The 112,399-nt window shown below is 66.8% G+C and carries 106 protein-coding genes and 8 tRNA genes (1 of these 114 cut by a window edge); 81 read left to right on the top strand and 33 right to left on the bottom strand.

What is annotated here, in order from left to right:
• The 12 genes from KRX52_RS17800 to KRX52_RS17745 all read left to right on the top strand — a co-directional run.
• Nucleotides 1–501: the 3' end of an NAD(P)-dependent alcohol dehydrogenase gene (locus KRX52_RS17800; RefSeq protein ID WP_217683069.1), read on the top strand. 576 nt of this gene lie to the left of the window's left edge; only the last 501 of its 1,077 coding nucleotides appear in the window; its start codon lies beyond the left edge, outside the window; its stop codon occupies nt 499–501.
• Between the two features lie 138 nt (nt 502–639).
• On the top strand, nt 640–2,121 hold the full coding sequence (gene gltX, locus KRX52_RS17795; RefSeq protein WP_217683068.1) for a glutamate--tRNA ligase: 1,482 nt from the start codon (nt 640–642) through the stop codon (nt 2,119–2,121).
• Nucleotides 2,122–2,299: 178 nt separating this feature from the next.
• Nucleotides 2,300–2,375, top strand: a tRNA-Ala gene (locus tag KRX52_RS17790).
• A 48-nt stretch (nt 2,376–2,423) separates the two neighbouring features.
• Nucleotides 2,424–2,499 (top strand) — tRNA-Glu (locus KRX52_RS17785).
• A 44-nt stretch (nt 2,500–2,543) separates the two neighbouring features.
• Nucleotides 2,544–2,619: transfer RNA gene (locus KRX52_RS17780), tRNA-Ala, on the top strand.
• 39 nt (nt 2,620–2,658) lie between these two features.
• Nucleotides 2,659–2,734 (top strand) — tRNA-Glu (locus KRX52_RS17775).
• Between the two features lie 241 nt (nt 2,735–2,975).
• Nucleotides 2,976–3,383, top strand: a complete 408-nt coding sequence (locus tag KRX52_RS17770) for a bacteriohemerythrin (protein ID WP_217683067.1) — start codon at nt 2,976–2,978, stop codon at nt 3,381–3,383.
• A 70-nt stretch (nt 3,384–3,453) separates the two neighbouring features.
• Nucleotides 3,454–4,137 (top strand): 6-phosphogluconolactonase, encoded by a 684-nt coding sequence (locus KRX52_RS17765; RefSeq protein ID WP_217683066.1) that lies wholly within the window; start codon nt 3,454–3,456, stop codon nt 4,135–4,137.
• A 126-nt stretch (nt 4,138–4,263) separates the two neighbouring features.
• Nucleotides 4,264–6,075 carry a phosphogluconate dehydratase gene (edd, locus tag KRX52_RS17760; protein ID WP_217683188.1) on the top strand — a complete coding sequence of 604 codons (1,812 nt, stop codon included), beginning with the start codon at nt 4,264–4,266 and terminating at the stop codon, nt 6,073–6,075.
• 2 nt (nt 6,076–6,077) lie between these two features.
• Complete coding sequence (gene eda, locus KRX52_RS17755) at nt 6,078–6,728, top strand: bifunctional 4-hydroxy-2-oxoglutarate aldolase/2-dehydro-3-deoxy-phosphogluconate aldolase (protein WP_217683065.1); 651 nt, start codon at nt 6,078–6,080, stop codon at nt 6,726–6,728.
• Nucleotides 6,725–7,162 (top strand): acyl-CoA thioesterase, encoded by a 438-nt coding sequence (locus KRX52_RS17750; protein ID WP_217683064.1) that lies wholly within the window; start codon nt 6,725–6,727, stop codon nt 7,160–7,162. Before eda ends, KRX52_RS17750 begins: the two co-directional genes overlap by 4 nt.
• Nucleotides 7,163–7,280: 118 nt before the next feature.
• Nucleotides 7,281–8,261, top strand: coding sequence for a tRNA dihydrouridine synthase (locus KRX52_RS17745; RefSeq protein WP_217683063.1), 981 nt, complete (start codon nt 7,281–7,283; stop codon nt 8,259–8,261).
• 52 nt (nt 8,262–8,313) lie between these two features.
• On the opposite strand, the gene KRX52_RS17740 is transcribed toward KRX52_RS17745, so the two are convergent.
• Entirely contained in the window at nt 8,314–9,189 is an 876-nt protein-coding gene (locus KRX52_RS17740) for a LysR family transcriptional regulator (protein ID WP_217683062.1), read from the bottom strand.
• Nucleotides 9,190–9,313: 124 nt separating this feature from the next.
• Between KRX52_RS17740 and leuC the strand changes: the two genes are divergently transcribed.
• From leuC to KRX52_RS17650, 18 genes are all read left to right on the top strand, one after another.
• Nucleotides 9,314–10,738, top strand: coding sequence for a 3-isopropylmalate dehydratase large subunit (gene leuC / locus KRX52_RS17735; protein WP_217683187.1), 1,425 nt, complete (start codon nt 9,314–9,316; stop codon nt 10,736–10,738).
• An 11-nt stretch (nt 10,739–10,749) separates the two neighbouring features.
• The gene (leuD, locus tag KRX52_RS17730) at nt 10,750–11,397 is read left to right on the top strand and encodes a 3-isopropylmalate dehydratase small subunit (protein WP_217683061.1); all 648 of its coding nucleotides are present in this window, start codon (nt 10,750–10,752) and stop codon (nt 11,395–11,397) included.
• Nucleotides 11,398–11,461: 64 nt separating this feature from the next.
• Entirely contained in the window at nt 11,462–12,544 is a 1,083-nt protein-coding gene (gene leuB / locus KRX52_RS17725) for a 3-isopropylmalate dehydrogenase (RefSeq protein WP_217683060.1), read from the top strand.
• Nucleotides 12,545–12,604: 60 nt separating this feature from the next.
• Complete coding sequence (gene asd / locus KRX52_RS17720) at nt 12,605–13,717, top strand: aspartate-semialdehyde dehydrogenase (protein ID WP_217683059.1); 1,113 nt, start codon at nt 12,605–12,607, stop codon at nt 13,715–13,717.
• Nucleotides 13,718–13,909: 192 nt separating this feature from the next.
• A complete protein-coding gene (locus KRX52_RS17715) occupies nt 13,910–14,902 on the top strand; it encodes an aspartate-semialdehyde dehydrogenase (protein ID WP_217683058.1) in 993 nt (330 codons plus the stop codon).
• Nucleotides 14,903–15,040: 138 nt separating this feature from the next.
• A complete protein-coding gene (locus tag KRX52_RS17710) occupies nt 15,041–18,103 on the top strand; it encodes a motility hub landmark protein FimV (protein WP_217683057.1) in 3,063 nt (1,020 codons plus the stop codon).
• Between the two features lie 2 nt (nt 18,104–18,105).
• Nucleotides 18,106–18,957, top strand: coding sequence for a tRNA pseudouridine(38-40) synthase TruA (gene truA / locus KRX52_RS17705; protein WP_217683056.1), 852 nt, complete (start codon nt 18,106–18,108; stop codon nt 18,955–18,957).
• Between the two features lie 102 nt (nt 18,958–19,059).
• Nucleotides 19,060–19,680: a phosphoribosylanthranilate isomerase gene (locus KRX52_RS17700; protein WP_217683055.1), complete on the top strand. Its 621-nt coding sequence runs from the start codon at nt 19,060–19,062 to the stop codon at nt 19,678–19,680.
• Between the two features lie 266 nt (nt 19,681–19,946).
• Nucleotides 19,947–20,843, top strand: coding sequence for an acetyl-CoA carboxylase, carboxyltransferase subunit beta (gene accD / locus KRX52_RS17695; RefSeq protein WP_217683054.1), 897 nt, complete (start codon nt 19,947–19,949; stop codon nt 20,841–20,843).
• Nucleotides 20,840–22,147 carry a bifunctional tetrahydrofolate synthase/dihydrofolate synthase gene (gene folC / locus KRX52_RS17690; RefSeq protein WP_217683053.1) on the top strand — a complete coding sequence of 436 codons (1,308 nt, stop codon included), beginning with the start codon at nt 20,840–20,842 and terminating at the stop codon, nt 22,145–22,147. The genes accD and folC overlap by 4 nt, the downstream gene beginning before the upstream one ends.
• 15 nt (nt 22,148–22,162) lie before the next feature.
• Entirely contained in the window at nt 22,163–22,792 is a 630-nt protein-coding gene (locus KRX52_RS17685) for an SPOR domain-containing protein (protein WP_217683052.1), read from the top strand.
• A gap of 81 nt (nt 22,793–22,873) precedes the next feature.
• Nucleotides 22,874–23,401, top strand: a complete 528-nt coding sequence (locus KRX52_RS17680; RefSeq protein WP_217683051.1) for a CvpA family protein — start codon at nt 22,874–22,876, stop codon at nt 23,399–23,401.
• A 25-nt stretch (nt 23,402–23,426) separates the two neighbouring features.
• Nucleotides 23,427–24,932: an amidophosphoribosyltransferase gene (gene purF / locus KRX52_RS17675; protein WP_217683050.1), complete on the top strand. Its 1,506-nt coding sequence runs from the start codon at nt 23,427–23,429 to the stop codon at nt 24,930–24,932.
• Between the two features lie 111 nt (nt 24,933–25,043).
• The gene (locus KRX52_RS17670; RefSeq protein WP_217683049.1) at nt 25,044–26,255 is read left to right on the top strand and encodes an O-succinylhomoserine sulfhydrylase; all 1,212 of its coding nucleotides are present in this window, start codon (nt 25,044–25,046) and stop codon (nt 26,253–26,255) included.
• Between the two features lie 29 nt (nt 26,256–26,284).
• Complete coding sequence (locus KRX52_RS21165; protein ID WP_437439713.1) at nt 26,285–26,506, top strand: hypothetical protein; 222 nt, start codon at nt 26,285–26,287, stop codon at nt 26,504–26,506.
• A 30-nt stretch (nt 26,507–26,536) separates the two neighbouring features.
• Nucleotides 26,537–26,612: transfer RNA gene (locus KRX52_RS17660), tRNA-Val, on the top strand.
• A 44-nt stretch (nt 26,613–26,656) separates the two neighbouring features.
• Nucleotides 26,657–26,733 (top strand) — tRNA-Asp (locus KRX52_RS17655).
• A 100-nt stretch (nt 26,734–26,833) separates the two neighbouring features.
• A tRNA-Asp gene (locus KRX52_RS17650) sits at nt 26,834–26,910 on the top strand.
• 425 nt (nt 26,911–27,335) lie between these two features.
• Here the strand turns inward: KRX52_RS17650 and KRX52_RS20855 are convergent.
• Together KRX52_RS20855 and KRX52_RS17645 are read right to left on the bottom strand one after the other, a co-directional pair.
• Entirely contained in the window at nt 27,336–27,611 is a 276-nt protein-coding gene (locus KRX52_RS20855) for a hypothetical protein (RefSeq protein WP_254797658.1), read from the bottom strand.
• A gap of 16 nt (nt 27,612–27,627) precedes the next feature.
• Nucleotides 27,628–28,296 (bottom strand): carbon-nitrogen hydrolase family protein, encoded by a 669-nt coding sequence (locus KRX52_RS17645; protein WP_254797657.1) that lies wholly within the window; start codon nt 28,294–28,296, stop codon nt 27,628–27,630.
• A gap of 274 nt (nt 28,297–28,570) precedes the next feature.
• Here KRX52_RS17645 and KRX52_RS20850 point away from each other — a divergent pair, with 274 nt between their 5' ends.
• Both KRX52_RS20850 and KRX52_RS17640 read left to right on the top strand, forming a co-directional pair.
• Nucleotides 28,571–29,959: a chromosome partitioning protein ParA gene (locus tag KRX52_RS20850; protein ID WP_254797656.1), complete on the top strand. Its 1,389-nt coding sequence runs from the start codon at nt 28,571–28,573 to the stop codon at nt 29,957–29,959.
• A 19-nt stretch (nt 29,960–29,978) separates the two neighbouring features.
• A complete protein-coding gene (locus KRX52_RS17640) occupies nt 29,979–30,890 on the top strand; it encodes a 1-aminocyclopropane-1-carboxylate deaminase/D-cysteine desulfhydrase (protein ID WP_254797667.1) in 912 nt (303 codons plus the stop codon).
• A 4-nt stretch (nt 30,891–30,894) separates the two neighbouring features.
• Here KRX52_RS17640 and KRX52_RS17635 read toward each other — a convergent pair whose 3' ends face one another.
• Nucleotides 30,895–31,842 (bottom strand): DUF1853 family protein, encoded by a 948-nt coding sequence (locus KRX52_RS17635; protein WP_217683186.1) that lies wholly within the window; start codon nt 31,840–31,842, stop codon nt 30,895–30,897.
• A 105-nt stretch (nt 31,843–31,947) separates the two neighbouring features.
• Here KRX52_RS17635 and KRX52_RS17630 point away from each other — a divergent pair, with 105 nt between their 5' ends.
• Genes KRX52_RS17630 through pepN form a run of 6 tightly spaced genes read left to right on the top strand, consistent with a single transcriptional unit; the run spans nt 31,948 to nt 38,464 of the window.
• On the top strand, nt 31,948–32,835 hold the full coding sequence (locus KRX52_RS17630) for an NAD(+) kinase (RefSeq protein WP_217683047.1): 888 nt from the start codon (nt 31,948–31,950) through the stop codon (nt 32,833–32,835).
• 2 nt (nt 32,836–32,837) lie between these two features.
• Nucleotides 32,838–33,809: a metallophosphoesterase gene (locus KRX52_RS17625; RefSeq protein ID WP_217683185.1), complete on the top strand. Its 972-nt coding sequence runs from the start codon at nt 32,838–32,840 to the stop codon at nt 33,807–33,809.
• A complete protein-coding gene (locus KRX52_RS17620; protein WP_217683046.1) occupies nt 33,806–34,672 on the top strand; it encodes a rhomboid family intramembrane serine protease in 867 nt (288 codons plus the stop codon). Before KRX52_RS17625 ends, KRX52_RS17620 begins: the two co-directional genes overlap by 4 nt.
• Nucleotides 34,673–34,701: 29 nt before the next feature.
• On the top strand, nt 34,702–34,965 hold the full coding sequence (locus KRX52_RS17615) for a YeaC family protein (RefSeq protein ID WP_092432584.1): 264 nt from the start codon (nt 34,702–34,704) through the stop codon (nt 34,963–34,965).
• On the top strand, nt 34,965–35,795 hold the full coding sequence (locus KRX52_RS17610) for a DUF2797 domain-containing protein (RefSeq protein ID WP_217683045.1): 831 nt from the start codon (nt 34,965–34,967) through the stop codon (nt 35,793–35,795). Before KRX52_RS17615 ends, KRX52_RS17610 begins: the two co-directional genes overlap by 1 nt.
• 11 nt (nt 35,796–35,806) lie before the next feature.
• Entirely contained in the window at nt 35,807–38,464 is a 2,658-nt protein-coding gene (gene pepN, locus KRX52_RS17605; protein ID WP_217683044.1) for an aminopeptidase N, read from the top strand.
• 71 nt (nt 38,465–38,535) lie between these two features.
• Here pepN and KRX52_RS17600 read toward each other — a convergent pair whose 3' ends face one another.
• Nucleotides 38,536–39,426: a LysR family transcriptional regulator gene (locus KRX52_RS17600; protein ID WP_217683043.1), complete on the bottom strand. Its 891-nt coding sequence runs from the start codon at nt 39,424–39,426 to the stop codon at nt 38,536–38,538.
• A gap of 134 nt (nt 39,427–39,560) precedes the next feature.
• Between KRX52_RS17600 and KRX52_RS17595 the strand changes: the two genes are divergently transcribed.
• The 6 genes from KRX52_RS17595 (at nt 39,561) to KRX52_RS17570 (ending at nt 46,045) form a co-directional block, all read left to right on the top strand.
• On the top strand, nt 39,561–40,784 hold the full coding sequence (locus tag KRX52_RS17595; protein WP_217683042.1) for a benzoate/H(+) symporter BenE family transporter: 1,224 nt from the start codon (nt 39,561–39,563) through the stop codon (nt 40,782–40,784).
• Nucleotides 40,785–40,997: 213 nt separating this feature from the next.
• Nucleotides 40,998–42,122, top strand: coding sequence for a branched-chain amino acid ABC transporter substrate-binding protein (locus KRX52_RS17590; protein ID WP_217683184.1), 1,125 nt, complete (start codon nt 40,998–41,000; stop codon nt 42,120–42,122).
• 143 nt (nt 42,123–42,265) lie between these two features.
• Complete coding sequence (locus KRX52_RS17585) at nt 42,266–43,180, top strand: ABC transporter permease subunit (protein WP_217683041.1); 915 nt, start codon at nt 42,266–42,268, stop codon at nt 43,178–43,180.
• Between the two features lie 2 nt (nt 43,181–43,182).
• Nucleotides 43,183–44,460 (top strand): high-affinity branched-chain amino acid ABC transporter permease LivM, encoded by a 1,278-nt coding sequence (livM, locus tag KRX52_RS17580; RefSeq protein WP_217683040.1) that lies wholly within the window; start codon nt 43,183–43,185, stop codon nt 44,458–44,460.
• Entirely contained in the window at nt 44,457–45,329 is an 873-nt protein-coding gene (locus tag KRX52_RS17575; RefSeq protein ID WP_217683039.1) for an ABC transporter ATP-binding protein, read from the top strand. The genes livM and KRX52_RS17575 overlap by 4 nt, the downstream gene beginning before the upstream one ends.
• On the top strand, nt 45,326–46,045 hold the full coding sequence (locus KRX52_RS17570; protein WP_217683038.1) for an ABC transporter ATP-binding protein: 720 nt from the start codon (nt 45,326–45,328) through the stop codon (nt 46,043–46,045). The genes KRX52_RS17575 and KRX52_RS17570 overlap by 4 nt, the downstream gene beginning before the upstream one ends.
• Before the next feature lie 300 nt (nt 46,046–46,345).
• Here KRX52_RS17570 and KRX52_RS17565 read toward each other — a convergent pair whose 3' ends face one another.
• From KRX52_RS17565 to KRX52_RS17530, 8 genes are all read right to left on the bottom strand, one after another.
• On the bottom strand, nt 46,346–48,328 hold the full coding sequence (locus KRX52_RS17565; RefSeq protein ID WP_217683037.1) for a S8 family peptidase: 1,983 nt from the start codon (nt 48,326–48,328) through the stop codon (nt 46,346–46,348).
• A gap of 718 nt (nt 48,329–49,046) precedes the next feature.
• On the bottom strand, nt 49,047–49,493 hold the full coding sequence (locus KRX52_RS17560) for an SRPBCC family protein (RefSeq protein WP_217683036.1): 447 nt from the start codon (nt 49,491–49,493) through the stop codon (nt 49,047–49,049).
• Between the two features lie 399 nt (nt 49,494–49,892).
• On the bottom strand, nt 49,893–51,554 hold the full coding sequence (locus KRX52_RS17555) for a BatD family protein (RefSeq protein WP_254797655.1): 1,662 nt from the start codon (nt 51,552–51,554) through the stop codon (nt 49,893–49,895).
• Nucleotides 51,551–53,290, bottom strand: a complete 1,740-nt coding sequence (locus tag KRX52_RS17550; RefSeq protein WP_217683034.1) for a VWA domain-containing protein — start codon at nt 53,288–53,290, stop codon at nt 51,551–51,553. The genes KRX52_RS17555 and KRX52_RS17550 overlap by 4 nt, the downstream gene beginning before the upstream one ends.
• Nucleotides 53,287–54,297 (bottom strand): vWA domain-containing protein, encoded by a 1,011-nt coding sequence (locus KRX52_RS17545; RefSeq protein ID WP_217683033.1) that lies wholly within the window; start codon nt 54,295–54,297, stop codon nt 53,287–53,289. The genes KRX52_RS17550 and KRX52_RS17545 overlap by 4 nt, the downstream gene beginning before the upstream one ends.
• Complete coding sequence (locus tag KRX52_RS17540) at nt 54,290–54,796, bottom strand: DUF4381 domain-containing protein (protein WP_217683032.1); 507 nt, start codon at nt 54,794–54,796, stop codon at nt 54,290–54,292. Before KRX52_RS17540 ends, KRX52_RS17545 begins: the two co-directional genes overlap by 8 nt.
• Nucleotides 54,793–55,764: a DUF58 domain-containing protein gene (locus KRX52_RS17535; RefSeq protein WP_217683031.1), complete on the bottom strand. Its 972-nt coding sequence runs from the start codon at nt 55,762–55,764 to the stop codon at nt 54,793–54,795. The genes KRX52_RS17540 and KRX52_RS17535 overlap by 4 nt, the downstream gene beginning before the upstream one ends.
• Before the next feature lie 9 nt (nt 55,765–55,773).
• Nucleotides 55,774–56,739 (bottom strand): AAA family ATPase, encoded by a 966-nt coding sequence (locus tag KRX52_RS17530; RefSeq protein WP_217683030.1) that lies wholly within the window; start codon nt 56,737–56,739, stop codon nt 55,774–55,776.
• A 150-nt stretch (nt 56,740–56,889) separates the two neighbouring features.
• On the opposite strand from KRX52_RS17530, the gene KRX52_RS17525 reads away from it, so the two are divergent.
• The 13 genes from KRX52_RS17525 to ccmI all read left to right on the top strand — a co-directional run bounded on the left by KRX52_RS17525 (nt 56,890) and on the right by ccmI (nt 72,846).
• Complete coding sequence (locus KRX52_RS17525; protein WP_217683029.1) at nt 56,890–61,737, top strand: NAD-glutamate dehydrogenase; 4,848 nt, start codon at nt 56,890–56,892, stop codon at nt 61,735–61,737.
• Nucleotides 61,738–61,783: 46 nt separating this feature from the next.
• Nucleotides 61,784–63,124 carry a glutamine synthetase family protein gene (locus KRX52_RS17520; RefSeq protein ID WP_217683028.1) on the top strand — a complete coding sequence of 447 codons (1,341 nt, stop codon included), beginning with the start codon at nt 61,784–61,786 and terminating at the stop codon, nt 63,122–63,124.
• 228 nt (nt 63,125–63,352) lie between these two features.
• The gene (locus KRX52_RS17515; RefSeq protein WP_217683027.1) at nt 63,353–64,822 is read left to right on the top strand and encodes a sigma-54-dependent transcriptional regulator; all 1,470 of its coding nucleotides are present in this window, start codon (nt 63,353–63,355) and stop codon (nt 64,820–64,822) included.
• A 62-nt stretch (nt 64,823–64,884) separates the two neighbouring features.
• Entirely contained in the window at nt 64,885–65,691 is an 807-nt protein-coding gene (locus KRX52_RS17510) for a MinD/ParA family protein (protein WP_367890557.1), read from the top strand.
• 145 nt (nt 65,692–65,836) lie between these two features.
• Entirely contained in the window at nt 65,837–66,520 is a 684-nt protein-coding gene (gene ccmA, locus KRX52_RS17505; RefSeq protein ID WP_217683025.1) for a cytochrome c biogenesis heme-transporting ATPase CcmA, read from the top strand.
• A complete protein-coding gene (gene ccmB, locus KRX52_RS17500; protein WP_217683024.1) occupies nt 66,513–67,184 on the top strand; it encodes a heme exporter protein CcmB in 672 nt (223 codons plus the stop codon). Before ccmA ends, ccmB begins: the two co-directional genes overlap by 8 nt.
• A 31-nt stretch (nt 67,185–67,215) precedes the next feature.
• Nucleotides 67,216–67,959 carry a heme ABC transporter permease gene (locus tag KRX52_RS17495; protein WP_217683023.1) on the top strand — a complete coding sequence of 248 codons (744 nt, stop codon included), beginning with the start codon at nt 67,216–67,218 and terminating at the stop codon, nt 67,957–67,959.
• Entirely contained in the window at nt 67,956–68,132 is a 177-nt protein-coding gene (gene ccmD / locus KRX52_RS17490) for a heme exporter protein CcmD (protein ID WP_217683022.1), read from the top strand. The genes KRX52_RS17495 and ccmD overlap by 4 nt, the downstream gene beginning before the upstream one ends.
• Complete coding sequence (ccmE, locus tag KRX52_RS17485; RefSeq protein WP_217683021.1) at nt 68,129–68,611, top strand: cytochrome c maturation protein CcmE; 483 nt, start codon at nt 68,129–68,131, stop codon at nt 68,609–68,611. Before ccmD ends, ccmE begins: the two co-directional genes overlap by 4 nt.
• Nucleotides 68,608–70,581, top strand: coding sequence for a heme lyase CcmF/NrfE family subunit (locus KRX52_RS17480; protein ID WP_217683020.1), 1,974 nt, complete (start codon nt 68,608–68,610; stop codon nt 70,579–70,581). Before ccmE ends, KRX52_RS17480 begins: the two co-directional genes overlap by 4 nt.
• A complete protein-coding gene (locus KRX52_RS17475) occupies nt 70,578–71,111 on the top strand; it encodes a DsbE family thiol:disulfide interchange protein (protein ID WP_217683019.1) in 534 nt (177 codons plus the stop codon). The genes KRX52_RS17480 and KRX52_RS17475 overlap by 4 nt, the downstream gene beginning before the upstream one ends.
• On the top strand, nt 71,111–71,647 hold the full coding sequence (locus KRX52_RS17470) for a cytochrome c-type biogenesis protein (RefSeq protein ID WP_217683018.1): 537 nt from the start codon (nt 71,111–71,113) through the stop codon (nt 71,645–71,647). The genes KRX52_RS17475 and KRX52_RS17470 overlap by 1 nt, the downstream gene beginning before the upstream one ends.
• Nucleotides 71,644–72,846, top strand: coding sequence for a c-type cytochrome biogenesis protein CcmI (gene ccmI / locus KRX52_RS17465; protein WP_217683017.1), 1,203 nt, complete (start codon nt 71,644–71,646; stop codon nt 72,844–72,846). The genes KRX52_RS17470 and ccmI overlap by 4 nt, the downstream gene beginning before the upstream one ends.
• Before the next feature lie 131 nt (nt 72,847–72,977).
• On the opposite strand, the gene KRX52_RS17460 is transcribed toward ccmI, so the two are convergent.
• The 3 genes from KRX52_RS17460 to guaD all read right to left on the bottom strand — a co-directional run bounded on the left by KRX52_RS17460 (nt 72,978) and on the right by guaD (nt 74,802).
• A complete protein-coding gene (locus KRX52_RS17460) occupies nt 72,978–73,190 on the bottom strand; it encodes a hypothetical protein (RefSeq protein WP_217683016.1) in 213 nt (70 codons plus the stop codon).
• Nucleotides 73,187–73,399 carry a DUF4177 domain-containing protein gene (locus tag KRX52_RS17455; protein WP_217683015.1) on the bottom strand — a complete coding sequence of 71 codons (213 nt, stop codon included), beginning with the start codon at nt 73,397–73,399 and terminating at the stop codon, nt 73,187–73,189. Before KRX52_RS17455 ends, KRX52_RS17460 begins: the two co-directional genes overlap by 4 nt.
• 89 nt (nt 73,400–73,488) lie before the next feature.
• Nucleotides 73,489–74,802 (bottom strand): guanine deaminase, encoded by a 1,314-nt coding sequence (guaD, locus tag KRX52_RS17450; protein ID WP_217683014.1) that lies wholly within the window; start codon nt 74,800–74,802, stop codon nt 73,489–73,491.
• Nucleotides 74,803–75,046: 244 nt separating this feature from the next.
• Between guaD and KRX52_RS17445 the strand changes: the two genes are divergently transcribed.
• A complete protein-coding gene (locus tag KRX52_RS17445; protein ID WP_217683013.1) occupies nt 75,047–75,979 on the top strand; it encodes a hypothetical protein in 933 nt (310 codons plus the stop codon).
• A 76-nt stretch (nt 75,980–76,055) separates the two neighbouring features.
• Here KRX52_RS17445 and KRX52_RS17440 read toward each other — a convergent pair whose 3' ends face one another.
• Complete coding sequence (locus KRX52_RS17440; protein WP_217683012.1) at nt 76,056–77,051, bottom strand: sulfate ABC transporter substrate-binding protein; 996 nt, start codon at nt 77,049–77,051, stop codon at nt 76,056–76,058.
• A gap of 83 nt (nt 77,052–77,134) precedes the next feature.
• The gene (locus tag KRX52_RS17435; RefSeq protein WP_217683011.1) at nt 77,135–77,971 is read right to left on the bottom strand and encodes an ion transporter; all 837 of its coding nucleotides are present in this window, start codon (nt 77,969–77,971) and stop codon (nt 77,135–77,137) included.
• A 302-nt stretch (nt 77,972–78,273) separates the two neighbouring features.
• On the opposite strand from KRX52_RS17435, the gene smc reads away from it, so the two are divergent.
• The 10 genes from smc (at nt 78,274) to KRX52_RS17385 (ending at nt 92,096) form a co-directional block, all read left to right on the top strand.
• On the top strand, nt 78,274–81,762 hold the full coding sequence (smc, locus tag KRX52_RS17430) for a chromosome segregation protein SMC (protein ID WP_217683010.1): 3,489 nt from the start codon (nt 78,274–78,276) through the stop codon (nt 81,760–81,762).
• A 146-nt stretch (nt 81,763–81,908) separates the two neighbouring features.
• Nucleotides 81,909–82,793: a cell division protein ZipA gene (gene zipA, locus KRX52_RS17425; protein ID WP_217683009.1), complete on the top strand. Its 885-nt coding sequence runs from the start codon at nt 81,909–81,911 to the stop codon at nt 82,791–82,793.
• 110 nt (nt 82,794–82,903) lie between these two features.
• The gene (ligA, locus tag KRX52_RS17420; protein ID WP_217683008.1) at nt 82,904–85,270 is read left to right on the top strand and encodes an NAD-dependent DNA ligase LigA; all 2,367 of its coding nucleotides are present in this window, start codon (nt 82,904–82,906) and stop codon (nt 85,268–85,270) included.
• A 174-nt stretch (nt 85,271–85,444) separates the two neighbouring features.
• Nucleotides 85,445–86,540, top strand: a protein-coding gene (gene prfB / locus KRX52_RS17415) for a peptide chain release factor 2 (protein WP_217683007.1) whose coding sequence is annotated in 2 segments (ribosomal slippage) — nt 85,445–85,516 and nt 85,518–86,540 — 1,095 coding nt in all. Because the reading frame shifts where the segments join, the coding sequence is not laid out codon by codon here.
• A gap of 95 nt (nt 86,541–86,635) precedes the next feature.
• The gene (gene lysS / locus KRX52_RS17410) at nt 86,636–88,141 is read left to right on the top strand and encodes a lysine--tRNA ligase (RefSeq protein WP_217683006.1); all 1,506 of its coding nucleotides are present in this window, start codon (nt 86,636–86,638) and stop codon (nt 88,139–88,141) included.
• A 136-nt stretch (nt 88,142–88,277) separates the two neighbouring features.
• Nucleotides 88,278–88,829: a hypothetical protein gene (locus KRX52_RS17405; RefSeq protein ID WP_217683005.1), complete on the top strand. Its 552-nt coding sequence runs from the start codon at nt 88,278–88,280 to the stop codon at nt 88,827–88,829.
• Nucleotides 88,830–88,841: 12 nt separating this feature from the next.
• Nucleotides 88,842–90,134 (top strand): flavohemoglobin expression-modulating QEGLA motif protein, encoded by a 1,293-nt coding sequence (locus KRX52_RS17400; RefSeq protein WP_217683004.1) that lies wholly within the window; start codon nt 88,842–88,844, stop codon nt 90,132–90,134.
• Nucleotides 90,135–90,189: 55 nt separating this feature from the next.
• Complete coding sequence (locus tag KRX52_RS17395) at nt 90,190–90,510, top strand: PA3694 family proteiin (protein ID WP_217683003.1); 321 nt, start codon at nt 90,190–90,192, stop codon at nt 90,508–90,510.
• 51 nt (nt 90,511–90,561) lie between these two features.
• Nucleotides 90,562–90,951, top strand: coding sequence for a DUF488 domain-containing protein (locus KRX52_RS17390; RefSeq protein WP_217683002.1), 390 nt, complete (start codon nt 90,562–90,564; stop codon nt 90,949–90,951).
• Nucleotides 90,948–92,096, top strand: coding sequence for a PQQ-dependent sugar dehydrogenase (locus KRX52_RS17385; protein WP_217683001.1), 1,149 nt, complete (start codon nt 90,948–90,950; stop codon nt 92,094–92,096). The genes KRX52_RS17390 and KRX52_RS17385 overlap by 4 nt, the downstream gene beginning before the upstream one ends.
• 84 nt (nt 92,097–92,180) lie before the next feature.
• Here KRX52_RS17385 and KRX52_RS17380 read toward each other — a convergent pair whose 3' ends face one another.
• From KRX52_RS17380 to KRX52_RS17370, 3 genes are all read right to left on the bottom strand, one after another.
• Nucleotides 92,181–92,891 carry an rRNA pseudouridine synthase gene (locus tag KRX52_RS17380; protein WP_217683000.1) on the bottom strand — a complete coding sequence of 237 codons (711 nt, stop codon included), beginning with the start codon at nt 92,889–92,891 and terminating at the stop codon, nt 92,181–92,183.
• A 4-nt stretch (nt 92,892–92,895) separates the two neighbouring features.
• On the bottom strand, nt 92,896–93,081 hold the full coding sequence (locus tag KRX52_RS17375) for a PFL_1563 family small protein (protein WP_217682999.1): 186 nt from the start codon (nt 93,079–93,081) through the stop codon (nt 92,896–92,898).
• A 437-nt stretch (nt 93,082–93,518) separates the two neighbouring features.
• A complete protein-coding gene (locus KRX52_RS17370) occupies nt 93,519–93,728 on the bottom strand; it encodes a cold-shock protein (protein WP_217682998.1) in 210 nt (69 codons plus the stop codon).
• Between the two features lie 410 nt (nt 93,729–94,138).
• Here KRX52_RS17370 and KRX52_RS17365 point away from each other — a divergent pair, with 410 nt between their 5' ends.
• Entirely contained in the window at nt 94,139–94,975 is an 837-nt protein-coding gene (locus tag KRX52_RS17365) for a CvfB family protein (RefSeq protein ID WP_217682997.1), read from the top strand.
• A gap of 66 nt (nt 94,976–95,041) precedes the next feature.
• Here the strand turns inward: KRX52_RS17365 and msrA are convergent, their stop codons facing one another.
• The 5 genes from msrA to KRX52_RS17340 form a co-directional block, all read right to left on the bottom strand.
• Nucleotides 95,042–95,704 (bottom strand): peptide-methionine (S)-S-oxide reductase MsrA, encoded by a 663-nt coding sequence (gene msrA / locus KRX52_RS17360; protein WP_254797653.1) that lies wholly within the window; start codon nt 95,702–95,704, stop codon nt 95,042–95,044.
• 2 nt (nt 95,705–95,706) lie between these two features.
• Nucleotides 95,707–96,228 (bottom strand): peptide-methionine (R)-S-oxide reductase MsrB, encoded by a 522-nt coding sequence (gene msrB, locus KRX52_RS17355; RefSeq protein ID WP_217682995.1) that lies wholly within the window; start codon nt 96,226–96,228, stop codon nt 95,707–95,709.
• Nucleotides 96,229–96,426: 198 nt separating this feature from the next.
• Complete coding sequence (locus KRX52_RS17350; RefSeq protein WP_217682994.1) at nt 96,427–96,768, bottom strand: hypothetical protein; 342 nt, start codon at nt 96,766–96,768, stop codon at nt 96,427–96,429.
• Nucleotides 96,769–97,038: 270 nt separating this feature from the next.
• A complete protein-coding gene (locus KRX52_RS17345) occupies nt 97,039–97,431 on the bottom strand; it encodes a group II truncated hemoglobin (protein WP_217682993.1) in 393 nt (130 codons plus the stop codon).
• Nucleotides 97,432–97,539: 108 nt separating this feature from the next.
• Nucleotides 97,540–97,776 (bottom strand): hypothetical protein, encoded by a 237-nt coding sequence (locus KRX52_RS17340; RefSeq protein ID WP_217682992.1) that lies wholly within the window; start codon nt 97,774–97,776, stop codon nt 97,540–97,542.
• 345 nt (nt 97,777–98,121) lie between these two features.
• Here KRX52_RS17340 and KRX52_RS17335 point away from each other — a divergent pair, with 345 nt between their 5' ends.
• The 4 genes from KRX52_RS17335 to KRX52_RS17320 are packed head-to-tail and all read left to right on the top strand — an operon-like array spanning nt 98,122 to nt 100,323.
• Nucleotides 98,122–98,979, top strand: a complete 858-nt coding sequence (locus tag KRX52_RS17335; RefSeq protein ID WP_217682991.1) for a hypothetical protein — start codon at nt 98,122–98,124, stop codon at nt 98,977–98,979.
• Nucleotides 98,979–99,509, top strand: coding sequence for a GTP-binding protein (locus tag KRX52_RS17330; RefSeq protein ID WP_217682990.1), 531 nt, complete (start codon nt 98,979–98,981; stop codon nt 99,507–99,509). Before KRX52_RS17335 ends, KRX52_RS17330 begins: the two co-directional genes overlap by 1 nt.
• A gap of 2 nt (nt 99,510–99,511) precedes the next feature.
• Nucleotides 99,512–99,955: a roadblock/LC7 domain-containing protein gene (locus KRX52_RS17325; RefSeq protein ID WP_217682989.1), complete on the top strand. Its 444-nt coding sequence runs from the start codon at nt 99,512–99,514 to the stop codon at nt 99,953–99,955.
• 41 nt (nt 99,956–99,996) lie between these two features.
• A complete protein-coding gene (locus KRX52_RS17320; RefSeq protein ID WP_254797652.1) occupies nt 99,997–100,323 on the top strand; it encodes a hypothetical protein in 327 nt (108 codons plus the stop codon).
• Between the two features lie 111 nt (nt 100,324–100,434).
• On the opposite strand, the gene KRX52_RS17315 is transcribed toward KRX52_RS17320, so the two are convergent.
• Both KRX52_RS17315 and KRX52_RS17310 read right to left on the bottom strand, forming a co-directional pair.
• A complete protein-coding gene (locus KRX52_RS17315; protein WP_217682987.1) occupies nt 100,435–100,869 on the bottom strand; it encodes a GNAT family N-acetyltransferase in 435 nt (144 codons plus the stop codon).
• Between the two features lie 150 nt (nt 100,870–101,019).
• Nucleotides 101,020–101,364: a zinc ribbon domain-containing protein YjdM gene (locus KRX52_RS17310; protein ID WP_217682986.1), complete on the bottom strand. Its 345-nt coding sequence runs from the start codon at nt 101,362–101,364 to the stop codon at nt 101,020–101,022.
• 319 nt (nt 101,365–101,683) lie between these two features.
• Between KRX52_RS17310 and KRX52_RS17305 the strand changes: the two genes are divergently transcribed.
• The gene (locus KRX52_RS17305) at nt 101,684–102,400 is read left to right on the top strand and encodes a DUF2076 domain-containing protein (RefSeq protein ID WP_217682985.1); all 717 of its coding nucleotides are present in this window, start codon (nt 101,684–101,686) and stop codon (nt 102,398–102,400) included.
• 179 nt (nt 102,401–102,579) lie between these two features.
• On the top strand, nt 102,580–103,131 hold the full coding sequence (locus tag KRX52_RS17300) for a hypothetical protein (RefSeq protein ID WP_217682984.1): 552 nt from the start codon (nt 102,580–102,582) through the stop codon (nt 103,129–103,131).
• Between the two features lie 64 nt (nt 103,132–103,195).
• Here the strand turns inward: KRX52_RS17300 and KRX52_RS17295 are convergent, their stop codons facing one another.
• The gene (locus tag KRX52_RS17295; protein WP_217682983.1) at nt 103,196–103,894 is read right to left on the bottom strand and encodes a YebC/PmpR family DNA-binding transcriptional regulator; all 699 of its coding nucleotides are present in this window, start codon (nt 103,892–103,894) and stop codon (nt 103,196–103,198) included.
• A 442-nt stretch (nt 103,895–104,336) separates the two neighbouring features.
• Between KRX52_RS17295 and KRX52_RS17290 the strand changes: the two genes are divergently transcribed.
• Both KRX52_RS17290 and KRX52_RS17285 read left to right on the top strand, forming a co-directional pair.
• Nucleotides 104,337–104,564: a hypothetical protein gene (locus KRX52_RS17290; protein ID WP_217682982.1), complete on the top strand. Its 228-nt coding sequence runs from the start codon at nt 104,337–104,339 to the stop codon at nt 104,562–104,564.
• Nucleotides 104,561–104,842, top strand: a complete 282-nt coding sequence (locus tag KRX52_RS17285) for a cell division protein ZapA (RefSeq protein ID WP_217682981.1) — start codon at nt 104,561–104,563, stop codon at nt 104,840–104,842. Before KRX52_RS17290 ends, KRX52_RS17285 begins: the two co-directional genes overlap by 4 nt.
• A gap of 74 nt (nt 104,843–104,916) precedes the next feature.
• Here KRX52_RS17285 and KRX52_RS17280 read toward each other — a convergent pair whose 3' ends face one another.
• Nucleotides 104,917–105,201, bottom strand: coding sequence for a peptidylprolyl isomerase (locus KRX52_RS17280; protein ID WP_217682980.1), 285 nt, complete (start codon nt 105,199–105,201; stop codon nt 104,917–104,919).
• 611 nt (nt 105,202–105,812) lie between these two features.
• Between KRX52_RS17280 and KRX52_RS17275 the strand changes: the two genes are divergently transcribed.
• Nucleotides 105,813–106,025, top strand: coding sequence for a cold-shock protein (locus KRX52_RS17275; RefSeq protein WP_217682979.1), 213 nt, complete (start codon nt 105,813–105,815; stop codon nt 106,023–106,025).
• Between the two features lie 291 nt (nt 106,026–106,316).
• Nucleotides 106,317–106,393: transfer RNA gene (locus tag KRX52_RS17270), tRNA-Met, on the top strand.
• 111 nt (nt 106,394–106,504) lie between these two features.
• Here the strand turns inward: KRX52_RS17270 and KRX52_RS17265 are convergent.
• Entirely contained in the window at nt 106,505–108,499 is a 1,995-nt protein-coding gene (locus KRX52_RS17265; RefSeq protein WP_217682978.1) for a peptidase U32 family protein, read from the bottom strand.
• Nucleotides 108,500–108,649: 150 nt separating this feature from the next.
• Nucleotides 108,650–109,051 (bottom strand): hypothetical protein, encoded by a 402-nt coding sequence (locus KRX52_RS17260; protein WP_217682977.1) that lies wholly within the window; start codon nt 109,049–109,051, stop codon nt 108,650–108,652.
• 169 nt (nt 109,052–109,220) lie between these two features.
• Here KRX52_RS17260 and KRX52_RS17255 point away from each other — a divergent pair, with 169 nt between their 5' ends.
• Both KRX52_RS17255 and KRX52_RS17250 read left to right on the top strand, forming a co-directional pair.
• Nucleotides 109,221–110,054 carry a CAP domain-containing protein gene (locus tag KRX52_RS17255; RefSeq protein ID WP_437439716.1) on the top strand — a complete coding sequence of 278 codons (834 nt, stop codon included), beginning with the start codon at nt 109,221–109,223 and terminating at the stop codon, nt 110,052–110,054.
• A gap of 108 nt (nt 110,055–110,162) precedes the next feature.
• Nucleotides 110,163–110,753, top strand: coding sequence for a hypothetical protein (locus tag KRX52_RS17250; RefSeq protein WP_217682975.1), 591 nt, complete (start codon nt 110,163–110,165; stop codon nt 110,751–110,753).
• Between the two features lie 717 nt (nt 110,754–111,470).
• On the opposite strand, the gene KRX52_RS17245 is transcribed toward KRX52_RS17250, so the two are convergent.
• Nucleotides 111,471–112,289, bottom strand: coding sequence for an extracellular solute-binding protein (locus KRX52_RS17245; RefSeq protein ID WP_217682974.1), 819 nt, complete (start codon nt 112,287–112,289; stop codon nt 111,471–111,473).
• Between the last annotated feature and the right edge of the window lie 110 nt (nt 112,290–112,399).

Below are 112,399 nucleotides of genomic sequence, written 5' to 3'. Positions count from 1 at the left end.
GCGGGCGCCAAGCTGCGCGGCGCCAGCACCATCATTGCCGTGGACGGGGTCAACGAGCGTCTGCAAATCGCCCGCCAGCTGGGCGCCGACGTGACCCTCAACTTCCGCGAAGTGGACGTGGTCGACGAGATCCTCAAGCTGACCGGCGGCCGTGGGGTGGATGCGGCGATCGAGGCGCTCGGCACGCAGACGACCTTCGAGAGCGCACTGCGCGTGCTCAAACCGGGCGGTACCCTGTCCAGTCTGGGCGTCTACTCCAGCGACCTGACCATCCCGCTGGGCGCCTTCCACGCCGGCCTCGGCGACAACAAGATCGTCACCTCGCTGTGCCCGGGCGGCAAGGAGCGCATGCGCAGGCTGCTCAACGTGGTGGCTTCCGGGCGGGTCGACCTGGGGGCACTGGTCACCCACGAGTACAAGCTGGAGCAGATCGTGGAGGCCTACGACCTGTTCGGCCATCAGCGCGACGGCGTGCTCAAGGTGGCGATCAAGCCGTTCTGAGTGCGGCCCTGAGTCCGACGAAGCCCGGCCGTGTCCGGGCTTCGTCGTTTTTGGCTGGTGTGGGGCTGTGGCTGGAGCCACAGGCGGCGTGGCTGCTAACATCGCGCCTTTGCATCAACGCTCAATTCGAGAGTCGCCATGACCACCGTCCGTACCCGCATCGCGCCGTCGCCCACCGGCGATCCGCACGTTGGCACCGCCTACATCGCCCTGTTCAACCTGTGCTTCGCCCGCCAGCACGGCGGTCAGTTCATCCTGCGCATCGAGGATACCGACCAGCTGCGCTCGACCCGCGAGTCCGAACAGCAGATCTACGACGCCCTGCGCTGGCTGGGCATCGAGTGGGACGAGGGTCCGGACGTCGGCGGTCCGCACGGTCCGTACCGGCAGAGCGAGCGCGGCCACATCTACAAGCAGTATTCGGACGAGCTGGTCGCCAAGGGCCATGCCTTCCCCTGCTTCTGCAGCGCCGAGCGCCTGGATGCGGTGCGCGCCGAGCAGATGGCCAACAAGGAAACCCCGCGCTACGACGGCCACTGCATGCACATCGGCCCGCAGCAGGCGCAGCAGCGCGTCGCCGCCGGCGAGGCCCATGTGGTGCGCATGAAGGTGCCGACCGAGGGCGTCTGCGTGGTGCCGGACATGTTGCGCGGCGAGGTGGAGATCCCGTGGGATCGCATGGACATGCAGGTGCTGATGAAGACCGACGGCCTGCCCACCTACTTCCTCGCCAACGTGGTCGACGACCACCTGATGGGCATCACCCACGTGCTGCGTGGCGAGGAGTGGCTGCCGTCGGCACCCAAGCTGATCAAGCTGTACGAGTACTTCGGCTGGGAACAGCCGGTGCTCTGCTACATGCCGCTGCTGCGCAACCCGGACAAGAGCAAGCTGTCCAAGCGCAAGAACCCCACTTCGGTGACCTTCTACCAGCGCATGGGCTACCTGCCGGAAGCCATGCTCAACTACCTGGGACGCATGGGCTGGTCGATGCCGGACGAGCGCGAGAAGTTCTCGCTGGCCGAGATGATCGAGCACTTCGACGTCAGCCGCGTGTCGCTGGGCGGGCCGATCTTCGACGTCGACAAGCTGTCCTGGCTGAACGGCCAGTGGCTGCGCGAACTGCCGCTCGAGCGTTTCGCCGCCGAGGTGCAGAAGTGGGCGCTCAACCCGCAGTACCTGATGCAGATCGCCCCGCATGTGCAGAACCGCGTGGAAACCTTCAGCCAGCTGGCACCGCTGGCCGGTTTCTTCTTCATGGGCGGGGTGAGCCCGGACGCCAAGCTGTTCGAGCACAAGAAGTTGTCGCCCGAGCAGGTGCGCCAGGTGCTGCAGCTGATCCTCTGGAAGCTGGAGGCGCTGCGCCAGTGGAACAAGGACAACATCACCGCGATCATCCAGAAGGTTGCCGAGCACCTCGGCCTCAAGCTGCGTGACCTGATGCCGCTGATCTTCCCGGCCATCAGTGGTCAGGCCAGCTCGGTGTCGGTGCTGGATGCCATGGAGATCCTCGGTCCGGACCTGTCGCGCTTCCGCCTGCGCCAGGCCGTCGAGCTGCTCGGCGGCGTGTCGAAGAAGGAAACCAAGGAGTGGGAGAAGCTGCTGGCCGCCATCGACTGAGCCGGCAGGGATGGCGGGCCAGTCCCGCCATCCCTTTGCTTGAGGTAAGTGTTTGTTCTGCCTGCGAAATTTTTTCAGGGAAAAACGAAAAAAGTGTTGACGGGTTTTCAGGTCGCCATTAACATGCGCCCCGTCTTCACGACGAACCTGGTTCGCAAGTGAAGAAGCTCACGAAAGTGGGGCTATAGCTCAGCTGGGAGAGCGCTTGCATGGCATGCAAGAGGTCGACGGTTCGATCCCGTCTAGCTCCACCAAATTATCCAGCAACACGCTAATGTCTGGCGGGTTGTACGAAGGTTTAAGTCCCCTTCGTCTAGTGGCCTAGGACACCGCCCTTTCACGGCGGTAACAGGGGTTCGAGTCCCCTAGGGGACGCCAATTTCCAGCGCAGCGCCAACAAGGGCTGCAGCCGAAGCAGTATCGGGGCTATAGCTCAGCTGGGAGAGCGCTTGCATGGCATGCAAGAGGTCGACGGTTCGATCCCGTCTAGCTCCACCAATTTCCAGCGATTCGCACGCGGATCGTACGAAGGTTTACGTCCCCTTCGTCTAGTGGCCTAGGACACCGCCCTTTCACGGCGGTAACAGGGGTTCGAGTCCCCTAGGGGACGCCAATTTTCCCGCTCTGGGATCAAGAGGGTCATTCCGATTTTGGAATGACCCTTTTTGTTTTTGCCGCAAAAAAATCCCCTGCCTCCTGTTTGTCTCGCCTGTCACGCTGCCGGTTGTGCGGTGGGGCGCGGCATTCTCCTGTCAATCGTTGTCCGTATTTTTTGTGTGGGATAAGCTGGCGATGCCGCGATTGTCTGGCAGCCATTCACATAACAAGACAACCAGCAGGGGAAGGACAAGGACATGACTTTCATGCCGTGGAGCAGCGAGCTCGAAGTCGGAATTGCGCAGATCGACGAGCAGCATCGCTGGCTGGTGGACAAGACCAACCAGCTGTACAACAGCCTGGCCAGCGCCGAAGCGGATGGCGCGGCGATCGGTGAGGTGCTGGAGGGGTTGGTGGACTACACCATGAATCACTTCATCGTCGAGGAAGAGATCTTCCACCGCCTCGGCTACCCGGAAACCGCGGCGCACAAGGCGCAGCACGACAAGTTCACCGCGCAGATCATGGATCTGCTGCAGCGTCACGATGCCGGCGAACGCTCCGGCAACGAGACGCTCGACTTGCTGGCCGACTGGCTGGTCCACCATATCCTCAAGGTCGACAAGGCCTACGTCGCCTTCTTTCGCGATAACGGCGTGCGCTGAGCTGTCCGGCTGTTGCGCGCCAGGCTGAATGCCGCATCATGCTCGGCATTCCTTGCTGCGGAAGTCCCGGATGAATTTTCCCGTCCTTTGTCTGTATCCCGACCGCGACACCTGCGCTGCCGAGCTGGCGCAGGTACTGGGCGCGCGTCTGCGCGCCGACCAGTTGGCCGGCGGGCGGGCGCGCCTGCTGCTGGCCGGCGGACAGAGCCCGCTGCCGCTGCTGGGCCGTCTGGCTGGCGAGGCGCTGGACTGGTCGCGGGTCGATCTCAGTCCCACCGACGAGCGCTGGGTGGCTGCGGACGCTGCGTCCAGCAACCTGCAGCTGCTGCGCACGGCCCTGCCGCAGGCCCGGCTCCTCGATCCGCGCCAGGGGCCGACGCCGGAGCAGGCCGCGCAGGCCTGGGGCGAGCAGCTGGCTGGCTGGTTGCCATTGACCGCGGTGCTGCTGGGTATGGGTGAAGATGGCCATATCGCCTCGCTGTTTCCAGGGATGCCCGGACTGACGGCTGCACTGGCCGATGGCGCATCGCCGTCGGCGTTGGTCGGCGCGGCACCGGTCGCGCCGCAGGTACGCCTGAGCAGCAATCTTGCCCTGCTGCTGCGCAGCGACTGGCTGGGCCTGCTGGTATTCGGCGGTGCCAAGCGCGAAGTGCTCGAGGCGGTGCTTGCCGATCAGCCGGAGACCCGCCAGCTGCCGGTGCACGCGCTGGTGCAGCAGGCCGGTGGTCGCCTGCAGATCCACTGGGCGCCCTGAGCGGCCAGTGCACGACGACTGCACTCGGGTATTCGCGGTGCTGGTAAACTGAACGCCTCACGGGACGGGTTTCGCTGCGCGGCGGCATGCTCGCGTCCCCACGCCTTCTGTCGAGGAGTCGCCATGCTGCATCCCGTTGTCGAGGCGGTGACCGCCCGTATTGCCGCCCGCTCGGCCGAGCGCCGTGCGCGCTACCTGGCGCACCTGGACGAGGCCGTGGAGCGCGAGCCGCGCCGGCAGATCGGTTGCTCCAACCTGGCCCATGCGCTGGCGGCACAGCCACACGATGCACAGCTGATCATGCGCCAGGGCGGCTCGCCGCATATCGCCATCGTCTCCAGCTACAACGATCTGCTCTCCGCGCACCAGCCGCTGCACGACTACCCCGAGCAGCTCAAGGCCGCGCTGGCCCGTGTCGGCGCCAGCGCGCAGTTCGCCGCCGGGGTGCCGGCCATGTGCGACGGCATCACCCAGGGCATGGCCGGCATGCAGCTGTCGCTGTTCTCCCGCGACTTGATCGCCCAGGCCGCTGCCATCGGCCTGACCCATGCGATCTTCGACGGCGGCCTGTATCTGGGCGTGTGCGACAAGATCGTCCCCGGCCTGCTGATCGGCGCGCTGCGTTTCGGCCATCTGCCGGCGGTGTTCGTGCCGGCCGGGCCGATGCCCTCGGGGCTCTCCAACAGCGAGAAGGCGGCGGTGCGCCAGCGCTATGCGCGCGGCGAGGCCAGTCGCGAGGAGCTGCTCGAGGCCGAGCTGGGTGCCTACCATGCACCGGGCACCTGCACCTTCTATGGCACCGCCAATACCAACCAGCTGCTGATGGAGGCCATGGGCCTGCACGTGCCGGGCAGCGCCTTCGCGCCGCCGGAATCGGCGTTGCGCCCGCTGCTGACTGCCGAGGCGGCACGTTTGGTGGCGCGCAACAGTCGGCAGGGCGAGCGCTGGCTGCCGTTGGGTCGCCAGGTGGATGCGCGGGTGCTGGTCAACGGCGTGGCGGCGCTGCTGGCCAGCGGCGGCTCGACCAACCATGGTCTGCACCTGCCGGCCATCGCCCGCGCCGCTGGCTACGAGCTGCTGTGGGAGGATTTCGCCGCGCTGTCCAAGGTGGTGCCGCTGCTGGCGCGCGTCTATCCCAACGGCAAGGCCGACGTGAACCAGTTCCAGGCCGCCGGTGGCCCGGCGTGGATCATCCGCGAACTGCTCGGCGGCGGTCTGATGCACGGCGAGGTGCCGACCGTCGCCGGCGAGAGCCTGGCCGACTATTCCCGCGAGCCCTGGCTGGATAACGACCGGCTGGCCTGGCGCGAGCTGCCGGCGCAGAGCCCGGCGCCTGACATCGTGCGGCCGCTGGCCGAGCCCTTCGCGCCCGAAGGCGGGCTGGTGCTGCTCGAGGGCAATCTGGGCCGCGCCCAGCTGAAGACCTCGGCGGTGGATCCGGCGCACTGGCAGGTGCGCGCGCCGGCGCGCGTCTTCGACTGTCAGGAAGCGGTACAGGTGGCCTACCAGGCCGGCGAGCTGAGCGGCGATCTGGTGCTGGTGGTGCGCTTCCAGGGGCCGCGCGCCAACGGCATGCCCGAGCTGCACAAGCTGATGCCGTTGCTGGCCAACCTGCAAGCGGCTGGCCAGCGGGTCGCGCTGGTTACCGATGGCCGGCTGTCCGGAGCGTCCGGGCAGGTACCGGCAGCGTTGCACGTCACCCCTGAGGCGGCGGCTGGCGGCGCGCTGGCCCTGTTGCGCGACGGCGATCTGCTCGAGGTGGATGCGCGGCGCGGGGTGCTGGCGGTCGTCGTCGACGCCGCCGAATGGGCGGCGCGTACCCCGCGCAAACCGAACCAGCCGCAGGCGGTCGGTTACGGCCTGGAATTGTTCAATCTGCAACGGCGGCTGGCGGGACCGGCCGACCGGGGCGGTTCGATTGTGGACTGGGAGGAATGAAGATGAGTCTGACAATGGATGACGTGCTGAAGCGGGCGCGCCCGGTCCTGCCGGTGCTGGTGATCGAGGATGCCGGTCTGGCGGTCGATCTGGCGCGCGCCCTGTATGCCGGCGGCATCGAGGTGCTGGAAGTGACCCTGCGCACGCCGCGGGCGCTGGAGGCGCTGGCGGCGATCCGTCAGGAACTGCCGCAGCTGCTGGTCGGCGCCGGCACGGTAATCCATGCTGCGCAGTTCGCCGAGGCCCGCGCTGCCGGCGCGCAGTTCATCGTCAGTCCCGGCTGCACCGAGCGCCTGGCCGAGGCCGCGGAGACGTGCGGGCTGCCCTACCTGCCGGGGGCGATGACGCCCTCCGAGGTGCTGTTCGCCATCGAGAAGGGCTACCGCTCGCTCAAGCTGTTCCCGGCCAACGGCGACGCCAGCGTGAAGATGCTGAAAAGCTTCAAGGAGCCGTTCAACGGTATTCGTTTCTGCCCGACCGGCGGCATCACGGTGGACAACCTGTCGACCTTCCTGCGCCTGCCCAACGTCGCCTGCGTCGGCGGTACCTGGGTGGCGCCGAGCAGCCTGGTGCGCGCACGGGCCTGGGACCAGATCACCCAGCTGGCGCAGGAGGCCTGCGCGCTGTCCGCCAGTCTGGAGCGCGGTGCATGAGCTGGGAGCTGCCGGCGCCGTTCGTGCTGGAGATCGAGGTCGGCGCCGAACATATCGACGCCCTCGGTCATGCCAACAACACGGTCTACGTCGGCTGGATGGAGCAGTGTGCCTGGGCGCACTCGCGCAGCCTGGGCCTTTCCATCGATGACTACCGGCGGCTCGACCGGGCCATGGCGGTGGTGCGCCACGAGATCGACTACCTGGCCGCTGCCCGTCAGGGTGAGCGCCTGCAGCTGGGCACCTGGGTCGTCGCCTCGGACGGCCGACTGAGCATGCAGCGCCAGTTCCAGCTGTGGCGTCCGGCCGATGGCGCGACCCTGCTGCGCGCGCGCACCCGCTTCGCCTGCATCGAGCTGTCCAGCGGCAAGCCGCGGCGTATGCCGGCGGAGTTCATCGAGCGCTATGGTCGTGCGCTGGTGCCTGCCCTGTAGGGTGCGCCACGCGCACCGCCGGATTTCCCCGCATCCGCAATGGTGCGTATGGCGCACCCTACGCGCTGGCCTGGCTTGCTAGAATCCGCGCCCTTCGTTTTTTCCCGAGAATTCCCCCGTGCAGATTGCCCTGGCGCCCATGGAGGGGCTGGTCGATGAAATCCTCCGCGAGCTGCTGACCGAGGTCGGCGGCGTCGACTGGTGCGTCAGCGAGTTCGTCCGCGTCTGCGACCGTCTGCTGCCGCTGGCGAACTTCCGCAAGCTGGCGCCCGAGCTGGACAGCGGCTGGCGCACCGCCAGCGGCACGCCGCTGCGCCTGCAGCTGCTCGGCTCCGATCCCGCCTGCCTGGCCGACAACGCCGCTTTCGCCGCCAGCCTCGGTGCGTCGGTGGTCGATCTCAACTTCGGCTGCCCGGCCAAGACGGTGAACAAGTCGCGGGGCGGTGCGGTGCTGCTCAAGGAGCCCGAGCTGCTGCATGCCATCGCCCACGAAGTCAGGGCCACGCTGCCGGCCGGGGTGCCGCTGACGGCGAAGATGCGCCTGGGCTACGACAGCCCCGACGGCGCGCTGGACTGCGCGCGGGCGCTGGTCGACGGTGGCGCGTCCATGCTGGTGGTGCACGCCCGCACCAAGCTCGACGGCTACAAGCCGCCGGCGCACTGGGAGTGGGTGGCGCGGGTGCAGGAGGCGGTCAAGGTGCCGGTCTATGCCAATGGCGAGATCTGGACGGTGGACGACTGGCGGCGCTGTCGCGAAATCAGCGGGGCGGACAACATCATGCTCGGCCGCGGGCTGGTGTCGCGTCCGGACCTGGCCCGGCAGATCGCCGCCGCCAGCGCCGGCCGCGAGCCCGAGCCGTTGAGCTGGGGCGAGCTGCAACCGCTGCTGCAACTGTTCTGGCGCAAGGCCCGGCAGAAGCTCGCCCCGCGCTATGCGCCGGGGCGACTCAAGCAGTGGCTGGCGATGCTGACGCGCAGCTATCCCGAGGCGCAGGCGCTGTTCGACAGCATCCGCCGCGACAACGACTGCGCGCGGCTGGATGCGCTGTTCGGGCTGCGCCACGCGGAGCTGTCTCACCCCGCGGCCATTCCCGCGTAGGGTGCGCCGCGCGCACCGGTCAATGTGCCGGGGCTTGGTGCGCAGGCGCACCCTACGGTTTGCCCGCCGTGTCCAGCAGTTGCATGAAAGCCCGCGCGGCGTTGGACAGGGTGCGCTCGGTGTGCACGATGTAGCCGAGCTGGCGGCTCAGCTGGATCTCGCCCAGCGCCAGGCGCGCCACCTGCTCGTCGAGCATGGTGCGCGGCAGCACGCTCCAGGCCAGACCGATGGACACCAGCATCTTGATGGTCTCCAGATAGTTGGTGCTCATGCTCACGTTGGGCTTCAGGCCGGCCTCCTCGAAAAGGCGCTGGACGATATGGTGGGTGAAGGTGTTCTCGCCAGGGAACACCGCCGGATAGCGCGCCACCTCGGCCAGCGTCACCGCTCCGCCGTGAACCAGCGGGTGTTCGGGGGCGGCGACGAAGTCCAGTGGGTCGTCCCACACCGGCACCGCGCGCACCGGTGCAGCGGTGTGCGGGGCGAGGGTGATCACCGCCAGTTCGGTGCGCCCGTGCAGCACCTCCTCGTAGGCCACTTCCGAGTCGAGAAAGCGGATGTCCAGCGCCACCTGCGGATGGGCGCGGGTGAAGGCGCGCAATAATGGCGGCAGACGGTGCAGGCCGATGTGGTGGCTGGTGGCCAGGGTCAGTCGGCCGCCGACGTCGCCGTTGAGGTTGCTCAGGGCTCGCCGGGTGTCGTCCAGCACGTTGAGCACCTGGCGAGCGCGCGGTAGCAGGGCGCGGCCGGCCTCGGTCAGGCCGATCTCGCGGCCGATGCGGTCGAACAGGCGGGCATCGAGCTGCTGCTCGAGGGCGGCGATGCGCTTGCTGACTGCCGGCTGCGACAGGTGCAGACGTTCGCCGGCAGCGGAAAAGCTGCCGGTTTCGGCGATGGCGATGAAGGTGTCGAGGCTGGCCAGGTCCATGCTCGGATTCCCATTGGTTATCCAAAGCATGAAAAATATGAATTTGTGTTATCCAAGGCAAGCCCCTAGCATCGACCGCACAAGCCCTGTGGGCATACAGCAACAACCGATGAGGAGTTCCCCCGTGGCCGGCAAGACGCTTTACGACAAGCTCTGGGACATGCACCTGGTCAAGCAGCGCGACGATGGCTCGGCGCTGATCTACATCGACCGCCAGATCCTCCATGAAGTGACCTCGCCGCAGGCCTTCGAGGGCCTGCGCCTGGCCGGGCGCAAGCCGTGGCGCGTCGACGCCAATATCGCCACCCCGGACCACAACGTGCCGACCACCAAGGCCGAGCGCCAGGGCGGCCTGGAGTCGATCCACGACGAGGTGTCGCGCCTGCAGGTGCAGACCCTCGACGAGAACTGCGATGACTTCGGCATCCTCGAGTTCAAGATGAACGACCGCCGCCAGGGCATCGTCCATGTGGTCGGTCCGGAGCAGGGCGCCACCCTGCCGGGGATGACCGTGGTCTGCGGCGACTCGCACACCTCCACCCATGGCGCCTTCGGCGCGCTGGCCCACGGCATCGGTACCTCCGAGGTCGAGCACGTGCTGGCGACCCAGTGCCTGGTGGCCAAGAAGATGAAGAACATGCAGGTGCGCGTGGAGGGCCAGTTGCCCGCCGGCGTCACCGCCAAGGACATCGTGCTGGCGATCATCGGCAAGATCGGCACCGCCGGCGGCAACGGCCATGCCCTGGAGTTCGCCGGCAGCGCGATCCGCGACCTGTCGATGGAAGGCCGCATGACCATCTGCAACATGGCCATCGAGGCCGGCGCGCGCGTCGGTCTGGTCGCCGTGGACGACAAGACCATCGCCTACGTCGAGGGCCGCACCTTCGCGCCCAAGGGCGCCGACTGGGATGCCGCCGTGGCGCAGTGGAAGGGCTTGGTGTCCGACGCCGACGCCCACTTCGACACCGTGGTCGAACTGCAGGCTGAACAGATCAAGCCGCAGGTCAGCTGGGGCACCTCGCCGGAGATGGTCCTGCCGGTCGACGCCAAGGTGCCGAACCCGGCCAACGAGGCCGATCCGGTCAAGCGCGACTCCATCGTTCGCGCCCTCAAGTACATGGGTCTGACCGCCGACCAGCCGATCACCTCGATCCAGCTGGATCGCGTGTTCATCGGCTCCTGCACCAACTCGCGCATCGAGGACCTGCGTGCCGCCGCCGTGGTGGCCAAGGGCCGCAAGGTCGCCGCCACCGTCAAGCAGGCGCTGGTGGTGCCGGGCTCCGGCCTGGTCAAGGCGCAGGCCGAGGCCGAGGGGCTGGACAAGATCTTCATCGAGGCCGGCTTCGAATGGCGCGAGCCGGGCTGCTCCATGTGCCTGGCGATGAACCCGGACCGCCTGGAGAGCGGCGAGCATTGCGCTTCCACCTCCAACCGCAACTTCGAAGGCCGTCAGGGTGCCGGCGGGCGTACCCATCTGGTCAGCCCGGCCATGGCCGCCGCCGCCGCGGTGACCGGTCACTTCGTCGATGTGCGTGAGCTGCTGAACTGAGGAATGCCTGAATGAAAGCCTTTACCCAACACACCGGCCTGGTCTGCCCGCTGGATCGCGCCAACGTCGACACCGACCAGATCATTCCCAAGCAGTTCCTGAAATCCATCAAGCGCACCGGCTTCGGCCCCAACCTGTTCGACGAGTGGCGCTACCTGGACGTCGGCCAGCCGAACCAGGACTGCTCGAGCCGTCCGGTGAATAAGGACTTCGTGCTGAACTTCCCGCGCTACCAGGGCGCCAGCGTGCTGCTGGCCCGCGAGAACTTCGGCTGCGGCTCCTCCCGAGAACACGCGCCGTGGGCGCTGGAAGAGTACGGCTTCCGCACCATCATCGCGCCGAGCTACGCCGACATCTTCTTCAACAACAGCTTCAAGAACGGCCTGCTGCCGATCATCCTGCCGGAAGCGGAAGTGGACGAGCTGTTCCAGCAGTGCGAGGCCAGCGAGGGCTACCAGCTGACCGTCGACCTGGCGGCGCAGACCGTGACCCGTCCGGACGGCAAGGTGCTGTCCTTCGACATCGATCCGTTCCGCAAGCACTGCCTGCTCAACGGTCTGGACGACATCGGCCTGACCCTGCAGGATGCCGAGGCGATCAAGGCGTTCGAAGCCAAGCATCAGCAGAGCAGCCCCTGGCTGTTCGGCGCGATCAAGTAACCCTCTTTTTCGGCGGGAGCGGGCAGGGCTCGCTCCCGCGGTTCGACCTTTACAAGGACATGCAATGAGCAAGCAGATTCTGGTTTTCCCGGGTGATGGTATCGGCCCGGAAATCGTCGCCGAAGCGGTCAAGGTGCTGGAGCTGGCCAACGAGAAGTACCAGCTGGGCTTCGAGCTGAGCTACGACGAGCTGGGCGGCGCCGCCTACGAGAAGTACGGCACCCCGCTGGCCGACGAGACCCTGGCGCGCGCCCGCGCCGCCGACGCCATCCTGCTCGGCGCCGTCGGTGGCCCGCAGTGGGACAACCTCGACCGTCCGCTGCGTCCGGAAATGGGCCTGCTGAAGATCCGCTCGCAGCTGGGCCTGTTCGGCAACCTGCGCCCGGCGCTGCTCTACCCGCAGCTGGCCGGCGCCTCCAGCCTCAAGCCCGAAATCGTCGCCGGCCTGGACATCCTCATCGTCCGCGAGCTGACCGGCGGCATCTACTTCGGTAGCCCGCGCGAGAGCCGCGTGCTGGAGAACGGCGAGCGCATGGCGTTCGACACCCTGCCGTACAGCGAGAGCGAGATCCGCCGCATCGCCAAGGTCGGCTTCGACATGGCCCGTCTGCGCGGCAAGAAGCTGTGCTCGGTGGACAAGGCCAACGTGCTGGAGTCCAGCCGCCTGTGGCGCGCCGTGGTCGAGGAAGTCGCCAAGGACTACCCGGACGTCGAGCTGTCGCACATGTACGTCGACAACGCTGCCATGCAGCTGGTGCGCGCGCCCAAGCAGTTCGACGTGGTGGTCACCGACAACATGTTTGGTGACATCCTCTCCGACGAGGCCTCGATGCTCACCGGCTCGATCGGCATGCTGCCGTCCGCCTCGCTGGACGCCAACAACAAGGGCATGTACGAGCCCTGCCACGGCTCGGCGCCGGACATCGCCGGTAAGGGCATCGCCAACCCGCTGGCGACCATCCTCTCGGTGTCGATGATGCTGCGCTACAGCTTCGGCCAGCTCGAGGCGGCCAACGCCATCGAGCAGGCGGTCAGCAACGTGCTGGACCAGGGCCTGCGCACCGGTGACATCTGGTCGGAAGGCTGCCAGAAGGTCGGTACCCGCGCGATGGGCGACGCAGTAGTCGCCGCGCTGCGGAATCTGTAAGCTGTCCGGGAGCCGCCCCGCCGCGGGCGGCCCCACTTTTTCGAGAAAGGTGTAGTTGCGATGAAGCGTGTTGGTCTTGTCGGTTGGCGCGGTATGGTGGGTTCCGTGCTCATGCAGCGGATGCTGGAAGAGCGCGATTTCGACCTGATCGAGCCGGTGTTCTTCACCACTTCCAACGTGGGCGGCCAGGGGCCGGCCATCGGCAAGGACATTGCTCCGCTCAAGGATGCCTACAGCATCGACGAGCTGAAGAGCCTGGACGTGATTCTCACCTGCCAGGGCGGCGACTACACCAGCGAAGTGTTCCCCAAGCTGCGCGAAGCCGGCTGGCAGGGCTACTGGATCGACGCGGCCTCCAGCCTGCGCATGGATGACGACTCGGTGATCGTCCTCGATCCGGTCAACCGCAAGGTCATCGACCAGGCGCTGGACAACGGTGGCAAGAACTTCATCGGCGGCAACTGCACCGTCAGCCTGATGCTGATGGCCCTCGGCGGCCTCTACGAGGCCGGTCTGGTCGAGTGGATGAGCGCCATGACCTACCAGGCGGCCAGTGGCGCCGGCGCGCAGAACATGCGCGAGCTGATCAAGCAGATGGGCGCGATCCATCATGCGGTGGCCGATGACCTGGTCAACCCGGCCAGCGCGATCCTCGACATCGACCGCAAGGTCGCCGAGACCCAGCGCAGCGCCGACTTCCCGGTCGACCACTTCGGCGTGCCGCTGGCCGGTAGCCTGATCCCGTGGATCGACAAGGAACTGCCCAACGGCCAGAGCCGCGAGGAGTGGAAGGCGCAGGCCGAGACCAACAAGATCCTCGGCCGCAACAAGAGCCCGATCCCGGTCGACGGCCTGTGCGTGCGCATCGGCGCTATGCGTTGCCACAGCCAGGCGCTGACCATCAAGCTGAACAAGGACGTGCCGCTGGCCGATATCGAGGGCCTGATCAGCCAGCACAACCCGTGGGTCAAGCTGGTGCCCAACCAGCGCGAGATCAGCATGCGCGAGCTGAGCCCGACCGCCGTTACCGGCACCCTGAGCGTGCCGGTCGGCCGCCTGCGCAAGCTCAACATGGGCTCGCAGTACCTCGGCGCCTTCACCGTCGGTGACCAGCTGCTGTGGGGCGCCGCCGAGCCGCTGCGGCGCATGCTGCGCATCCTGCTGGAACGCTGAGTGGCTGGCGCGTAGCGCCGTTTGGCTTGCTGAACCATGACGAGACCCGCTGCGGCGGGTCTCGTCATTTATGCGCAATGCTTGCTGTCGATCAGTTGCGGGGCGTTCCGCTGGTCCGCCTGCGCATGGGCTGGCTACCCAATTGCCGGCGCGCTCGCTAAAGTGCGGCCCTATTTCGCAGGAGGCCGCTTCATGAACGAGACTTTCGATATCGCCGTCATCGGTGCCACCGGCCTGGTCGGCGAGGCGCTGCTGATGGTCCTTGACGAGCGCGAGTTTCCGGTCGGCAATCTGTTCCCCCTGTCCGCCGAGGCCGCGATCGGGCAGATTGCGGCGTTTCGCGAGCGCAACCTGCGCGTGCGTGCAGTGGACTCCTTCGATTTCGCGACTGTGGCGCTGGTGTTTGTGGTCGAGCCGCTGGCACCGGCACAGCTGGTGCGTATCGAGGCTGCCGGTTGTGCGCTGGTCGATCTGAGCGGCTCGCTGCCGGAGCGGCAGGCGCCTTGCGTGGTCGCCGGGGTCAATGCGCCGGCCGCGGTCGGGCGCTGGTTGCGCAGCCCGCTGCCGGCCGCGGTGGCGCTGGCCAGCGTGCTCGGCAAGCTGCGCACGGTGTTGCAGTTGCGCCGGGTGACGGCCACGGCCTGTCTGGCGGTTTCCAGCCACGGCCGCGAGGGGGTCGAGGAGCTGGCACGGCAGACCGCGCAGCTGCTCAATGCCCGTCCGGTGGAGCCGCAGCTGTTCGACCGGCAGATCGCCTTCAATCTGCTGGCGCGCGCGGCGGCCGAGATGCCCGACGGTCATGCCCGTGACGAGCGGCGCCTGGCCAGCGAGTTGCTCGAGGTGCTGGGCGAGCCACAACTGCCGGTGGCCATCACCTGCGTGCAGGCACCGGTGTTCTTCGGCGATAGTCTGACGGTCAGCCTGTTGTGTGCCGAGTCGGTCGATCTGCCGGTGGTGCTGCATTGTCTGGACGATGCGCCGGACCTCGAGCTGGTTGAGCAGGGCGACTATCCCACCGCCGTCGGCGACGCCCTCGGGCAGGACCTGGTGTATGTCGGACGGGTGCGCGGCGGGCTGCATGACCCGTGCGAACTCAATTTGTGGATTGCATCAGATAACGTGCGAAAAGGTTCGGCACTCAATGCCGTGCAGCTGGGCGAGTTATTGCTTAAACCCCACCTGTAAAAGATACTTGCCGCAAAATTTGTAAGCTTTTTCATCTTGACTGTGCATCTGGGGGGGCCGCCTCATCGCGGGCGCAGATGCCAGCCATGCCACTGACTCGCTGGGCGAGCACAGCAGAAAAAACAGGGAATACAGGCTATGGTTCGGGTTCGCAAACTGGTGCTAGCAATCGCCGCCGCTTCGGCGCTGACTTCCGGCATGGCGCATGCGCTGGGGCTGGGTGAAATATCGCTGAAGTCTTCCCTGAACCAGCCGCTGGATGCGGAAATCGAGCTGCTCGAGGTGCGCGACCTGGGTAGCAACGAGGTACTGCCCTCGCTGGCTGCCGTCGAGGAGTTCAGCAAGGTTGGCGTCGACCGGCCTTTTTTCCTCACCGATCTGAAGTTCACGCCGGTACTCAAGGCCAATGGCAAGAGCGTGATTCGTGTCACCTCGAGCAAGCCGGTGCGCGAGCCCTATCTGAATTTCCTGGTCGAGGTGCTGTGGCCCAATGGCCGTCTGCTGCGCGAGTACACCGTGCTGCTCGATCCGCCGCTGTACTCGCCGCAGACCGTGGTCGCCGCCAGCCCGCGTCTGCCGCAGGCTGCACCGGTGGCGCCGCGTGTCAGCGTAGCGCCGCGTGCTCCGGTCAGTCGTCCGCAGGCCGCCGCTCCGGCTGGCGCACCTGCCGCCCCCGCACCGAGCCGCATCGACGGCGATCAGTACCGTACCGATCGTGACGACACGCTGTGGGAAGTCGCCAGTCGCGTACGCCCGAGCAGCGCCGTTTCGGTGCACCAGACCATGCTGGCGATCCAGGATCTCAATCCGAACGCCTTCCTTGATGGCAACATCAATCGCCTGAAGAGCAGCCAGGTGCTGCGCCTGCCGACCGAACAGCAGATCCGCAGCCGCAGCCAGGCCGATGCGCTGGCCCAGGTTCAGGCGCAGAACGGCGCCTGGCGCGAAGGTCGCGCCGTGCAGCCGGTGGCTGCCCGCCAGCTTGATGCCACTCGCCGTAGCGAAGCGGGCAATGCACCGGCGCAGGCGCCGGCCGAAGATAATCTGCGCCTGGTGGGCGCGGCCAGCGGCAAGTCCGCGAGCGGCAGCGATAACGCTGCTGCCGGTGACAGCAAGGCGCTGGCCGACAAGCTGGCCGTCAGTCAGGAAAGCCTGGTTACCTCGCAGCGCGAGAATCAGGAGCTCAAGGAGCGCCTCACCGACCTGCAAAGCCAGCTGGACAAGCTGCAGCGTCTGATCGAGCTGAAGAACGAACAAATGGCCAAGCTGCAGGGTGGCCTGGTCGTCGATGCCCAGGCCAAGCCTGCCGATACGGCTTCTGCAAGTGCTCAGTCGGCTGTCGCCGCTCCGGCATCGGCCCCGGCGGTCGCTCCTGCGCCGGTCGCCGCACCTGCCGCACCTGCCGCAGCCGATGCTGCCGCACCTGCCAGTCCGGCGCCGGTTCCGGCAGCTGCCGAGAGCAAGCCGGCCGAGCCGACTCCTGCGCCTGCCGCAACTCCGGCCGCCCAGCCGGCTGCTGTGCCGGCAGCCGCCAAGCCTGCCGTGGTAAAACCTGCCGTCGTCAAACCGGTTGCCACTCCGGCGTCAGTCTACGAGCCCGGCCTGCTCGACGAAGTGCTGGCCAATCCGCTGTTGCTGGCGGCAGCCGGCGGCGCTCTGGCTCTGCTGGCCGGGCTGGGCCTGACGATCAACTCGCGCCGCAAGTCGCGCAAGTCGGCAGAAGAGGCCGAGCTGTTCCAGCAGCCGGACCTGTCCGCTATGCAAGCCGACGTCACTCCGGCTGCTGGTCTGTCGGTGCAGGCGGGTGACCTGCAGAGTCCTGCAGCCCAGACGACAGGCCTGAAAAGCGCCGATCCCCTGGGCGAGGCCGAGATGTACAGCACCTACGGCCGCTTCAATCAGGCCGCCGAGCTGCTGCGTAATGCCGTGAACGACGAGCCGCAGCGTGCCGACCTGCGGCTGAAGCTGATGGAAATCTACGCCGAGATGGGCGACCGTGACGGTTTCGTCCGCCAGGAGGCCGAGTTGGGCGAGATCGGTGGTGCCCAGCCGCAGATCGACCAGCTGCGTGCCCGCTATCCGCAGATTCTCGCCAGCGGTGCAGCTATCGCAGCCGGTGCTGCCCTGGCGGCAGACGCCTTCGATAGCGAACCTGAAGTGGCTGCGCCCGAGTCCGTGGCGGCTGCCCAGGCCGAGCCGGCCGAGGAGTTTTCCTTCGATGACTTCTCGCTCGATGATGTGTCTCTCGATGCCGCTCCGGCTGCTGTGTCGTCTGTGGCGGGTGAGCCTGTCGCTGCACTGGACGACGGTTTCGATCTGAGCCTCGACGATCTGGAAGCCGAACTCGAGCGCGAGCTGGCGGCCAATCCGGCGGCGGCTGTCGAGGCTCCGCTGCAGCTCGACGAGCTGAGCCTGGATGGTCTGGGTGATGATTTTGCCAGCCTCGACTCGGCGCCTGCCGCCGCACCGCTGCTGGAAGGTGACGAAGCCGATTTCGGCTTGGATCTGGATCTGGCTGCTGTGCCGGCTGGCGGGGAAGCACTGCAGTCGTCCTCCGAAGTTGACGATTTTGCCTTCGAGCTGGGCGACGTGCAGCTGCCGACAGTCGATCAAGTGCTGGCGGTCCCGCAGGACCAGGCCGAAGAAGACCAGTTGCTGGCCGAGCTGGACCAGCTGGCGCTGGATGCTCCCGCTGCGCCGGCGGCTGCCGAGTCCGACGAGTTCCTGCTGGACCTGGCCGATCTGGATCTTGGCCAGCCGTCCGCTGCGCCAGTTGCCCTGGCTGAAACGGAGCTGGCTGCGTTGCCGGAGCTGGACGACTTGGAGCTGGAGTTGCAGACCCTGAGTGGCGCGGATGCCGAACAGGATCTGGATGCCGCCTTCGACGACTTCCTGACCCGCTCCGAGTTGCCAGAGCTGAGCAGTGCGCCTGCACCGGTGCCAGCAGTCGAGACGCTGGATGAGCTGCCGGAGCTGGATGATCTGGCCTTCGAAACGACCCCGGCTCCGGCGCTGACCGGCAACGAGGATTTCGACTTCCTCGCCGATGCTGACGAAACCGCCACCAAGCTGGACCTGGCTCGTGCCTACATCGACATGGGCGATGCCGACGGCGCTCGCGACATCCTCGATGAGGTGCTCAAGGAAGGCACCGCCAGTCAGCAGCAGGAAGCGCGCGAGATGATGGGTCGTATCGCCTGATCATGACGCAACAGCCAGTAGTGCCTGCGGCAGCCGAAGTGGCTGCCGCAGGCGTTTCCAGAATCGCCCTCGGCGTCGAGTACAAGGGTGCCCGCTATCGTGGCTGGCAGCGCCAGGAGACTGGCGTGCCGACCGTGCAGGAAGTGCTTGAAAAGGCCCTGTCCAGGGTGGCTGCCGAACCGGTTTCCCTGCACTGTGCCGGACGTACCGATGCCGCGGTGCATGCCAGTGGCCAGGTGGTGCATTTCGATACCCGCGTCGAGCGTCCGCTCATCGCCTGGGTCATGGGGACCAACGCCAATCTGCCGGGCGATATCAGCGTGACCTGGGCGCAGCCGATGCCAGCGCATTTCCATGCGCGCTTTTCGGCCGTGGCGAGGCGCTACCGCTACGTGATCTACAACGATCCCGTGCGCCCGGCGCATCTGGCCGAGGAAATCACCTGGAATCACCGGCCGCTGGATGTGGCGCGGATGCGCGAGGCGGCGCAGGCGCTGGTCGGCACCCACGATTTCACCTCGTTCCGCGCCCTGAAGTGCCAGGCCAAGTCGCCGGTCAAGACCCTCCATCACCTGCGGGTGATCGAGCAGGGGCGCTTCATCGTCCTGGACATTCGAGCCAATGCCTTCCTGCATCACATGGTGCGCAACATCGCCGGGGTGCTGATGACCATCGGTGCCGGTGAGCGCGACCCCTCGTGGGCGGGCGAGATTCTTGCCGCGCGCGACCGGCGCAGCGGCGGGGTCACCGCCCATCCCTACGGGCTGTATCTGATCCAGGTCGAGTACCCCGAGGAGTTCCAGTTGCCGCAGCGCTATCTGGGGCCGCATTTCCTCTCGGCGATGGAGGACTGAGCGGCGGCTGCGTGCCGCTGCGCAGGCAGGCTGACGGCTGACTGGGCATTTGTTACCATCGCGGCTTTTCCATCCCGACGTGGTTCGCAAGGGGAGCGTGCGTTGTCAGTCGTTCGCAGCAAGATCTGCGGGATTACCCGCATTGAGGATGCCCTGCTCGCGGCCGAGGCCGGTGCCGATGCCATCGGGCTGGTGTTCTACGACAAGAGTCCGCGGGCAGTCGATGTGCGTCAGGCGCGGGCGATCGTTGCCGCATTGCCGCCCTTCGTCACCAGTGTTGGCCTGTTCGTCAATGCTTCGCGCTGCGAGCTGAACGAGATCCTCGAAGTCGTGCCCCTGGACCTGCTGCAGTTCCATGGCGATGAGACGGCGGTCGACTGTGCCGGCTATCACCGGCCGTACATCAAGGCCCTGCGCGTGCGTCCCGGCGAGGACGTCAGGGCTCGCTGTGCCGAGTTCCCGCAGGCCGCGGGGATTTTGCTGGATACCTTTGTCCCCGGCGTGCCGGGGGGCACCGGAGAGGCCTTCGACTGGTCGCTGGTGCCGCAGGATTCGGGCTGCCCGATCATCCTCGCTGGCGGATTGACTCCGGAAAATGTCGGTGCAGCGATCCGTCAGGTGCGTCCCTGGGCGGTGGATGTCAGCGGCGGGGTGGAGGCGAGCAAGGGCATCAAGGATGCGGGCAAGGTGCGTGCCTTTGTCGAGGCGGTACGCGCCAGCTGAGTACGGTCATGTGACGGCCGCCGCCGCGCTGCCGTCCATTACCCTGATGTTGCTGCAGGGCTTGCTGCCTTGTCGGCGGAGAGTTTATCGCGTGACGGCGCTGCGGCGACCGCGCGCACCATGGTCGCGAGCGATGCGTAACCCCTTGTGCCGGCGGCAGGGCCTGCCGGGCGAGCCGCGTCGGACTGCGGCCCAATCGTGAATCTGCTCGAGGACCTGCGCGGCGCACTCGGTGCGCGCCAGTCCGGGCCTACGGAGAACACAGCATGAGCAACTGGCTGGTAGACAAACTGATCCCCTCGATCATGCGTTCCGAGGTGAAGAAAAGCTCGGTGCCCGAGGGGCTCTGGCACAAGTGCCCGTCCTGCGACGCGGTGCTGTACCGTCCCGAACTGGAAAAGACCCTGGATGTCTGCCCCAAGTGCGACCACCACATGCGCATCGATGCGCGTGCCCGTCTGAACTTCTTTCTCGACGCCGAGGGTCGCGAGGAGATTGCTGCCGAGCTGGAGCCGGTGGATCGCCTGAAGTTTCGCGACAGCAAGAAGTACAAGGATCGCCTGACCGCCGCGCAGAAGGATACCGGCGAGAAGGATGCGCTGGTGGCCATGAGCGGTACCCTGCAGGGGCTGGCGGTGGTTGCCTGCGCCTTCGAGTTCTCCTTCATGGGTGGCTCCATGGGTTCCGTCGTCGGCGAGCGCTTCGTGCGTGCAGCCAATGTCGCCCTGGAGCAGCGTTGCCCGCTGATCTGCTTCGCCGCCTCCGGTGGCGCGCGCATGCAGGAAGCGCTGATTTCCCTGATGCAGATGGCCAAGACCTCCGCGGTGATCGCCCGTCTGCGTGAAGAAGGCATTCCCTTTGTCTCCGTGCTGACCGACCCGGTCTACGGTGGCGTCTCCGCCAGCCTGGCGATGCTCGGTGACGTCAATGTCGCCGAACCCAAGGCGCTGATCGGTTTCGCTGGTCCGCGCGTGATCGAGCAGACCGTGCGCGAGAAGCTGCCGGAAGGCTTCCAGCGTAGCGAGTTCCTGATCGAGCATGGTGCCATCGACATGATCGTGCATCGGGCCGAACTGCGTCCGCGCCTGGCTCGCCTGCTGGCTCAGCTGACCCACCAGCCGACCCCGGCCGCCGCTCCGGCAGCGGAACTGCTCGGCGCATGAGCCGCAGTCTCGCCGACTGGCTGAGCTATCTCGAGCAGTTGCACCCCGTGTCCATCGACATGGGGTTGGCGCGCGCCCGCCTGGTGCAGCAGCGTCTCGGCCTCGGTCGACCGGCGCCGCGGGTGATCACGGTCACCGGCACCAATGGCAAGGGCTCGACCTGCGCCTTTCTCGCCAGCCTGCTGCGTGCCAGCGGGCTACGCGTCGGGGTGTACAGCTCGCCGCACCTGCTGCGCTACAACGAGCGGGTGCAACTGCCGGACGGCGAGGCCAGTGATGCGGCGCTGTGCGAGGCCTTCACCGCCGTCGAGGCAGCGCGGGGCGAGACGTCGCTGACCTATTTCGAGATGGGTACCCTGGCGGCCCTCTGGCTGTTCGAGCGCGCGGCGCTGGATGCCGTGGTGCTCGAGGTCGGTCTGGGCGGGCGTCTCGACGCCGTCAACCTGGTGGATGCCGATCTGGCGGTGGTGACCAGCATCGGCGTCGACCACGTCGAGTGGCTGGGCGACAGCCGCAGCAGTGTGGCGGTGGAGAAGGCCGGGATCTTCCGTGCCGGCAAGCCTGTACTGTGCGGCGATCTCGATCCGCCGTCGGTGCTGCTGGAGCAGGCGCGCCAGCTGGGCTGCCCCCTGCTGCTGCGCGGGCGCGATTTCGATCTGGCCTACGGCGAGCAGGGTTGGCACTGGCGCGGTGTGGATGCCGACGGTCAGCCGCTGGAGCTCACGGATTTGCCGCTGCTCGATTTGCCGATGGACAACGCGGCCCTGGCGCTGCAGGCCTTTGCTCGGCTGGCGCTGCCTTGGCAGGCGCCGACCCTGGTTGCCGCGCTGCAGCAGACGCACATTGCCGGTCGTCTGGATTGTCGCACGCTATGCTGGCAGGGGCGCACGCTGAACCTGCTGCTGGATGTCGGCCACAACCCGCATGCCGCGCAGTATCTGGCCCAGCGCCTGGCCCAGCGGCCGCCGCGCGGCCGGCGGCTGGCGGTCTTCGGCCTGCTGGGCGACAAGGATCTGGCCGGCGTCATCGAGCCGCTGCAGGGGCTGGTCGCGCACTGGGCCGTGGCGCCGCTGCCGACCCCGCGCAGTCGCAGTGCCGAGGAGTTGCTGGCGGCCCTGCAGGCGCGCGGCGCCAGTGCCGATGCCTGGTCGTCAGTGGCGGCGGCCATCGAGGCTCAGGCCATGCTGGCGACGGCGGATGACGAGATTCTCGTATTCGGCTCGTTCTACAGCGTGGCTGATGCCCTGTCCTGGCTGGCGCGGCATGGCCAGTCTGGCAGCAAGCGCCAGGACAATCAGGGATAAGACGGAGAGGACGCCATGGCCTTGCTGGACCGAAGATTCAAGCAGCGGATTGTCGGGGCTGCCGTGCTGGTAGTGCTGGTGGTGGTGTTCCTGCCCATGCTGTTCAATCGCGAGGACGCGCAGCGCCGCGTGCGCGTCGAGGCGCCGCCGATGCCGTCCCCCCCGCAGGTGGTGGTGGCCACGCCGGAGCCGGTGGTTGTGCCCGAGCCGCAGGCCGAGCCCGAAGCGCCGCCAGTGGCGGAGGTTGCTCCTCCGGCCGGGATAGCCTCGCCGCCGCCCGTTACGGCGGCCGAGCCTGCAGCTGCGGCGCCTGCCGTCGACGTGCCTGCCCGGCCTGTAGTGCAGACGCCGGCCGCTGCCGTCGACACGCCAGCCGATGAGCCGAGTCGCCTGGACGCCGATGGGCTGCCGATCAGCTGGGCGATACAGCTGGCCAGCCTGTCCAGTCGTGAGCGTGCCGCGGCGCTGCAGCAGAAACTGCGCAGTCAGGGCTTTACCGCCTACATCCGTTCGGTGGATGGCATGCACAGGGTGTTTGTCGGGCCGCTGCTGGAACGGGCCGAAGCCGAGCGGGTAGGGGGGCAGCTCGCTCGCCAGCACAAGCTCAGTCCCATCGTGGTGCGTTTCCAGCCCGAACGTCGCTGAACGCAATCGCGGCTGACTCGCAGGGCTGCGCTCTGCTAGAATTCGCGCTCTATTTCCTGCCTTCCGCCAGTGAGCAGCATTGTGGCATTCACCTGGGTCGACTGGTCCATCATTGCACTGATTGCCGTTTCCGGGCTGATCAGCCTGACGCGCGGATTCGTCAAGGAAGCCTTGTCGCTGGTGGTGTGGGTCGTGGCCGGCGTAGTGGCTTGGCTGTATGGCGGGGCGTTGGCCGCTCACCTCGAGCCCTATATCGAGTTGCCATCGGCGCGAGTGATCGCGGGTTGCGCGATCCTGTTCGTGCTGACCCTGATGATCGGTGCCTTGCTCACCCATCTGCTTGGCATGCTGGTGCAGGCTACCGGCCTGAGCGGTACCGACCGTCTGCTCGGCATGATTTTCGGGTTGGCCCGTGGGGCGTTGCTGGTGGTGATCACTGTCGGGTTGCTCAGTCTGGCCCCGGTGCAGCAGGATCCCTGGTGGCAGCAGTCGAAACTGCTGCCCGATTTTCTGATGATCGCCGACTGGTCGAAGAATCTGGTACTCGGGTTCTTCCAGCAGTCGTCTACAGTCGGTGGCCTGTCGGGCCGGCCGGCTTTTCCGCTCTAGCCTGACTTCTTAGGGGTTGCGTCGCATGTGTGGCATCGTTGGTATCGTCGGTAAGTCGAACGTCAATCAGGCGCTGTACGACGCGCTTACCGTCCTTCAACATCGCGGCCAGGATGCTGCCGGCATTGTAACCAGTCACGAGGGGCGGCTGTTCCTGCGCAAGGACAACGGCCTGGTGCGCGACGTGTTCCACACCCGGCACATGCAGCGCCTGATCGGCAACATCGGCATCGGCCATGTGCGCTATCCGACCGCCGGCAGCTCCAGCTCGGCCGAGGCGCAGCCGTTCTACGTCAACTCGCCCTACGGCATCACCCTGGCGCACAACGGCAACCTGACCAACGTCGAGCAGCTTTCGCGCGAGATTTTCGAGTCCGACCTGCGCCACGTCAACACCAACTCCGACTCGGAAGTGCTGCTCAACGTGTTCGCCCATGAGCTGGCCGTGCGCAACAAGCTGCAGCCGACCGCCGATGACGTGTTCGCCGCGGTTTCCGGCGTGCACCAGCGCTGCCGCGGCGGCTACGCGGTGGTGGCGATGATCACCGGCCATGGCATCGTCGGTTTCCGCGATCCCCACGGCATCCGTCCGATCGTCTTCGGTCAGCGCCATACCGACGAGGGCGTCGAGTACATGATCGCCTCGGAAAGCGTGGCGCTGGACGTGCTCGGCTTCACGCTGATCCGCGACCTGGCGCCGGGCGAGGCGGTGTACATCACCCCCGAAGGCCAGCTGCAAACCCGCCAGTGCGCAGAAGCGCCGCAGTTGTCGCCGTGCATCTTCGAGCACGTCTACCTGGCCCGCCCGGACTCGATCATGGACGGCGTGTCGGTGTACAAGGCGCGTCTGCGCATGGGCGAGAAGCTGGCCGACAAGATCCGCCGCGAGCGTCCCGATCACGATATCGACGTGGTCATCCCGATTCCCGACACCAGCCGCACCTCCGCACTGGAGCTGGCCAACAAGCTGGGTGTGAAGTTCCGCGAGGGCTTCGTCAAGAATCGCTATATCGGCCGCACCTTCATCATGCCCGGTCAGGCCGCCCGCAAGAAGTCGGTGCGCCAGAAGCTCAACGCCATCGAGCTGGAGTTCCGCGGCAAGAACGTGATGCTGGTGGACGACTCCATCGTGCGTGGCACCACCTGCAAGCAGATCATCCAGATGGCCCGCGATGCCGGGGCCAAGAAGGTCTACTTCTGCTCCGCCGCCCCAGCGGTGCGTTACCCCAACGTCTACGGCATCGACATGCCGAGTGCCCACGAGCTGATCGCCCACGGCCGTACCACCGAAGAGGTGGCCGAGCTGATTGGTGCGGACTGGCTGGTCTACCAGGACCTGGCCGATCTGAAGGAAGCGGTCGGCGGCGGCAAGATCAAGATCGAGCACTTCGACAGTGCGGTGTTCGATGGCGAATACGTCACCGGTGACATCAATGCGGCCTACCTGGATCGCATCGAGCAGGCCCGCAACGACCTGGCGAAGAACAAGCCGGGCGTTGGCAACGAAGTGATCGATCTGCACAACAACTGAGTGATGCCTGGCGGCGCCCGGCTTGGCCGGCGTCGCCAGGCAGCTAACCGGCGGCAGCTGCCGAGTCCAGGGCCGATCCTGCTGCGCTGCCGCGCTGAGGAGATGGCTTAAATGACCCAAGAATGGCAGGCCGGAAGGCTCGACAGTGATCTGGACGGCGCCGGCTTCGATACGCTGGCGGTCCGTGCCGGGCAGCGGCGCAGCCCCGAGGGCGAGCATGGCGAAGCCCTGTTCATGACCTCCAGCTACGTGTTCCGCAGTGCGGCCGACGCTGCCGCGCGCTTTGCCGGCGAGCAGCCCGGTAACGTCTACTCCCGCTATACCAACCCCACCGTGCGCACCTTCGAGGAGCGCATCGCCGCCCTGGAAGGCGCCGAACAGGCAGTTGCCGCGGCTTCCGGCATGGGCGCCATCCTTGCCATGGTGATGAGCCTGTGCAGCGCTGGCGACCATGTGCTGGTGTCGCGCAGCGTGTTCGGCTCGACCATCAGCCTGTTCGACAAGTACTTCAAGCGCTTCGGCCTGGAGGTGGACTACCCGCCGCTGGCCGACCTGGATGCCTGGGCGGCGGCCTGCAAGCCCAACACCAAACTGTTCATCGTCGAGTCCCCCTCCAATCCGCTGGCCGAGCTGGTCGACATCGCCGCGCTGGCCGAGATCGCCCACGCCAAGGGCGCGCTGCTGGCGGTAGACAACTGTTTCTGCACTCCGGTGCTGCAGAAGCCGCTGGCCCTCGGCGCCGATATCGTCATTCACTCGGCGACCAAGTACATCGATGGCCAGGGGCGTTGTCTCGGCGGTGTGGTGGCAGGCAGCGCCAAGCTGATGCAGGAAGTGGTCGGCTTCCTGCGTACCGCGGGGCCAACCCTCAGCCCGTTCAATGCCTGGCTGTTCCTCAAGGGGCTGGAAACCCTCAAGGTGCGCATGCTGGCGCACTGCGCCAGTGCCCAAGCGCTGGCCGAGTGGCTGGAGCAGCAGCCGCAGGTGGCCAGGGTCTACTACTCCGGTCTGCCCAGTCATCCGCAGCACGAGCTGGCCAAACGCCAGCAGAGCGGCTTCGGTGCGGTGGTCAGCTTCGAGGTCAAGGGTGACAAGGCGGCCGCCTGGCGGGTCATCGACAATACTCGGATGATCTCCATCACCACCAACCTGGGGGATACCAAGACCACCATCGCCCATCCGGCGAGCACTTCCCATGGGCGCCTGACGCCACAAGCGCGCGCGTCGGCGGGGATCAGCGACAGCCTGGTCCGGGTGGCGGTGGGTCTGGAAGACCTCGACGACATCAAGGCCGATCTGGCGCGCGGTCTGGCCGCGCTCTGATCGAGCCGCGCGGGTCAGGGATGTGCCCGGTGGTGCAGCTTGCCGGTACTGCACGCGGCATCTGCCGGGGCATCGTGGCCCGGCTGCTGTCGAAGCAGGCCGGCTTGGTCACTGGCCAGGAGTTCAGCGTCGAAGGCGGCATGACCTGGCGCGTGATTTATCGGGGTTGCGGGTCGCGCCTGCTTGCCTTGAGTCTTGGGGCAAAGAAAAAATCCTTGTGGGCTATTGACTTAGCATCGATGCATGCGTAAAGTTCGCCCCCGTTGCAAGGCGAAACAAACGGGTGATTAGCTCAGCTGGGAGAGCATCTGCCTTACAAGCAGAGGGTCGGCGGTTCGATCCCGTCATCACCCACCAAGCCTTGCAAGCAACGATGTATCGGACGCAAGTCCGGCCGACGCGCAGCGGTAGTTCAGTCGGTTAGAATACCGGCCTGTCACGCCGGGGGTCGCGGGTTCGAGTCCCGTCCGCTGCGCCATATTTTCCGATCTTGTCCATGGGCAAGATCGAGATTGCCGAAGCCTAGCCAAGCAGTCGAACGTTTTACCCAGTTGTATCGGACGCAAGTCCACCGACGCGCAGCGGTAGTTCAGTCGGTTAGAATACCGGCCTGTCACGCCGGGGGTCGCGGGTTCGAGTCCCGTCCGCTGCGCCATATCGAAAAGCCCTCTGGCAGTCATGCCAGAGGGCTTTTTACTTTCTGCAACATTCATTTCTTCGTCATCCAGGCTCTTTAGGCTGATACTCGAAGTCACAAGACATCGAAAAAATCAGTCAAGAAGAGGAATACCCATGGATGACTATCAGGAAGAATTGCTGGATCTGCAGGCTGCCGAACGCGACCTGCCTGAGCCGGCGGAAGATGCCACCGAGTTGTGATCGACCCACTCGTCGCTGCTTGCGCCGAAAATTATCGGGCGTTTGCACGATAGCGTGTTTGAAGGCCCGCTACACGGTTTGCGCTAGGTAAAACCAGGCAGGCAATCGTTTGAACGCCTGATCTACTTCCTTACCCCTCCCACCTGCCGCCAGCTCGCGACCCAGTCGCCGAGTGCTGGCGCAACTGTGCACGCACGGACGTCAGTCCAGCCAATGGTTGTGCACCTGCGCGCCGCTTTGCGTTCGAGTGCTTTGCGGCGGAAAATCCCACAGCTGGCCACGCCAGTTGGCTTGCACCGCCTGGCCCATGCCAGCCGTTTCGCCACGAAAACGTGGCAGCGCCAGCAGCTCGATCTGCTGCGCCTGCAGGCGGGCGAGCAGCTGCGGATTGTCGGCGTCGGCGCCGAGCAGCACGCCGAGGCTGCCGAGCGGGGTGGCGATGGCCTGTGGCGGCGGCGGGGCGGAACCGTTCAGCAATTCTGCCTCGAAGGCTTCAGCCTGCTGCTTGTACTGGGGGGGGACCGAGCAGGTGACCGTCGGCGGCGAACACCAGACTGACGTTGCGCAGTGGGCCGTTGCCGGCCAGCAGGCGGCCAGCGCAGATCTGCGGCTGCGGCAGGATGATCGAGCCGGCCACCAGCGGTATACCGAATTCGCGGGCCAGCCCGGCGAACAGCTGCTGGTAGGCGTCGGCCATGCCCTGCGCTTTCATGCGCAGCAAGGCGTCGACGGCGCGTGGCGAGCCTTCGGCCTGCAGCAGGGCGAGGGCAAAATCCAGCGGATTGCTGGCTGCCAGCCAGTGCATGGCCTGAGGCAGGCTACGTGCCTGGTAGACCTCGCGTTTCTCGCCCAGCAGCAACAGACCGCTGCCGATGTGTTCGGGAAAAACTGCCAGTGTGTGTGCCGTAAGCAGGCCCACCTGGCGTGCCTGCTGCAGGTGAGCCGCCAGCTTGAGGTGCAGGCGCGCGATACTCTGGTAGTCATGGGGGGTGAGCGCCGGCTCGATGGCCAGCAGGTTGCCGCGGGTCGCGGCAGGCCGTTGCGCACTGATGATCTGGCCGCGCAGATCGGACAGGTAGTGGCCAACCGGGCGTTGCTGGCTCCACGCGCCATAGGCCGCGATCAGGCCGGCCAGCGCCAGGGTGGGCAACAGTCTGTGCATGCAAAACTCCTTCAGCAGCCCGCCAGCCTAGGGGGGCGGGCTTGCCAATCTGGCGCCGGGCTTGAGGTGCTACCGTGTCACAGTTTGTGCGCGACAGACGGTCCTGTGCTCAGACTGGCCGGTAGCCTGCCAACCCCTTCACATTGCTGGGCGGCGCTTTTCTCCTAGACTCGGCCCATATAAGGTTGGGGGCATGCATTTTTCATGCGCCAGATCATGGACCGCTTGTTCAAGCGCCAGGCGCTGGGCAATCAGGGCTGCATGAGGGAAGTCGATGAGCCTGCAGAAAAAGCCGCAGATGGTAGAAGCCGTGATGTTCTTCAACGAGCGCGGCATCTGCAAGGAAATGCTCTATCCGGAGTTCGAGGCCATGCTGGATGGCGTGGTCAACCTGCCGGAGTTCGGCGACCAGCAAGTGCGTGCGGCCTTCGTGCTGATCAATCCGCGCCTGCTGGTGAAATCGGTAGTGTGTTTCTATCTGGACTTTGGTGCCAAGGGGGAGGCCGACCGTGGCTGGAACATTCCCCTGCGTCACCTGGCCGAGCGGGGCGGGAGCGGACCCGATCTGGGCGTCGGGCCGATCCGCCTGGCCTGTCGCAGCCAGTGCCCGGTGTCGTGGCACCAGATGCATTTGTGGGATCCGCAGCTGGCGCCGGGACACAATGATCTGCTGCTGATCCGTGATGCCGCCAAGCGCAACAACCTCGGCGTGCTGGCCGAGGACGAGACTGCACAGGCGGCGGTGCAGCCGGCCAAGCTGCACATGGCGTCCGAGCACAAGTGGTACATGCAGCCTGACGATCTCGATCTGATCCGCTCGAGCGAGGACGCGCGCAAGACCGAGCGGGCCGAGCAGGAGCAGCGGCTCAAGGCGGCCCAGCTGCTCAAGCAGCAGCGTCTGCGCATCACCAGCCTGACCCAGCAGCATGAGGAGGAGCTGGCTCGTCTGCGCCTGCAGACCGCGCAACGCGAGCAAGCCCTGCAGGAGCGCCTGGCGACGCTGGAGCAGGCGCTGGCCGAACAGACCCGCCGCAACGACGACTTGAAGACGCGTCTCACCGCCCAGGCGGAGAGCTTCCAGCAGGTCCGCGTAGAGATGGATCGCCAGTTGCATTCCCTGGCGCATGACGGCCGCAGCGAGATCGATGGCCTGCGTGCACAGTTCGAGCAGGAGGCCCAGGCGCGGATCAATGCGGCGCTGCTCGAGAGCCAGGAGCGTCTGGCCCGGCAGGATGCCCAGCTCGCCAGCCAGTCCCTGCTGGAAGCGCAGTTGCGCGCCGAGCTGGCGCAACTGACCGCAGAGCGCGACCGTCTGGGCCGCGAGGGTGGCGAGCAGACCCTCGAACGTCTGGCGGCGCAGGGCGTGGTGTTCGTTGCCTACCATCCGGGCGCCGGTCACCTGACTATTCCGCTGCAGGACATCGTCGTCTACCAGCGCAATCCCATGGCCTATGTGGCGGCCAAGTGCTTCGTCAGCGAGGCGCAGTACAGCCAGTGGCTGGTGCATTACCAGCAGCCGAGCTGCCTCGCCCAGTTGCCCAGCGGCAACCGCTGCAACATGCCCATCGACCGGGTCGAGTCGCCCAGCCGCTTCGTCAGTGGCGAGTCCGACTGCTGCGCCCGACACCGCGCCAGTGTTCGCCAGCGCAATCTCGGTAGCTGACTGGCCGCCGCCGGCGCGGCTGCAGGCGGTGAGCTGTGGCTGGCTGCAGCGCGCCGGTGTGGAGCTGGCGCTACTGCGCCTGGACCTGATCGATCCGCTGATCAGCGGCAACAAGTGGTACAAGCTCGCTCCCCATCTGGCCGAGGCCCGTCGCCGCGGCGCGCCCGGGCTGATCAGTCTGGGCGGTGCCCACTCCAATCACCTGCATGCCTTGGCCGCTGCCGGCGCCCGCTTCGGGCTTGCCACCGTCGGCCTGCTGCGTGGCCACGAGCAGAAAACCCCCACCGTTGCTGATCTGCACCGCTTCGGTATGCAGTTGCACTGGTTGGGCTACGCCGGCTATCGCGACCGTCATCGGGACGACTTCTGGAATCCCTGGCGAGCGCTTTATCCGGGGTTTGTGCCGGTCGCCGAGGGTGGCCTGAGCCTGGCGGCGGCGCAGTCCTGCGCGACCCTGGTCGGCGAGATCGAGCGTGCCCTGCCCGGACTCGGCTGGACCGGTTACGACCAGCTGTGGGCCGCGGCCGGCAGCGGCACCACCCTGGCCGGCCTGGTGATGGGCGAGGGCGGTCGCCACCCGCTGGTCGGTGCCCTGGCGGTGCCGGCCGATCACGGCGTGGCACCGGCTCTGCTGCGCTTGCTCGGCGAGGTCGGCCGACCGGCGGAGGAGGGTTACCGGCTGCTGGACGCCAGTCGCGGCGGTTTCGCCCGTCTGGATGCCGAACTGGCCCGCTTCATCCTCGACTTCGAGCAGGCAACCGGTGTGCCGCTCGAACCGCTGTATACCGGCAAGCTGCTGCTGGCGCTGCAGGAGGCCGTGCTGAGTGGCGAGATTGCCCGCGGCAGCCGCGTCGTTGCCGTGCACAGTGGCGGCCTGCAGGGGCGACGGGCGCTGGCGTCACGGCTGGCCGAGCTGGCCAGTCAGTCCTGAATTCTCACTGCGGCGGCAGCGGCCAGCGATCATTGACCAGAAAGACTCGCTCGTGCTCCTGCCAGCGTCCGTCGACATCCTCCCTCAGGTGCACCAGCATGCGCGGTGCGGCGTCGGCGGGCAGTTCGTCCAGCCAGGCGTCCAGCTGCGCGCAGCTCCATAGCGCGTCGGCGCTACAGGCGCTCGGCGCCAGCCAGCGCAGGCGCGCTAGGGGTTGCCAGCGACCGGCCTGGGTCGCCGCCAGGCAGGCCGTCCAGTCGCGGCGCTGCACCCAGCGGCCACGCAGATGCTGTGATCCGGCACTGCGTGGCGAGCTGCAGGGCGTCGGCCAGGGGTAGAACAGGTAGCCACCCAGCCACAGGCTGGCCTGCGGCGTACGTGAGCTGAGGGTCTGGATCAGCAGGTGGGCTTCGGGGCGGGCCGAGAGTGGCAGCTGATGCTGCAGCAGGTGCTCCAGCTTGAGGTCGAGGCGGTCGAGGCGGCCGGGACCGAGCCAGTCGCGGGAGGCCCGGCCATCCGCCTGCGGCGGCCCCAGATAGAACTTCACGGCCAACTCGATGTGCTGCAGTCCTTCGTCATCCTCCAGCAGCAGATCCATCTCGCCGAGGGTGTGACCGTGGTCGCGGATCGCCAGGTTGGCCGCCAGCAGGCGGATGCCCGGTGCCTGGCGGAGGGCGAACTGCCACAGCTCCTCGTAGTAGCGTCCCAGGCGGCTGCCGTTGGCGGCCGGCGTTTGCAGCAGCAGTGCCTGCGGCTGGCGGTCGAGGTCGTGCAGCCAGTTCGCCAGGCGCTGCGGATGCGCCGCCCAGCCGCTGGCGCACAGCGGATGCCGCGGGCGCAGGCCATCCACCGCAGCCAGCAGCGGCGGGCTGAGCAAGGTCCAGGCCAGGTCGCGTACCGTCGGATGATGCAGCTGGCCGGGCAGGTAGGCGAGATCGGGGAACAGGTTCATGCCAGCGAGCATAGCCGCTGGCTGCCGCGATTGTCGCGGTTTGCCCGGCGGCCGGCGCTTCCCCCATAATCGAGCCTTCCGCAGACTGCAGCCGGCAGAATCTCCATGGATCAATTCCGCAATATCGGCATCATCGGGCGCCTGGGCAGCTCGCAGGTGCTGGACACCATTCGTCGTCTGAAGCGCTTCCTGCTCGAGCGCCACCTCCATGTGATTCTTGACGAGAGCATCGCCGAGATGCTCCCAGGGCACGGCATGCAGACGTGCACGCGCAAGCTGCTCGGCGAGATCTGTGACCTGGTGATCGTGGTCGGCGGTGACGGCAGTCTGCTCGGCGCCGCCCGCGCCATGGCCCGCCACGGCACCCCGGTGCTGGGCATCAACCGAGGCAGCCTGGGCTTTCTCACCGACATCCGTCCGGACGAGCTGGAGGCCAGGGTCAGCGAGGTGCTCGCCGGCCGCTATCTGCTGGAGAGCCGTTTCCTGCTCGAGGCGCACGTGCGCCGCGGCGAGGAAGCCATCGGCCAGAGCGATGCCCTCAACGACGTGGTGCTGCACCCGGGCAAGTCGACGCGGATGATCGAGTTCGAGCTGTACATCGACGGCCAGTTCGTCTGCAGCCAGAAGGCCGATGGCCTGATTGTCGCCACGCCCACCGGCTCCACCGCCTATTCGCTGTCGGCCGGCGGGCCGATCATGCATCCCAAGCTGGACGCCATCGTCATCGTGCCGATGTACCCGCACACCCTGTCCAGCCGGCCGATCGTGGTCGACGGCAACAGCGAGCTGAAGGTGGTGGTGGCCTCGGACATGCAAATCTACCCGCTGGTGTCCTGCGACGGGCAGAACCACTTCACCTGCGCGCCCGGCGATACCCTGACCATTCGCAAGAAGGCGCAGAAGCTGAAGCTGATCCATCCGCTCGAACACAACTACTACGAAGTCTGCCGTACCAAGCTGGGTTGGGGCAGTCGCCTCGGAGGGCACGACTAGTGCTGCTGGACCCGGCGCGCAGCTACGACCTGATTGGCGACGTGCATGGCTGTGCGCGTGCCCTCGAGCGCCTGCTGTCCGGACTCGGCTATCGTCGTCAGGGGGGCGTCTGGCGCCATCCGCAGCGCATGGCGCTGTTCCTTGGCGACATCCTCGACCGAGGCCCGCACATCCGCGAGGCGTTGCATCTGGTTCACGATATGGTCGAGGCCGGCGAGGCGCTGTGCCTGATGGGCAACCACGAATGGTATGCCCTCGGCTGGACCACGCCGGCACTGCCGGGCAGCGGCCGCGAGTTTGCCCGCGAGCACAACCCGCGGCACGAGCGGCTGATTCGCGAAACCCTGGCGCAGTTCGAGCAATATCCGGGCGACTGGCATGACTTCCTTGCCTGGTTCCACAAGCTGCCGCTGTTCGTCGACGCCGAACGTTTCCGCCTAGTGCATGCCTGCTGGGATGCCGAGGCGATCCAGCAGCTGCGCCGCGACCACCCGGACGGGCGCATCGACCGCGCCTTCGTGCAGCAGGCCGGCGATCCCGACAGCTTCGCCGCCCACTGCATGCAGCGCCTGCTGCGCGGCCTCGACATGCCGCTGCCGCGTGGCGTGACCCTGACCAGCCACGACGGCTTCATCCGCTCGGTGTTCCGTACCAAGTTCTGGGAGAGCGATCCGCAGACCTACGGCGACATTGTCTTCCAGCCCGATGCGTTGCCCGAGGAGGTGGCCAACCTGCCGCTGAGCAACGCGCAGAAGGCCGCGCTGCTGCGCTACGGCGAGGACGAGCCGATGCTGTTCGTCGGCCACTACTGGTGCAACGGCACGCCGGCGCCGCTGCGCCCCAACCTGGCCTGCCTCGACTACAGCGCGGTGCGCCGCGGCAAGCTGGTGGCCTACCGCCTGGACCAGGAAACCCGCCTGGATCCCGACAAGTTCTTCTGGGTCGAGGTCAAGCGCCTGGAGGCCGACTCGTGAGTCCGGTGGCGGCGCTGCGCCTGCCGCTGAGCGACGACCTCGCGGCCTTCGTCGCGTTGCTGCAGCGCCTCGGCGTGCCGCACCGGGTCAGCGAGGAGTCCGGCGAGCAGGTGCTCTGGGTGCCGGACGAGCAGTTCGCCCAGCGCGTGCGCGAGCTGTATGCCCAATACCCGGGCGGCCTCGGCGGCAGCGAGTTGCCGCCTGCCGCACCGCGTGCGGCCTCGGCTGGACAACTGCTGGCCGGCCTGCGCAGCCTGCCGGTGACCGCGCTGGTGTTGCTGGCGACCTTCGCCGTGGCGCTGGCCAGCTGGTTCGGCGACAACCTGCAGCTGGTCAGCTGGCTGACCTTCACCGATTTTCGCATCCAGGGCGACTACGCCTATTTCCTGCCGCTGGCCGACAGTCTGGCTGCCGGCCAGTGGTGGCGGCCGTTCAGCCCGATGCTGGTGCACTTCGGCGTGCTGCACCTGGCGATGAACAGCCTGTGGTTCTGGGAGCTGGGACGGCGCATTGAAGGGCGTCAGGGCAGCCTGATGCTGCTGGCGCTGACCCTGCTGTACAGCCTGGTGTCCAACCTGGCGCAGTACGTGTTTGGCGGGCCGGCGATCTTCGGCGGCCTGTCCGGCGTGCTCTACGGTCTGCTCGGCCACTGCTGGCTGTTCCAGCGGCTGGCGCCCAATGCGCATTTCCGCCTGCCGCCCGGCGTGGTCGGCATGATGCTGATCTGGCTGCTGGTCTGCCTGAGCGGCCTGATCGGCGCGCTGGGCTTTGGCCAGATTGCCAACGCCGCCCACGTCGGCGGTCTGCTGATCGGCTGCGTCACCGGCGTGCTCGGCGGCCTGCTGGCGCGCCGACAGCGTTAAACTCAAACTTTCTTCCTGGGAGATTCGCCATGGCGTCCTTTGCCGAAATGATCGAGAACATCACCCCCGAGATCTATCAGAGCCTCAAGCTCGCCGTGGAGATCGGCAAGTGGCCGGACGGCCGCAAGCTCACCCAGGAGCAGAAGGAGCTGACCCTGCAGGCGATGATCGCCTGGGAGATGCAGAACCTGCCGGAAGAAGAACGTACCGGCTACATGGGCCCGCAGGAGTGCACCTCCAAGTCCTTCGAAGTGCCGAACATCCTGTTCAAGAGCTCGGATACCCTGCACTGATGAGCGAACTCGGACGTGGCGCGCTGACCAAGATGGCGGTGCGCCTGGACGCCCCGGTGCAGTACAGCCTGCGCCTGGGAGACGCCGAGGTGGCGGTCAATCCGCTGATCGGCAAGGCCCTGCGCCTGGAGTTCCTTGGCGCCATCCATTGCAGCCACTGCGGCAGGAAGACCAAGAAGAGCTACGCCCAGGGCTACTGCTATCCGTGCATGACCAAGCTGGCGCAGTGCGACAGCTGCATCATGAGCCCGGAAAAGTGCCACTACGACGCCGGCACCTGCCGCGAGCCGAGCTGGGGCGAGCAGTTCTGCATGGCCGACCACGTGGTCTACCTGGCCAACTCCTCCGGGGTGAAGGTCGGCATCACCCGCGCCACCCAGCTGCCGACCCGCTGGCTCGATCAGGGCGCCAGCCAGGCGCTGCCGATCTTGCGCGTGGCCACCCGCCTGCAGTCCGGCCTGGTCGAAGACCTGCTGCGCAGCCAGGTGGCCGACCGCACCAACTGGCGCGCGCTGCTCAAGGGCGACGCCGAGCCGGTCGACCTGCCGGCGGTGCGCGAGCAGCTGTTCGATACGTGCCAGGCCGGTCTCGAGGCCCTGCAGCAGCGCTTCGGCCTGCAGGCGATCCAGCCGCTCGCCGCTGCCGAAGTGGTGGAGATGCGCTATCCGGTCGCGGCCTATCCGGCCAAGATCACCAGCTTCGATCTGGACAAGAGCCCGGTGGTCGAGGGCACACTGCAGGGCATCAAGGGCCAGTACCTGATCTTCGATACCGGCGTGATCAACATTCGCAAGTACACGGCCTACCAGCTGGCCGTGCAGCAACTCTAAGGAAGCCAGACATGCGCAGCGAACAACCGAAGACTGTCTATCTCAAGGATTATCGGGCCCCCGACTACCTGATCGACGAGACCCACCTGACCTTCGAGCTGTTCGAGGACCACACCCTGGTCCATGCGCAACTGGTCATGCGCCGCAATCCGGCGGCCGGCAGCGGCCTGCCGCCGCTGGTGCTGGACGGCCAGCAGCTCGAGCTGCTGTCGCTGGCGGTGGACGACGTGCCGCTGGGCGAGGGCGACTACCAGCTCGGCGACAGCCACCTGACCCTGCAACCGCCCCGCGACGAGTTCGTCATCGACAGCAGCGTGCGCATCCACCCGGAAAGCAACACCGCGCTGGAAGGCCTGTACAAGTCCAGCGGCATGTTCTGCACCCAGTGCGAGGCCGAGGGTTTCCGCAAGATCACCTTCTACCTCGACCGCCCGGACGTGATGAGCAAGTTCACCACCACGCTCAGCGCGGTGCAGAAGGACTACCCGGTGCTGCTGTCCAACGGCAACCCGATCGCCAGCGGCCAGGAAGAGGACGGCCGCCACTGGGCCACCTGGCAGGACCCGTTCATGAAGCCGGCCTACCTGTTCGCCCTGGTCGCCGGCGACCTGTGGTGCATCGAGGACAGCTTCCGGACCATGAGCGGCCGCGACGTCGCCCTGCGCATCTACGTCGAGCCGGAGAACATCGGCAAGCTGCAGCACGGCATGGACAGCCTGAAGAAGTCGATGAAGTGGGACGAGGAGGTCTACGGCCGCGAATACGACCTGGACATCTTCATGATCGTCGCGGTCAATGACTTCAACATGGGCGCCATGGAGAACAAGGGCCTCAACATCTTCAACTCCAGCTGCGTACTGGCCCACCCGGAAACCGCTACCGACGCCGCCCACCAGCGCGTCGAGGCGGTGGTCGCCCACGAGTACTTCCACAACTGGTCGGGCAACCGCGTCACCTGCCGCGACTGGTTCCAGCTGTCCCTGAAGGAAGGCTTCACCGTGTTCCGCGACGCCGAATTCTCGGCCGACATGAACTCGCGCACGGTCAAGCGCATCGAGGACGTCGCCTTCCTGCGCACCCAGCAGTTCGCCGAGGACGGCGGTCCGATGGCCCACCCGGTTCGCCCGGACGCCTACATGGAGATCTCCAACTTCTACACCCTGACTATCTACGAGAAGGGCGCGGAAGTGCTGCGCATGATCCACACCCTGCTCGGTGCCGAGGCGTTCCGCCAGGGCTCGGATCTGTACTTCGACCGCCACGACGGTCAGGCGGTGACCTGCGACGACTTCATCAAGGCCATGGAGGACGCCAGCGGCGTCGACCTCGCCCAGTTCAAGCGCTGGTACACCCAGTCCGGCACCCCGCGCCTGGCGGTGGAGGAGGCCTACGACCCGGTCGCCCATACCTACAGCCTGACCTTCCGCCAGAGCTGCCCGCCGACCCCGGGGCAGGAGCACAAAGAGCCCTTCGTCATCCCGGTGGCCATGGGCCTGCTCGACGCCCACGGCAACGAACTGCCGCTGCGCCTGGCCGGCGAGGACGCGGCGGACGGTACCTCCCGCGTGCTGGCGGTGAGCGCGGCCGAGCAGCGCTTCACCTTCGTCGATGTCGCCCACAAGCCGCTGCCCTCGCTGCTGCGCGGCTTCAGCGCGCCGGTCAAGCTGAGCTTCCCCTACAGCCGCGACCAGTTGATGTTCCTCATGCAGCACGACTCCGACGGCTTCAACCGCTGGGAGGCCGGCCAGCAGCTCAGCGTGCAGGTGCTTCAGGAACTGGTCGACCAGCACCAGCGCGACGAGGCGCTGAGCCTCGATCCGCGCCTGATCGCGGCGCTGCGTAGCGTGCTGGCCGATGAAAGCCTGGATGCGGCGATGGTCGCCGAGATGCTCTCGCTGCCGGCCGAGGCCTATCTGGCCGAGCTGAGCGAGGTGGCCGACGTCGACGCCATCCACGCCGCCCGCGAATTCGCCCGCCGGGAGATCTCCCGCGAACTGTTCGACCTGCTGTGGGCACGCTACCAGACTTGCCGTGAAGCCTCGCGCACCACCCCCTACGCCGCCGATGCCGCGCAGATCGCCCGCCGCAGCCTGCAGAACATCGCCCTGTCCTACCTGGCGCTGGCCGCCAGCGACGAGGTGGTCGACGTCTGCGAGGAGCAGTTCGAGCATGCCGACAACATGACCGAGCGCCTGGCTGCGCTGGCCGTGCTGGTCAACTCGCCGTTCGAAGCGGAGAAGGCCAATGCCCTGGCCAAGTTCGCCGACTACTTCAAGGACGATGCCCTGGTGATGGACCAGTGGTTCAGCGTGCAGGCCGGCAGCCCGCTGCCGGGCGGCCTGGAGCGCGTCGAGGCGCTGATGCACCACCCGGCCTTCACCCTGAAGAACCCCAACAAGGTGCGTGCGCTGATCGGCGCCTTCGCCAATCAGAACCACGTCAACTTCCACCGTCTGGACGGCGCCGGCTATCGCTTCCTCGCCGACCAGGTGATCGCCCTCAACGCGCTCAACCCGCAGATCGCCTCCCGCCTGCTGACCCCGCTGACCCGCTGGCGCAAGTTCGATAGCGCCCGCCAGGCGCTGATGCGCGGCGAGCTGGAGCGCATCCTCGCCAGCGGCGAGCTGTCCAGCGACGTGTTCGAGGTGGTGAGCAAGAGCCTGGCCTGATCGGTCCAGAAATGCCAAGGCCGCGTCGGCACTGCTGTGTCGGCGCGGCCTTGGCGTTTCCGGGGTAGGGCTCAGCCGCCGAACAGCTCCACCAGCCAGTCGATGAACACCCGCAGGCGCGGGGTCAGGTGGCGGTGGTGGGGGTAGAGCACGGTCATCGGCAGCGGCGGCGGGCGGTGCTGGGGCAGCAGTTCGACCAGGCTGCCGGCGGCCAGCTGACGTTGCACATGGTAGTGCGGCACCTGGACGATACCCAGGCCCGCCTCGCAGGCCGCCACGTAGGACTCGCCGTTGTTGACCGCCAGGCAGGCCGGCAGGGTGTAGGGGATGACCTGGCCATCGACGCTGAACTCCAGCGGCTGCAGGCGGCCGCTGGTTGCGGACAGGTAGTCGACGCATTGGTGCCCGCGCAGTTCGTCGAGGCTCATCGGCAGGCCGTGGCGGGCCACATAGCCGGCGTTGGCGCAGGTCAGCTGGCGCAGCGGCGGCAGGGGGCGGGCGACCAGGGTGGAATCGTCCAGCGCACCGATGCGCACCACGCAATCGACTCCTTCGCGGACCAGGTCGATCATCCGGTCGCCGATGCCGATTTCCAGGCTGATCTCCGGGTAGCGTGCGTAGAACTCCGGCAGCGCCGGGATCACCACCAGCCGGCCGAGCGAGGCGGGCAGGTCGATCTTCAGGTGCCCGCGCGGGTGTTGCGCGCTGCGCGAGAACACCCTTTCCGCTTCCTCGATCTCGGCGAGGATGCTCAGGCAGTGCTGGTAGTAGGAGCGCCCGTCGAGGGTGGCGCTGACCTGGCGGGTGGTGCGCTGCAGCAGGCGCGCGCCCAGGTGGCTTTCCAACTGCTTGACCAGTGCGGTCGCCGAGGCGCGCGACATGGCCAGCTGTTCGGCCGCCTTGCTGAAGCTGCCGAGTTCGACGATGCGCACGAACAGCTGCATGGCCTGCAAACGGTCCATGGATGCTCCTATTGTTCTTTGAATTCGAACAGTGTTGCCAGTTTTACCGGCTTTATCAATTCAATGGCTGACAATAAGGTTGCAGCATCGCCGGCCCCATGCGCCGGCCGGCAGGCTTGGCGGGAGCACCCAGAATGAAGCGCAGCACGATCCAGCAGGATTTTTCGATTTCGGCAGTCACGGCCGGCTTTCTCGCCGTGCTGATCTCCTATTCAGGGCCGTTGATCATCTTCTTCCAGGCCGCGCAGAGCGCCGAGGTCTCCACGGCGATGATGACCTCCTGGGTCTGGGCCATCTCGGTCGGCGCGGCGCTGTCCGGCATCCTGCTCAGTTGGTGGCTCAAGGTGCCGGTGGTGACCGCTTGGTCGGCGCCCGGCACGGCGCTGCTGGTCACCCTGTTCCCCGAGCTCAGCCTCAATCAGGCGGTGGGCGCCTATATCACCGCGGCCGTGATCATTTTCCTGATCGGCGTGACCGGCTACTTCGACAAGATCGTGCAGGCCATCCCCAAGGGCATCGCCTGCGCGATGATGGCCGGCATCCTGTTCCAGTTCGGCGTGGGCGCGTTCAAGGCGGTGGAGAGCACGCCGGCCCTGGCGCTCGGCATGATCGGCGCCTACCTGGTGCTCAAACGCCTGTTTCCCCGCTATTGCCTGGTGCTGCTGCTGATCGTCGGCGTGGCCCTGGCCGTCGGCCTGGAAGGCAGCAACCTGCAGGGCATCGAGCTGAGCCTGGCGCTGCCGGTGTTCATCGCGCCGGAGTGGACCTGGAGCGCCACCCTGAGCCTGGCCATCCCGCTGGTGCTGGTCAGCCTGACCGGGCAGTTCCTGCCCGGCATGGCGATCCTGCGCAGCTCCGGCTACCACACCCCGGCCAAGCCGCTGATCGCCGTCACCGGCCTGGCCTCGCTGGCAGTCGCCTGCTTCGGCGGCATCACCATCGTCATCGCCGCGATCACCGCGGCCCTGTGCACCGGCAAGGATGCCCACGACAACCCCGACAAGCGCTATGTCGCGGGGATCGCCAACGGCGTGTTCTACCTGCTGGGCGGCTGCTTCGCCGGCACCATCATCCTGTTGTTCACCTCCATGCCCAAGGCCTTCGTCGCCGTACTGGCCGGGCTGGCGCTGATCGGCGCGATCACCAGCAACGTGATGGGTGCGGTACACGAGGCTGAGCACCGCGAGGCGTCGATGATCACCTTCCTGGCCACCGCCTCGGGCATGAGCTTCTTCGGCCTGGGCTCGGCATTCTGGGGCGTGGTGCTCGGCTCGCTGGCCTACCTGGTCCTGCACAAGTCGGGCTGGCTGCCGCGCAAGGGCCCGGCGGTCGCTCTGGGGGTGCCAGGCAAGGATTGAGCCGTCGCGATCTGACGGGAAGCGTACGTGCTCCGCGATGGTGACAGCTTGGCGAAATCGTCTCATGGCAGCGGCGACCTGCCTCGCCATAGGCTAAAAAGATATGAGGTGGAGTGCGTTATGCCGATTGCGCAGAAGGACGGCATGGCGCATACCTTGCCGGACGCCCGTCGCTCGCCGGGAGCGACCATCCCCATCTCCAGGAGCACCTCCATGTCGCAGAAGATTGCAGGAAAAGGCCTTCTCGCCCTCGCAGTGTCCGCCGCGCTGGGCCTGTCTTCCGTGGTTCAGGCCGAAATACTGATCGGCGTGGCCGGGCCGCACACCGGCCCCAGCGCGGCGATCGGCGAGCAGTACTGGCGCGGGGCGAGCCAGGCGGCGGCCGACATCAACGCCGCCGGCGGCATCAACGGCGAGCCGATCAAGCTGGTCAAGGGCGACGACGCCTGCGAGCCGAAGCAGGCGGTGGCGGTGGCCAACCGCCTGGTCGATCAGGACAAGGTGGCCGGGGTGATCGGCCATTTCTGCTCCTCGTCCACCATCCCAGCCTCCGCGGTATACGACGAGGCGGCCGTGCTCATGATCACCCCCGGCTCGACCAACCCGGTGGTCACCGACCGGCGCCTCAACGTGGTGTTCCGCATGTGCGGCCGCGACGACCAGCAGGGCCAGGTCGCCGCCGACTTCATCGTCGATACCCTGAAGGGCGCGCGGGTGGCGATCATCCACGACAAGGACACCTACGGTCAGGGCATCGCCAATGCCGCCAAGGCGCAGCTCAACAAGCGCGGCGTCACCGAGGTGCTCTACGAGGGGCTGACCCGCGGCGAGAAGGACTTCAACGCGCTGGTCACCAAGCTGCGTGGCGCCAACGTCGACGTGGTCTACTTCGGCGGCCTGCACCCGGAGGCCGGCCCGCTGCTGCGGCAGATGCGCGAGCAGGGCCTGAGCGCCCAGTTCGTTTCCGGCGACGGCATCGTCACCGACGAGCTGGTCACCACCGCCGGCGGCCCGCAGTACGTCAAGGGCGCCTACATGACCTTCGGCGCCGACCCGCGCAAGATCCCCGAGGGCCAGGCAGTAGTCGAGAAACTGCGCGCCGGCGGCTACGAGCCGGAGGGTTACACCCTGTACGCCTATGCCGCGCTGCAGACCATGGCGGCGGCTTTCAAGGGCGTCGGCTCGAGCGACTCGGAGGAGGCCAGCGCCTGGCTGAAGAGCCATTCGGTGCCGACCGTGATGGGCAGCAAGGCGTGGGATCGCAAGGGCGACCTCAAGGTCAGTGACTACGTGCTCTACCAGTGGGACGATCAGGGCAAGTATCACCAGTTGCCGTGAGGCGCGGCTGAGCCAAGGTTTGCTGGCTCCGGTTCGTAGGGTGGAAAACCCGCGCAGCGGTTTTCCACCGTAATCGCCGCAAGGTGGAAAAGACCTGCGGTCGTTTTCCACCCTACGCTGTGCTCTCTCGCGGAGTTCGACGCATGGACGGCATCTTCCTGCAACAGCTGGTCAACGGCCTGACCCTGGGCGCGGTCTACGGGCTGATTGCCATCGGCTACACCATGGTCTACGGCATCATCGGCATGATCAACTTCGCCCACGGCGAGGTGTACATGATCAGCGCCTACCTGTCGGCCATCGCTCTGGCGCTGCTGAGTTTCTTCGGCCTGGAGTCCTTTCCGCTGCTGATCTTCATCACCCTGCTGTTCACCGTCTGCGTCACCGGCCTGTACGGCTGGGTGATCGAGCGCATCGCCTACCGGCCGCTGCGCAACTCCACGCGCCTGGCGCCGCTGATCAGCGCCATCGGCATCTCGCTGATCCTGCAGAACTACGTGCAGCTCAGCCAGGGCGCGCGCCAGCAGGGCGTGCCGACCCTGCTCGATGGCGCCTTCCGCCTGCCCATCGGCGAGGGTTTCCTGCAGATCAGCTACACCAAGGTGTTCATCCTGATTGCCGCCTTCGCCGGCATGGCCACGCTGACTTGGGTGATTCACTGCACCCGCCTCGGCCGCATGTGCCGTGCCACCCAGCAGGATCGCAAGATGGCGCAGATTCTCGGCATCGATACCGACCGGGTGATCAGCGCGGTGTTCGTCATCGGCGCCGCCATGGCCGCGCTGGCCGGCGTGCTGATTACTCTGAACTACGGCACCTTCGACTTCTACGCCGGCTTCGTCATCGGCATCAAGGCGTTCACCGCCGCGGTGCTCGGCGGCATCGGCTCGCTGCCGGGGGCCATGCTCGGCGGCCTGCTGCTCGGCGTCGCCGAGGCGCAGTTCTCCGGCCTGGTCAACACCGACTACAAGGACGTGTTCAGCTTTGCCCTGCTGGTGCTGATCCTGATCTTCCGCCCGCAAGGACTCCTGGGCCGGCCCCAGGTGGCGAAGGTGTGAGCATGCCGGCCTCTTCCGCGCTGGATATTCGACATGTCCTGCTGGACAGCATTCTCGCCGGGCTGATCGCCTTGGTGGTGTTCGGCCCCATCGTCGGTGTGGTACTCGACGGCTACCGCTTCAACCTCGAGCCGGCGCGGGTCGCCTGGCTGGTCGGCGCGGTGATGCTCGGTCGCCTGCTGCTCGGCCTGTTCCTGCAGACGGCGACGGGGCGGCGCTGGATGCAGCGTTTCGAGGGCAGCGGCGCGGGCGTCCAGGTGCTGGCGCCCGGGCAGCGCTCGCGGCTGCGCTGGATCGTGCCGCTGGTGCTGCTGGCGGCAGTCGTCTTCCCCTTCCTGGCCAGCAAGTACCTGCTCACCGTGGTCATCCTCGGCCTGATCTACGTGCTGCTCGGCCTCGGCCTCAACATCGTGGTCGGCCTCGCCGGCCTGCTCGACCTCGGCTACGTGGCCTTCTACGCCATCGGGGCCTACGGCCTGGCGCTGGGCTACGAGTACCTCGGTCTCGGCTTCTGGAGCGTGCTGCCGCTGGCCGCGCTGCTGGCGGCGCTGGCCGGGGCGCTGCTCGGCTTCCCGGTGCTGCGCATGCACGGCGACTACCTGGCCATCGTCACCCTCGGCTTCGGCGAGATCATCCGCCTGGTGCTGAACAACTGGCTGAGCCTTACCGGCGGGCCGAACGGCATGCCGGTGCCGGCGCCGACCCTGTTCGGCCTCGAGTTCGGTCGGCGGGCCAAGGAGGGAGGCGTGCCTATCCACGAATTCCTCGGCATCGCCTACAACCCCAACCTCAAGTTCGTGTTCATCTACACGGTACTGCTGCTCACCGTGCTGCTGGTGCTGCACGTCAAGACGCGGCTGACGCGCATGCCGATCGGCCGCGCCTGGGAGGCGCTGCGCGAGGACGAGATCGCCTGCCGGGCGCTGGGCCTCAACCACGTGCTGGTCAAGCTCTCGGCGTTCATGCTCGGGGCCTCCACCGCCGGGCTGGCCGGGGTGTTCTTCGCCAGCTACCAGGGCTTCGTCAACCCCAGCTCCTTCACCTTCTTCGAGTCGGCGCTGATCCTCGCCATCGTTGTGCTCGGCGGCATGGGCTCGACCCTCGGCGTGGTGCTGGCCGCTTTCGTGCTGACCGTGGCGCCGGAGCTGCTGCGCAGCTTTGCCGACTACCGGGTGCTGCTGTTCGGCATGCTCATGGTGCTGATGATGATCTGGCGCCCGCGCGGGCTGATCCGCATCAGCCGCCGCGGCTTCGCCGTGCGCCCGGGGGTGGCGCCATGAGCGACGAGATCCTGCGCGTCGAGCACCTAGCCATGCAGTTCGGCGGCATCCGCGCGCTGCACGACGTCAGCCTGGGCGTGCGCCGCGGCTCGATCACCGCGCTGATCGGCCCCAACGGTGCCGGCAAGACCACGCTGTTCAACTGTCTGACCGGCTTCTACCGCGCCAGCGGCGGCAGCATCCGTCTGGATACCCGCGGCAAGACGACCGACGTGCTGCAGGAGCTCGGCGAGCCGTTCCAGCCGAGCGACTTCGTCAGGCCGCGGCAGTTCGCTCGCCGCCTCTGGTACAAGCTGTTCGGCGGCACCCACCGGGTCAACCGCGCGGGGCTGGCGCGCACCTTCCAGAACATCCGCCTGTTCCGCGAGATGTCGGTGCTGGAGAACCTGCTGGTGGCCCAGCACCTGTGGCTGAACCGCAGCCTGCTGGCCGGGGTGTTCAACACCCCCGGCTTTCGTCGCGCCGAGGAGCAGGCGCTGGCCCACGCCTTCTACTGGCTGGAAGTGGTGGATCTGGTCGACTGCGCCAACCGCCTGGCCGGCGAGCTGTCCTACGGCCAGCAACGCCGCCTGGAGATCGCCCGCGCCATGTGCACCCGCCCGCAGCTGCTGTGTTTGGACGAGCCGGCCGCCGGCCTCAACCCGGCCGAGACCGCCGCGCTCGGCGCCATCGTTCGTACCCTGCGCGAGACGCACGACCTCAGCGTGCTGCTGATCGAGCACGACATGGGCATGGTGATGGGCATTTCCGACCATATCGTGGTGCTCGACCACGGCGAGGTGATCGCCGCGGGCGCTCCGGCGGCGATCCGCCACGATCCCAAGGTGATTGCCGCCTACCTCGGCGTCGACGAGGAGGAGCTGGCATGAGCGTGCCGCTGCTGGAGTTGCGCGCCGTCGACCTGTGCTACGGGGCGATCCAGGCCCTGCGCGGGGTCAGCCTGCAGGTGGAGGAGGGCGAGACGGTGTGCCTGATCGGTGCCAACGGCGCGGGCAAGTCGAGCTTGCTGATGTCGATCTTCGGTCAGCCGCGCGCCAGTGGCGGGCAGATCCTCTACCGCGGCGAGGATATCACCCGCAAGTCGGCCCACCACGTCGCCGCCAGCGGCGTGGCGCAGGTGCCGGAGGGGCGGCGGGTGTTCCCCGACATGAGCGTGGAAGAGAACCTGCTGATGGGCACCATCGCCATTGGTGATCGGCACGCCGACGAGGACCTGCGGCGCATGTTCGAGCTGTTCCCGCGCCTGCTGGAGCGGCGCAACCAGCGCGCGATGACCCTCTCCGGCGGCGAGCAGCAGATGCTCGCCATCGCCCGCGCGTTGATGAGCCGCCCGCAGCTGCTGCTGCTCGACGAACCGTCGCTGGGACTGGCGCCCATCGTGGTCAAGCAGATCTTCCAGATCCTGCGCGAACTGGCGGCCAGCGGGATGACGATCTTCCTGGTCGAGCAGAACGCCCGCCATGCCCTCAAACTCTCCGACCGCGGCTACGTGCTGGTCAACGGCGAGATCCGCCTGAGCGGCACGGGCGCGGAACTGCTGGACAACCCGGAGGTTAGGAGCGCCTATCTGGGCGGCAGCAGCTAAAACACCGGCACCAGCACCAGCACCAGCTCAGCGCCCGGCTGGCCAGAGAAAACGCCCTGATCGAGATGGCGGATCTCACGGTCAATCACATGACCGGGTACGAAGGGCGCGGTCGAAGACCCAGGCAAGAATGTCCAGCAGAAAGCCGGTCCCAACCGAGGGGCTCGACACAGCCCCGGCGCAACTGATCCAGCGGATTCGCTACAAAGTGAAGAGCAACGGTGACGAACTCCTGGATACTCCAACCCGAAAGCTCAAGCCAGGTCAGCCTTGCCCCGCCTGAGCAAGCATCCTTCTTGGTCAGACAAAGAGGAAGTCGTCGCTCGAAATCGTTGTGTGGAGGTTGCCGACGATGGCAATTAGCTCATCGGTCTTGTCGAGGACATTGTTGTGGTTCGTATCGGCAAACAGGCCGATATCCTCCGTGCCTTTGATGGCAATTGGATCGAGGAAGTAGGTTCCATGCTTGAGCTGGATCTTGTCCCCCTCGGCGCGAGAGAAATCCGTGATCTCTGCGTAGTCGTTGAGGCCGGGTTTCTTGTTCGAGGAGTTGCTGTAATAGAGGCCGCGACTGTCGCCCAGAGCGAATGTATCCGCGCCATTCATGCCGGTCAGCTTGTCTATAGAACCGTTGCCCCGATACCCGCCCTTGGCCGGCACTCCGGAGATGAAGTCATCGCCGTCCCCACCGATGATGTCGTCTTTGCGCCGGGTGCCAAACAACTGCTCGCCAACCGCAAGGGATGGCAATTGATCGGGAAAGGGGACGTTCTTGAGCATCTCGCTGATATCCAGCCGGCCGCCTGTGAGCGCCTTCCCGGACAGTGAGCCAGTCTGTACAGCGCTGGAGAGGAGAACGGCCTTCAGCTCCGCCGCGTTGGCCGTGGGATCGAGGGACGCATAGAGCGCGAGGGCCCCGGTGACGAACGGGGTGGCCATGGATGTTCCGCTCGCATAAGCATAGCCGCCACCTGCCATGGTCGACAGGATCATGTCGCCAGGCGCGGCCAGGTCAACCGAGTTGGCGCCGTAGTTGGAGAAGTCCGCCAGCGATCCGCGGTCGGTAAGGGCCGCCACGGAGATCACCGAGTCATAACTGGCGACCATCTGCTTGGACAGCACTTTGGCGGTGGTATTGAAGTTGGAGGGATATTGGAGGGAATAGTCGTTGTTGTCGCCTAGCATGTCCGCTCCCCCATTGCCGGCAGCGGACACGAACAGGATGTCGTGCCTTGCAGCGCGCACGATGGCCTCATGTAGCGAAAGCGAGTAGCCACCTTCACCACCCCAGGAGTTGTTGGTAGCCACGAAGTTCTCGCCAGCTTGGGCGTCTCTGGCGGCGGCGGTGAAGTAGTCGAGCGCCTTGATCGCATCGCTCAGCGAGCCAGAGCCGTCTGCGGCCAAGAACTTCAGTCCCATGATCTGGGTGCACCAGTTGACCCCCGCCACTCCGTCCGCGTTTCCTCCAATGGCGCCAATCGTGCCGCTGACGTGGGTGCCATGCCCGTTGTCGTCGAGGATGTCGTTGTCGTTGTTGATGAAGTCCCACCCAACGATGTCATCGACGAAACCGTTGCCGCCATCGTCGATGCCGTTTTCCCAGCGCTGATCGTTGAGCAGATCGCCAGCGTCTATCCGTCCATTTCCATTGAGATCGGAGACGCTGCCGGCGTTCTGCGCATCGTTGAGGTCGTAGAAGGTGAACAGCCCATCTTGGTCCATATCAACCAGTCCGGAGCGCAGCTCCGTGGAAATCTCGTTCTGGTTGATCCACACGTTCAGGTAGAGGTCGGGGTGGGTGTAGTCGATCCCGGTGTCGATGACCCCGGTGACCACCTTGGTTGACCCGGTGATCCCCTGGGTCCAGGCCTCGCCGGCTTGGCTGCCGTAAGGATTGGCGATGGGGGTGTCATCCCCATAGACTCCCCATGTGTAGCCGGACTTGTAGTAGGTGTCGTTGCTGGCGAAGTCGACGTGAACGCGTACGTTGATCTCGGCCGATTCGATGCCTGGGCTTTTCGAGAGCACGCTGATCGCACGATCGGCGCTCGTCCAGACCGGCAAGGAAAGGCGCACAAGTGTGGAGTTGCCGGGCGAGTCTGCAGCTGGGTGGATGATCTCCTCGACTTTGCTATCAGTTTTGGCGATAGTGTCTCGGATGGTCTGCGCAACCTGCGCCTCAGCAAGTCCTGCCTCTATCCGGACAAGGATTTCCTGGGGCTGGTCTGTCGACCAGCTGGTTTTCAACAGCCTGCTGCTCTTCGCCGTGAAATGGATTGCCATGCGCTTGCCTCGACTTGTGGTCGACTGCAGCAGTCCATTGCTCAACGCTGATAAAGTGGTTGCCGTTAGGCAGCCGGATTGTGGCGTTACCGAAATGCGCGAAAAGCCGCGTACTTTGGGTGCGGTGTTGTATCGCGCGGAAAGTGCATCTTTCCGTGCCGTATCAGCATGGAACTGTTAAATATTGAGTTCGAAGTGGGCTAAGCCCCTCAATGTTCAGGTTCTAGACAAACACGCGCCCTTACTTCTGTAGATGGCCCACGACGCAAACAGCGCCTGGAACTTCCGAACAAACTGAGCCAGCGCTCGCATCCGCGAGCACGGGATCTTTGTGTGGCCTTTGACCTGGATCGTTGTCCCTAGCGCGGCAGCAAGGCTGCTGGGTTTCCTCTTCTTAAACACTGTAGGAGGGGTGACGGGAATACGCCACGTGCTGCCTGCAAATCAGAAGATGCCTTCCTTACTTGACGTAAATCTGGCGGTTCTTGCCGCTCGCACGGACAGGACGCAGTGGATAACCCCGACCGCAAGGTTGGTGAGAATGTCGATGGTTGTGGGCGGGTACCGACTGGTGGCCTGTTTGGCTAGTTCAGTTGGTCAATTTCTGCGCCCGAGGTCCCGATACTGCGTTGCCACTCCTAGCCATAGCCCTGCCATGGCTCGTCGCAGGAAACCTCGGCCATCCGAACTTGAGTTAACCAACTAGCCGCACAGGCCTCTAGTCGGGAATCTCCGTCTCGACCAGCTGCGCCAGCAGCAGGAGCGATTCCTGCCAGCCGAGGTAGCAAGACTCGACCGGGATGGCCTCGGGGATACCCTCCTGCACAATGGTCAGCTCGGTCCCGCAGGACACGCCCCTCAGGGAGACCGTCGTCTGCATGGTGCCGGGCAGGTTCTGATCGTCGAAGCGGTCGCTGTTGCGGATGCGTTCGTTGGCTACCAGCTCGAGGTATTCGCCGCCGAAGGTAGTGATGGTCCCGGTGCTGAAGTTGGTAAATGACATCCGGTAGGTTCCGCCGACCCGGGCATCCAGCTGATGCACCTTGGCAGTGAAGCCGTGCGGCGGCAGCCACTTGACCAGGGCGTCGGGGTCGAGGAAGGCGCGGTAGATGCGCTCTGGCGGCGCACGGAGCACGCGGTGCAGTCGGACGGTGTGGGTCGACATGGGGAGTCTTCCTGTCGTTGGAGATGGCATGCAGGCCGGGGCGCCGTGCAGCCATGCCTAACTCGCCGTGCCAACTGCCCGCGAACTCATCAGCGTCAGCAGGCGTGCGGTGTTCATTCGTCACCTCCACTGGCAGCAGGTTGGACGAAGCTCGGGTGAGTGGCGGGGCTCCAGGCGATCTCGGCGTGGCAGGGGCTAGCCCCCTGTAACGGCTGAGGCTAGCAGTTGGCCGCTGCAGCGATGGATCTTGTCGGGATCTAAACGCCTCGGGTTATTCGGCGCGTGCATCCCCCGTGCCTAGGCGCACTTCAGCTCTGCCTTGAACTCGCCGCGCGATCTCGGCAGCGACTGTCCTGGCACGTAATTTCGTGCCTGCAGTCGCTTGCCGAAGCGGGCGTCTCAGCGCGGATACAGCGGCGGCAGCGAGCCGCTTGGCGCCGGGGTGCTGTCGCTGCGGTTGGCCACTGGCAGGCTGCCGACGGCCTGCCACAGCTCGTCGCCCTGCCAGGAGTGGCCGCTGGCGCTGTACAGCGCGCCGTTGAGGCCGTCGAGGGCATCGGACAGCGGTACGTAGCGCGCGGCCAGGTCGGCGAGGGTTTCCGGTTGCTGGCGGGCCCAGGCGTCGAGGGCCTGGCGGGTGGTGTGCGGGTCGTTGCTCTGGCAGGCGCGGCGCAGGTCGTCCAACAGGGTGCGCGGGCTGGGGCCGCTGGCCGCGGCGCGGATCACCGCCGGCAGGCGCCGCGCCCGCCACCACAGGCTGAAGCCGAGCAGGGTGGTCAGAGCGAGCACGGCGGTGGCCAGCTGCCAGGGCCACAGCAGCTGCTCGGCTTCCTGTGCGGTGCTCGGCAGCACCGTGGGGGTATCCACCGCCAGCACCGGGTTGCCCTCCACCTCCAGGCGGTGTGCCGGCAGGCGGCTGTGCATCAGGCGGTCCTCGACGGTGTTCCACCACACCACTTCCAGCGCCGGCAGTTCGATGCGGCCCGCGGTGATCGGCACCAGGGCGCTGATTTCCTCGCGGCTGCCGATCACGCCATGGGCACCGTCGCGGTTGCTCAGTCGCGGCTGTTCCGGGTAGCGCCTGAGCCACTGTTCCTGCACCTGCATGTCCAGTACCGGCAGCTGGGCGCTGGACAGGCCTTCGGCGCGCAGCAGCAGGCTGCGGGTCAGCGAGTCGCCGACGCGGACCTTGTCGGTTTTCGGACTCCAGTGCTCGCTCAGCGTCAGCACCCGCGCCGGCAGCCAGGGGGCGTCGGCCGGGTAGGCGGCGGGTTTCGGCCTGACCTGCAGGGTCAGTTCCGGCGAACTGAGCTGCACGGCGTGGCCGCTGCGTGGGGCGAAGGGTTGGGCGCCGCCGTTGCCGTCAGGGGCAGTGGCACTGAACTGCAGTGCGGGAATCTTCAGCTCGCCACTCTGCAGGGGAAACAGTGCATAGCGCATTTCGATCACGCCGTGGCGCACGCCGTCGATCAGGGTCTCGTAGGTGTGCTGCGCGCCCAGCGGCTCGACCCGCGCGTCGGTCATTTCCAGCGGCGCCAGGCGGCTGTCGTCGTACAGCGGGATCGAGTGATAGACGCGCAGGGTGAGAATGGCCTGGGCCTGCACGTAGACGCTCGCCTGGTCGAGGCGCGCGTCGAGGAAGACCGGCGCCGCGGCGCCGTCGGCGGGCGCTGGGGTGGCCTCGGCGACATCCAGCTCGATGGCCTGCGAGCGCGCCTCGCCGATCTGCAGTGGCGGAATCCGCAGCGTGCCGGCCTGGCGTGGTTGCAGGCCGATGACCAGGCGGGTGGACAGGCCGGATGCCTCGCCGCTGTCGGCCGGGCGGGTCAGCAGGCGGGTGTCGAGCACCTCGAACTGCTCCTGCAGCGGCGCCAGGTCGGGACGGCCGAACAGGGTCGGATCGTCGCTCTCCAGAGTCAGCTCGACGATTTCATCCATCGTCAGCTGCTGGCGGTCGACCCGCGCACGCAGCTCGGCGGCCTGGCTGGCGAGGCTGACCAGCAGCAGGACGAGGGTGGCCAGCAGGGCGGCTGCCCGGTGAGTGGGCATGGAGAGGGTCATCGCGGGGCTTCCTGACGGCGCTGCTGCTCGTACCAGAACTTGCGCCGCAGCAGTTCGGCCGGATCGTCGGGGATCTGCCGCAGCCATTGCTCCAGAGCCTGGCGTTGCTCGCCCTGTTCGAGGGGGCGGGCGTCGGCGTTGCGAGTGGTTGGTTGCGGCGGGCTGGGCGACTGGCCCAGCTGCTCGTGGCGCGCGGCCTCGCTGCCGAAGGTGGTGGCGCTGCTGGTCGACTCCGCCTGCGGGTGGGGCGCGGTCTCGCTGCTGCCGGGGCTGCGCTGAGCGGACTGTGCGGCGGTCTCGCCGCCGCTCGCGGAGGCCGATTCGGTCGCTGCCTGCTGGTCGGCGCTGGCGGCTTGCTCGGCGGCGGCCTGCTGGCGTTGCTGCAGCAGCTCGGCGACCAGCTCGCGATTGTGGCGGGCCGCAGCCAGTTGCGGATCGCGGCGCAGGGCCTGGTCGTAGGCTTCCAGTGCGGCCTCCAGCTCGCCGCCCTTGGCCAGCGCGTTGCCGCGGTTGTAAGCGGCGGCGGCATCCCGACCCTGAGCGAAGGCGGCGGCGGCGGCGGCGTAGTCGCCGGCCTGGTAATACGCCTGGCCGCGCCACTGCGGTTCGCTGAAGCGCTGCGCGGCCTCGGCCGGTCGGCCGGCCTCGAGCAGGCGCTGGCCCTGCTGGTCGGCACGCCACCAGAGATCGGCGAAGTCGAAGGCGTAGGCTGGTGGCGGGCTGATCAGCAGCGCCGCGAAGGCAAACAGCCAGCCGCGGCGCCCGGCGCAGGCGGCCAGCAGGAGCAGCGGCAGCAGCAGCCAGTGGCCCTGGTCGGCCCAGCGCGCCAGGGGTTGCAGGCGCTCCGCCGCGGCGCGGCGCTCGCCGGCGCTGGCCAGCAGGCCGAGGCTGGCCAGGTCGCCGTCGTCCAGGCGCAGGCTGGCGTAGCCGCCGCCGAGGCTGGCGGCGAAGCTGGCCAGTTGCTCGCTGGCCAGGCGTGGCAGGAGGATGCCGCCGCTGACGTCCTTGAGGAAGCCGCCATCCTCGAGGGGCACCGGCGCGCCGGCCGGAGTGCCGACGCCGAGCAGCAGCAGCGGGTTGTCGCGCTCGGCCAGGGCGGCGCGGATGCCGTCCTCCTCGGCCGGACTCAGCTCACCGCTGAGCAGCAGCAGGCGGCCATGGCCGTTGGCGCCCTGGTCGAGCAGCTCGAGGGCGCGCTGCACGGCCAGGTCGGCGCGCTGGCCGGGTTCGGGCATCAGTCCCGGCGTCAGCGCGGTCAGCAGGTTCTGCGCGGTGGCCAGGTCGTCGGACAGCGGCACCAGCACGTGGGCGCTGCCGGCGTAGACGACGATCGCGGTCTGCGCCTCGCCGCGCGCGGCGAGCAGGTCGAGGATCTTGCGCCGGGCGTGCTCCAGACGATTGGGAACGAGGTCGGCGGCGAGCATCGACGGGGTCAGCTCGACAATCGCCACCAGCGGATCGCTGCGCTGGTGGGTCGGCTGTTCGAGATGCTGCCAGCCGGGGCCGAGCAGGGCCAGCAGGGCCAGCAGCCAGGCCAGGCCGAGCAGCAGCCACGGCCGGCGATTCTGCCGGCCGCGACCGCCGCTGAGCAGCCAGGGCTGGAAGGCCGGCGGCAGCAGGGCCTGCCAGCGGCCGAGGCGGCGCTTGCGGTGCCACAGGCGCCACAGCAGCCAGCCGCACAGGGGCAGCAGCAACAGCCAGGCGGGGCGGGCCAGGTGTGGCAGCAGATCGTTCATCGGCGTCTCCGCTGCAGTCGCGGCGGCCACTGCGGCCACAGTTCGTGCAGCACCAGCAGCAGGCTGAGCAGCACGGCGGCCGCCAGTGGCCAGGGATACAGCGGCGTGGCCTGGTACACGGTGGTCGGCGCCTGGGTCACCGGCTCGAGGCGATCGAGCACCCGGGCCACGGCACGCAGTTCGTCCTGGGAGCGGGCCCGGAAATATTCGCCACCGGTGGCGGCGGCGATATCGCGCAACAGCGGCTCGTCGAGGTCGAGGCCCGGGTTGAGGCCATAGAGGCCCACCGCGCCGGCCTGTTCGGCGTCGGCACCGATGCCGATGGTGTAGAGAGTCACGCCCTCACCGGCAGCCAGGCGTGCGGCGGTCAGCGGCGCCACCTCGCCGCCGGTGTTGGCGCCGTCGGTGACCAGGATCAGTACCCGGCTGTCGGCCGGCCGCTGGCGCAGGCGCTTGACCGCCAGGCCGATGGCGTCGCCGATGGCGGTGTTCTTGCCGGCGATGCCGACCACCGCCTCGTCCAGCCAGCGGCGCACGCTGTGGCGGTCGAAGGTCAGCGGCGCCTGCAGATAGGCCTGACTGCCGAACAGGATCAGACCGATGCGGTCGCCGTTGCGGCCGGCGATGAACTCGCCGAGCAGGTGCTGCACCAGGCTCAGGCGGCTGATGGTCTCGCCCTGCCATTGCATGTCGCGGTAGTCCATGGAGCCGGAGACATCCACCGCCAGCAGCAGGTCGCGGCCGCTGCTGGGCAGCGGCAGTGGCTCGCCCAGCCACTGCGGGCGGGCCGCGGCGAGCACCAGCAGCAGCCACAGCAGGGCGAACGGCGCCTGCCGCCGCCAGCCCGGCAGGCGCGGCCGGGCGCGGCGGCCGGCGAGGCTTTCCAGCTCGTCGAGAAAGCTGACCTTCAGCGCCGCCTCGCCGCTGTCGGCCGGCGGCAGCAGCAGGCGCAGCAGCCAGGGCAGCGGCAGGAGCAGGAAGGTCCACGGCCAGGCGAGCTCAAGCATGCTTGCGGATCCAGGTTTCCACGGACTGCTGCAGCCCGCTGATCGCCTTGTCGTCGAGCCGGCAGTCGGCGCGGTAGGTGCCCTCGACCAGGATCATCCAGCGGGTCAGGCCGGCGGCCGGACAGCGGTTGTCGAGGAACGCCAGCCAGGCGCGGCCGCTCAGGGTATGGCTGTGGCTGTCCGGATAGTGGGCGCGGCACAGGCGCTTGAGCAGGGCGTTGAGCGCCTGCAGCCAGGGGCCGGCGGGAGCGCCGTCGTAGGGGCGCGGCAGGCGTTGCAGTTCGTCCAGCGCGGCCTGGCGCTGCGGGTCGAGCGTGACGACCGGCGCCGCGGCCGGGTAGCGGCGCTGCCACCAGGCCTGCAGGCGTCGGCGCTGTTGCCAGAGCAGGGCGAGGGCGGCCAGCAGCAGGGCGGCGAGCAGCCACCAGCCGGGCGCCGGTGGCCAGAAATCGGGCGGCGGCGGCAGGATCGGCGCGGCCAGCCGGTCGAGCGGGTTCATGGCGAGGTGGCCCCCGGCGTGGCGCGCTGCTGGGACAGCTGCTGCGGCATGACCTGTTCACGCAGCTGTTCGATCAGGTCGCGCTGGGTGGACAGCGGCAGCAGCAGCACGCCGAGCTTCTGCGCCAGGCGCTGCCAACGTTGCTGGCGTTCCTCGCCGCGGGTCCGCCAGGCCTGGCGCAGTTCGGCATCGCTGGTATCCAGCTCGAGGCGCGCATGGGCGTCGCAAAAGCGCAGCAGGCCGGCGGCCGGCAGGGCGTGGTCGAGCGGATCGGACAGCGTCAGCAGGATCACGTCGCAGTGCCGGGAAAGCAGGCCGATCTGCTGTTCGGCGACCTCGTTGAGGGTGCGCTCGTCGCAGATCACCAGCACCAGGCTGCCCGGACGCAGCACCTCGCGGGCGCGGCGCAGGGCCTGGCCGAAGCCGTCGCTGCTGGCGGCCGCGTCGAGCGGCGCGCCGAGCGCCTGGTTGGCGCGGACCACGCGGCCGAGCAGCTGCAGCAGGCTTTGCTTGCTGCGCCGCGGGCGGATCTCGCTGCACTGCTGGTCGTTGAACACCAGGCCGCCGATGCGGTCGTTGTGCGCCAGCGCGGCCCAGCCGAACAGCGCGGCGGTCTGCGCGGCCAGCACCGACTTGAAGCACAGGCCGCTGCCGAAGAACAGCCGCGGGCTCTGCTCGACGAGCAGGAACACCGGGCGCTCGCGCTCCTCGTGGAACAGCTTGGTATGCGGCTCCTGGCTGCGTGCGGTGACTCGCCAGTCGATGTTGCGCACGTCGTCGCCGGCCTGGTACACGCGCACCTGGTCGAAGTCGACACCGCGCCCGCGCAGCTTCGAGTGGTGCAGGCCGATCAGCGGGCTGCGCCGCTGGCCGCTGGAGAACAGCTGCACCTCGCTCAGGCGATGGCGCATCTCCAGCAGTTCGGCGAGGCTGATCATCACCCCGGGGGGCAGCATGTCGGCGTACATGGGCAGGCCTCAGGCCACCGCGACCAGGTCGAGGATGCGCTGGATCACGCGGTCCTGGTCGACGCCGGCCGCTTCCGCCTCGAAGGAGAGGATGACGCGGTGGCGCAGCACGTCGAACAGCACCGCCTGGATGTCCTCGGGGCTGACGAAGTCGCGCCCGGCCAGCCAGGCATGGGCCCGCGCGCAGCGGTCGAGGGCGATCGAGCCGCGCGGGCTGGCGCCCCAGGAGATCCACTCGGCCAGCTCGGCATCGAAGCGGGCCGGCGTGCGGGTGGCCATGATCAGCTGGATCAGGTACTCCTCCACCGCGTCGGCCATGTACAGGCCGAGGATTTCCTTGCGGGCGGCAAAGATCGCTTCCTGGCTGACCCGCTGTTCCGGCTCCGGTTGCGTCTCGCCGCTGACCGCCTCGCCGCGCGCCTGCTGGAGGATCTTGCGCTCCACGCTGGCGTCCGGATAGCCGATCTTCACGTGCATGAGGAAGCGGTCGAGCTGCGCCTCGGGCAGCGGGTAGGTGCCTTCCTGCTCGATCGGGTTCTGCGTGGCCATCACCAGGAACAGCGCCGGCAGCGCGTAGGTGCTGCGGCCGATGCTGACCTGGCGCTCGGCCATCGCCTCGAGCAGCGCCGACTGCACCTTGGCCGGCGCGCGGTTGATCTCGTCGGCCAGCACCAGGTGGTGGAAGATCGGCCCCTGCTGGAACTCGAAGCTGGCGGTTTCCGGGCGGTAGATCTCGGTGCCGGTGATGTCCGCCGGCAGCAGGTCGGGGGTGAACTGGATGCGGTGGAAGTCGGCTTCCAGGCCGGCGGCCAGGTCCTTGATCGCCTTGGTCTTGGCCAGGCCGGGCGCGCCTTCGACCAGCAGATGGCCATCGGCGAGCAGGGCGATCAGCAGGCGCTCGACCAGCTTCTCCTGACCGAGAATCTGGGTGGAAAGGTACTGGCGCAGGGCAATCAGCGCGTCGCGATGGGGCATGGTCGGGCTCGGCTGTGAATAACCGGCTCCAGGGGCCGGACGGATCACCCACTTTAATGCATCTGCCCCCGGCTCGACTAACTTGAGATGAGAGCGTGCGTCGCCAGCGACCGTGCGCACCCGCCAGCAGCCAGTCAGCGGAGAAGGGCAATGGGATTCTTCAGCGCGGCGCAACGCGACGATTTTCACCGCCAGCTGCTCGAGGTGCTGGCGCGCCAGCTCGATCCGGCGGAGCTGGCGCAGGTGGCGCTGTTCGCCCGCGGCTTCTTCGCCGGCGTCGCCCTCGACGAACTGGGCGAGCGCCGCTTGGCCGATCTGGCCGGCTGCTGCCTGTCGGCCTGGCGCCTGCTCGACCGCTTCGATCCGGCGGCGCCGCAGGTGCTGCTGTTCAACCCCGACTACGAACACCACGGCTGGCAGTCGCCGCACAGCGTGCTGCAGGTCCTGCATGCCGACATGCCGTTCCTGGTCGATTCGCTGCGCATGGAGCTGCGCCGCCGCGGGCATACCGTGCACAGTGTGCAGAACTGCGTGCTCGAGCTGCGCCGTGGCGCCGCGGGCGAGCGGCTCGAACTGCTGGCGCCGGGGACCACGGGGAACGATGTCAGTCGCGAGGCGCTGATCTGCCTGGAGATCGACCGCTGCGCCAGCGCCGGTGCCTGCCACCTGCTGGCCAAGGCTCTGCACGAGGTGCTCGCCGACGTGCGCCTGGCGGTGGGCGACTACCGGCCGATGCAGGAGCGCCTGCGTGCCCTGCGGGCGCAGCTGCAGCCGGCCTTGGCCGCGGACGACTGTGCCGAGGTGGGCGAATTCCTCGACTGGCTGCTGGACGATCACTTCACCTTCCTCGGCTACGAGGAGTTTCGCGTCGAGGTGCAGGCCGACGGCAGCGGGCTGATCGCCTACGACGAGGCCGCGCTGCTCGGTGTGGCGCGGCGCCTGCGCGGCGGGCTGGAGGCGGCGCAGCGCCAGCTGTCGAGCACGGCCGTGGAGTGGCTGGGCACGCCGCGCCGGCTGGCCTTCGCCAAGGCCGACCAGCCGGCGCTGGTGCACCGCGCGGTATATCCGGACTATGTCTCCCTGCGCGAGCTGGGGGAGGGCGGGCGGGTGCTGCGCGAGTGCCGCTTCATGGGCCTGTATACCTCGCCGGTCTACGGCGAGAGCGTGCAGCGCATTCCCTGCGTGCGTGGCAAGGTGGCCGAGGTGCTGCGCCGCTCCGGCTTTGCGCCCGGCAGCCACCTGGGCAAGGGGCTGCTGCAGGTGCTCGAGGGGCTGCCGCGCGACGACCTGTTCCAGACCCCGGTGGCGGAACTCACCGCCACCGCCGAGGCCATCGTGCAGATCCAGGAACGCAACCGCCTGCGTCTGTTCCTGCGCCACGATCCGTTCGGCCACTTCTGCTACGGCCTGGCCTACGTGCCGCGGGAGATCTATTCCTCGGAGATCCGCCGCAAGATCCAGCAGCTGCTGGTGCAGCGCCTGGGCGCCAGCGACTGCGAGTACTGGACCGAATTCTCCGAGTCGGTGCTGGCGCGGGTACAGTTCATCCTGCGCGTCGATCCGCGCCAGCCGCTGCAGGTCGATGTGCGCCAGATCGAGCAGGAGATGATCCAGGCCTGCCGCAGCTGGCAGGACGACTACGCCGGCCTGCTGCTGGAAAGCTTCGGCGAGGCCCGCGGCAGCGATCTGCTGGCCAGCTTCGCCGGCGGCTTTCCGGCCGGTTACCGCGAGCGTTTCGAGCCGCACCAGGCGCTGACCGACCTGCAGCACCTGCTCGACCTGAGTGCCGAGCGCCCGCTGCGCATGAGTTTCCAGGCGCCGTCGCCAGCCGGCGCCGAGCTGCACGGCAAGATCTACCACGCCGCCACGCCGCTGCCGCTGTCGGACCTGCTGCCGGTGCTGGAGAACCTCGGCCTGCGTGTGCTCGGCGAGTTCTCCTTCTGCCTGCACCGCCAGGACGGCCGCGAGTACTGGATCCACGACCTCAGCTTCAGCCCGGTCGCCGGCGCCGACCCGGCGGCGCTGGGCGAACTGCTGGAGGATGCCTTCGTGCACATCGCTCAGGGCGCCGCGGAAAACGACGGCTTCAACCGCCTGGTGCTCGGCGCCGGTCTGGCCTGGCGCGAGGTGACGCTGCTGCGCGCCTACGGCCGCTACCTCAAGCAGATCCGCCTGGGCTTCGATCTCGGCTACATCGCCGCCACCCTGAGCAACCATGCCGCCATCGCCGGCGAACTGGTGCGCCTGTTCAAGGTGCGCTTCCATCTGGCGCAGCGCCTGCCGGTGGCCGAGCTGGCCGACAAGCAGCAGCGCCTGGAGCAGGCCATCCTCGCCGCCCTGGAGCAGGTGCAGGTGCTCAACGAGGACCGCATCCTGCGCCGCTATCTGGAGCTGATCCGCGCCACGCTGCGCAGCAACTACTACCGCACCGGCGCCGACGGCAGGCCGCGCGACTACCTGAGCCTCAAGCTCGATCCGCAGCAGATCGCCGAGATGCCGCGGCCGGTGCCGCGCTACGAGATCTTCGTCTACTCGCCGCGGGTCGAGGGCGTGCATCTGCGCGGTGGCAAGGTGGCGCGTGGCGGGCTGCGCTGGTCGGACCGCGAGGAGGACTACCGCACCGAGGTGCTCGGCCTGGTCAAGGCGCAGCAGGTGAAGAACACGGTGATCGTGCCGGTCGGCGCCAAGGGCGGCTTCGTGCCGCGGCACCTGCCGCCCGGCGGCTCGCGCGAGGCGATCCAGGCCGAGGCCATCGCCTGCTACCGCATCTTCGTCAGCGGCCTGCTCGACCTCACCGACAACTTCGTCGATGGCCTGGTGGTGCCGCCCGCGCAGGTGGTGCGCTACGACGACGACGACCCCTACCTGGTGGTGGCGGCGGACAAGGGCACCGCCAGCTTCTCCGACATCGCCAACGCCCTGGCCGCCGACTACGGCTACTGGCTGGGCGACGCCTTCGCTTCCGGCGGCTCGGCCGGCTACGACCACAAGGGCCTGGCGATCACCGCGCGCGGCGCCTGGGTCGCGGTGCAGCGGCACTTCCGCGAGCTCGGCATCGACGTGCAGCGGGACCGCATCAGCGTGGTCGGCATCGGCGACATGGCCGGCGACGTGTTCGGCAACGGCCTGCTGCGCTCCGATTGCCTGCAACTGGTCGGCGCCTTCAACCACCAGCACATCTTCCTCGACCCCGATCCCGATCCGGCGGCGAGCTTTGCCGAGCGCCAGCGGCTGTTCGCCCTGCCGCGCTCGAGCTGGTCCGACTACGATGCCACGCTGATCTCGGCGGGCGGCGGGGTGTTCGAGCGCAGCGCCAAGCACATCGCCCTCAGCCCACAGGTGCGCGCGCGGCTGGCCATCACCGCCGAGCAGTTGACCCCGGCTGAGCTGATCGCGGCGCTGCTGCGCGCGCCGGTCGACCTGCTTTGGAACGGTGGCATCGGCACCTACGTCAAGGCCAGCCGCGAGAGCCATCTGGAGGTCGGCGACAAGGCCAACGACGCGGTGCGGGTGGACGGCCGCGAGCTGCGCTGCCAGGTGGTGGGCGAGGGCGGCAACCTCGGCATGACGCCGCTCGGCCGGGTCGAGTACTGCCTGCACGGCGGCGCCTGCAACACCGACTTCATCGACAACGCCGGCGGGGTGACCTGCTCGGACCAGGAGGTCAACATCAAGATCCTCCTCGGCGAGGTGGTGCGCGCCGGCGACCTCACCCTCAAGCAGCGCGACGTGCTGCTGCACGAGATGAGCGAGGCGGTGACGGCCCACGTGCTGGCGGTGGTCTACCGGCAGACCCAGGCGCTGTCGCTGGCGCAGCGCTATGCCCGCGGCCGGCTCGGCGAGTTCCGCCGGCTGATGGTCGGCCTGGAGAGCCGCGGCCGCCTGGATCGTGCGCTGGAATACCTCCCCGGCGACGACGAACTCAGCGCCCGTGCCGCCCAGGGCCAGGCGCTGACCCGCCCGGAGCTGGCGCTGCTGCTGGCCTACAGCAAGTTCGACCTGAAGGAGGCGCTGCTGCACTCGCCGCTGGTGGACGAGCCCTACCTGCGTGGCGAGCTGCAGCAGGCCTTCCCGCTGCCGCTGGTACAGCGCTTCGCCGGCGCGCTGGAGCACCATCGCCTGCGCCGCGAGATCGTCAGCACGCGGCTGGCCAACGACCTGATCGACCACATGGGGCTGACCTTCGTCCAGCGCCTGCACGAATCCACCGGCCTGAGCGCGGCGCACATCGCCGCCGGCTGGGTGGTGGTGCGCGACCTGTTCGACCTGCCGCGCTGGTGGCAGCAGCTGGAGGCGCTCGACCAGCACATCGATGCCGAGCTGCAGCTGGCGCTGATGGAGGAGCTGATGCGCCTGGGGCGGCGTGCCACCCGCTGGCTGCTGCGCAGCCGCCGCCATGAGCTGGACATGGCCGTCGACGTCGAGCACTTCGCCCCCGGCGTGCGCGAACTGGCGGCCAATCTCGGCGAGCTGCTGGAGGGACCGCCCCGCGAGGCCTGGCAGGTGCGCCGCGCGGAGCTGGAGGGCGCCGGGGTGCCGGCCGAGCTGGCGCAGGTGCTGGCCGCTTGCGACCAGCTGTACACCCTGCTGGCGATCGTCGATGCTGCCGACGCCACCGGGCAGCCGCCGCTGCGGGTGGCGGCCTGCCACTTCGCGGTGGGTGCCGAGCTGGAACTGGGCTGGTACCTGCAGCAGCTCAACGCCCTGCCGGTGGAGAGCAATTGGCAGGCGCTGGCCCGCGAGTCGCTGCGCGACGAGCTGGACAGCCAGCAGCGGGCGATCACCGTGGCGGTGCTGCAGATGGCCGACGGTCCGCTGGAAATCGACAACCGCCTGACCCTGTGGCTGGCGCATCACCAGCCATTGGTGGCGCGCTGGCGGCAGCTGCTGGTGGAGCTGCGCGCCGTCGGCGCTGGCGACTACACCGTGTACACGGTGGCCAACCGCGAGTTGCAGGACCTGGCGCAGAGCGCGCAGAGCGGGGAGTGCATCCCGTGAGGGCGCTGACCTTGCGATCATCAGCAATGAAGCAGAGAGCCAAACCATGAAAAGTCCGGAAGAACTGCTGCGCGTCGCCGAGCGGCTGACGGCGGTCGAGGAGATCGAGTGCGTGACGCCGGACCTCAACGGCATCCCGCGCGGCAAGACCATGACCGTCGAGGGCTTCCTCTCCGGGCGGCGCCTGCAGATGGCGCGCGGCGTGCTGCTGCAGTGCCTGATGGGCGGCTATCCGCCGACCCGCTTCTACGGCGGCGACGACAGCGACCTGGCGCTGCGCGCCGATCCGCGGCAGATCCACATCCTGCCGTGGAGCGAGACGCCGCGGGCGCTGGCGATCTGCGATGCGCTGGAAATCGACGGCAGCCCCTGCGCGCTGTCTACCCGCGGGCTGCTGCGCCAGGTGCTGGCCGAGTATGCGACGCTGGGCCTGACCCCGGTGGTGGCCACCGAGCTGGAGTTCTACGTCTTCGCCGCCCACCCCGACCCACGCGAGCCGTTCCAGCCGCCGCTGGGCCTGGATGGCCGGCGGGAAATCGGCGCCTCGGCGTTCAGTGTCGCGTCCAGCCATGGACTGCGGCCGTTCTTCGCCGAGGTCTACCAGGGCATGGCGGCGCTGGGGCTGCCGCGCGACACCTTCATGCACGAGATGGGCACCAGCCAGTTCGAGATCAACTTCCCCCATGGCGATGCCCTGCAGCTGGCCGACCAGACCTTCCTGTTCAAGCACCTGCTGCGCGAGGTGGCGCTGCGCCACGGCCTGCTGGCGGTGTGCATGGCCAAGCCGCTGGGCGGCGTGCCGGGCAGCTCCATGCATCTCCACCAGAGCCTGGTGGACGAGGCGGGGCGCAACGTGTTCAGTGCCGCCGACGGCGAGCCGACGGCGGCCTTCGCCCAGTTCATCGGCGGCCTGCAAGCGGCGCTGGTCGAGCTGACCCTGCTGATGGCGCCCAACGTCAATTCCTACCACCGCCTGGCCCAGCCCTATGCCTCGCCGAACAACGCCTGCTGGGCCTACGACAATCGCGCCGCCGGCCTGCGCATCCCGGCGAGCAGCGCGGCGGACCGGCGGGTGGAGAACCGCCTGCCGGGCGCCGACGCCAATCCCTACCTGGCCCTGGCCGCCAGCCTGGGGGCCGGGTTGTTCGGGCTGGTCGAAGGCCTGCAACCGACACTGCCGGTCGCCGGCGCCTTTGCGGTGCCGGAGGCCCTGCGCCTGCCGACCAGCATGAACGAGGCGCTGCACGGCCTGCAGCGCAGCGTGCTGGCGCGCGAGTTGTTCGGCGAGGCGTTCGTCGATGGCTATCTGGCGAGCAAGACGCTGGAGCTGGACAGCTTTCTCGAGGAAATCAGCCCCTGGGAGCGGCGGCTGCTGGCGCAGGTCTGACGACGTGAAAATGACATTGTGCTCGCCCTGAGGCGTTGCCTCGCCTCCGATGGGAGGCAGGCAATGGCTCAAGCTTGCAGAAGGGCAAATGCTCGGAAAATCACGTCATAAATTTGACTGTTCTCGTTCTTTTGGCTTTACTGCTGGCACTTTAGCGGTATGGCTGTCTCCGTCAGCCGCCGACCTTGGCTCCGAGCCCTTTCCTGCCCCCCTCCCGACCGACCGATCATGTGGCGTGAATCCCTAATCCTGCTGATAGATGACAACCAACAGCGTCGCCATGAACTGGCGGTGATCCTCGACTTCCTCGGCGAGCCCTGCAGCAGCTGCACCAGCGCCGACTGGGCCGAACGGCTGGCCGGTGAGGATGTCGCACGCCTGTCCTGCGTCCTGCTCGGCCGGATCGATGGCAAGGGCGGCGCTCCGCGCCTGCTCAAGCAGCTGGGGCCGCAGGCGGCCAACCTGCCGTTGCTGCTGATCGACGAGCAGGGCACCGGCGAGTGGCCGGACGACCTGCGTCGGCGCGTGCTGGCGCGGCTGGACATGCCGCCGAGCTACAACCAGCTGCTCGACTCGCTGCACCGCGCGCAGGTCTACCTGCAGGTGTTCGATGTCGCCCGCGAGCGCGGCCTGCAGCGCGAGACCAACCTGTTCCGCAGCCTGGTCGGCACCAGCCGGGCGATCCTCCAGGTGCGCCAGCAGGTCCAGCAGGTGGCCGGCACCGAGGTCGGCGTGCTGCTGCTTGGCGAGTCCGGCACCGGCAAGGAAGTGGTGGCGCGCAACCTGCACTATCACTCCAGCCGCCGGGAATTCCCGTTCGTGCCGATCAGTTGCTCGGCGATCGCCCCGGAGCTGCTGGAAAGCGAGCTGTTCGGCTACGAGAAGGGCGCCTTCGTCGGTGCCATCAGCAGTCACAAGGGGCGCCTCGAGCTGGCGGCCGGCGGCACCCTGTACATCGACGAGGTGGCGGACCTGCCGGCGGAGCTGCAGGTGCGCCTGCTGCGGGTGCTGCAGGGGGGCACGTTCAAGCGCTTCGGCGGCGACCAGGAGCTGCCCGTCGACGTGCGGATCATCGCCGCCAGCCGCCATGACCTGGAGGAGCGCGTGGCGACCGGTAGCTTCCGCGACGACCTGTACTACCGGCTCAACCAGTTTTCCATCGAGCTGCCGCCGCTGCGCGAGCGGGTCGAGGATATTCCGCTGCTGCTCAACGAACTGATCGCGCGGATGGAGCACGAGAAGCGCGGTTCGATCCGTTTCAGCTCGGCGGCGCTGATGTCGCTGTGCCGTCACGACTGGCGCGGCAACGTGCGCGAGCTCGCCAACCTGGTCGAGCGGCTGGCCATCATGCATCCCTACGGGGTGATTGGCGTTGCCGAGCTGCCGAAGAAGTTCCGCCATCTCGACGGCGAGTCGGCGCAGGAGGTCGACGGCGTCCGCCGCGAACTCGAGGCGCAGGTGATGCCGGTGGGCACCTTGCCGGGTCTGGATGCTCCGGCGCTGCTGCCGGTCGGGGGCCTGGATCTCAAGGATTACCTGGGTAATCTCGAACGCTCGCTGATCCAGCAGGCGCTGGACGATGCGGGCGGGGTCGTGGCGCGTGCTGCCGAGCGGCTGCGCCTGCGGCGTACCACGCTGGTGGAGAAGATGCGCAAGTACGGCATGAGCCGGCGCGACGACGAGGAGGGTGAACTCTAGTGGGCCGGCAGTTTTCGGGAAGGCGCGCGGCGGACGCGCAGAATACGCCGGGACCGGTCCAGGTGATCGCCATCGCCAGCGGCAAGGGCGGTGTCGGCAAGACGCAGACGGCGATCAACCTGGCCGGCGCGCTGGCCGCGCGTGGTCGGCGGGTGCTGCTGCTGGACGCCAGCTTCGCCCTGCCCAATATCGATGTGGCCCTCGGTCTGACGCCGCCGTGCACGCTGCACGACGTACTGGCCGGGCGCTGCAGCCTGGCCGATGCGGTGGTGAGCGGGCCGGGCGGGGTGCAGGTGATCGCCGGCGCCTCGGCGGCGGGTACCCTGCTGGAGCCGAGCGTGCAGCAGCTGGGCGGGCTGATCCAGGCCTTCGGCGAGCTGCCGCAGGCACCGGATGTGCTGCTGGTCGACTGCGCGCCGGGCGCCGGCAGCGTGGTGCTGAGCCTGCTGCAGGCGGCCAGCGAGGTGCTGCTGGTGGTCAACGAAGAGCCGGCGTCGGTGTCCGATGCCCTGGCGCTGATGCGCTGCCTGAACCAGCGGCACGGCATGACCCGTTTCCGCCTGCTGGCCAGCATGACCTTCGCCCAGCAGGCCGGGCAGGCCCTGCACGAGCGGCTGTTGCGCCTGTCCGAGCCGCTGGCCGGGCTGTCGCTGGATTATGTCGGCGCGATTCCTTTCGACGACTCCCTGCGCCGTGCGGTGCAGCGCCAGCGCCCGCTGCTCGAGGTGTTTCCGCGCAGCCGCGCGGCGCAGGCCTACGCCGCGGTGGCCGAGAAGGTCGATGGCTGGCCGCTGCCGGCCAACCCGCGCGGCCATCTGGAGTTCTTCGTCGAGCGGCTGATCGCGGCGCAGTCCGGCCCGCGCGGCTGAGGCGCGGGAGTCGCCGGGGATGAGCTGCGACAGTGGGTCGCAGCTCATCCTTAAGTCAGTCATAAGCTGTCGAAAATACGATCTCCGAGCGTTTGGGGGCGCATGTATAATGCCGCCCGACTCCGCTCGGACCCTGTCTTGAGCGATGCTTTCGATTGCTCCACCGCCGGGTAGCCATGCAGTGACCAGTCCCTTTCTCGAAGCCGTTGCGCTCGCCTGCGAGCGGGATCTGCGCGTGCTGTTCGAGCGACTCGACTTCGCCCTGCACGCTGGCGAGATGCTGCAGATCGCCGGGCCCAACGGCAGCGGCAAGACCAGCCTGCTGCGCCTGCTCGCCGGGCTGATGCAGCCGACCGCCGGCGAGATCCGTCTGGCCGGCAAGCCGCTGGCCGAGCAGCGTGGCGAGCTGACCCGCAACCTGCTGTGGGTCGGCCATGCCGCCGGGATCAAGGGCCTGCTCAGCCCCGAGGAGAACCTCGCCTGGCTGTGCGCCCTGCACACCGCGGAAACCCGCGAGGCGATCTGGCGCGCGCTGGAGGCGGTCGGCCTGCGCGGCTTCGAGGACGTGCCCTGCCATACCCTGTCCGCCGGCCAGCAGCGCCGTGTCGCCCTGGCCCGTCTGTATCTCGACCCGCCGCCGCTGTGGGTGCTCGACGAACCCTTCACCGCCCTCGACAAGCACGGCGTGGCCCAGCTCGAGGCGCACCTGGCCCGCCACTGCGAGCAGGGCGGCATGGTGGTGCTGACCACCCACCACATGCTGGCGCACAAGCCGGCCGGCTACCGCGAGCTGGATCTGGCCCAGGCCGGGAGCGTCGCCGATGAGTAACGTGTTCACCCAGCTGCTGACCCGCGAGGCGCGCCTGCTGTTCCGCCGCCCGGCCGATCTGCTCAATCCGCTGGTGTTCTTCGGCATCGTGGTGGCGCTGTTCCCGCTGGCCGTGGGGCCGGAGAGCAAGCTGCTGGAAACCCTGTCGCCGGGCCTGGTGTGGGTCGCCGCGCTGCTCGCCGTGCTGCTGTCGCTGGACGGCCTGTTCCGCAGCGACTTCGAGGATGGCTCGCTGGAGCAGTGGGTCCTGTCGCCGCATCCGCTGCCGTTGCTGGTGCTGGCCAAGGTGCTGGCCCACTGGCTGTTTTCCGGTCTGGCGCTGGTGCTGCTGGCGCCCCTGCTGGCGCTGATGCTCGGCCTGCCGGCGCGCTGTGTGCCGGTACTGTTGCTCTCCCTGCTGCTCGGCACGCCGATCCTCAGCCTGCTCGGCGCCGTCGGCGCGGCGCTGACCGTGGGTCTCAAGCGCGGCGGCCTGCTGCTGGCGCTGCTGATCCTGCCGCTGTACATCCCGGTGCTGATCCTCGGCAGCGGCGCCCTGCAGTCGGCCCTTCAGGGCTTGCCGGTGGCCGGCCACCTGTTGTGGCTGGCCAGCCTGACCGCCCTGGCGGTGACCCTTACCCCCTTCGCCATCGCCGCCGGCCTGACCATCAGTGTCGGCGAATGAATAAACGCTCAGCAGTTTCGAGGCGGTTTCTATGAACTGGACGTGGTTTCACAAGCTCGGCTCGCCCAAGTGGTTCTACGACATCAGCGGCCGCTGGCTGCCCTGGCTGGGCGCGGCGGCGGCGCTGCTGATCGCTGTCGGCACGGTCTGGGGCCTGGCCTTCGCGCCGCCGGATTACCAGCAGGGCAACAGCTTCCGGATCATCTACATCCACGTGCCGGCGGCGATCCTCGCCCAGTCCTGTTACATCATGCTGGCGGTGGCCGGCGTGGTCGGCCTGGTGTGGAAGATGAAGCTGGCCGACGTCGCCCTGCAGTGCGCCGCGCCCATCGGTGCCTGGATGACCTTCATTGCCCTGGTCACCGGCGCGGTGTGGGGCAAGCCGACCTGGGGCGCCTGGTGGGTCTGGGACGCGCGGCTGACCGCGATGCTGATCCTGCTGTTCCTCTACTTCGGGGTGATCGCCCTCGGCCAGTCGATCAGCAACCGCGACAGCGCGGCCAAGGCCTGCGCCGTGCTGGCCATCGTCGGGGTGATCAACATCCCGATCATCAAGTACTCGGTGGAGTGGTGGAACACCCTGCACCAGCCGGCGACCTTCAAGATCACCGAAAAGCCGGCGATGCCGGCGGAGATGTGGGTGCCGCTGCTGGTGATGGTCATCGGTTTCTACTGCTTCTTCGCCGTCGCCCTGCTGCTGCGCATGCGCCTCGAGGTGCTCAAGCGCGAGTCGCGGGCCAGCTGGGTCAAAGCTGAAGTGGAGCGCAGCCTGTGAGTTTCGAGTCCTTCGCCGATTTCTTCGCCATGGGCAAGCATGGCCTGTACGTCTGGACCTCCTACGGCATCAGCCTGGCGGTCCTGGCCCTGAACGTGGCGCTGCCAATCCTGGCGCGCCGGCGTTACCTGCAAGACGAGGCGCGCCGTCTGCGCCGGGAGAACAAGCAATGAATCCGCTACGCAAGAAACGCCTGTTTATCATTCTCGGCATCCTCGCCGGGGTCGGCGTGGCGGTGGGCCTGGCGCTCAGCGCCCTGCAGCAGAACATCAACCTGTTCTACACGCCGACGCAGATCGCCGCCGGCGAGGCGCCGCAGGACACCCGCATCCGTGCCGGTGGCATGGTCCGCACGGGCTCGGTGAGCCGCTCGGCCGACTCGCTGGACGTGCAGTTCGTGGTCACCGATTTCGCCAAGGACGTGACCATCCGCTACCGCGGCATCCTCCCCGACCTGTTCCGCGAAGGGCAGGGCATAGTCGCGCTCGGTCGCCTGAACGAAGAGGGCGTGCTGGTGGCCGACGAGGTGCTGGCCAAGCACGACGAGAAGTACATGCCGCCGGAAGTGACCAAGGCGCTCAAGGACAGCGGCAAGCTGCCGGAAGGCAGCATGCCGGCCAGCGCCGGCGGTCAGATGGGAGGCGCGCAATGATCCCCGAACTCGGCCACCTGGCCATGATCCTCGCCCTGTGCCTGGCTATGGTGCAGGCGAGCCTGCCGCTGATCGGCGCCTGGCGCGGCGATCGCCAGTGGATGGGCCTGGCCCGGCCGGCGGCCTGGGGCCAGTTCGCCTTCCTCCTGTTCTCGTTCCTGTGCCTGACCCAGGCCTTCCTGGTCGACGACTTCTCGGTGGCCTACGTCGCGAAGAACTCCAACAGCGCGCTGCCGTGGTTCTACAAGTTCAGCGCGGTGTGGGGCGCCCACGAGGGCTCGCTGCTGCTGTGGGCGCTGATCCTCGGCGCCTGGACCTTCGCCGTGTCGGTGTTCTCCCGTCAGTTGCCGGAAGTGATGCTGGCCCGCGTGCTGTCGGTGATGGGCATGATCAGCGTCGGCTTCCTGCTGTTCCTGATCGTCACCTCCAACCCGTTCGAGCGCCTGCTGCCCAACGCGCCAACCGACGGCCGCGACCTCAACCCGCTGCTGCAGGATATCGGCCTGATCGCCCACCCACCGATGCTGTACATGGGCTACGTCGGCTTCTCGGTGGTGTTCGCCTTCGCCATCGCCGCGCTGCTCGGCGGTCGCCTCGACGCCGCCTGGGCGCGCTGGTCGCGGCCGTGGACCATCGTCGCCTGGGCTTTCCTCGGCATCGGCATCGTGCTCGGCTCCTGGTGGGCCTACTACGAGCTGGGCTGGGGCGGCTGGTGGTTCTGGGACCCGGTGGAAAACGCCTCGCTGATGCCCTGGCTGGTCGGCACGGCGCTGCTGCACTCGCTGGCGGTGACCGAGAAACGCGGCGTGTTCAAGAGCTGGACGGTGCTGCTGGCCATCGCCGCCTTCTCGCTGAGCCTGCTCGGCACCTTCCTGGTGCGCTCCGGCGTGCTGACCTCGGTGCATGCCTTCGCCGCCGACCCCGAGCGCGGCACCTTCATCCTGATCTTCCTGCTGTTCGTGGTCGGCAGCTCGCTGACCTTGTTCGCCCTGCGCGCGCCGGTGGTCAAGAGCAACATCGGTTTCGGTCTGTGGTCGCGCGAGACCCTGCTGCTGGCCAACAACCTGGTGCTGGTGGTGGCCTGTGCGATGGTCCTGCTCGGCACCCTGTACCCGCTGGTGCTGGATGCGCTGACCGGCGCCAAGCTGTCGGTCGGCCCGCCGTACTTCAATGCGCTGTTCCTGCCGCTGATGGCCATCCTCATGCTGGCCCTCGGGGTCGGCGTGCTGGTGCGCTGGAAGGACACCCCGCTGAAGTGGCTGAGTGGCATGCTGCTGCCGGTGCTGGTGGTCAGCGGTGCGTTCGGCCTGCTCGGTGCCTGGCTGTTCGGCGACTTCCACTGGGCGGTGCTGGCCACCTGCCTGCTGGCCGCCTGGGTGGTGCTCGCCGGGCTGCGCGACCTGCTCGACAAGACTCGCCACAAGGGCCTGCTCAAGGGCATCGCCGGCCTGTCGCGCAGCTACTGGGGTATGCAGATTGCCCACTTCGGCATCGCCGTGTGTGCCCTCGGCGTGGTGCTGTCCAGCCAGTACGCGCTGGAGCGCGACCTGCGCATGGCGCCGGGCGAGTCGGTCGAAGTCGGCGGTTACCAGTTCGTCTTCGATGGCGCCAAGCACCATCAGGGGCCGAACTACACCTCTGACCGCGCCACCGTGCACGTGCTGCAGGACGGCCGCGAGATCACCGTGCTGCACCCGGAGAAGCGCCTGTACACCGTGCAGCGCATGCCGATGACCGAGGCCGGCATCGATCCGGGCTTCACCCGCGACCTCTACGTGGCGCTCGGCGAGCCGCTGGAAGACGGCGCCTGGGCCGTGCGCCTGCACGTCAAGCCGTTCGTGCGCTGGATCTGGCTGGGCGGCCTGCTGATGGGCCTCGGCGGCTTCCTCGCCGCCCTCGACCGCCGCTACCGGGTCAAGGTGACCACCAAGGCCCGCGAGGCCTTGGGCATGACTGGAGCTCAAGCATGAAACGCGCAATCCTGTTGCTGCCGCTGGCGCTGTTCCTGGGGCTCGCGGTGTTCCTCTACCGCGGCCTGTTCCTCGATCCGGCCGAATTGCCCTCGGCACTGATCGGCAAGCCGTTTCCCGAGTTCGCGCTGCCTTCGGTGCACGACTCGGCGCGCACCCTCAGCGCCGCCGACCTCAAGGGCAAGCCGGCGCTGGTCAACGTCTGGGCGACCTGGTGCCCGACCTGCAAGGCCGAGCACCAGATGCTCAACCAGCTGGCCGGACAGGGCGTGAACATCATCGGCGTCAACTACAAGGACGACAACGCCGCGGCGCGCAAGTGGCTCAAGGACTACCTCGATCCCTACCAGCTCAATATCGAGGACAAGGCCGGCAGCCTGGGCCTGAACCTCGGCGTCTACGGGGCGCCGGAGACCTTCCTGATCGACAAGGACGGCATCATCCGCCACAAGTACGTCGGCGCCATCGACCAGCGGGTCTGGCGCGAGCAGCTGGCGCCGCTGTACCAAGAACTGGTGGACGCACACTGATGAAACGACTGCTGAGCAACCGTTGGCTGGCCGGGGGCCTGCTGGGCCTGACCCTGTCGCTGGGCGCCCACGCGGCCATCGACACCTACGAGTTCAAGGACGAGGGCGACCGCGCCCGCTACCGCACCCTCACCGAGGAGCTGCGCTGCCCGAAGTGCCAGAACCAGAACATCGCCGACTCCGATGCGCCGATCGCCATGGACCTGCGCCGCGAGATCCACCGCATGCTCGGCGAGGGCAAGAGCAACGACGAGATCGTCGACTTCCTGGTGGCCCGCTACGGCGACTTCGTACGCTACAACCCGCCGGTCAACGCGCGCACCTGGCTGCTCTGGTACGGCCCGTGGCTGCTGCTCGGCGGCGGCCTCGGCGTGCTGGCGCTGATCGTCCTGCGCCGCCGTCGTCCCGCGGCCTCCGGCCAGGGTGCCGACCTCTCCGCCGAGGAGCGTGCGCGCCTCGAGCAACTGCTGAAGAATTCTGTTCACACGAGCTCGGCCGAGCAGAGCTCCGCCGACCACACCAAGGCTGACCGATGACCGCTTTCTGGCTTGCCGCCGCAGCGCTGCTGCTGGTGGCGTTCGCTTTCCTGCTGATTCCGCTGCTGCGCGGCCGTCGCGCCCAGGCCGAGGAAGACCGCACCGCCCTCAACGTCGCCCTGTACCAGGAGCGCGTCGCCGAACTGGACGCCCAGCATGCGGCCGGCGCCCTCGATGCCGCCCAGCTGGAAACCGGCCGTGGCGAGGCCGCTCGCGAGCTGCTGGCCGACGCCGAACAGGCCGAAGGCGCGCAGCGCAAACTGGGCCGCTGGCTGCCGCTGGCGATGGCCCTGCTGATGCCGGTGCTCGGCCTCGGCCTGTACCTGCACTGGGGCGCCAGCGATGCGCTCAAGCTGAGCCAGCAGCTGGCCACCGAGCCGAAGAACATCGAGGAAATGACCGCGCGTCTCGAGGAGACGGTGCGTCTGCAACCGGATCAGGCCGAGGCCTGGTACTTCCTCGGCCGCACCTACATGGCCCAGCAGCGTCCCAAGGAGGCCGCCCCGGCCTTCGGGCGTGCCGTCGAGCTGGCGGGCCGCCAGCCGGAGCTGCTCGGCCAGTGGGCGCAGGCGCTGTACTTCGCCGGCGGACAGAAGTTCACCGACGAGGTGCGCAGTCTCGGCGAGGAAACGCTGCGCCTCGACCCGCAGGAGCCCACCACCCTCGGCCTGCTCGGCATCGCCGCTTTCGAGGAGCAGCGTTTCGTCGATGCGGTGCGCTATTGGGAGCGTCTGGTCGCCACGCTGCAACCGAACGACCCGTCGCGCGAGCCGATCCAGGGCGGCATCGCCCGTGCTCGCGAGCAGCTCGCCGCGCGTGGCGAAAGCATGCCCGAAGCGCCGCCGCCCGCGGCGCCGCTGGCCATCAAGGTGAGTGTCAGCCTGGCGCCGGAACTGGCCGCCAAGGTGCAGCCGGACGATACCCTGTTCATCTTCGCCCGCGCCGCCTCCGGCCCGCCGATGCCGCTGGCCGCCAAACGCCTGAAGGTCTCCGACCTGCCGGTGGAGGTCAGCCTGTCCGACAGCGATGCCATGATGCCGCAGTTGAAGCTGTCCAACTTCGCCGAGATCCGCCTGGTGGCGCGGGTTTCCCGGGCCGGCACGCCGACTGCCGGCGAATGGGTCGGCCAGAGCGAGGTCCTCAAGACCGCCGAGGTCGGCGACCAGAAGCTGGTGATTGATCGGGCCGATCAGAAGTAGTGATGCAGGGTGGGTTCGCCGCATTGCGGCGTAACCCGCCGATCATGCCGCCAGGCATGCTGCAGGCCGGTCTTGCGACCGGTTGGTGGGTTACGGCCTGCGGCCTGACCCACCCTGCGGGGCGGCGGGGATCAATCGAGATAGCCGCCGTCTTTGAGCTTCTTGTTGCGACCGTACTCGTTCACCACCAGGGTGATGGCGAGGGCGACGACGAACAGCGCCCCGGCGGTGACGGTCAGCTTGAAGAACAGCTCGCCGCTCAGCGGGGCGAACCACAGCTGCACCAGCGCCAGCGCAACCCAGCTGACGAAGACGAGCAGGCAGACGATCGCGCCGGTTCTCACCGGTCGCGCTCCATGATCACCAGATAGGCTTCGCGCTTCCACAGCAACAGCATGCGGCGGACGTCCTTTTCCATGGTGATCACCCGCCAGCCCTCGCGGGCGTTCCGGTTGAGAAAGTCGCTGAACTTCTCCGGGTCGACCTTGGAGGCGCCGAGCAGCAGCGAGCCGAGCATGCCTTCCCGGTACAGGGTGACCTTGTATTCCTTCATCGCATTGTCCTGTTTGTGGTGAACGGGCAGCCGGTGTGCTGCGCGCGGCCATGATAGCGGAGCGCGAATGTCGCGAAAGCAGCCACGGCTCAGTTCGCGTCGCGCCGATGCCGCGACTGTCCGGCGACGAAGGTTTCCCGCACCACGCGGTCGTCACCGAGGGTCAGCAACACGGCCAGGCGTTCGGCGAGGCTCTGCGCCTGCTGCAGGCGGAACTGCAGCAGCGGCGTGGCCTGCCAGTCCAGCACCACGAAATCGGCCTCGTGGCCGGGGGCGAGGCTGCCGATCCGGTCGTCCAGGCCGAGCGCGCGGGCGCCGCCGAGGGTGGCCAGGTACAGCGCCTTGAAGGGATCGAGGGTGCGGCCCTGCAACTGTTCCACCTTGTACGCCTCGTTCAGCGTCTGCAGCAGCGAGAAGCTGGTGCCGGCGCCGATGTCGCTGCCGATGCCGACCTTCAGGCCCAGCCGTTCCGCACGGCCGAGGTCGAACAGGCCACTGCCGAGGAACAGGTTGGAGGTGGGGCAGAAGGCCACCGCGGCGCCGCTGGCGGCCAGCTGCCGGCAGTCGCGGTCGCCGAGGTGGATGGCGTGGGCGAACACCGAGCGCGGGCCGACCAGGTCGTGGTGGGCGTAGACGTCCAGGTAGCTGCTGCGCGCGGGGAACAGCGAGCGTACCCAGGCGACCTCCTTGCGGTTCTCGGCCAGATGGGTGTGCAGGTGCACGCCGGGATACTCGCGCAGCAGACGCCCGGCTATCGCCAGCTGCGCGTCGCTGCAGCTGCCGGCGAAGCGCGGCGTCACCGCATAGCCGAGGCGGCCCCTGCCGTGCCAGCGCTCGATCAGCGCCTGGCTCTGCTCGTAGCCGCGCTGTGCGGTGTCGCACAGCGCCGGCGGGGCGTTGCGGTCCATCAGCACCTTGCCGCACAGCATGCGCAGGTCCAGTTCGGCGGCGACCGTGAAGAAAGCATCCACCGACTCGGGGTGCACGGTCGGAAACACCAGGGCGCTGGTAGTGCCGTTGCGCAGCAGCTCGGCGACGAAGAAGCGCGCCACCTGTTCGGCGTAGTCGCGGTCGGCGAAGCGTAGTTCGGCCGGATAGGTGTGGCGCGCCAGCCAGTCCAGCAGCTGCTCGCCGCCGGCGCCGACGATGCCGGTCTGTGGGTAGTGGATGTGGGTGTCGACGAAGCCGGGGACGATCAGCGTGTCGGACCAGTGCTGCAGCGGGGTGCCGGCCGGCAGCTGCGGCAGCAGGTTCGCCGCGCTGTCGATGGCGCGGATGCGGCCCGCCTCGACCAGCAACAGGCCGTCCGGCAGATAGCGATAGCTGGAATCGACACCGACCCTGGCTGGGTCGTCCAGGCTGTACAGCAGGGCGGTGCGGTAGGCGTGCAGTGGAGCGCTCATGCGGGCGGGCTGCCTGGTGATCTCTGCCACAGTGTTGCGGTTGTCCGGCGGTCGTTGCAACAAGTCCCCCGGCGCGTTGTCTGACTTTGTGACGCCGCCGTGTAGTTTCGGGGCTGGGTAATGCGTACCTTCCTGCTCGGGCGCGCCAGGCGCACCGAGAGCAACAATGGCAGTCGTGATGATGCGTGCGGGTGCCGCCAATCAACGCTTTCAGCAGGTTCTTTCCTGCTGTGGAGGCTAGCAAATGAGGCGTTTTGCTGTAGGAATACTGATCGCGCTGCTCCTGCCGCTGACTGCCTGCACCGTTACCGCGGGAGATCCCGGCCCATACTACGGCAGGCCTTACCCGCCGCCCTCTTATGGTCAGTGGCGCTGGGATGACGATCTGCGGGTGTACGTCAGCATCGGTTACCCGTACGTCTACTACCACGACCATACGTACTATCGCTGGCATGACAATTACTGGAGCTCGGGGCCGCGCTACAACGGTCCGTGGCGGATAATCGAGCATCGCTACGTACCGCCGCGGCTGGGCCAGCGTTACTACCCGGGTTACCCGGGGCGGCGTTTCGACGACGCGCCCGGGCGCGGCTATGACCGCTATGACCGCCGCGACGACAACCGCTGGGAGCAGCGGGACAACCGCGATCTGCGCAATTACCAGCATCGGCGCGATCTGCAGCAGCGCGAGATGGAGCGCAAGCGGGACGACAACCGCTGGGAGCAGCGGGACAACCGCGACCTGCGCAATTACCAGAATCGGCGTGACCTGCAGCAGCGTGAGATGGAGCGCAAGCGGGTCGACAACCGCTGGGAGCAGCGGGACAACCGCGATCTGCGCGACGCCCCGAGTCGCCGCGATCTCCAGCCGCACGACATGCAGCGCAATCGCGGCGACAACCGCTGGGAGCGCCAGGACACGCCACAGAATCGCCAGTCGCCGCGTTACGATGGGCGTCAGGGTGGGCAATGGCAGCAGCGTGATCAGCGTGGCAATGACCAGCGGGGTGAACAGCGCTCCGAGCGGCACAGCGAGCAGCGTACGCAGGGGCGCGAGCAGGATCAGCAGCGCACCCGGCGTGCGCTGATCCAGTCGAATCCGCGCGATCGGCAGGAGGCTGAGGGCTCCCGTGGTGGCGTGCAGCACCAGGACTACCGGGGCGGGCGCCAGTGGTAGCGCCGTGCGGCGTGGCCGGCTAAATGCAAAAAGGCGCTGGGGATAAACCGCAGCGCCTTTTTTGTTCGCGTCAGTGTTATTGCGCGGTATAGACCTGGTCGAACACGCCGCCGTCGTTGAAGTGAGTCTTCTGGATCTGCGGCCACTCGCCGAAGGTCTTCACCACCGGCAGGAAATCCACTTTCGGGAAGCGGTCGGCGAACTCGGCGAGGATCGCCGGGTTGCGCGGGCGCAGGTAGTTGTTGGCGGCGATGCGCTGGGCCTCGTCCGACCACAGGTACTTCAGGTAGGCCTCGGCCTCCTTGCGAGTGCCTTTCTTGTCGACCACCTTGTCGACCACCGCCACGGGCGGCTCCGCCTCGGCGGACACGCTCGGGTAGACCACTTCGAAGCCGCCGCGGCCGAATTCGCGGGCGATCATCTCGGCTTCGTTCTCGAAGGTGATCAGCACGTCGCCGATCTGGTTCTGCATGAAGGTGGTGGTGGCGGCGCGACCGCCGGTGTCCAGCACCGGTGCCTGCTTGAACAGCTTGCCGACGAAGTCCTTGGCCGCCTTTTCGTCACCGCCGTTCTTCAGCACGTAGCCCCAGGCCGACAGGTAGGTGTAGCGGCCGTTGCCCGAGGTTTTCGGGTTGGGAACCACCACCTCGACGCCGCTCTTCAGCAGGTCCGGCCAGTCCTTGAGGCCCTTGGGGTTGCCCTTGCGCACGATGAACACGGTGGCCGAGGTGAAGGGCGCGCTGTTGTCCGGCAGGCGGGCCGCCCAGTCCTGCGGGATCAGTTGGCCGTGGTCGTGCAGGGCGTTGATGTCGGTGGCCATGTTCATGGTGATCACGTCGGCCGGCAGGCCATCGATCACCGCGCGGGCCTGCTTGCTCGAGCCGCCGTGGGACATCTGGATGGTCAGCGGCTTGCCACCCTCGGCCTGCCAGTGCTTCTGGAACGCCGGGTTGTAGTCCTTGTAGAAGTCGCGCATCACGTCGTAGGAGACGTTGAGCAGGGTGGCAGCCTGACTGGTACCGGCCGCCAGCAGGGAGGCGGCCAGCAGGGAGGCACTGAACAGTCGTTTCACGGGCATGTCCTCAAGGCAGTGTAATTATCCCGGGACTATAACAGCTGCTTTTTTATTCCAATAAATACCATGTAGATATTTGTTTATAACTTTGGGAATAGTGGATGGCCGCAGCGACTGCAGAAGCCGGCGCTGGCCTCATGCTCCGCTTTGCCGCAGGTCGGGCAGGCATGCTGCAGGCTTTCGCTACCGCCACGCATGGCGCTGGCCAGTTCGGCGGTGAAGATGCCGGTGGGTACGGCGATGATCGAATAGCCGGTGATCATGATCAGGGTGGCCAGGCCCTGGCCGAGCGGGGTCTTCGGCGTGATGTCGCCGAAGCCGACGGTGGTCAGCGTCACCACCGCCCAGTAGATGCTGGTGGGGATGCTGGTGAAACCGTGGTGCGGTCCCTCGACCACGTACATCAGGGTGCCGAACACGATGACCAGGGTGCTCACGGTCAGCAGGAAGACGGTGATCTTCTGCTGGCTGCCGCGCAGCGCCACCAGCAGGAAGTTGGCCTGGCTCAGGTAGGGCGTCAGCTTGAGGATCCGGAACACCCGCAACATGCGCAGCACGCGGACAATCATCAGGTACTGGGCGCCGGTGTAGACCAGCGCCAGCAGCGCCGGCAGCACGGCGAGCAAGTCGACCACCCCGTAGAAGCTGAAGGCGTAGCGCAGCGGCTTGGGCGAGCAGTACAGGCGCAGCAGGTATTCGGCGGCGAACAGCGCGGTGAAGCCCCACTCCAGCCCGGCCAGCGGCAGGGCGTAGTGCTGGTGGATCGAGTTGACACTGTCGAGCATCACCACGACCAGACTGGCGAGGATGGCCAGCAGGAGGATTTCGTCGAAGCGCTTCCCGGCCGGGGTATCGGCGTGGAAGATGATGATATACAGGCGTTCGCGCCAACTCTGCGGGGGGGACGGTTGCGTCATGGGGCTTCTCGATCCAGGCGCAGGTCGGGCCGCGCGGCTGTCCAGGTTCATTTTGCCTATGTTAGCGGGCTTTGTGCCGCCGCGTGCGCGCCCCGGCGAGGCGTGCTTGTGACGCTGCAGGCAAAGCGCGGCGGCGCCCCGCTTGGAGCGGCAGGACCCTGTGGTAGACTGCCGCGCCGCGCAACCCGTGACAGACGCCTGCCCATGATCCTCCAGTCCGCCACCGGCGCCCCCCCGAATGCCCGCTGTCTGCAGCCGTGCCTGCTCGCGCTGCGGTGGGGTCGTGCCCGGAGTGTCGTGCCATGCGTCTGAAGTGCATCCGCCTGGCGGGCTTCAAGTCGTTCGTCGACCCGACCACGGTGAGCTTCCCGAGCAACATGGCGGCGGTGGTGGGTCCCAACGGTTGCGGCAAGTCCAACATCATCGACGCCGTGCGCTGGGTGATGGGCGAAAGTTCGGCGAAGAACCTCCGCGGCGAGTCGATGACCGACGTCATCTTCAACGGCTCCAACACCCGCAAGCCGGTCAGCCAGGCCTCCATCGAGCTGGTGTTCGACAACAGCGACGGCAGTCTGCTCGGCGAGTACGCCGCCTACAGCGAGATCTCCATCCGCCGCCGGGTCACCCGCGACGCCCAGAACACCTACTTCCTCAACGGTACCAAGTGCCGGCGGCGCGACATCACCGACATCTTCCTCGGTACCGGCCTCGGCCCGCGCAGCTACTCGATCATCGAGCAGGGGATGATCTCCAAGCTGATCGAGGCGCGGCCCGAGGATCTGCGCAACTTCATCGAGGAAGCCGCGGGCATCTCCAAGTACAAGGAGCGGCGCCGCGAGACCGAGAGCCGCATCCGCCGCACCCAGGAAAACCTCGAGCGTCTCGCCGACCTGCGCCAGGAGCTGGAGCGCCAGCTCGAGCGTCTGCAGCGCCAGGCCCAGGCCGCCGAGAAGTACCAGCAGTACAAGGCCGAGGAGCGCCAGCTCAAGGCCGAGCTGGCCGCCCTGCGCTGGCTGGCGCTCGACGAGCTGGCGCGACAGCGACAGTCGGTGATCGGCGACCAGGAAGTGGCCATGGAGGCGCTGGTCGCCGAGCAGCGCAACGCCGACGCCAGCATCGAGCGGCTGCGCGACGGCCATCACGAGCTGTCGGAAGGCTTCAATCAGGTGCAGGCACGCTTCTATTCGGTGGGCGGCGACATTGCCCGCATCGAGCAGAGCATCCAGCACGGCCAGCAGCGCCTGCGCCAGCTGCAGGACGACCTGCGCGAAGCCGAGCGTGCCCGCGCGGAAACCGCCAGCCATCTGGCCCATGACCGCGAGCTGCTGACCACTCTGGCCGAGGAGCTGGCGATGCTCGAGCCCGAGCAGGCGCTGGCGCAGGCCGCGGCCGAGGAGGGCGCCGCCGGTCTCGAGGAGGCGGAAGGCGCCATGCAGGCCTGGCAGGAGCAGTGGGACGGCTTCAACCAGCGCAGCGCCGAGCCGCGGCGCCAGGCCGAGGTGCAGCAGGCGCGCATCCAGCAGCTGGAGCAGAGCCTCGAGCGCCTGGTCGAGCGCGAGCGGCGCCTGCAGGACGAGCGTCGCCAGCTGGCCGACGATCCGGCCGCGGCGCAGATGGAGGAACTCGCCGAGCAGCTGGCCGAGGGCGAGTCGGAGCTGGAAGGCCTGCAGGCTGGCGAGGAACAGCTGGCCGAGGGCCTGCAGCAACTGCGCGACGAGTTGCAGCAGGCCGGTCGCGACCAGCAGCAGGCTCAGGGCGAGCTGCAACGGCTTAACGGCCGTATCGCCTCGCTGGAAGCGCTGCAGCAGGCGGCGCTGGACCCCGGCGCCGGCGCGGCCGAGTGGCTGCGCGACAATGAATTGACTGCGCGGCCACGCCTGGCCGAAGGCCTGTGTGTCGAGGCCGGTTGGGAGCTGGCGGTGGAAACCGTGCTGGGCGCCGACCTGCAGGCGGTGCTGCTGGACGATTTCGTCGGCCTGGCCCTGACCGCGTTCGCCCAGGGCGAGCTGCGCCTGGCCTGCAGCGCTGGCGGCGTGGCCCGCTCGGGCGGCAGCCTGCTGGACAAGGTGCAGGCGCCGGTCGATCTGAGTCCCTGGCTTGGCCGCGTGCGTGCGGTGGAATCGCTGGACGAGGCCCTGGCCGTGCGCGCCAGCCTGGCCGAAGGCGAAAGCCTGATCAGTCGCGACGGCTACTGGGTCGGCCGGCATTTCCTGCGCGTGCGTCGCGCCAGCGAGGCGGAAAGCGGTGTGCTGGCGCGCGGTCAGGAGCTGGTGCGCTTGGCCGGCGAGCGCGAAGTGCTGGAGGCGACGCTGGCGGCACTGGAAGAACGCCTGCAGCAACTGCGCGAGCAGCAGACCCGGCAGGAGGACGCCCGCGAGCAGCAGCGCCGGCGCCTGCAGGAAGAGAACCGCCGCCAGGGCGAGCTCAAGGCGCGCCTCTCCGCCAGCCAGGCGCGCCATGAGCAGCTGGCCTTGCGTCGCCGCCGCCTCGAAGAGGAGCTGGCCGAGCAGGCCGAGCAGCGCGCCCAGGAGGTGGAGCAGCTGGGCGAGTCGCGCCTGTACCTGCAGGATGCGCTGGATGCCATGGCCAGCGACACCGAGCAGCGCGAGCAGCTGCTGGTCACCCGCGATGCCTTGCGCGAGCGCCTCGACCGGGTGCGCCAGGACAGCCGCCAGCACAAGGATCACGCCCACCAGCTGGCCGTGCGCCTCGGCTCGCTGCGTGCCCAGCACGACTCCACTCGCCAGGCGCTGGAGCGCCTCGAGCTGCAGGCGGCGCGTCTGGTCGAGCGCTGCGAGCAGCTCAGCCTCAACCTCGAGGAAGGCGACGAGCCGCTGCAGGAGCTGCGCTTGCGCCTCGAGGAGCTGCTCGAGCGGCGCATGCAGGTCGACGAGGAAATGCGCCTGGCGCGCCTGGCGCTGGACGATGCCGACCGCGAGTTGCGCGACGCCGAGAAGCGCCGCAGCAGCGCCGAGCAGCAGGCCCAGCTGCTGCGTGGTCAGCTCGAACAGCAGCGTCTCGACTGGCAGACCTTGAGTGTGCGGCGCAAGACCCTCGAGGATCAGCTGGTCGAGGATGGCTATGATCTGCCCACGGTGCTGGCCAATCTGCCCGAGGCGGCTGCCGAGCGCGAGTGGGAGAGTCAGCTGGAGCAGCTGGCGGCACGCATCCAGCGTCTGGGGCCGATCAACCTCGCCGCCATCGACGAGTACCAGCAGCAGTCCGAGCGCAAGCGCTACCTGGATGCGCAGAACGACGATCTGGTCGAGGCGCTGGACACCCTGGAAAGCGTTATCCGCAAGATCGACAAGGAAACCCGCAACCGCTTCAAGGAAACCTTCGAGCAGATCAATGGCGGTCTGCAGGCGCTGTTTCCCAAAGTGTTCGGCGGCGGTCAGGCCTATCTGGAACTTACCGGCGAAGATCTACTCGATACAGGGGTGGCGATCATGGCGCGCCCGCCCGGCAAGAAGAACAGCACCATCCATCTGCTGTCCGGTGGCGAGAAGGCGCTGACCGCGCTGGCCCTGGTGTTTTCCATCTTCCAACTCAATCCGGCGCCGTTCTGCATGCTCGACGAAGTGGATGCGCCGCTGGACGATGCCAACGTTGGCCGTTATGCACGACTCGTCAAGGAAATGTCGGAGAAGGTGCAGTTCATCTATATCACCCACAACAAGATCGCCATGGAAATGGCGGACCAGTTGATGGGTGTGACCATGCACGAGCCGGGCTGTTCGCGTCTGGTGGCGGTCAACGTCGAGGAGGCGGTGGCTTTGGCGGAAGCCTGACAATACGAACGGTGTATAGTTTGTGTCGTCATGTTAATTTATGGGCTATTACAAGGCGTTGCGGTATATAAACGGTTCGAGCCGGCCGCTGTGCTTGCCAACTTGCAATTGATTTGCCCGGATTCGGATAGGGGAATGTGTCTTTCATGGACATCGGTTTGCGCGAATGGCTGATCGTCATCGGTATTATTGTGATCGGCGGAATCCTGATTGATGGCTGGCGCCGCATGCGCGGCGGCAGGGGCCGTCTGAAGTTCAAGCTCGACCGCAGCGCTGCCAATCTGCCTGACGATGATGGCGATACGGAGCTGCTGGGGCCGGCGCGCGTGGTCGACAAGCATCAGGAGCCCTCGCTGGACGAGGACGATCTGCTGGAGCCTGCGCTGGAGCCGCGCAGCAAGCGTCGCGGCGAGCCGCTGGCGGGCGATCTGGAGCTTGGCATGACTGAGCCGGTGGCCGCGCCGCTGCGCATGCCGGCGGCCGACGACCTGATCGAGGAGCCGCGCAGCAAGGACAAGCCTCGCGACAAGGTGGCCGACAAGGCGAGCGAGAAGGCCGACAAGGCCGCTCCCTCCGCGCCGCCCCGCGACCTGCCACCGGTGGAGGAGGTGCTGGTGATCAGCGTGGTCGCCCGCGACCCTGAGGGCTTCAAGGGCCCGGCGCTGTTGCAGAGCATTCTGGAAAGCGGCCTGCGCTTCGGCGACATGGACATTTTCCATCGCCACGAAAGCATGGCTGGCAACGGCGAGGTGTTGTTCTCCATGGCCAACGCGGTCAAGCCCGGCACCTTCGATCTGGACGACATCGACCACTTCAGTACCCGTGCGGTGAGCTTCTTCCTCGGCCTGCCCGGCCCGCGCCATCCCAAGCAGGCCTTCGACCTGATGGTCGCTGCCGCGCGCAAGTTGGCTCACGAGCTGGGTGGCGAACTCAAGGACGAGCAGCGCAGCGTGATGACCGCGCAGACTATCGAACATTACCGCCAGCGCATCGTCGAGTTCGAGCGCCGGGCGCTGATGAACAAACGCTGAGTATTGCAACGTGATAAAGCGGCCCTGCACCTGACGCAGTGCCGTCTTGTGAACAGACAGCGCAAAAAGAGCAGCCCCGGCTGCTCTTTTCGTTTGACGGATTGCCTCTTATGACCAGTAACGCTGCCCGGCGCATCGAGCAATTGCGCACCGCCATCAACGAGCACAACTACCGCTATTACGTGCTCGACGAGCCGAGTGTCCCGGATGCCGAATATGACCGCCTGTTCAACGAGCTCAGGGCGCTGGAAGTCGAGCATCCCGAGCTGGTGACGGCCGATTCGCCGACTCAGCGCGTCGGCGCCGAGGCGTTGTCCGCCTTCGGCCAGGTGCGCCACGAAATCCCCATGCTCAGCCTCGGCAACGCCTTCAGCGACGAAGATCTGCTCAGTTTCGATCGCGGCGTGCAGAGCGGGCTCGGCTTGCCATCGGCTGACCTGTTTGGCGGCGGTACCGAGGTGGAGTACAGCTGCGAGCCCAAGCTCGACGGGCTGGCGGTCAGCCTGCTGTACCAGGACGGCGTGCTGGTGCGCGGCGCCACCCGCGGCGACGGCAGCACCGGAGAGGACATCAGCGCCAACGTGCGCACCGTGCGCAATATCCCGCTGCGCCTGCAGGGCGAGGGCTGGCCGGCGGTGCTGGAAGTGCGTGGCGAGGTGTTCATGCCCAAGGACGGCTTCGAGGCGCTGAATGCCCGGGCTATCGAGAGTGGCGGCAAGACCTTCGCCAACCCGCGCAACGCCGCTGCCGGCAGCCTGCGCCAGCTCGATCCGAAGATCACCGCCAGTCGCCCGCTGGAGTTCTGTGCCTACGGTATCGGCCGGGTCGAGGGTGCGCTGCCGGACACCCACTACCGTCTGCTGCAGGCGCTGAAGAGCTGGGGGCTGCCGATCAGTCGCGAGCTTAGGCTGGCCAAGGGGGTGCAGGGCTGCCTGGACTACTACCGCGAGATTGGCGCGCGCCGGCAGGGCCTGGCCTACGACATCGATGGCGTGGTGTTCAAGGTCAACAACCTCGACGACCAGCAGCAGCTGGGCTTTCGTGCCCGCACTCCGCACTGGGCGATTGCCCACAAGTTCCCCGCCCAGGAGGAGCTGACCGAACTGCTCGACGTGGAATTCCAGGTCGGTCGCACCGGCGCGGTGACCCCGGTGGCACGCCTGAAACCGGTGCAGGTGGCCGGAGTGACGGTCTCCAACGCGACCCTGCACAACATGGACGAGGTGCAGCGGCTGGGGCTGATGATCGGCGATACGGTGATCGTCCGCCGCGCCGGTGACGTCATTCCGCAGGTCATGCAGGTGGTGCTCGAGCGCCGCCCGGCCGAGGCGCGGGCGGTGGCGATTCCGCACAGCTGCCCGGTATGCGGCTCGTATGTCGAGCGTACCCAGCTGATCAAGCGCGGCAAGGGCAAGGCCTCGGTCAGCGAGGGCTCGATCTACCGCTGCGTCGGCCGCTTGAGCTGCCAGGCGCAGCTCAAGCAGGCGATCATCCACTTCGTCTCGCGCCGCGCCATGGACATCGACGGCCTTGGCGACAAGATCGTCGAGCAGCTGGTCGACGTCGGGCTGGTCCGCTCGCCGGCCGACCTCTACCTGCTGACCTTCGAGCAGGTGGTGGTGCTGGATGGCTTTGCCGAGCTGTCCACCCGCAACCTGCTGGCGGCCATCGATGCCAGCAAGCGGCCGAGTCTGGCGCGCTTCATCTACGCCCTCGGCATTCCCGATGTCGGTGAGGAGACCGCCAAGCTGCTGGCCCGCGCCCTCGGTGCGCTGGCGCGCATCGAGGTGGCGCTGCCGGAGGTGCTGACCTGGCTGCCGGATGTCGGCCTGGAAGTGGCCCACGAGATCCACAGCTTCTTCGCGGACGACCACAACCGCACGGTGATCGCCCAGCTGCTCGAACGTGGCGTGGTGTTGCAGGAGGAGGGGGCGCTGCACGCCGAGTTCGCTGCCTGCGCCACCCTGGCCGAGCTGCTCAACAAGCTGAACATCGCCGGGATTGCCGCCACCGGGGCGAAGAACCTCGCCGAAGCGGCCGGCAGTCTCGAGGGGGTGATCGCCCTCAGCCAGGACTGGCTGAGTCTGAGCGTGACCAAGGGGCTCAGCGAGAAGGCCAGGCAGGCGCTGCGAGAGCACTTCGCCGCGCCGGCCAATGTGGTGCATGCCCGTGCCATCGAGGCGCAACTGCGCGAGTTCGGCATGCACTGGCAGAGCGAGAAGAAGGTGCTCGCCGGCCTGCCGCTGGCCGGGCAGACCTGGGTGCTCACCGGCACGCTCGAGGCCATGAGTCGTGATGAAGGCAAGGCGCGGCTGGAGGCGCTGGGCGCCAAGGTCGCTGGCTCGGTATCGGCCAAGACCCACTGCGTGGTCGCCGGCCCCGGCGCCGGCTCCAAGCTGACCAAGGCCAGCGAGCTGGGCGTGCCGGTACTCGACGAGCAGGCCTTCCTAGCCCGGCTGGCCGAGCTGGGTGCGTAGGGTACGCTGTGCGCACCTGTGGCGTTGTGGTGCGCGCGGCGCACCCTACGGCTGGGCGTAGGGTGTTGCTATCACGCTGGCCAGCGTGCTTTGTCGCGCGTGTGCTGCCAGCGCGCCGCGACTGGCGTATACTTTTGCGCTTTTCTCCAGTTCCGCCCGCGAGTGACGCCAGCCATGGAAATCAATCCGATCCTTAACAGCATCAAGGACCTGACCAACCGTACCCAGACTATTCGGGGGTATCTTTGACTACGATCAGAAGCATGACCGTCTGACCGAAGTCAATCGCGAGCTGGAAGACCCGAACGTCTGGAACAATCCGGAATACGCGCAGAATCTGGGCCGCGAGCGCGCCCAGCTGGCGCAGATCGTCGATACGCTCGACGAACTGGCCAGCGGCCTGGCCGACTCCAGCGACCTGCTGGGCATGGCCGTCGAGGAAAACGACGAAGGCGCGGTGAACGACGTCGCCAGCGAAGTCGAGCGCCTGCGCGAGATCCTCGAGAAACTTGAGTTCCGCCGCATGTTCAGCGGCGAGATGGACGCCAACAACGCCTATCTCGACATCCAGGCCGGTTCCGGCGGCACCGAGGCCCAGGACTGGGCCAACATGCTGCTGCGCATGTACCTGCGCTGGGCCGACAAACACGGTTTCGAAGCCACCATCATGGAGCTGTCCGCTGGCGAAGTCGCCGGCATCAAGGGCGCCACCGTGCATATCAAGGGCGAGTACGCCTTCGGCTGGCTGCGTACCGAGATCGGCGTGCACCGCCTGGTGCGCAAGAGCCCGTTCGACTCCGGCAACCGCCGGCACACCTCGTTCACCGCGGTGTTCGCCTCGCCGGAAATCGACGACAACATCGAGATCGACATCAACCCGGCCGATCTGCGTACCGACACCTACCGCTCCTCGGGTGCCGGTGGCCAGCACGTGAACACCACCGACTCGGCGGTGCGGATCACCCACATCCCCACCAATACCGTGGTCAGCTGCCAGAACGAGCGCTCCCAGCACGCCAACCGCGACACCGCCATGAAGATGCTGCGGGCCAAGCTGTACGAGCTGGAAGTGCAGAAGCGCAACGCAGCCGCCCAGGCGCTGGAAGACACCAAGTCGGACATCGGCTGGGGCCACCAGATCCGCTCCTACGTGCTCGACCAGTCGCGGATCAAGGACCTGCGCACCGGTATCGAAGAGAGCAACTGCGATGCGGTGCTGGACGGTGACCTGGACGAGTTCATCGAGGCGAGTCTGAAGCAGGGCCTGTAATGCACGGCGCCCCCCGTTGAACCCGGGGGCTTTCGATCTACCGCGCAAATCCCGGATGTGGCGACAGCCACGCCAAATTTGGAAGAACGACGACCATGAGCGAACAACCGCTGAACGAGCACGCCCTCCACGAGGAAGAGAACAAGCTGATTGCCCAGCGCAAGGAAAAGCTTGCCGCCCTGCGCGAGAGCCAGGCGATTCCCTTCCCCAACGACTTCCGCCGCGACAGCCAGGCGGGCGACCTGCAGAAGCAGTACGCCGAGGCCGGCAAGGAAGAGCTGGAAGCGCAGCAGATCAAGGTCAGCGTGGCCGGGCGGATCATGCTCAACCGCGGCGCGTTCATGGTCATCCAGGACACCAGCGGGCGCATCCAGCTGTACGTCAACCGCAAGACCCTGGCGGCCGAGACCCTCGAGGCGATCAAGCACTGGGACCTGGGTGACATCGTCGGCGTCAGCGGCGTGCTGGCCCGCTCCGGCAAGGGCGACCTGTACGTCGACATGCAGGACGTGCGCCTGCTGACCAAGTCGCTGCGTCCGCTGCCGGACAAGTTCCACGGTCTGACCGACACCGAGACCCGCTACCGGCAGCGCTACGTCGACCTGATCGTCAACGAGGAGGTGCGCGACACCTTCCGCGTGCGTTCCCAGGTGATCGCCCACATCCGCCGCTTCCTCAACGACCGCGGTTTCCTCGAAGTGGAAACCCCGATGCTGCAGACCATCCCCGGCGGCGCTGCGGCCAAGCCGTTCGAGACCCACCACAACGCGCTGGACATGCCGATGTTCCTGCGCATCGCGCCGGAGCTGTACCTCAAGCGCCTGGTGGTTGGCGGCTTCGAGAAGGTCTTCGAGATCAACCGCAACTTCCGCAACGAGGGCGTGTCGACCCGGCACAACCCCGAGTTCACCATGCTCGAGTTCTACCACGCCTACGCCGACTACGAAGACAACATGGACCTCACCGAGGAACTGTTCCGCGAGCTGGCCCAGAGCGTGCTCGGCAGCACCGACGTGCCCTACGGCGACAAGCTGTTCCACTTCGGCGAGCCGTTCGCCCGTCTGTCGGTGTTCGACTCGATCCTCAAGTACAACCCGGATATCTCCGCGGCCGACCTGCAGGACATCGACACTGCCCGCGCCATCGCCAAGAAGGCCGGCGCCAAAGTGCTCGGCTTCGAAGGGCTGGGCAAGCTGCAGGTGATGATTTTCGAGGAGCTGGTCGAGCACAAGCTGGAGCAGCCGACCTTCATCACCAAGTATCCGTTCGAAGTGTCGCCGCTGGCGCGCCGCAACGACGCGGATCCGAGCGTCACCGACCGCTTCGAGCTGTTCATCGGTGGCCGCGAGATCGCCAACGCCTACTCCGAGCTGAACGACGCCGAGGACCAGGCCGAGCGCTTCCATGCCCAGGTGCGCGACAAGGATGCCGGTGACGACGAGGCCATGCACTTCGACGCCGACTTCGTGCGCGCCCTCGAATACGGCATGCCGCCGACTGCCGGCGAAGGCATCGGCATCGACCGCCTGGTCATGCTGCTGACCAATGCGCCGTCGATCCGCGACGTGATCCTGTTCCCGCACATGCGTGCGGAGCAATAAGCTGCTGCTGTGAAATCACCTTGAGTCAGGTGCCCCTTGCCGTGCTCGAATGCGGCAAGGGGCACCACTCGCTGCGTGCTCCCCGTGGCTGCCCCTGCCGGCAGCGGAAAATGCCCGTTGGAATAAGGAGTGCTCCATGAACGCCGTGCGTGTGCTTGTTGTCCTGTCCTTCCTGCTGCTGGGCGGCTGTCTGGCCACCTTCAAGGAGCCGATCCCGGCGGGCGAGACGGCGCCGAAACATCTGCTTGGCACCTGGTCCGGCGAGGACGAGTGGGGCGAGGAGCGTTTCCTCGCGATCACCCGCAAACCCGACGGTGGCTACCAGGCGCTGGCCTGGCGCGAGAGCATGGCCAATCGCGACAAGGCGCGCAGCTACGATTTCACCGTGGCCCATCACGGCCGCCGCTGGTACCTGTCGGTGCCGGCTCCCGAGCGCCTGGGTGGCAACTTTGCCTTTGGCGGCTTCGAGCTGACCGATGACGACGAGCTGGTGCTCTACAGTCTGGATATCGAGCAACTGCAGGAGGCCCTGGCCAGCGGTGAGCTGGAGGGCAAGACGGTCGATACCGAGGAGGGTGACGGCGTGCTGATCGCCAGTGCGCTGCCCAAGGTCTACGCGTTCCTCGACGATCAGGCCAACAGCGATGTGTTCAGCGAGGTCGCCCGCTTTGTGCGGGTCACCGAGTAACAGGACGGGGCGATGAGCCGCAGCAAGGCGAATACCGAGTACCGGCAGACCATCCGGGCGCTTTCCGACCGCCTGGTCGAGGCGCAGACGCCGATCCGCGTACTCGACGCGATCAAGTGGGACGACGGCATTCGCGCGGACTTTCTCAAGTCCCGCGGCAGCAAGCTGCCGGCGGTGGATCGGGCCTACTACCAGAACCGGCCGCTGTCCTTCGATGCCGACCAGAAGAAGCAACAGTTCCAGCAGATCGAGCGCGACATCACTCGCCAGCTCGGCCAGTTCAGTCCGGTCGGGCAGATCATGCGGCGCATGTGCAAGGAATACCGCATGGTCATCCGCATGCTCGAGGCGCGCGGTACCGCGGACTTCGGACTGATCTCCCAGGAGCTGTACGGCTCGGCCTCCGACGCCTTCCATGCCGGCGACCCGACCCTGGCTGATCTCGGCGTGATGTTCTCCACCTACCTGGACAACATCGCCGGCCGCAGCGAGCTGAAGGACGAACCGAAGACGCTGAATGCCAGCGAGGCGGTCGCGCTGCTGCAGGGCCAGCTCAATGGCGTGTTCGGCGACGAGGCGGTGGTGCGGGTGTTCGAGTCCGACGGCATCCTCGCCGATGCCGCGGCCGGCGCCGACTACATCAAGATCCGCGCCGATGCGCTGTTCAACCAGCGCGACATCCGCGCCCTGGCGGTGCACGAGGGGCTGGTGCATGTCGGCACCACCCTCAACGGCCTCAATCAGCCGGTCTGTACCTTCCTGGCCAAGGGGCCGCCGTCCTCGACCATCACCCAGGAAGGCCTGGCCATTCTCATGGAGGTGATCGCCTTCACCTCCTATCCAACCCGGCTGCGCAAACTGACCAACCGCACCCGTGCCATCCACATGGCCGAGGAAGGCGCGGACTTCCTGCAGATCTTCCAGTTCTACCGCGATCAGGGCTACACGGCGGAGGAGGGCTACTCCAACACCATCCGCGTATTCCGCGGCTCGACCCCGGACGGCCTGCCGTTCACCAAGGACCTGTCCTACCTCAAGGGCTTCATCCTGATCTACAACTACATCCAGCTCGCGGTGCGCAAGGGCAAGCTGGAGCAGATTCCGCTGCTGTTCTGCGGCAAGGCCACCCTGGAAGACATGCGCACCCTGCGCCAACTGGTTGACGAGGGGCTGGTGGTGCCGCCCAAGTACTTGCCGCCGCAGTTCAGCGACCTCAACGCGCTGTCGGCGTGGATGTGCTTCTCCAACTTCCTCAACCACCTGAGCCTGGACCGCGTCGAGGCCGACTACGCCAACATCCTCTGACGGGCCGCAGGGCTCGTCTCTGGAATCCCCCTTTGCTGACTTTCCGGATACCCGCATGAGCGAACGCAACCCCATCCCGCTGATCCTCACCGCCGTCGGCAGCGTCGCTGCGACTGTCGCGCTGCTCGGTTTTTACGGCTATCTGCACTTCGCCAAGCCCGAGGACGCGCTGTTGCTGAGCGACTACACCATGCTCAAGACCGTCCCCGGCGAGGACTACAAGGTTTCCCTCAAGCCCGCCGACCAGGTCGCCCACTGCATCGATGGCGTGCTGGTGCTGTTCGACGTCAACCAGAAGGGCCTGACCGGGGTGCTGGTAGACAGCCAGAAGCGCGCCGTGCGTTGCGTGGGCGAGGAGACGCCGCAGGCCGAGTGAGGTTCGTCGGTCTATCCTTGCCCGGACGAGGTGATCGCGAGGGTGGGGACGATGATTGTCTGCAAGCGCGTGTATCTGCCGGCCATGCCGGAAGACGGTTTCCGCGTGCTGGTCGACCGCTTGTGGCCGCGCGGTTGTAGCAAGGCCGGCCTGCAGTTGGATGCCTGGCTGCGCGAGCTGGCGCCGTCGAATGCGCTGCGCCAGGCCTTCGCTCATGATCCCGAGCATTTCGCCGAGTTCCGCTGCGCCTACCGTGACGAGCTGGCGACGCTGCCGACGCAGTGGCGGCCGCTGCTGGAGCGGGCTCGCCACGGCACGCTGACCCTGCTGTATGCCGCGCACGACGAGCAGTTGAACAACGCCCGGGTGCTGGCCGAGTTCCTCGACGAGCAACTGGCCTTGCCGGCGCCTGGCGATTGCGCCGCGGAAGAGTCCCGATGAGACTGCTGGCCTGGCTGCGCGGCTGTGCGCTCCTGCTGTGCGCCTGCCTGCTGCAGGCGGCGCCGGCCGCGCCAGCGCTGGGCACTGCGCACGGCCCGCTGGAGCTGCACGAGCTGGTCGGCGGGCTGGAGCATCCCTGGGCGCTGGCCTTCCTGCCGGACGGGCAGGGCATGCTGGTGACCGAGCGCCCCGGCCGTCTGCGCCGGGTGTCTGCTGAGGGCGTGCTGTCGGCATCGCTGGCCGGAGTGCCGCCGGTCTACGCCCAGGGGCAGGGCGGCCTGCTGGATGTCGCCCTGTCGCCGCAGTTTGCCGAGGATCGCCTCGTCTACCTGAGCTATGCCGAGGCGGGGCAGGACGGCTACGCCGGTACGGCGGTCGGTCGGGGGCGGCTGTCTGCCGACCTGCGCGCGCTGGAGGATTTCTGGGTGATCTTCCGCCAGCAGCCCAAGCTCTCCACTGGCGCCCATTTCGGTTCGCGGTTGGTGTTCGACCGGGCCGGCTATCTGTTCGTCACCCTGGGCGAGAACAACCAGCGCGCCACGGCCCAGGATCTCGGCAAGCTGCAGGGCAAGGTGGTGCGCCTGCATGCGGATGGGCGCATTCCCACGGACAACCCCTTCATCGGCAAGGCTGGTGCGCGGGCGGAAATCTGGTCCTATGGCCATCGTAACCCGCAGGGCGCGGCGCTCAATCCGTGGACAGGGCAGCTATGGATCCACGAGCATGGGCCGCGCGGTGGCGATGAAATCAACCTTCCCCGGCCGGGGCGTAACTATGGCTGGCCGCTGGCCACCCATGGCATCAACTACAGCCTGTTGCCGATTCCCGAGGCACAGGGCGAGCGGGCGCCCGGCACCGAAGCGCCCTGGTACGTCTGGAAAAAGTCGCCGGCGATCAGCGGCATGGCTTTCTATGACAGCGCGCGTTTTCCGGCATGGCGCCACAGCCTGTTCGTAGGCGCGCTGGCTGGCCAGGCGCTGATCCGCCTGAGCCTTGACGGTGACAGGGTGGTGGGCGAGGAGCGTTTGCTGGAGTCGCTGAATGCGCGCATCCGCGACGTGCGGGCGGGGCCGGACGGCTGGGTATATGTGCTCACCGACGCGCGGGATGGCAAGCTGCTGCGGGTGGGGTTGGCGGCGCCGTGATGCAGCGGTGGGTCAATGGCGGTCCTGGCCTCCGTTGCTGGTGGGAACTCGCCGGGCGAGTGTCCCACCTTGCAGGCGCTGGGGTCAGAACCGCTCGTTGCCGCCGAGGTAGCGCCACTGGCCGGGTTGCAGCTTGGCCATGGCCACACGGCCGATGCGGATGCGGCGGATGCTGAGCACCTGCAGGCCGACGGTACGGCATACGTGGGCGATCTGCCCCGGCTGCGGTGCCTTGAGGGCGAAGCGCAGGCGGGTTTCGCTCTGCCAACTGACCTTGCACGGTGTCAGCGGGCGGCCCCGGTAGCTCAGGCCGAACTGCAGCTGCTTGAGCTGCTCCGGCGTCAGCGTGCCGACGACGTCGACGATGTATTCCTGCTCGATCTTGCTGAAGTCGTCGGTCAGCTTGCGGATCACGCCCCAGGTCTGGGTCAGTACCAGCAGGCCGGAAACCTCGGGCTCCAGCGGCAGCGGCACGCTCAGGCGCTGCAGGTGACGCTGCAGCAGATGCACGCCCGAGGGATCGTCCGCGGCGCGGCTGGCAGCGCTCAGCAACTCGCAGGCATGCTCGCTGTCCAGGTCGGCCGGCTTGTGCAGGATCAGGGTGATCGGCGGCTGGGGTTCCGCCTTGGCGCCTTCGCGCAGGGCGATGGTCTGCGCCTGCACCTTGAACTGCGGCTCCTCGACCACCTGGCCATCCACCGTGACCCAGCCGCCCTCGATATACAGCTCGGCTTCGCGGCGCGAGCAGGGCAGCTGTTCGGCGAGGCGTTTGGACAGACGGACCGGGTCGCTCATGGAATCACTTCTTGCCAATGGTGATCTGACGCGAGCTGCCGTAGACCTGGCCGCTGACACCACGGGGGATCTGCTGAACTTCACCGCCGGACTTGAGGAAGGCGGCCATCTGCTCTTCGAGCGCGAGACGGGCTTCGGCGGAGGGAACGGGGGCAACCTTCTGTTTGGAGGCGCTGGGTTTGCTTTGCATGGTGATTCTCCTGCCTGAAGATGAAAGGACTCACCATTGTACAGCATCGACGGTCATTTTTTGCGCAGCTTGACGAAATCAGGAAAGTATCTGTCGGGAAATAGGCAGGGAAAATCGCGAAATGGCCATTTCTCCCCGGCCGCCTCAGCGCTTCCGGGCCAGCAGGCGATAGCTGTTCAGGCGGCTTGCGAAGCTGTGGGTGACGGTGACCCGTCCCGGTTTGTCGCGGTACTAGCCCAGCTAGCCACTGGCCCGACCGAGCTGTTGAGCGCCTCGCGGGCCGGGCGGTCGCCGTGGACGGGCGTCTGGTCGACGATGGTGAGCTTCAGCGACATGGCGGGACCGCGCAGGGGGGAGCCGAGGGGGCATTCGGCTGAACCCCGGAAATGCAAAAGCCCCGCACGAAGCGGGGCTTTTGTTCAGACTGGAAAGTCAGATCAGACGATCTGGACTTCGTCAGCCTGCAGACCTTTCTGGCCCTGGACAACCAGGAAGGAAACAGCCTGGCCTTCCTTCAGGGTCTTGAAGCCGTCGGCCTTGATGGCGCGGAAGTGAACGAACACGTCCGGACCGCTCTGCGGGGTGATGAAGCCGAAGCCTTTCTCATCGTTGAACCACTTGACGGTACCGGTTTGGCGATTAGACATAAAAGTCTCCTTGAGCAACAGTTTTGACTGCGACACCGGAACTGCCCGGAGTCGGAACTGAGTGCAAGGAGCCAGGAAAGCTGAAATTTGAATGAATCAAGATCTAAACCATGACGCTGCAGCACAGTGGTCGATAACCTAAACGGTAATTTCGTCCGGTGCAAATTCTTTCTACGGCCGGCTTTTTGGCCCCTTGTACCCGTGTGGCGTCGGGCGTCCTTGTGGGGAATGCGGCAGCCTGTAAATCGTCTTTTCAATCAACAAGATAGCTATCTCGGTACGGCCTGGCCGCGGCCCGCTGCGTCCGTCGGGAAGCCATGCGAATACGCCGCCGCTTGCCTCGCGTGTGCCCGCAATTCGCCGGCCGTTCTCGGCTAGAATGCTGCCTCTGGCAATCCAAGGTAAGCGACATGGCACTGATCGGGCGGTTCAATTCTCTGCAGGTGGTCAAGCACACCGACTTCGGCCTCTATCTGGACGGCGGCCCGGACGGCGAAATCCTCCTGCCCAAACGCTATGTGCCCAAGGGCGAGCCGTGCGAGATCGGCGACTGGCTCAACGTGTTCGTCTACCTGGACAGCGAAGACCGCATCATCGCCACCACGCAGACGCCCAAGGTGCAGGTCGGCGGTTTCGCCAGCCTCAAGGTAGTTGAGATCAGTCATGTCGGCCTGTTCCTCGATTGGGGGCTGCCCAAGGACCTGTTCCTGCCGCACTCCGAGGAAAAACGCCCGCTGCAGGTCGGCGACTACTGCGTGGTGCACGTCTATCTCGATGCGCGCACCCGGCGCATCACCGCCACCGCACGGCTGGACCGCTATCTGGACAAGATCCCGCCCAACTACCAACCGGGGCAGGCCGTCGAGCTGCTGGTGGTCGAGCGTACCGACCTCGGCTTCAAGGCGATCGTCAACGGCAAGCACTGGGGCCTGATCCACAAGAACGAGCTGTTCAAGTTCCTCCGTCCGGGCATGCAGGAAAGCGGTTACATCCGCGAGGTGCGGGCGGACGGCAAGATCAGCCTTAGCCTGCAGCCGATCGGCAAGGTGGCGGCCGACAGCCTCGGCGAGCAGATCCTCGCCAAGCTGCGCGCCGAGGGCGGCAGCCTGGCGCTGAGCGACAAGAGCCCGCCGGAAGTGATCAGCCGCCTGTTCGGCGTAAGCAAGGGCAACTTCAAGAAGGCCATCGGCGCCCTGTACAAGCAGGGGTTGATCGTCATCCTCGACGAGCGCATCGAGCTGCGCTGAGCCGAAGGTGATCCGGCACGCGGCCGATGTCCGCGTGCCGGCGGCGTCCTCCCGCGCTGTGCGAAGTCAGGGGCGCTTGCCCCAGAGCTCCTGCAGGCGCGCATCGCGTCCGCAGGTGGTGCGGTAGTAGTAATAGCGCAGCGGGTTCTTCCGGTAGTAGTCCTGGTGGTACTCCTCGGCGGGGTAGAAGGTGCCGGCGGGCAGGATCTCGGTGACGATCGGCTTGGCAAAGCGCCCGGAAGCCTGCAGCGCCACTTTCGACGCTTCGGCCAGGCGTTGCTGCTCGGGCGTGCGGTAGAAGATCGCGCTGCGGTACTGCGAGCCAATGTCGCAGAACTGCCCGGTGGCGGTCAGTGGGTCGATATTCGGCCAGTAGGCGTCCAGCAGCTTGGCATAGCTGGTCTGCGTCGGATCGAAGCGCACCAGCAGCGCCTCGACATGGCGGCTGTGCCCCGCCGATACCTGCTCGTAGCTCGGATTGGCCAGGGTGCCGCCGGTATAGCCGGAGGTGGTGGACAGCACGCCCGGCACCTTGTCGAAGTCTGACTCCATGCACCAGAAGCAGCCGCCGGCGAAGATCGCCGTGGCGGCCTGGTCGTCGGTCGTGGCGCTGTTCTCCGCCGCGTCGGCATGCGGCATGCCGGTCACGGCGCTGGTGGCCAGCAGCAGCGCCAGCAAGCCGCGGCGCAGGCCATCCGGCAGCGCTGGATACGCAATCGCGCGGCTCATCATTAACTCCTCAGTTCGGGCAAGGGGTCGGCGCGTGGCACGAAGCGCAGTGCCACGCCATTGTTGCACCAGCGCTCGCCGCGTGGCGGCGGGCCGTCGTCGAACAGATGGCCCTGGTGGCCGCCGCAGCGCGCGCAGTGATATTCGGTTCGCGGCCAGATCAGGCGGAAGTCGCGCTTGCGCCCAACGTGTCCGGCGATCGGCTGGGTGAAGCTGGGCCAGCCGGTGCCGCTGTCGTACTTGTGCCGACTGTCGAACAGCGGCAGGTAGCAGGCGGCGCAGACGAAGGTGCCGTCGCGGTGTTCGTCGTCAAGCGGGCTGCTTCCGGACGGTTCGGTGGCGCCCTCGAACAGCACTCGGTAGGCCGCTGGCGTCAGCACGGCGCGCCAGGCGGCGGGCGGCTTGTCGAGCGGGGTCACTGTCGGGGTGCCCGGCGCGGCTGCCTGCGCAGGATATGCGCCGAACTCCAGCAGTGTTGCGGCAGGCAAGCAGGCCAGGGCCTGCAGCAGGATGCGTCTGTTCATCGCCGGCTCCCGAGAAGGGGTATGCGAAGATTGGACAGTTCCCGCCGTCAAGTGTTGCCGGTGTGGCTACTGGTGGTGACGGATTATGCCGTCAGGCGACATACGGTTGTTCTGTGCACCCGGCGGCGCAGGATCGAGAGCAACACGATCCCGCGCCAGTTCCGCGACCTGCAAACGGGCCGCGCGGCCGATGCGGCCTCAGTCGATGCGGGTGAAGGTGGCGGTGCCGATGCCCTCGATCTCCTGGATCAGGGTGTCGCCGCCATCCTCGATGCGGGCGTGCAGCAGCGTGCCGCCGTTCTTGTCGCGGGCAGTGACGTAGCCGTCCTTGTGCTCCCAGGTGGCGATGGCCAGTTTGCTGTCGCCCTCACGGATGAACTCCGGCGTCAGTTCGACGGTGGTGCTCCGCACCTTCACGCCCATGGCCTCGGTGGTCATGTCGAAGGTGCCCTCGATGCCATTGCCGGCCAGGGCTGTGCCGGCGTAACCGCCCAGTGCGGCCAGCAGGATGCCGAGAGTGGTGAGCTTGAGCGTATTCATGGCGTGCCTTCCTTGTCGATGACGTTGAGCCGTCGCTTTCCTGGTTGGAGTGCAGGCGGTCAACGTGATGGCTGAGCGATGCGAGTTGCGTGGCGCTCCGCTGCCGGCATGCCGGGCGGAATTGCTGCGACTGGGGATCAGCTTAGGAGGCGCAAGGCAGGCTTTTATTGACTTGGATCGTCAAAAAGCCTGCAATTTCATGAACTTATCGTGACAGTGCGGGCGGGGGAGGCTGGCTGGCGTGCCGGGCCTCGCCCGTCGGCTGGTGTTTCAGGCCGGTGCGGAGGTGTCGCGGTTGCGGATCATGTCGGCGATGCCCTGCAGCGGTCCCTTGAGCATGGCTTTCACTTCATCGCTAGCACCGACCTGCTCCAGGGCGCGATCCATGCACAGCAGCCACTGGTCACGCTCCTTCGGGCCGATGGCGTAGGGGCGGTGCGGGCCGGTCATGCAGATCGAGCCGTACTTCTGCGCATAGAGGTGAGGGCCGCCTAGCCAGCCGGACAGGTACTCGAACAGCTTCTGGCGGATTGCGGAGAGATCCTCGCCGTGCATGCGGCGAATGTCCGCGGCTTCGGGCAGGCTGTCCATGCAGTCGTAGAAAGCGTCGCACAGACGGCGAACGCCATCCTCTCCGCCCAGCAGTTGATAGGGAGTGTTCATGCGGCTCTCCGTCGTGTTGCGAAAAGACTTGATGCTGCCCGAGTGCGACGGCTGGGACTTGATCCAGATCAGCAAGTCGACTTCCGCCCGGCGGGCGCGACGCTGGTTTCAGCGCTTGCCCATCGACTTGCGGGTGCCCCTGGGAGCCGCGCCCGGGCGCTTGTCGTGATTGCTCTTGCCGTTGCCAGGGTGCAAGGGTTGTCCGTCGTTCTTCTTGGGCGCATAGGTTTTGGCCGAGAAGGGGAAGCGGAAAGCCGGAACAGCGGCCTGGGGAGCTTCGCTGGCCTGGTCCTGTTGCGGCTGCTCGGCGCAGTCGGCCTCGGGGGCAATGGGTTTCGACGTCATGGTGTATCCGAAATAGCGGTTGAGGGGTTCTAGATCGCCAAGCATCGGCGCACGTGCTGCGCATTATACCTGCATAGACGCCCAGGCATTGAAGCTTGGCCGGATGGCATGTGCCGGGCTGGATGTGATTGCGTAAACGGATTTCGGTCGACTATTTATTGACCTTAAGCATGAATTTGGTAAGACCATTTGCCGGTTGACTTTTGTTTGGCGGTTTTTCAGATCGTTGCGTCAAAATGTAATTGTTGCGTGATACGATTACATCAATTCGCTATCAACTTGACTTAAGTCAAAACAATAACCATGCGACTCGCATCTATCGGCCTTAACGCGCACGAGCAGGGATTGCTTGCGCAACAATTGAAAATCCTTGCCGGCCGGACGGCTGCGCCGTGGTTGTACCTGGGGGAAGCCCCGGATGCGGACCTGTTGATCGTGCGCGAGCCGGGGCTGGACCTTGCCACCGGCAGTGGCCTGCGGGCCCAGGCCGGCAGTCGCCCGAGTCGGAGCGGAGATCTCCACCTCGAATGGCCGCCGCGCATGTTCGCGCTGCTCGAGTTGCTGCTCGATGCTGAAAAGCGCCTCAAGGTGCGCAGCGCCAGTCAAGCCTGTGCCGCTGAGCAGCTGGCCGACCTGAAGCAGGACGGCTGGCTCGACATCGGCGGGCAGCGCATCGTCCTGCAGCCGCGCCAGGATCGCCTGCAGGCCTCGGTCGCCAGCCTCGACGAACTGCTCGATCTGCTCCAGAGCTCGCAGCTCGACCTCGCGGCTGCGCTGCATCTCGACCTGCCGCCGGGCAACGGTGATGCCGAGCCTTTCCAGGCCTCGCTGAAAAGCGTGATCTGGGCGCTGGCCCTGCGCAGTGGTGTGCAGGCTGGACGCAACTGGAATGCGCAGAGCCTGCTGTTCCGCCTGTCGGCCTGGCCGCACTTCGACGAATGGGCCGTTTCTCCGCCGCTGCTTCGCCTGGCCGCGTTCTACACGCGCCAGCCGGCCAGCATCGCCAGTGGCTGCCGGCTGGCGGGAGCCGACGAGGCGACAGTCAGGGGCTTCCTGCTGGGCTGCGAACTCTGCCAGGTCGGCGTGACCATGAACTACGACAAGACGCCGCCCGCAGCGCCCGAGCATGTCACACCTCCCGCCGGCGGCCTGTTGCAGCGCCTGCGCGAGCGTCTGGGAATCGGTTTCGGAAGGAAACGCTAATGCCGGCCAAGATCATCTTCATCGGCCCCATGGGCGCCGGAAAAACCACCGCCATTGCCGCCGTCAGCGACGTGGCGCCGATCGCCACCGATGTGCTCAACACCGACACCGCGCAGTGCGACAAGCCGACCACCACGGTGGCCATGGACTACGGCGAGATCCAGCTCGAGGACGACATGGTTGCCCTGTATGGCATCCCCGGCCAGGATCGCTTCGACTTCATGTGGTCGATCCTCGCCGAGGGCGCGCTGGGTGCCGTTCTGCTGCTCAACCACGAGCGGCCGCAGGCGCGCCAGGACCTGCTCGACTACCTCGATGCCTTCCCGGAGCTGAGCGCGCGTGGTGCGCTGGTGGTGGCGGTCGGTCGTGCCGGTGCGACGCCAGGCCAGGCCCTGCAGCCGTACCGCGAAGCCCTGGGTGCACGGCAGCTGGCCCTGCCGGTGTTCGCCGCCGATGTGCGGCGCAAGACCGATGTGCTGTTGCTGATCGAAACCCTGATTGCCAATGCCGAAGTGAACGCGTGGACCTGAACATGAGCATCCCAGTTGACGCACCCGAAGCCAAGCAGCCCCTGCTGAGGGCCCTCTGCCAGCAGCAGCTTACCGACTTGGCGGCCACCACCGAGGGGGTGCGCGTAGCCATCGTCGCCTCGAGTGACGGTTTCCCGCTGGCCAGCCTCAATCTGGAGGCACAGGAAAGCCGGCGCATCACCGCGATGGGCGCGGCGCTCGGGGCCTTGAGTCAGCGCATCGTCCAGGAGCTGGCCCTGGGGGCGCTGGAAGGCACAGTGATCGAGTCCGTGCAGGGGCTGGTGCTGTGTCGGCAGGTCCCCAACGTCATCACGCCCATGGTGCTGTTGGTGGTGACCGGCGAAGAAGCCAACTACGGCTATGCCCAGTGGGCCGTCAAACATGCGGCCAAACGACTGAGCGAATCCCTGAACGCGCTGGGCAATCGCCCGGCGAGCAACCTGTGAGTAAAGCAATGACAGCTATCAAAGACAGCCTGGATCAACTCATGACCGTTGAAGGTGCCCTGGCCTGCGCCGTGGTCGACTACAGCAGCGGCATGCTGCTGGGTTCGGCTGGCGGCGGCATCGATCTGGAACTGGCGGCTGGCGGCAACACCGAGGTGGTGCGCAGCAAGGTCAAGACCATGCAGATGCTCGGTCTGGAAGACAGCATCGACGACATCCTGATCACCCTGGGCAAGCAATACCACCTGATCCGCCCGCTGGCGAAGGCCAAGGATCTGTTCGCCTACTACGTGCTGGACAAGTCCAAGGCCAACCTCGCCCTGGCCCGCCGCAAGCTGGTCGACGTCGGCGACTCGCTCGAAGTCTGACGTTGCAGACCTGCTGCCCGGTCCCGGGCAGCAGGTTCTCCTGCCCGGCGCCGCGATCCCGCTGCGCCATGCGCCCGACCAGGGTGCCGCTCCCTCCCAATCAATGCCGGCTCAGCCGACCGTGCTCTGGTGCAGGGTGGCGTGGCGGGCCAGCGCGATCAGCGTCTTGTGCTGTCGGTAGCGTGCCAGGCGCTCCGCCAGAGGTGCAGGCAGCTCCGCCGCGAGCGTGAAGCCCAGGCCTGTATAGAAGTCGGCAAGCTGCGGATGGCAGAACAGCCACACCGGTCCCGGCGTCTGGGCCAGGGCGTGCTCGATCAGTCGGCTGGCCAGGCCCTGGCGACGCTGCGCGGGTGCCACCAGCAGGCCGGTCAGCCAGTGACCGCCGCCCACCGGACTCAGGTTCAGTGCGCCGAGGATTTCCGTCTGCCGCACCACCCAGGTCTGCGCCTCTGGGGGCGCGCGCATCGGCGAGCGGTGGGCGCGGTAGAACTTGCCCAGCAGGGGCTGGAGCGCCGGGGCGAGTAGGCCGAAGTGGAGTTCGTTCATCGTGCTGATCCTGCCGGCAAGCGTGTACCCAGCCGACTGGCGCGCGACGGCAAGGCGAAGAAGCGGAGGGGGCGGAGAGCCCGGCACCGTACGGATGCTGTGCCGGGTGACAGGCGGGTTGCCGAGCGGATGCGCGGCAACCCCCGCGGCTCAGACCTTGCGAACGAACTCCGACTTGAGCTTCATCGCGCCGATGCCATCGATCTTGCAGTCGATGTCATGGTCGCCGTCGCACAGGCGGATGCCCTTGACCTTGGTGCCGACCTTGACCACCAGCGACGAGCCCTTGACCTTCAGGTCCTTGATCACGGTGATGGTGTCGCCATCCTGCAGGACGTTGCCGACCGAATCCTTGATCACCTTTTCGCCTTCGGCCGGGGCTTCGGCGGCGGCATCGGCGGACCACTCATGGGCGCACTCCGGGCAGACCAGCTGCACGCCGTCCTCGTAGGTGTATTCGGAACCGCATTTGGGGCAGGGTGGCAGCGTGCTCATGAATGATCCTCATGTTCGATCGGTAAGAGTCCGCGAATTATATAAGGTTTTGTGTCCTTCGAGGAGCGCCGCGCGGCAGAAAACGCGAGTTTTGGGCGGGCGGCGGATGTTTCTCCAGCCTGCCGGGCATTCCCTGCGCATGATGATCGGTCATGTGGCTGTCGACCGCGGGGGTATGGTCGCTGGTCGGCCGGGGCGCCCGTGCGCCTGGCCAGCTCCGTGGGGGGCGAGGACAACTCTTGCAATAGCTGGATTTTGACATCCCCCGAGCGGGTTCCGAAGATGGGCTTCCTTGCGGCAACCCACTGAAGAGACAAGCATGCACGCTGAAGAGAAAAACCTGATCGATGGCCTGTTTTCCCGCCTGCGCGACGCTGAAAGCCAGTCCGCGCCGCGCGAGGCCGAGGCCGAGGCGCTGATCAACGGGCACATCGCCCGCCAGCCGGCGGCGCCCTACTACATGGCCCAGGCGATCGTCGTGCAGGAACAGGCCATCCAGCAGCTGGATGGTCGCGTCAAGGAACTGGAAGCGCAGATCGAAACCCTCAAGCGCAGCCAGCAGAGCGCGCCGCAGCAGAGCAGCGGCGGCTTCCTCTCCGGGCTGTTCGGCGGTGCTGGTCGTAGCCAGCCGCAGCAACCCGCCACTACCCCGGCGGCGGCGCAGCCGGCACGCTCGGGTTGGCATGAGCCGGCCGCCAGCAGCCAGAGTGGCTTCGGTCAGCCGGCGCGCTTCGGCCAGCAGCCCGGTTTCGGCCAGCGCGGCGCGCATGCCCCGCAGTCCGGCGGCTTCCTCTCTGGCGCGCTGCAGACCGCGGCCGGCGTGGCCGGCGGCATGGTGCTGGGCAACATGCTGATGGACATGTTCCAGGGCGACGAGGCGGAAAAGGTCGCCGAGCAGGCCCCGGCCGAACCGGCAGAGCAGCCAGCGGCCATGGAAGAGCCGGTCGCCCCGGAAGAGAACTATGCCGACAGCGGCTTCTTCGGCGGTGGTGATGAAGGTGGTTTCTTCGGTGGCGACGACGAAGACTTCGTCTGATCGCTGCTGCGTTCCTCGAGAGACTGCCTGCGCGCCTGACAGGTGCGGGCGAGCAATGTGCATGTCCGGCTCTGGAGCTGTCCCGGGCCGGCATGGCAGCATGCGCCGTCGTGCTGCCTGACGGCCCCGCAGCGCAGCGCCTGCACCGATCGTTCGGGGCGAGCTCTTGAGGAAGGTCAATGAACAAGATGTCGATCGCGCTGGCCCTGGCCGGCGCTGCCCTGCTTGGTGGTTGCGCGTCATCGAACTATGCGCCGGTGGAAAGCCCAACCCGGCTGCAGGTGGCCTTTGCCGACCCAGCCTGGGATGGTCAGACCGTCCCCGCCGGGCAGCGCTGCCGCTGGGCTGGCGGCCATGGTTCGACGCCACGGCTACTGGTGAGCAACATCCCGAGCGGCGCCAACGCCCTCGTCGTCGAGTTCAGCGATCGCAGTTACTTCCTCATGGACCACGGTGGCCACGGCAAGATCGGGCTGTGGCTGTCTGGCGCGCCGTCGAGCATCACCATTCCGTCGGTGGCGGGCGAGAGCCTCGAACTGCCAGTGGGCATGTTCGTTGAAAAGGAACACCAGGGCTGGCTGCGTGGCAATGGCGGCGCCTACCTGCCGCCCTGCTCGGGTGGGCGTGGGCACCGCTACTACGCCACGGTGAAGGCCGTCTACAAGGCCAAGGCCGCCGGCGAGCAATCACGCCTGCTGGGCGAGCAGATCATCGAGATGGGTAAATACTGAGGCGGGGCAGGGCGTGTCTGCGCATGGCGACACGCCCCGAGTCCCTGTTCGGGCGGAGCTGGACTCAGCCAGCCAGACCGACGTACACGTTCTGCACGTCGTCGTGGTTGTCGAGAGCGTCGAGGAAGGCTTCGACTTCCTCGAGTTCGGCGCCCGACAGACTCACCGGATTCTTCGCCTTGTAGCCCAGTTGGGCCGATTGCACGGTGAAGCCGAACTCGGGCAGCGCCTTGCACACCGCGTCCAGGTCGGTCGGGTCGGTATAGAACAGGGTGGCGCCTTCCTCGGACGGCTCGAAGTCCTGGGCGCCGGCCTCGATGGCCGCCAGTTCCGGATCAGCGCCGCCTTCCGGAGTCGCTTCGATCATGCCCAGGTGGTCGAAGTCCCAGCTCACCGAGCCGGAAGTGCCCATCTGGCCCTTGCGGAACAGCACGCGGATTTCTGCCACGGTGCGGTTCACGTTGTCGGTCAGGCACTCGACGATCACCGGAACCTGATGCGGGGCGAAGCCTTCATACAGGGTGCGCTCGTAGTGGACAACCTCGCCGGACAGCCCCGCGCCCTTCTTGATCGCGCGCTCCAGGGTCTCCTTGGGCATCGACGCCTTCTTGGCCTGATGCACCGCCAGACGCAGCTTGGGGTTCATGTCCGGGTCGGCGCCGTTGCGCGCGGCAATCATGATTTCCTTCACAAGCTTGCCGAAGATCTTGCCCCTGGCATTGGCGGCGGCTTCTTTCGGTTTGGCTTTCCACTGGGCGCCCATATCGGTTCTCTCGCTGCGACGGTTGAGTCCCGGGCGGGCCCGGGAACGGGAAGAGGGCGATTCTAGCGACTTGGCGGCCTGGCGGCACCTGTCGGGGATCAAGCCGGGGCGGATGGGACTCTCCCGTTCGGCGTGAAGCCGCGATCAGGCGGCGCCCTGACGGGTGACCGGCCATGGACTCCTGGGGCTGCGCGTGGCTGCGTTCCGGGGCGTTGCTTCGGTAGCCTGTGCTTCCGAGCCGAAACCGAGGACATCGAGAATCTTGCTGAACAGACCCATGGGGAGCCCTCCCGTTTTGGTGGTGGCGCAGGGAGCATAGATCAAGGATTTGCAGTTCAGCCTGGGCGTGAGGCTAGGCGGCAACGCTGGGCGGTGCGTGGTTGTCGGGGCTGGTGCTTTTATCTATCCTTCGCCCCCCTTTCACGAGCTCCGGACAGTTCCCATGCTTGAAGCAACCCTCGCGCAACTTGAAGGCCTTGTGGCAGAACTGCTGCAACAGAACCAGACCCTGACCGCCAACTGCCAGCAGCTCGAGCAACAGCTGCAGCAGGCCCGGGAAGAGAACGACGCCCTGCAAATGGCCGCGCTCGAGCAGGAAGAGCAGCAGGGCGCCACGCTGGCCCGTCTGCAGGCGCTGGTACAGCGTGCCGGTGCCAGTAACGCCGCATGAAGGAGAATGGCGTCCGTGTCCTGAACATCCTCGGGCGCGATTACTCGATCAAGGCGCCCGCCAGCGAGGAGCGGGTCTTGCAGCAAGCCGCCGCCTTGCTGAACGAGCGTCTCGACGATAACCAGCAGCGCTTTCCCGGTGCCGGCATTCACGAACTGCTGGTGCTGACGGCGCTGAACCTGTGCGTCCCGCTGCTCAGACAGGATGAGCAACTGCGCGAAGTGCAGGAGCGTCTGGCCGCCAGCGTGGAGCGCATCAACCGGCAGTTGCAGGGCTAGCGCCAGCCCTGCCGGGTTTTGATGGGCAAAGAAAAAGGGCTGCCGTAGGGCAGCCCTTTTTGCGTAGATCCGTATCAGTCCTGGCGGCTGGTGACTTCCAGCAGGTGGTAGCCAAACTGGGTTTTCACCGGGCCTTGTACGACATTGATCGGGGCGCTGAACACCACGGTGTCGAACTCCTTGACCATCTGGCCCGGACCGAACGAGCCGAGGTCGCCACCCTGACGGCTGGACGGGCAGGTCGAGTTGTCCTTGGCAACCTGCGCAAAATCGGCGCCGGCTTCGATGGCGGCTTTCAGCTCGAGGCACTTGGCTTCGCTGGCAACCAGGATGTGACGAGCAGTGGCTTTTTTGGCCATGGGGGATTACTCCTTACAAAGAAGCCACTGAGCCTACCGGAATCAGAGAGCGATTCAAGCGCTGGCAGGACCGCGGCATGGCTGAGCCGGTGTTGGCGCGCCCTGTGCGGAGGCTGGGGGCTTCCATTCCGGCAAGGGTGTAGCCGGGAAGGCTTCGCATCACGCTGCCAGCGGGCTGTCGAGATCGCGCGCTGGCCGCACGTTGGGAAGGGACTTCACGTCGGTGAGATGCGCTCTCTTAAGCCGCTCGCCGGATGCTGCCCAAGGCTCCTGCATCGGGCGTTTGGTGCCATGGCCTGCGGAAATCGCTTTTTCAAAAAAGCTCCGATTATTTCGTAAACCCCAAGTAATGCCCTTTTGAAATCAAAGGCTTGTGTGATTGTTTTAATAATTTATATTTGATGGGTAATTATTGTTTTTCCAGGGTCTGAAAATAAATCTATACATTTTCAATAAACGGAGTACATTGGCTCCACTGCTTCGCAATTGTCACTTCGATACTCAGCTTGATGCTTCAACGCCTCATCTCCTTGGTTCGTTTTGCTCTTCGCTTCTCAGTCTCGGCCTGAATGTTTCAGTGTCGCAGTCTTATTTTACCTTGGAGATACATCATGTCTGGTCGTCAAAATGGCACCGTAAAATGGTTCAACGATGAAAAAGGCTTCGGCTTCATCACTCCGGCTGACGGCAGTGCTGACCTTTTCGTCCACTACCGCTCAATCGAAAGCACAGGCTTCAAAAGCCTGAGCGAAGGCCAATCCGTCTCCTTCGTGCCTACCAAAGGCCAGAAAGGGATGCAGGCCGATCAGGTTCAAGTCAACTAAGACGCCTGATCCAGAAAAAGCCCCGCATTGCGGGGCTTTTTTTCGTCTGGAAAATCATGGCGACCAGCGCCGGACAAAAAACCGCTGAATTCTGCTGTCCTCGTGGCAACCTGCCCGGCTGTTCATGATGGGGGGCAAGGCAGGGTCGGCCCCTGAGAATCCCGTAAAAGTCTGCTTGCAGTGGGACGAAACGGCGCTCGGCTGCTGCGGTGCCTCGGTTTGCTCATTGACTGGATTTATTGAATATCAAAAATAGATTGACTGCTTCGTTTATTTCAGTAGAATGATCGGCGCGGGATGGAGCAGTCTGGTAGCTCGTCGGGCTCATAACCCGAAGGTCGTAGGTTCAAATCCTGCTCCCGCAACCAGTTTTCGAAAAAGGCCACTCAATCGAGTGGCCTTTTTTTGTGCGCGTGATTCGTGCCGGCAACGGTGGATACGGCCTCTCCTTCTGCAAGGAGAGGCCGTCAAGGCGGCCATCAGTGCTTGTGCCTGATGGTCTTGAGCAGATCCTCTGGGCTGATGTGGCCGACGATGCTGGCGGCGCTGCCGGGCTGCGGCAGGTTGAGGATATGACCCTTCATCTTTCCGATGATGTGCATCTCGCACGGCTTGCAGTCGAACTTCAGGGTCAGCACCTCGTCCTGATGCACCAGCTGCATCGGTGCGACCTTGGTGCGCACGCCGGTGACGCCCTTGGCCTGTTTGGGACACAGGTTGAAGGAGAAGCGCAGGCAGTGCTTGGTGATCATCACCGGCACTTCGCCGGCCTCCTCGTGGGCCTCGTAGGCCGCGTCGATCAGCTGCACGCCATAGCGGTGATAGAAGGCGCGCGCCTTCTCGTTGTACACGTTGGCCAGGAAGGTCAGGTGCGACTCCGGATACACCGGCGGCGGCACGCTGACTGGCTTGCGGCTGCCGCGCGGATGGGCGGCAACGCGCGCGGTGGTCAGCGCGTCGATGGCTTCGCGACGCAGGGCCTTGAGCTGCGAGTTGGGCACGAACAACGCCTGCGGTGCGTCGATCTGCACGTCCTGTGCGTGGTAGATGGTGGTGCCCAGCTTGCTCAGCGTGTCGCGCAGCTGCTCGTGCGCCTGCTGCGGGTTCTTCGCCGGACCGAACGGCCCGGCCAGGCTGGCCGAGGCGCTGATGCCTTCCTCGCTGGTCACGCTCAGGGTGAGCTGTTCCTCGCTCAGCCGGGCCTGCCAGCTGACCGCCACGCGGCGCTCGGCCGAGGTTTTCAGCAGCGCCTGTTGCCAGTTGTGGTCCAGGTTGCGGTTCAGCACGTGCTGCGGGCGCAGCTGCTTCAGTTCCGCCGGCATCTCGTTGGGCACCACGCGGTACTGCCAGCGGGGCTGGCCGTCCTCCTCGAACTGGCCGAGCGGCTCGACGATGTTGGCACGGAAGCCCACCACTTCGCGCTTGACCAGCACGTTCAGACCATCGCCGTTGCTCAGTGGTTCGCTGGTGTTGGCGGTGAAGTCATGCTTGCCGACCTTGACGATCTCGCCCACCGGCAGGCCGACGAACTTCGGCGACTCGAAGGCGCCGATATCGATCTTGCGCTCGCTGACGAAGTAATCCGTGCTGCCACGGTGGAAGGTCTTTTCCGTGTTGGGCACGAAGAAGTGCTCGGTGAAGCCGCTGGAGGCGCGGGCCAGCTCGGGGCGCACGTCGAGGATCCGGTCCAGTTGCTGGCGGTAGTGCGCCGTGATGTTCTTCACGTAGCTCACATCCTTGTAGCGGCCCTCGATCTTGAACGAGCGCACGCCGGCATCGACCAGATCCAGCAGGTTGTCCGTCTGGTTGTTGTCCTTCATCGACAGCAGGTGCTTGTCGTAGGCCACCACCCGGCCCTGATCGTCCTTCAGGGTGTACGGCAGGCGGCAGGCCTGCGAGCAGTCGCCACGGTTGGCGCTGCGCCCGGTCTGCGCGTGGGAAATGTTGCACTGCCCCGAGAACGCCACGCACAGGGCGCCATGGATGAAGAACTCGATGGTGGCGTCGACCTGCTGGCTGATCGCGCGGATTTCCTGCAGATTGAGCTCGCGCGCCAGCACCAGTTGGGAGAAGCCCGCGTCGGAGAGGAACTTGGCCTTTTCCAGGGTGCGGATATCGGTCTGCGTACTGGCATGCAGCTCGATGGGCGGCAGGTCCATCTCGAGGATGCCCATGTCCTGCACGATCAGCACATCGATGCCGGCGTCGTAGAGTTGCCAGATCAGCTGGCGGGCCGGTTCCAGTTCGTCGTCATGCAGGATGGTATTGAGGGTGACAAATACCTTGGCATGGAACAGATGGGCAAACTCCACCAGTTCGGCAATTTCCGCCACGCTGTTGCCGGCATTGTGCCGCGCACCAAAGCTGGGGCCGCCGATATACACGGCATCGGCGCCATGCAGAATGGCTTCCTTGGCAATGGACACATCCCGCGCGGGGCTCAGCAGTTCCAGATGGTGCTTGGGTGATGACATGGACAGGCTCATGAGCGCTATGAAGCAAACCTCGTATTGTAGCGGCTTGGGAGGTTTTTGATCATTCGTGTGACGTGCGGGTGACCTGGCCTTGCGCCGCCCTCAGCGCGGAAGGAGCTACGGCGCCGCCTTGTGTGCGGGCTGATTCGTTCAGGCGTCGCGCAGCAGGTCGTTGGCATCGAGCAGGCGGTAGGCGATTTCCGGGCGGCTCTCGAGGGCGCGGCGGATCGCTGCCGGGATCGTGCGGCGGGTCTTGCGGCACAGGCCGGGTTGGTCGGCGAGCTGGATGGCGATGCCGCGCATGCTGCGCACTTCGTTGTGGCTGGGGGCGACTCTCAGGCGAATGCCCAGCTGTTCGTACATGCGCCGCTGCAGATGCTCCAGATCGTCCAGGCTCTGCAGGTTTTCCAGGCGTTCGAGCAGACGCTTTTCCTCGTGGCGGGTCAGCCGCAGGATGCGCCGATCACCGTGCGGATCGTCCAGCAGCTCGCGGTGCCTGCAAATGCAGACACCGGGCGGGCAGGGCTGGCGGAGCGGCGCTGGGCTGTTCATGGCCTCGATCATAGCCGGCCCGTCGCGGGGCGCACAGATGGCGCGGCCTGCAGCCCTCAACGGGACGCTCTGTGTCCCGTCCTCGCCGCCAGGCGTGCGCAAAAGCCTGGCAATCGCGCATCATGGCGGCCATCGGATCAAGGAGGTTGCCATGCACATTGCTTCATACATGACGCGGCTTGCCGCGTTGTCGCTGGGTTTGCTGTTCGCCACTGCGGCCGGGGCGAGCGAAGAGGCGCAGTTGCTGGAGTCGATCAACGCCTACCGGGCCCAGGTGCAGCGTTGCGCCGGCCAGGTATCCGAGGAGTTGCCGCCGCTGGCGGCCGATCCGCGGCTGATCCTGCCGACCGGCAGTGTCGGGGACTTGCAGCAGGCGCTGAGCCGCGCGACCTATCAAATGGAAACTGCCCAGGCGATCAGCCTGTCCGGGCCGCGCGACGCGCAGGCAGCCATCGCCATGTTGCAGGCGAGCTTCTGCCAGGTCGTGCTGGACCCGCAGTTCGTCGACATCGGTGTCAGTCGCGCGGGGCGCGACTGGCGCATCGTGCTGGCGCGGCCGCTGCTGGCCGGGCGCATGGGCGACTGGCAGGCGGAAGGGCAGAAACTGCTCGAACAGATCAACGCCGTCCGCGCGCAGTCGCGCCAGTGCGGCGGCCAGCCCTTCGCCGCGGCGGCGCCGCTGGCCTGGAGCGCCGTGCTGGGCACGGTGGCCGAGACGCACAGCCGGGCCATGGCCAACGGCAACTTCTTTGCCCACAAGGACCGCGACGGCCGCATCCCCAGCGACCGCGCGGAACTGGCCGGCTACACCGGCCGGCAGGTCGGCGAGAACATCGCCGCCGGGCAGGACAGCGCGCGCAAGGTGGTCGACGGTTGGCTGGCCAGCCCCGGGCACTGCGCCAACCTGATGAACCCGCAGTTCCGCGAACTGGGCGCGGCTTACGCGACCGATCCGAAGAGCGATGCGGGGATCTACTGGACGGCGCTGTTCGGGACGCCGTGAGCCCCCGCGCAGCCTGGGCCACGACCCATTACGGCAGGAAACACTCCCTGCGACCGCTATGCTTGGGGCCATTGCTCCCGGCGGCGATGATTCTGAACGGACGAAAAGATGGACATGGACAAGAAATTTCTCAGCGCCGCAGCCCTGGCGTTGTCGATGTGCGGCGGGGTGGCTCAAGCAGACTCGATCATCGACACTCGCGGTATGAGCCAGGAGCAGCGAAGTGCAATGGAAGCTGCAATGGCTGCTGGCGCGGATGCACAGGCTGACGGCTTCACCGATGAGGAGCGGGCATGGATGGCGGCGGTCGAGTCGGGCGAGGTCGAGGAAGGCAATGGCGGGTCCGATGACGGCGCCGCCGACGAAGACGAAACGGCTGAGAGCGAAATCCCTGAGAGTGACCCTATGAGCGTCGAGTTTGTTGTCGACGCTCCCTATGGCCTCACTTTGCGCAAGGTGGTGATTCGCGCCAAGACGGATTTGCTCACCATCGACGGTGTGACGCTCAATCGCGGCAACTGCGAGGTCAGGGCGTATCCCGATTCGCACCTGGCTCCGAAACTCCCGATCCGCGTCAGGTACGGCAACGCGGCGATTTTCTCGGTGGGCAAGTGCGACAAGGTGATTGAGGTCGTGGTGGACACCCCCAGCGGTACCTACAGCTACGACATCGTTGACGCTGCGCAGCGCGTACGCTGAATCGCCCCGGCTCCTCGCTCTCGTCTACCTGCGCAAGGAAAACCAGTGCGGCCAGTCCACCTGGTCGGCCATCGCCACAGAGACGGCAGCCTGGCCTACACCAGCGCGGTGATGATCGACGCCCTGATGTCGGTTCGAGCGGCTCGCAGGCCGGTGGCGCAGATGTTACCGCTCCGGTCCGGCGTAACGCTGCCTGAGGTTGTGGGTAACGGATTTCCGGCTTTTTCGCCCGCGCCGTCACTGGAAAAATATGTAAGCTGTTGATTTTAAAGGATTTTAAAAAGTTGGCATGGCGCATGCTTTATCTATGGCATAACAAAAACAACAACGCTGAACCAACACAATAAAAACAAGACGTAACGGCTCCGACACAACAAAAACAACAGGGTGGAGGCGCAGGAAACAGATTCTTTTGGAGAGGAGTTGCCCGACAGGGTTCTCCCTCGACCGGACCGAGAACAACAAAACTGCCCCGAGGCAGCTCCAGCACCGGTTGAACCCGCAAGGGTAGTGGCAATATCAGCGTCCAAAGGAATACGTTTGCTCTTGAGGTCCCGGCTTGGGGCCAGCACCGGACCTTTGTCCGGACGGGCAGCCAAAAACAACAACAAGCCCGTCAGCACAACAATAACAAAGCATGACCCATTCGAAGGGGGAGCCTATGGCTCCCCCTTGTGCTTTCTGGACTCCGGGCCGCGCGCCTGGGCGGGTTGTTCGCTAGCCTCCTTCTCTTCCCTTTGGTGCCAGCGGCTGTGGCTCTGCTCGGTGCTTGACGATGTACTGCTGCCAGCCCTCGTCGATGGCGGCTTTCTGCTTTTCCGTGATCGGTTCGAGGAAGTGCAGGCGGCGCAGTTCTTCCTTGCTGGGGACGCTGAGTTTCGGCAGCAGGCTGCGATACTCCTCGCGGCTCAGGTCGAGGCTCGGCGTGAAGTGGATAGCACGGGCATTGCGCACGGCGTTTTCCGGCGCAAGCATGAAGTCGATGAACCGATGGGCCAGCGCCGGGTTCGGCGCATTCGCCGGGATCGCCAGGCTGTCGATGAACAGCAGGCTGCCTTCTGCGGGAATGCTGTAGCGCAGCTTGCCGTCGTCGTTGGCGGCATTGACCAAGCCGCTCCAGGCCATGCCCGCGCAGACCTTGCCGGTGCGCATCTGCTCGATGTAGGCGGAGAATTCCGGCGGGCCGATGTGGACGCCGGGATTGCGGATCAGCGGCGCTGCGGCGGCGATCCGGCTCGGTCCGCTGCTGCCGAGGCTGCGCCCCTTGTAGGCGGACCAGATGGAAAACACCTCCTCTTGGGCATTCAGCAGGCTGACGCCGCATGGCGACAGGCGCGCCGTCTGTTGTGGCTCGAACAGCAGGCTCCAGCTGTTCGGCAGCTCGCCCCCGTACAAGGGGGCAACCAATTGGGTGTTGACGAAGAGCCCGACCGACCCCCACATGTAGGGCACCACATAGCGATGAGCCTGCTGGATCGCCGAGATCTTGATCTGCAGGTCAGGGCTGACGCTGGCATAGTGCGGATTCCACGCCATCCGGCCACCCAGTCCACGCTTATCCGGCCGGGCATTCCACGCACATCCGGCCACCTGTTCCACGGCCATCCGGCCGGGCAGTCGGAGCGCAGCGACGCTAGGGTGGCATT

This window comes from Geopseudomonas aromaticivorans (assembly GCF_019097855.1).
GTDB lineage: Bacteria > Pseudomonadota > Gammaproteobacteria > Pseudomonadales > Pseudomonadaceae > Geopseudomonas > Geopseudomonas aromaticivorans.
This window is presented reverse-complemented; position numbering and strand designations above follow the sequence as displayed.

Coding starts and splice junctions, on each gene's coding strand:
- KRX52_RS17610 (WP_217683045.1), top strand. CDS start 34,965: ATGAGCGAACTCGGACGTGGCGCGCTGACCAAGATGGCGGTGCGCCTG.
- KRX52_RS17405 (WP_217683005.1), top strand. CDS start 88,278: ATGAACGCCGTGCGTGTGCTTGTTGTCCTGTCCTTCCTGCTGCTGGGC.
- KRX52_RS17275 (WP_217682979.1), top strand. CDS start 105,813: ATGTCTGGTCGTCAAAATGGCACCGTAAAATGGTTCAACGATGAAAAA.
- KRX52_RS17630 (WP_217683047.1), top strand. CDS start 31,948: ATGGATCAATTCCGCAATATCGGCATCATCGGGCGCCTGGGCAGCTCG.
- KRX52_RS17245 (WP_217682974.1), bottom strand. CDS start 112,289: ATGGCGTGGAATCCGCACTATGCCAGCGTCAGCCCTGACCTGCAGATC.
- KRX52_RS17255 (WP_437439716.1), top strand. CDS start 109,221: ATGACGCGGCTTGCCGCGTTGTCGCTGGGTTTGCTGTTCGCCACTGCG.
- KRX52_RS17770 (WP_217683067.1), top strand. CDS start 2,976: ATGACTTTCATGCCGTGGAGCAGCGAGCTCGAAGTCGGAATTGCGCAG.
- folC (WP_217683053.1), top strand. CDS start 20,840: ATGAGCCGCAGTCTCGCCGACTGGCTGAGCTATCTCGAGCAGTTGCAC.
- KRX52_RS17480 (WP_217683020.1), top strand. CDS start 68,608: ATGATCCCCGAACTCGGCCACCTGGCCATGATCCTCGCCCTGTGCCTG.
- KRX52_RS17575 (WP_217683039.1), top strand. CDS start 44,457: ATGAGCGACGAGATCCTGCGCGTCGAGCACCTAGCCATGCAGTTCGGC.
- KRX52_RS17495 (WP_217683023.1), top strand. CDS start 67,216: ATGAACTGGACGTGGTTTCACAAGCTCGGCTCGCCCAAGTGGTTCTAC.
- KRX52_RS17535 (WP_217683031.1), bottom strand. CDS start 55,764: ATGTACGCCGACATGCTGCCCCCCGGGGTGATGATCAGCCTCGCCGAA.
- KRX52_RS17365 (WP_217682997.1), top strand. CDS start 94,139: ATGGCACTGATCGGGCGGTTCAATTCTCTGCAGGTGGTCAAGCACACC.
- KRX52_RS17765 (WP_217683066.1), top strand. CDS start 3,454: ATGAATTTTCCCGTCCTTTGTCTGTATCCCGACCGCGACACCTGCGCT.
- KRX52_RS17540 (WP_217683032.1), bottom strand. CDS start 54,796: ATGAACCCGCTCGACCGGCTGGCCGCGCCGATCCTGCCGCCGCCGCCC.
- KRX52_RS17545 (WP_217683033.1), bottom strand. CDS start 54,297: ATGCTTGAGCTCGCCTGGCCGTGGACCTTCCTGCTCCTGCCGCTGCCC.
- KRX52_RS17350 (WP_217682994.1), bottom strand. CDS start 96,768: ATGAATACGCTCAAGCTCACCACTCTCGGCATCCTGCTGGCCGCACTG.
- KRX52_RS17435 (WP_217683011.1), bottom strand. CDS start 77,971: ATGACGCAACCGTCCCCCCCGCAGAGTTGGCGCGAACGCCTGTATATC.
- KRX52_RS17525 (WP_217683029.1), top strand. CDS start 56,890: ATGGGATTCTTCAGCGCGGCGCAACGCGACGATTTTCACCGCCAGCTG.
- KRX52_RS17740 (WP_217683062.1), bottom strand. CDS start 9,189: ATGGACCTGGCCAGCCTCGACACCTTCATCGCCATCGCCGAAACCGGC.
- KRX52_RS17260 (WP_217682977.1), bottom strand. CDS start 109,051: ATGAACAGCCCAGCGCCGCTCCGCCAGCCCTGCCCGCCCGGTGTCTGC.
- leuB (WP_217683060.1), top strand. CDS start 11,462: ATGAGCAAGCAGATTCTGGTTTTCCCGGGTGATGGTATCGGCCCGGAA.
- KRX52_RS17710 (WP_217683057.1), top strand. CDS start 15,041: ATGGTTCGGGTTCGCAAACTGGTGCTAGCAATCGCCGCCGCTTCGGCG.
- KRX52_RS17330 (WP_217682990.1), top strand. CDS start 98,979: ATGCCGGCCAAGATCATCTTCATCGGCCCCATGGGCGCCGGAAAAACC.
- KRX52_RS17595 (WP_217683042.1), top strand. CDS start 39,561: ATGAAGCGCAGCACGATCCAGCAGGATTTTTCGATTTCGGCAGTCACG.
- KRX52_RS17285 (WP_217682981.1), top strand. CDS start 104,561: ATGAAGGAGAATGGCGTCCGTGTCCTGAACATCCTCGGGCGCGATTAC.
- KRX52_RS17685 (WP_217683052.1), top strand. CDS start 22,163: ATGGCCTTGCTGGACCGAAGATTCAAGCAGCGGATTGTCGGGGCTGCC.
- KRX52_RS17750 (WP_217683064.1), top strand. CDS start 6,725: ATGAGCTGGGAGCTGCCGGCGCCGTTCGTGCTGGAGATCGAGGTCGGC.
- KRX52_RS17290 (WP_217682982.1), top strand. CDS start 104,337: ATGCTTGAAGCAACCCTCGCGCAACTTGAAGGCCTTGTGGCAGAACTG.
- ccmE (WP_217683021.1), top strand. CDS start 68,129: ATGAATCCGCTACGCAAGAAACGCCTGTTTATCATTCTCGGCATCCTC.
- zipA (WP_217683009.1), top strand. CDS start 81,909: ATGGACATCGGTTTGCGCGAATGGCTGATCGTCATCGGTATTATTGTG.
- ligA (WP_217683008.1), top strand. CDS start 82,904: ATGACCAGTAACGCTGCCCGGCGCATCGAGCAATTGCGCACCGCCATC.
- KRX52_RS17635 (WP_217683186.1), bottom strand. CDS start 31,842: ATGAACCTGTTCCCCGATCTCGCCTACCTGCCCGGCCAGCTGCATCAT.
- KRX52_RS17370 (WP_217682998.1), bottom strand. CDS start 93,728: ATGTCTAATCGCCAAACCGGTACCGTCAAGTGGTTCAACGATGAGAAA.
- KRX52_RS17645 (WP_254797657.1), bottom strand. CDS start 28,296: ATGCACAGACTGTTGCCCACCCTGGCGCTGGCCGGCCTGATCGCGGCC.
- KRX52_RS17375 (WP_217682999.1), bottom strand. CDS start 93,081: ATGCAAAGCAAACCCAGCGCCTCCAAACAGAAGGTTGCCCCCGTTCCC.
- KRX52_RS17295 (WP_217682983.1), bottom strand. CDS start 103,894: ATGGGCGCCCAGTGGAAAGCCAAACCGAAAGAAGCCGCCGCCAATGCC.
- smc (WP_217683010.1), top strand. CDS start 78,274: ATGCGTCTGAAGTGCATCCGCCTGGCGGGCTTCAAGTCGTTCGTCGAC.
- KRX52_RS17715 (WP_217683058.1), top strand. CDS start 13,910: ATGAACGAGACTTTCGATATCGCCGTCATCGGTGCCACCGGCCTGGTC.
- KRX52_RS17600 (WP_217683043.1), bottom strand. CDS start 39,426: ATGGACCGTTTGCAGGCCATGCAGCTGTTCGTGCGCATCGTCGAACTC.
- KRX52_RS17555 (WP_254797655.1), bottom strand. CDS start 51,554: ATGACCCTCTCCATGCCCACTCACCGGGCAGCCGCCCTGCTGGCCACC.
- KRX52_RS17250 (WP_217682975.1), top strand. CDS start 110,163: ATGGACATGGACAAGAAATTTCTCAGCGCCGCAGCCCTGGCGTTGTCG.
- truA (WP_217683056.1), top strand. CDS start 18,106: ATGACGCAACAGCCAGTAGTGCCTGCGGCAGCCGAAGTGGCTGCCGCA.
- KRX52_RS17300 (WP_217682984.1), top strand. CDS start 102,580: ATGAACAAGATGTCGATCGCGCTGGCCCTGGCCGGCGCTGCCCTGCTT.
- asd (WP_217683059.1), top strand. CDS start 12,605: ATGAAGCGTGTTGGTCTTGTCGGTTGGCGCGGTATGGTGGGTTCCGTG.
- KRX52_RS17265 (WP_217682978.1), bottom strand. CDS start 108,499: ATGTCATCACCCAAGCACCATCTGGAACTGCTGAGCCCCGCGCGGGAT.
- KRX52_RS17590 (WP_217683184.1), top strand. CDS start 40,998: ATGTCGCAGAAGATTGCAGGAAAAGGCCTTCTCGCCCTCGCAGTGTCC.
- KRX52_RS17470 (WP_217683018.1), top strand. CDS start 71,111: ATGAAACGACTGCTGAGCAACCGTTGGCTGGCCGGGGGCCTGCTGGGC.
- KRX52_RS17445 (WP_217683013.1), top strand. CDS start 75,047: ATGAGGCGTTTTGCTGTAGGAATACTGATCGCGCTGCTCCTGCCGCTG.
- msrA (WP_254797653.1), bottom strand. CDS start 95,704: ATGAGCCGCGCGATTGCGTATCCAGCGCTGCCGGATGGCCTGCGCCGC.
- KRX52_RS17670 (WP_217683049.1), top strand. CDS start 25,044: ATGACCCAAGAATGGCAGGCCGGAAGGCTCGACAGTGATCTGGACGGC.
- KRX52_RS17305 (WP_217682985.1), top strand. CDS start 101,684: ATGCACGCTGAAGAGAAAAACCTGATCGATGGCCTGTTTTCCCGCCTG.
- KRX52_RS17530 (WP_217683030.1), bottom strand. CDS start 56,739: ATGCCCCATCGCGACGCGCTGATTGCCCTGCGCCAGTACCTTTCCACC.
- KRX52_RS17550 (WP_217683034.1), bottom strand. CDS start 53,290: ATGAACGATCTGCTGCCACACCTGGCCCGCCCCGCCTGGCTGTTGCTG.
- ccmB (WP_217683024.1), top strand. CDS start 66,513: ATGAGTAACGTGTTCACCCAGCTGCTGACCCGCGAGGCGCGCCTGCTG.
- KRX52_RS17280 (WP_217682980.1), bottom strand. CDS start 105,201: ATGGCCAAAAAAGCCACTGCTCGTCACATCCTGGTTGCCAGCGAAGCC.
- KRX52_RS17345 (WP_217682993.1), bottom strand. CDS start 97,431: ATGAACACTCCCTATCAACTGCTGGGCGGAGAGGATGGCGTTCGCCGT.
- KRX52_RS17515 (WP_217683027.1), top strand. CDS start 63,353: ATGTGGCGTGAATCCCTAATCCTGCTGATAGATGACAACCAACAGCGT.
- KRX52_RS17385 (WP_217683001.1), top strand. CDS start 90,948: ATGAGACTGCTGGCCTGGCTGCGCGGCTGTGCGCTCCTGCTGTGCGCC.
- KRX52_RS17565 (WP_217683037.1), bottom strand. CDS start 48,328: ATGGCAATCCATTTCACGGCGAAGAGCAGCAGGCTGTTGAAAACCAGC.
- livM (WP_217683040.1), top strand. CDS start 43,183: ATGCCGGCCTCTTCCGCGCTGGATATTCGACATGTCCTGCTGGACAGC.
- KRX52_RS17325 (WP_217682989.1), top strand. CDS start 99,512: ATGAGCATCCCAGTTGACGCACCCGAAGCCAAGCAGCCCCTGCTGAGG.
- pepN (WP_217683044.1), top strand. CDS start 35,807: ATGCGCAGCGAACAACCGAAGACTGTCTATCTCAAGGATTATCGGGCC.
- msrB (WP_217682995.1), bottom strand. CDS start 96,228: ATGAACAGACGCATCCTGCTGCAGGCCCTGGCCTGCTTGCCTGCCGCA.
- KRX52_RS17315 (WP_217682987.1), bottom strand. CDS start 100,869: ATGAACGAACTCCACTTCGGCCTACTCGCCCCGGCGCTCCAGCCCCTG.
- KRX52_RS17340 (WP_217682992.1), bottom strand. CDS start 97,776: ATGACGTCGAAACCCATTGCCCCCGAGGCCGACTGCGCCGAGCAGCCG.
- ccmA (WP_217683025.1), top strand. CDS start 65,837: ATGCTTTCGATTGCTCCACCGCCGGGTAGCCATGCAGTGACCAGTCCC.
- eda (WP_217683065.1), top strand. CDS start 6,078: ATGAGTCTGACAATGGATGACGTGCTGAAGCGGGCGCGCCCGGTCCTG.
- KRX52_RS17560 (WP_217683036.1), bottom strand. CDS start 49,493: ATGTCGACCCACACCGTCCGACTGCACCGCGTGCTCCGTGCGCCGCCA.
- KRX52_RS17615 (WP_092432584.1), top strand. CDS start 34,702: ATGGCGTCCTTTGCCGAAATGATCGAGAACATCACCCCCGAGATCTAT.
- gltX (WP_217683068.1), top strand. CDS start 640: ATGACCACCGTCCGTACCCGCATCGCGCCGTCGCCCACCGGCGATCCG.
- purF (WP_217683050.1), top strand. CDS start 23,427: ATGTGTGGCATCGTTGGTATCGTCGGTAAGTCGAACGTCAATCAGGCG.
- ccmI (WP_217683017.1), top strand. CDS start 71,644: ATGACCGCTTTCTGGCTTGCCGCCGCAGCGCTGCTGCTGGTGGCGTTC.
- KRX52_RS17320 (WP_254797652.1), top strand. CDS start 99,997: ATGACCGTTGAAGGTGCCCTGGCCTGCGCCGTGGTCGACTACAGCAGC.
- KRX52_RS17310 (WP_217682986.1), bottom strand. CDS start 101,364: ATGAGCACGCTGCCACCCTGCCCCAAATGCGGTTCCGAATACACCTAC.
- KRX52_RS17455 (WP_217683015.1), bottom strand. CDS start 73,399: ATGAAGGAATACAAGGTCACCCTGTACCGGGAAGGCATGCTCGGCTCG.
- KRX52_RS17390 (WP_217683002.1), top strand. CDS start 90,562: ATGATTGTCTGCAAGCGCGTGTATCTGCCGGCCATGCCGGAAGACGGT.
- KRX52_RS17475 (WP_217683019.1), top strand. CDS start 70,578: ATGAAACGCGCAATCCTGTTGCTGCCGCTGGCGCTGTTCCTGGGGCTC.
- guaD (WP_217683014.1), bottom strand. CDS start 74,802: ATGAGCGCTCCACTGCACGCCTACCGCACCGCCCTGCTGTACAGCCTG.
- KRX52_RS17520 (WP_217683028.1), top strand. CDS start 61,784: ATGAAAAGTCCGGAAGAACTGCTGCGCGTCGCCGAGCGGCTGACGGCG.
- KRX52_RS17395 (WP_217683003.1), top strand. CDS start 90,190: ATGAGCGAACGCAACCCCATCCCGCTGATCCTCACCGCCGTCGGCAGC.
- KRX52_RS17570 (WP_217683038.1), top strand. CDS start 45,326: ATGAGCGTGCCGCTGCTGGAGTTGCGCGCCGTCGACCTGTGCTACGGG.
- lysS (WP_217683006.1), top strand. CDS start 86,636: ATGAGCGAACAACCGCTGAACGAGCACGCCCTCCACGAGGAAGAGAAC.
- leuD (WP_217683061.1), top strand. CDS start 10,750: ATGAAAGCCTTTACCCAACACACCGGCCTGGTCTGCCCGCTGGATCGC.
- accD (WP_217683054.1), top strand. CDS start 19,947: ATGAGCAACTGGCTGGTAGACAAACTGATCCCCTCGATCATGCGTTCC.
- KRX52_RS20850 (WP_254797656.1), top strand. CDS start 28,571: ATGAGCCTGCAGAAAAAGCCGCAGATGGTAGAAGCCGTGATGTTCTTC.
- KRX52_RS17380 (WP_217683000.1), bottom strand. CDS start 92,891: ATGAGCGACCCGGTCCGTCTGTCCAAACGCCTCGCCGAACAGCTGCCC.
- KRX52_RS17400 (WP_217683004.1), top strand. CDS start 88,842: ATGAGCCGCAGCAAGGCGAATACCGAGTACCGGCAGACCATCCGGGCG.
- KRX52_RS17585 (WP_217683041.1), top strand. CDS start 42,266: ATGGACGGCATCTTCCTGCAACAGCTGGTCAACGGCCTGACCCTGGGC.